The 112,534-nt window shown below is 71.6% G+C and carries 104 protein-coding genes and 10 pseudogenes (2 of these 114 only partly in view); 61 read left to right on the top strand and 53 right to left on the bottom strand.

All coding sequences use genetic code 11. The features are described 5' to 3' along the window. The 4 genes and pseudogenes from eda to E4N62_RS43340 form a co-directional block, all read left to right on the top strand. Positions 1-212, top strand: the end of a protein-coding gene (eda, locus tag E4N62_RS43355; protein ID WP_308186262.1) for a bifunctional 4-hydroxy-2-oxoglutarate aldolase/2-dehydro-3-deoxy-phosphogluconate aldolase. Its footprint begins 430 nt before the window's first position; only the last 212 of its 642 coding nucleotides appear in the window; its start codon lies beyond the left edge, outside the window; its stop codon occupies positions 210-212. Continuing rightward, entirely contained in the window at positions 209-1,258 is a 1,050-nt protein-coding gene (locus tag E4N62_RS43350) for a sugar kinase (RefSeq protein ID WP_230223687.1), read from the top strand. Before eda ends, E4N62_RS43350 begins: the two co-directional genes overlap by 4 nt. 33 nt (positions 1,259-1,291) lie before the next feature. After that, a complete protein-coding gene (locus tag E4N62_RS43345) occupies positions 1,292-2,332 on the top strand; it encodes an aldo/keto reductase (RefSeq protein ID WP_230223684.1) in 1,041 nt (346 codons plus the stop codon). After that, positions 2,295-2,783 (top strand): annotated as a pseudogene (locus tag E4N62_RS43340) (FadR/GntR family transcriptional regulator); the annotation flags it as partial. The gene E4N62_RS43345 and the pseudogene E4N62_RS43340, both read left to right, overlap by 38 nt. Before the next feature lie 19 nt (positions 2,784-2,802). On the opposite strand, the gene E4N62_RS43335 reads toward E4N62_RS43340, so the two are convergent. From E4N62_RS43335 to E4N62_RS43300, 8 genes and pseudogenes are all read right to left on the bottom strand, one after another. Then, positions 2,803-3,552, bottom strand: a complete 750-nt coding sequence (locus E4N62_RS43335; RefSeq protein ID WP_230223681.1) for a class I SAM-dependent methyltransferase — start codon at positions 3,550-3,552, stop codon at positions 2,803-2,805. 108 nt (positions 3,553-3,660) lie between these two features. After that, positions 3,661-5,115: an RICIN domain-containing protein gene (locus E4N62_RS43330; RefSeq protein WP_230223680.1), complete on the bottom strand. Its 1,455-nt coding sequence runs from the start codon at positions 5,113-5,115 to the stop codon at positions 3,661-3,663. A 298-nt stretch (positions 5,116-5,413) separates the two neighbouring features. Next, the gene (locus E4N62_RS43325) at positions 5,414-5,902 is read right to left on the bottom strand and encodes an N-acetyltransferase (RefSeq protein ID WP_230223679.1); all 489 of its coding nucleotides are present in this window, start codon (positions 5,900-5,902) and stop codon (positions 5,414-5,416) included. 71 nt (positions 5,903-5,973) lie between these two features. Then, entirely contained in the window at positions 5,974-6,279 is a 306-nt protein-coding gene (locus tag E4N62_RS49065) for a DUF1963 domain-containing protein (RefSeq protein ID WP_230223771.1), read from the bottom strand. Further along, positions 6,179-6,499, bottom strand: a pseudogene (locus tag E4N62_RS49060) (DUF1963 domain-containing protein); the annotation flags it as partial. The gene E4N62_RS49065 and the pseudogene E4N62_RS49060, both read right to left, overlap by 101 nt. Before the next feature lie 280 nt (positions 6,500-6,779). After that, complete coding sequence (locus E4N62_RS43310) at positions 6,780-6,941, bottom strand: hypothetical protein (protein ID WP_230223678.1); 162 nt, start codon at positions 6,939-6,941, stop codon at positions 6,780-6,782. 110 nt (positions 6,942-7,051) lie between these two features. After that, positions 7,052-7,360 (bottom strand): hypothetical protein, encoded by a 309-nt coding sequence (locus E4N62_RS43305; RefSeq protein ID WP_230223677.1) that lies wholly within the window; start codon positions 7,358-7,360, stop codon positions 7,052-7,054. A gap of 4 nt (positions 7,361-7,364) precedes the next feature. Continuing rightward, positions 7,365-7,505, bottom strand: coding sequence for a hypothetical protein (locus tag E4N62_RS43300; RefSeq protein WP_230223676.1), 141 nt, complete (start codon positions 7,503-7,505; stop codon positions 7,365-7,367). Between the two features lie 106 nt (positions 7,506-7,611). Between E4N62_RS43300 and E4N62_RS43295 the strand changes: the two genes are divergently transcribed. Continuing rightward, positions 7,612-8,292, top strand: a complete 681-nt coding sequence (locus E4N62_RS43295; RefSeq protein ID WP_230223674.1) for a bifunctional 2-polyprenyl-6-hydroxyphenol methylase/3-demethylubiquinol 3-O-methyltransferase UbiG — start codon at positions 7,612-7,614, stop codon at positions 8,290-8,292. A 257-nt stretch (positions 8,293-8,549) separates the two neighbouring features. Here the strand turns inward: E4N62_RS43295 and E4N62_RS43290 are convergent, their stop codons facing one another. Together E4N62_RS43290 and E4N62_RS43285 are read right to left on the bottom strand one after the other, a co-directional pair. After that, positions 8,550-9,155: a lytic polysaccharide monooxygenase gene (locus E4N62_RS43290; protein ID WP_230223770.1), complete on the bottom strand. Its 606-nt coding sequence runs from the start codon at positions 9,153-9,155 to the stop codon at positions 8,550-8,552. Positions 9,156-9,595: 440 nt separating this feature from the next. Continuing rightward, positions 9,596-10,574, bottom strand: a pseudogene (locus E4N62_RS43285) (serine protease). 77 nt (positions 10,575-10,651) lie between these two features. Here E4N62_RS43285 and E4N62_RS43280 point away from each other — a divergent pair. Further along, positions 10,652-10,834, top strand: a complete 183-nt coding sequence (locus E4N62_RS43280) for a hypothetical protein (RefSeq protein WP_230223775.1) — start codon at positions 10,652-10,654, stop codon at positions 10,832-10,834. Positions 10,835-11,768: 934 nt separating this feature from the next. Here E4N62_RS43280 and E4N62_RS43275 read toward each other — a convergent pair. The 6 genes from E4N62_RS43275 to E4N62_RS43250 form a co-directional block, all read right to left on the bottom strand. Next, positions 11,769-12,200 carry a M48 family metallopeptidase gene (locus tag E4N62_RS43275; RefSeq protein WP_230223670.1) on the bottom strand — a complete coding sequence of 144 codons (432 nt, stop codon included), beginning with the start codon at positions 12,198-12,200 and terminating at the stop codon, positions 11,769-11,771. A gap of 511 nt (positions 12,201-12,711) precedes the next feature. Further along, positions 12,712-13,524 (bottom strand): class I SAM-dependent methyltransferase, encoded by an 813-nt coding sequence (locus tag E4N62_RS43270; protein WP_230223668.1) that lies wholly within the window; start codon positions 13,522-13,524, stop codon positions 12,712-12,714. 63 nt (positions 13,525-13,587) lie between these two features. After that, positions 13,588-14,772: a cytochrome P450 gene (locus E4N62_RS43265; RefSeq protein ID WP_230223666.1), complete on the bottom strand. Its 1,185-nt coding sequence runs from the start codon at positions 14,770-14,772 to the stop codon at positions 13,588-13,590. Between the two features lie 209 nt (positions 14,773-14,981). Further along, entirely contained in the window at positions 14,982-16,208 is a 1,227-nt protein-coding gene (locus tag E4N62_RS43260; protein ID WP_230223664.1) for a beta-ketoacyl synthase, read from the bottom strand. After that, complete coding sequence (locus E4N62_RS43255) at positions 16,205-16,447, bottom strand: acyl carrier protein (protein ID WP_230223663.1); 243 nt, start codon at positions 16,445-16,447, stop codon at positions 16,205-16,207. Before E4N62_RS43255 ends, E4N62_RS43260 begins: the two co-directional genes overlap by 4 nt. A 106-nt stretch (positions 16,448-16,553) precedes the next feature. Next, complete coding sequence (locus tag E4N62_RS43250; RefSeq protein ID WP_230223662.1) at positions 16,554-17,561, bottom strand: beta-ketoacyl-ACP synthase III; 1,008 nt, start codon at positions 17,559-17,561, stop codon at positions 16,554-16,556. A gap of 826 nt (positions 17,562-18,387) precedes the next feature. On the opposite strand from E4N62_RS43250, the gene E4N62_RS43245 reads away from it, so the two are divergent. From E4N62_RS43245 to E4N62_RS43215, 7 genes are all read left to right on the top strand, one after another. Further along, entirely contained in the window at positions 18,388-20,487 is a 2,100-nt protein-coding gene (locus tag E4N62_RS43245; protein ID WP_230223661.1) for an AMP-binding protein, read from the top strand. Continuing rightward, positions 20,484-21,527 carry a 3-oxoacyl-[acyl-carrier-protein] synthase III C-terminal domain-containing protein gene (locus E4N62_RS43240; RefSeq protein WP_230223660.1) on the top strand — a complete coding sequence of 348 codons (1,044 nt, stop codon included), beginning with the start codon at positions 20,484-20,486 and terminating at the stop codon, positions 21,525-21,527. Before E4N62_RS43245 ends, E4N62_RS43240 begins: the two co-directional genes overlap by 4 nt. Before the next feature lie 29 nt (positions 21,528-21,556). Beyond that, the gene (locus E4N62_RS43235) at positions 21,557-24,166 is read left to right on the top strand and encodes an aminotransferase class III-fold pyridoxal phosphate-dependent enzyme (protein ID WP_230223659.1); all 2,610 of its coding nucleotides are present in this window, start codon (positions 21,557-21,559) and stop codon (positions 24,164-24,166) included. Positions 24,167-24,214: 48 nt separating this feature from the next. Beyond that, a complete protein-coding gene (locus E4N62_RS43230; RefSeq protein ID WP_230223658.1) occupies positions 24,215-25,309 on the top strand; it encodes a DUF3419 family protein in 1,095 nt (364 codons plus the stop codon). Between the two features lie 20 nt (positions 25,310-25,329). After that, positions 25,330-26,181 carry an alpha/beta fold hydrolase gene (locus E4N62_RS43225; RefSeq protein WP_230223656.1) on the top strand — a complete coding sequence of 284 codons (852 nt, stop codon included), beginning with the start codon at positions 25,330-25,332 and terminating at the stop codon, positions 26,179-26,181. A 16-nt stretch (positions 26,182-26,197) separates the two neighbouring features. Beyond that, the gene (locus E4N62_RS43220) at positions 26,198-27,316 is read left to right on the top strand and encodes an acyl-CoA dehydrogenase family protein (protein WP_230223654.1); all 1,119 of its coding nucleotides are present in this window, start codon (positions 26,198-26,200) and stop codon (positions 27,314-27,316) included. 117 nt (positions 27,317-27,433) lie between these two features. Further along, entirely contained in the window at positions 27,434-28,666 is a 1,233-nt protein-coding gene (locus E4N62_RS43215) for a flavin reductase (RefSeq protein WP_374117240.1), read from the top strand. Positions 28,667-28,835: 169 nt separating this feature from the next. Here the strand turns inward: E4N62_RS43215 and E4N62_RS43210 are convergent, their stop codons facing one another. From E4N62_RS43210 to E4N62_RS49055, 6 genes and pseudogenes are all read right to left on the bottom strand, one after another. Continuing rightward, complete coding sequence (locus tag E4N62_RS43210) at positions 28,836-29,666, bottom strand: S-methyl-5'-thioadenosine phosphorylase (protein WP_230223650.1); 831 nt, start codon at positions 29,664-29,666, stop codon at positions 28,836-28,838. After that, positions 29,663-30,421, bottom strand: coding sequence for an acireductone synthase (mtnC, locus tag E4N62_RS43205; RefSeq protein WP_230223648.1), 759 nt, complete (start codon positions 30,419-30,421; stop codon positions 29,663-29,665). The genes E4N62_RS43210 and mtnC overlap by 4 nt, the downstream gene beginning before the upstream one ends. Beyond that, on the bottom strand, positions 30,418-30,996 hold the full coding sequence (locus E4N62_RS43200) for an acireductone dioxygenase (protein WP_230223646.1): 579 nt from the start codon (positions 30,994-30,996) through the stop codon (positions 30,418-30,420). Before E4N62_RS43200 ends, mtnC begins: the two co-directional genes overlap by 4 nt. 25 nt (positions 30,997-31,021) lie before the next feature. Next, positions 31,022-32,809 carry an S-methyl-5-thioribose-1-phosphate isomerase gene (gene mtnA / locus E4N62_RS43195; RefSeq protein ID WP_230223644.1) on the bottom strand — a complete coding sequence of 596 codons (1,788 nt, stop codon included), beginning with the start codon at positions 32,807-32,809 and terminating at the stop codon, positions 31,022-31,024. A 39-nt stretch (positions 32,810-32,848) separates the two neighbouring features. Next, positions 32,849-33,872: pseudogene (locus E4N62_RS43190) on the bottom strand (aminotransferase class I/II-fold pyridoxal phosphate-dependent enzyme). 521 nt (positions 33,873-34,393) lie between these two features. Further along, the gene (locus E4N62_RS49055) at positions 34,394-35,566 is read right to left on the bottom strand and encodes a hypothetical protein (protein WP_230223642.1); all 1,173 of its coding nucleotides are present in this window, start codon (positions 35,564-35,566) and stop codon (positions 34,394-34,396) included. Positions 35,567-35,836: 270 nt separating this feature from the next. Here E4N62_RS49055 and E4N62_RS43180 point away from each other — a divergent pair. After that, a pseudogene (locus E4N62_RS43180) lies at positions 35,837-36,100 on the top strand (IS481 family transposase); the annotation flags it as partial. Positions 36,101-36,180: 80 nt separating this feature from the next. Here the strand turns inward: E4N62_RS43180 and E4N62_RS43175 are convergent. Next, on the bottom strand, positions 36,181-36,381 hold the full coding sequence (locus tag E4N62_RS43175) for a hypothetical protein (RefSeq protein WP_230223640.1): 201 nt from the start codon (positions 36,379-36,381) through the stop codon (positions 36,181-36,183). Positions 36,382-36,556: 175 nt separating this feature from the next. Between E4N62_RS43175 and E4N62_RS43170 the strand changes: the two genes are divergently transcribed. Beyond that, entirely contained in the window at positions 36,557-37,213 is a 657-nt protein-coding gene (locus tag E4N62_RS43170; protein WP_230223638.1) for a TetR/AcrR family transcriptional regulator, read from the top strand. Positions 37,214-37,630: 417 nt separating this feature from the next. Here the strand turns inward: E4N62_RS43170 and E4N62_RS43165 are convergent. From E4N62_RS43165 to E4N62_RS43155, 3 genes and pseudogenes are all read right to left on the bottom strand, one after another. Next, positions 37,631-37,886: pseudogene (locus tag E4N62_RS43165) on the bottom strand (transposase); the annotation flags it as partial. A 240-nt stretch (positions 37,887-38,126) separates the two neighbouring features. Continuing rightward, positions 38,127-39,332 carry a 4-hydroxyphenylpyruvate dioxygenase gene (gene hppD / locus E4N62_RS43160; RefSeq protein WP_230223636.1) on the bottom strand — a complete coding sequence of 402 codons (1,206 nt, stop codon included), beginning with the start codon at positions 39,330-39,332 and terminating at the stop codon, positions 38,127-38,129. A gap of 164 nt (positions 39,333-39,496) precedes the next feature. Further along, on the bottom strand, positions 39,497-40,168 hold the full coding sequence (locus E4N62_RS43155) for an IclR family transcriptional regulator (RefSeq protein ID WP_230223634.1): 672 nt from the start codon (positions 40,166-40,168) through the stop codon (positions 39,497-39,499). A 178-nt stretch (positions 40,169-40,346) separates the two neighbouring features. Here E4N62_RS43155 and E4N62_RS43150 point away from each other — a divergent pair, with 178 nt between their 5' ends. The 6 genes from E4N62_RS43150 to katG all read left to right on the top strand — a co-directional run bounded on the left by E4N62_RS43150 (position 40,347) and on the right by katG (position 47,400). Then, positions 40,347-41,564: a homogentisate 1,2-dioxygenase gene (locus E4N62_RS43150; protein WP_230223633.1), complete on the top strand. Its 1,218-nt coding sequence runs from the start codon at positions 40,347-40,349 to the stop codon at positions 41,562-41,564. Further along, the gene (locus E4N62_RS43145) at positions 41,561-42,439 is read left to right on the top strand and encodes a hypothetical protein (protein WP_230223631.1); all 879 of its coding nucleotides are present in this window, start codon (positions 41,561-41,563) and stop codon (positions 42,437-42,439) included. Before E4N62_RS43150 ends, E4N62_RS43145 begins: the two co-directional genes overlap by 4 nt. Continuing rightward, positions 42,436-43,632, top strand: a complete 1,197-nt coding sequence (gene fahA / locus E4N62_RS43140) for a fumarylacetoacetase (protein ID WP_230223630.1) — start codon at positions 42,436-42,438, stop codon at positions 43,630-43,632. The genes E4N62_RS43145 and fahA overlap by 4 nt, the downstream gene beginning before the upstream one ends. Beyond that, complete coding sequence (locus tag E4N62_RS43135) at positions 43,632-44,387, top strand: CoA transferase subunit A (RefSeq protein WP_230223629.1); 756 nt, start codon at positions 43,632-43,634, stop codon at positions 44,385-44,387. Before fahA ends, E4N62_RS43135 begins: the two co-directional genes overlap by 1 nt. Next, a complete protein-coding gene (locus tag E4N62_RS43130) occupies positions 44,384-45,028 on the top strand; it encodes a CoA transferase subunit B (RefSeq protein WP_230223628.1) in 645 nt (214 codons plus the stop codon). Before E4N62_RS43135 ends, E4N62_RS43130 begins: the two co-directional genes overlap by 4 nt. Before the next feature lie 182 nt (positions 45,029-45,210). Further along, the gene (gene katG, locus E4N62_RS43125; protein WP_230223627.1) at positions 45,211-47,400 is read left to right on the top strand and encodes a catalase/peroxidase HPI; all 2,190 of its coding nucleotides are present in this window, start codon (positions 45,211-45,213) and stop codon (positions 47,398-47,400) included. 79 nt (positions 47,401-47,479) lie between these two features. On the opposite strand, the gene E4N62_RS43120 is transcribed toward katG, so the two are convergent. Continuing rightward, positions 47,480-47,872 (bottom strand): VOC family protein, encoded by a 393-nt coding sequence (locus tag E4N62_RS43120; protein ID WP_230223626.1) that lies wholly within the window; start codon positions 47,870-47,872, stop codon positions 47,480-47,482. Positions 47,873-48,123: 251 nt separating this feature from the next. Between E4N62_RS43120 and E4N62_RS43115 the strand changes: the two genes are divergently transcribed. Next, positions 48,124-48,993 carry a hypothetical protein gene (locus tag E4N62_RS43115; RefSeq protein WP_230223625.1) on the top strand — a complete coding sequence of 290 codons (870 nt, stop codon included), beginning with the start codon at positions 48,124-48,126 and terminating at the stop codon, positions 48,991-48,993. Positions 48,994-49,061: 68 nt separating this feature from the next. On the opposite strand, the gene pntB is transcribed toward E4N62_RS43115, so the two are convergent. From pntB to E4N62_RS43095, 3 genes and pseudogenes are all read right to left on the bottom strand, one after another. Then, positions 49,062-50,492: a Re/Si-specific NAD(P)(+) transhydrogenase subunit beta gene (pntB, locus tag E4N62_RS43110; RefSeq protein ID WP_230223623.1), complete on the bottom strand. Its 1,431-nt coding sequence runs from the start codon at positions 50,490-50,492 to the stop codon at positions 49,062-49,064. Positions 50,493-50,498: 6 nt separating this feature from the next. Continuing rightward, positions 50,499-52,056: pseudogene (locus tag E4N62_RS43100) on the bottom strand (Re/Si-specific NAD(P)(+) transhydrogenase subunit alpha). Positions 52,057-52,203: 147 nt separating this feature from the next. Next, positions 52,204-53,295 (bottom strand): substrate-binding domain-containing protein, encoded by a 1,092-nt coding sequence (locus E4N62_RS43095; RefSeq protein ID WP_230223617.1) that lies wholly within the window; start codon positions 53,293-53,295, stop codon positions 52,204-52,206. A 427-nt stretch (positions 53,296-53,722) separates the two neighbouring features. Between E4N62_RS43095 and E4N62_RS43090 the strand changes: the two genes are divergently transcribed. The 6 genes from E4N62_RS43090 to E4N62_RS43065 all read left to right on the top strand — a co-directional run bounded on the left by E4N62_RS43090 (position 53,723) and on the right by E4N62_RS43065 (position 59,704). Beyond that, on the top strand, positions 53,723-56,182 hold the full coding sequence (locus tag E4N62_RS43090; protein WP_230223615.1) for an ATP-binding protein: 2,460 nt from the start codon (positions 53,723-53,725) through the stop codon (positions 56,180-56,182). Next, positions 56,163-56,639, top strand: coding sequence for a roadblock/LC7 domain-containing protein (locus E4N62_RS43085; protein WP_184903287.1), 477 nt, complete (start codon positions 56,163-56,165; stop codon positions 56,637-56,639). The genes E4N62_RS43090 and E4N62_RS43085 overlap by 20 nt, the downstream gene beginning before the upstream one ends. 26 nt (positions 56,640-56,665) lie before the next feature. Then, positions 56,666-57,172 carry a DUF742 domain-containing protein gene (locus E4N62_RS43080; RefSeq protein WP_230223613.1) on the top strand — a complete coding sequence of 169 codons (507 nt, stop codon included), beginning with the start codon at positions 56,666-56,668 and terminating at the stop codon, positions 57,170-57,172. After that, positions 57,120-57,746 carry an ATP/GTP-binding protein gene (locus E4N62_RS43075; RefSeq protein WP_230223611.1) on the top strand — a complete coding sequence of 209 codons (627 nt, stop codon included), beginning with the start codon at positions 57,120-57,122 and terminating at the stop codon, positions 57,744-57,746. Before E4N62_RS43080 ends, E4N62_RS43075 begins: the two co-directional genes overlap by 53 nt. 333 nt (positions 57,747-58,079) lie before the next feature. After that, positions 58,080-58,430, top strand: coding sequence for a metalloregulator ArsR/SmtB family transcription factor (locus E4N62_RS43070; protein ID WP_230223769.1), 351 nt, complete (start codon positions 58,080-58,082; stop codon positions 58,428-58,430). A 248-nt stretch (positions 58,431-58,678) separates the two neighbouring features. Then, on the top strand, positions 58,679-59,704 hold the full coding sequence (locus E4N62_RS43065; protein ID WP_230223609.1) for a 6-phosphofructokinase: 1,026 nt from the start codon (positions 58,679-58,681) through the stop codon (positions 59,702-59,704). A 64-nt stretch (positions 59,705-59,768) separates the two neighbouring features. Here E4N62_RS43065 and E4N62_RS43060 read toward each other — a convergent pair whose 3' ends face one another. Next, a complete protein-coding gene (locus tag E4N62_RS43060; RefSeq protein WP_230223607.1) occupies positions 59,769-60,656 on the bottom strand; it encodes a universal stress protein in 888 nt (295 codons plus the stop codon). Between the two features lie 425 nt (positions 60,657-61,081). Then, positions 61,082-61,300 (bottom strand): isochorismatase family protein, encoded by a 219-nt coding sequence (locus E4N62_RS43055; protein ID WP_230223605.1) that lies wholly within the window; start codon positions 61,298-61,300, stop codon positions 61,082-61,084. A gap of 30 nt (positions 61,301-61,330) precedes the next feature. Here E4N62_RS43055 and E4N62_RS43050 point away from each other — a divergent pair. Beyond that, a pseudogene (locus E4N62_RS43050) lies at positions 61,331-62,104 on the top strand (Stealth CR1 domain-containing protein); the annotation flags it as partial. Then, positions 62,088-62,435: a hypothetical protein gene (locus E4N62_RS49955; RefSeq protein ID WP_374117239.1), complete on the top strand. Its 348-nt coding sequence runs from the start codon at positions 62,088-62,090 to the stop codon at positions 62,433-62,435. The pseudogene E4N62_RS43050 and the gene E4N62_RS49955, both read left to right, overlap by 17 nt. A 139-nt stretch (positions 62,436-62,574) precedes the next feature. On the opposite strand, the gene E4N62_RS43045 is transcribed toward E4N62_RS49955, so the two are convergent. Beyond that, on the bottom strand, positions 62,575-63,546 hold the full coding sequence (locus tag E4N62_RS43045) for a CapA family protein (RefSeq protein ID WP_230223603.1): 972 nt from the start codon (positions 63,544-63,546) through the stop codon (positions 62,575-62,577). A gap of 414 nt (positions 63,547-63,960) precedes the next feature. On the opposite strand from E4N62_RS43045, the gene E4N62_RS43040 reads away from it, so the two are divergent. The 4 genes from E4N62_RS43040 to E4N62_RS49050 all read left to right on the top strand — a co-directional run bounded on the left by E4N62_RS43040 (position 63,961) and on the right by E4N62_RS49050 (position 69,190). After that, positions 63,961-64,833, top strand: a complete 873-nt coding sequence (locus E4N62_RS43040; RefSeq protein ID WP_230223767.1) for a universal stress protein — start codon at positions 63,961-63,963, stop codon at positions 64,831-64,833. 237 nt (positions 64,834-65,070) lie between these two features. Continuing rightward, positions 65,071-67,881 (top strand): cation-transporting P-type ATPase, encoded by a 2,811-nt coding sequence (locus E4N62_RS43035; protein ID WP_230223601.1) that lies wholly within the window; start codon positions 65,071-65,073, stop codon positions 67,879-67,881. Continuing rightward, on the top strand, positions 67,878-68,537 hold the full coding sequence (locus E4N62_RS43030) for a TrkA family potassium uptake protein (protein ID WP_230223599.1): 660 nt from the start codon (positions 67,878-67,880) through the stop codon (positions 68,535-68,537). Before E4N62_RS43035 ends, E4N62_RS43030 begins: the two co-directional genes overlap by 4 nt. Then, positions 68,534-69,190 carry a TrkA family potassium uptake protein gene (locus tag E4N62_RS49050; RefSeq protein WP_230223597.1) on the top strand — a complete coding sequence of 219 codons (657 nt, stop codon included), beginning with the start codon at positions 68,534-68,536 and terminating at the stop codon, positions 69,188-69,190. The genes E4N62_RS43030 and E4N62_RS49050 overlap by 4 nt, the downstream gene beginning before the upstream one ends. Positions 69,191-69,265: 75 nt before the next feature. Here the strand turns inward: E4N62_RS49050 and E4N62_RS43020 are convergent, their stop codons facing one another. From E4N62_RS43020 to E4N62_RS42975, 10 genes are read right to left on the bottom strand one after another with little or no spacing between them, the layout of a single operon-like run. Then, positions 69,266-70,153 (bottom strand): universal stress protein, encoded by an 888-nt coding sequence (locus E4N62_RS43020; protein ID WP_230223595.1) that lies wholly within the window; start codon positions 70,151-70,153, stop codon positions 69,266-69,268. 36 nt (positions 70,154-70,189) lie between these two features. Beyond that, positions 70,190-70,843: a V-type ATP synthase subunit D gene (locus E4N62_RS43015; RefSeq protein WP_230223593.1), complete on the bottom strand. Its 654-nt coding sequence runs from the start codon at positions 70,841-70,843 to the stop codon at positions 70,190-70,192. After that, positions 70,843-72,309: a V-type ATP synthase subunit B gene (locus E4N62_RS43010; protein ID WP_268270454.1), complete on the bottom strand. Its 1,467-nt coding sequence runs from the start codon at positions 72,307-72,309 to the stop codon at positions 70,843-70,845. Before E4N62_RS43010 ends, E4N62_RS43015 begins: the two co-directional genes overlap by 1 nt. Next, positions 72,306-74,054, bottom strand: a complete 1,749-nt coding sequence (locus tag E4N62_RS43005) for a V-type ATP synthase subunit A (RefSeq protein WP_230223592.1) — start codon at positions 74,052-74,054, stop codon at positions 72,306-72,308. The genes E4N62_RS43010 and E4N62_RS43005 overlap by 4 nt, the downstream gene beginning before the upstream one ends. Next, entirely contained in the window at positions 74,051-74,578 is a 528-nt protein-coding gene (locus E4N62_RS43000) for a hypothetical protein (RefSeq protein WP_230223591.1), read from the bottom strand. Before E4N62_RS43000 ends, E4N62_RS43005 begins: the two co-directional genes overlap by 4 nt. Next, positions 74,575-74,802 carry a hypothetical protein gene (locus E4N62_RS42995; protein WP_230223590.1) on the bottom strand — a complete coding sequence of 76 codons (228 nt, stop codon included), beginning with the start codon at positions 74,800-74,802 and terminating at the stop codon, positions 74,575-74,577. Before E4N62_RS42995 ends, E4N62_RS43000 begins: the two co-directional genes overlap by 4 nt. A gap of 2 nt (positions 74,803-74,804) precedes the next feature. Beyond that, positions 74,805-75,221: an ATP synthase subunit C gene (locus E4N62_RS42990; RefSeq protein WP_230223589.1), complete on the bottom strand. Its 417-nt coding sequence runs from the start codon at positions 75,219-75,221 to the stop codon at positions 74,805-74,807. Continuing rightward, positions 75,218-76,690: a V-type ATPase 116kDa subunit family protein gene (locus tag E4N62_RS42985; protein WP_230223588.1), complete on the bottom strand. Its 1,473-nt coding sequence runs from the start codon at positions 76,688-76,690 to the stop codon at positions 75,218-75,220. The genes E4N62_RS42990 and E4N62_RS42985 overlap by 4 nt, the downstream gene beginning before the upstream one ends. Next, entirely contained in the window at positions 76,677-77,636 is a 960-nt protein-coding gene (locus tag E4N62_RS42980) for a V-type ATPase subunit (protein WP_230223587.1), read from the bottom strand. The genes E4N62_RS42985 and E4N62_RS42980 overlap by 14 nt, the downstream gene beginning before the upstream one ends. After that, on the bottom strand, positions 77,636-78,103 hold the full coding sequence (locus E4N62_RS42975; protein ID WP_230223585.1) for a hypothetical protein: 468 nt from the start codon (positions 78,101-78,103) through the stop codon (positions 77,636-77,638). Before E4N62_RS42975 ends, E4N62_RS42980 begins: the two co-directional genes overlap by 1 nt. 176 nt (positions 78,104-78,279) lie before the next feature. Here E4N62_RS42975 and E4N62_RS42970 point away from each other — a divergent pair, with 176 nt between their 5' ends. Next, on the top strand, positions 78,280-79,125 hold the full coding sequence (locus E4N62_RS42970) for a CBS domain-containing protein (RefSeq protein WP_230223583.1): 846 nt from the start codon (positions 78,280-78,282) through the stop codon (positions 79,123-79,125). A gap of 24 nt (positions 79,126-79,149) precedes the next feature. Here the strand turns inward: E4N62_RS42970 and E4N62_RS42965 are convergent, their stop codons facing one another. From E4N62_RS42965 to E4N62_RS42955, 3 genes are all read right to left on the bottom strand, one after another. Further along, complete coding sequence (locus tag E4N62_RS42965) at positions 79,150-79,308, bottom strand: acyl carrier protein (RefSeq protein WP_230223581.1); 159 nt, start codon at positions 79,306-79,308, stop codon at positions 79,150-79,152. 430 nt (positions 79,309-79,738) lie between these two features. Further along, entirely contained in the window at positions 79,739-81,265 is a 1,527-nt protein-coding gene (locus E4N62_RS42960) for a bifunctional aminoglycoside phosphotransferase/ATP-binding protein (RefSeq protein ID WP_230223579.1), read from the bottom strand. Next, positions 81,258-82,127 carry a universal stress protein gene (locus E4N62_RS42955; RefSeq protein WP_230223577.1) on the bottom strand — a complete coding sequence of 290 codons (870 nt, stop codon included), beginning with the start codon at positions 82,125-82,127 and terminating at the stop codon, positions 81,258-81,260. The genes E4N62_RS42960 and E4N62_RS42955 overlap by 8 nt, the downstream gene beginning before the upstream one ends. Before the next feature lie 334 nt (positions 82,128-82,461). Here E4N62_RS42955 and E4N62_RS42950 point away from each other — a divergent pair, with 334 nt between their 5' ends. The 5 genes from E4N62_RS42950 (at position 82,462) to E4N62_RS42930 (ending at position 86,332) form a co-directional block, all read left to right on the top strand. Continuing rightward, positions 82,462-83,067, top strand: a complete 606-nt coding sequence (locus E4N62_RS42950; RefSeq protein WP_230223576.1) for a hypothetical protein — start codon at positions 82,462-82,464, stop codon at positions 83,065-83,067. 48 nt (positions 83,068-83,115) lie between these two features. Then, positions 83,116-84,471, top strand: coding sequence for a nicotinate phosphoribosyltransferase (locus E4N62_RS42945; protein ID WP_230223574.1), 1,356 nt, complete (start codon positions 83,116-83,118; stop codon positions 84,469-84,471). A gap of 11 nt (positions 84,472-84,482) precedes the next feature. Beyond that, entirely contained in the window at positions 84,483-84,776 is a 294-nt protein-coding gene (locus E4N62_RS42940) for a DUF1876 domain-containing protein (protein ID WP_230223572.1), read from the top strand. A gap of 75 nt (positions 84,777-84,851) precedes the next feature. Continuing rightward, complete coding sequence (locus tag E4N62_RS42935; RefSeq protein ID WP_230223570.1) at positions 84,852-85,310, top strand: Hsp20/alpha crystallin family protein; 459 nt, start codon at positions 84,852-84,854, stop codon at positions 85,308-85,310. A 110-nt stretch (positions 85,311-85,420) separates the two neighbouring features. Beyond that, complete coding sequence (locus E4N62_RS42930) at positions 85,421-86,332, top strand: DUF1918 domain-containing protein (RefSeq protein WP_230223569.1); 912 nt, start codon at positions 85,421-85,423, stop codon at positions 86,330-86,332. A 27-nt stretch (positions 86,333-86,359) separates the two neighbouring features. Here E4N62_RS42930 and E4N62_RS42925 read toward each other — a convergent pair whose 3' ends face one another. Further along, positions 86,360-87,034, bottom strand: a complete 675-nt coding sequence (locus E4N62_RS42925) for a CBS domain-containing protein (protein ID WP_230223568.1) — start codon at positions 87,032-87,034, stop codon at positions 86,360-86,362. 206 nt (positions 87,035-87,240) lie between these two features. Between E4N62_RS42925 and E4N62_RS42920 the strand changes: the two genes are divergently transcribed. From E4N62_RS42920 to E4N62_RS42910, 3 genes are all read left to right on the top strand, one after another. Beyond that, positions 87,241-88,122: a universal stress protein gene (locus E4N62_RS42920; protein WP_230223567.1), complete on the top strand. Its 882-nt coding sequence runs from the start codon at positions 87,241-87,243 to the stop codon at positions 88,120-88,122. A gap of 114 nt (positions 88,123-88,236) precedes the next feature. Then, complete coding sequence (locus tag E4N62_RS42915) at positions 88,237-88,800, top strand: sulfite exporter TauE/SafE family protein (protein WP_374117229.1); 564 nt, start codon at positions 88,237-88,239, stop codon at positions 88,798-88,800. A 207-nt stretch (positions 88,801-89,007) separates the two neighbouring features. Next, positions 89,008-89,292 (top strand): hypothetical protein, encoded by a 285-nt coding sequence (locus E4N62_RS42910; RefSeq protein WP_230223566.1) that lies wholly within the window; start codon positions 89,008-89,010, stop codon positions 89,290-89,292. A gap of 212 nt (positions 89,293-89,504) precedes the next feature. On the opposite strand, the gene E4N62_RS42905 is transcribed toward E4N62_RS42910, so the two are convergent. Then, positions 89,505-91,775: an MMPL family transporter gene (locus tag E4N62_RS42905; RefSeq protein WP_230223565.1), complete on the bottom strand. Its 2,271-nt coding sequence runs from the start codon at positions 91,773-91,775 to the stop codon at positions 89,505-89,507. Between the two features lie 175 nt (positions 91,776-91,950). On the opposite strand from E4N62_RS42905, the gene E4N62_RS42900 reads away from it, so the two are divergent. From E4N62_RS42900 to E4N62_RS42880, 5 genes are all read left to right on the top strand, one after another. Next, a complete protein-coding gene (locus tag E4N62_RS42900) occupies positions 91,951-93,123 on the top strand; it encodes a sensor histidine kinase (RefSeq protein WP_230223564.1) in 1,173 nt (390 codons plus the stop codon). Further along, positions 93,098-93,760: a response regulator transcription factor gene (locus E4N62_RS42895; RefSeq protein WP_230223563.1), complete on the top strand. Its 663-nt coding sequence runs from the start codon at positions 93,098-93,100 to the stop codon at positions 93,758-93,760. The genes E4N62_RS42900 and E4N62_RS42895 overlap by 26 nt, the downstream gene beginning before the upstream one ends. Before the next feature lie 583 nt (positions 93,761-94,343). Then, positions 94,344-95,996, top strand: coding sequence for an aminotransferase class V-fold PLP-dependent enzyme (locus E4N62_RS42890; RefSeq protein ID WP_308186278.1), 1,653 nt, complete (start codon positions 94,344-94,346; stop codon positions 95,994-95,996). Positions 95,997-96,109: 113 nt separating this feature from the next. After that, positions 96,110-96,397, top strand: coding sequence for a metal-sensitive transcriptional regulator (locus tag E4N62_RS42885; protein ID WP_184903225.1), 288 nt, complete (start codon positions 96,110-96,112; stop codon positions 96,395-96,397). 438 nt (positions 96,398-96,835) lie between these two features. Further along, a complete protein-coding gene (locus E4N62_RS42880) occupies positions 96,836-97,240 on the top strand; it encodes a DUF302 domain-containing protein (RefSeq protein ID WP_230223561.1) in 405 nt (134 codons plus the stop codon). A gap of 31 nt (positions 97,241-97,271) precedes the next feature. On the opposite strand, the gene E4N62_RS42875 is transcribed toward E4N62_RS42880, so the two are convergent. Continuing rightward, positions 97,272-98,174, bottom strand: a complete 903-nt coding sequence (locus tag E4N62_RS42875) for a universal stress protein (protein ID WP_230223560.1) — start codon at positions 98,172-98,174, stop codon at positions 97,272-97,274. 438 nt (positions 98,175-98,612) lie between these two features. Here E4N62_RS42875 and E4N62_RS42870 point away from each other — a divergent pair, with 438 nt between their 5' ends. From E4N62_RS42870 to E4N62_RS42810, 12 genes and pseudogenes are all read left to right on the top strand, one after another. Beyond that, positions 98,613-98,837, top strand: coding sequence for a hypothetical protein (locus E4N62_RS42870; protein ID WP_230223559.1), 225 nt, complete (start codon positions 98,613-98,615; stop codon positions 98,835-98,837). A gap of 51 nt (positions 98,838-98,888) precedes the next feature. After that, complete coding sequence (locus E4N62_RS42865; RefSeq protein ID WP_230223558.1) at positions 98,889-99,557, top strand: DUF4389 domain-containing protein; 669 nt, start codon at positions 98,889-98,891, stop codon at positions 99,555-99,557. Between the two features lie 130 nt (positions 99,558-99,687). Beyond that, the gene (locus E4N62_RS42860) at positions 99,688-100,194 is read left to right on the top strand and encodes a hydrogenase maturation protease (RefSeq protein WP_230223557.1); all 507 of its coding nucleotides are present in this window, start codon (positions 99,688-99,690) and stop codon (positions 100,192-100,194) included. After that, a pseudogene (locus E4N62_RS48395) lies at positions 100,191-100,763 on the top strand (acylphosphatase); the annotation flags it as partial. The gene E4N62_RS42860 and the pseudogene E4N62_RS48395, both read left to right, overlap by 4 nt. A 62-nt stretch (positions 100,764-100,825) precedes the next feature. Beyond that, positions 100,826-101,278: a HypC/HybG/HupF family hydrogenase formation chaperone gene (locus tag E4N62_RS49045; RefSeq protein WP_308186277.1), complete on the top strand. Its 453-nt coding sequence runs from the start codon at positions 100,826-100,828 to the stop codon at positions 101,276-101,278. Continuing rightward, entirely contained in the window at positions 101,172-102,326 is a 1,155-nt protein-coding gene (locus E4N62_RS42840) for a 4Fe-4S dicluster domain-containing protein (protein WP_230223556.1), read from the top strand. The genes E4N62_RS49045 and E4N62_RS42840 overlap by 107 nt, the downstream gene beginning before the upstream one ends. A gap of 3 nt (positions 102,327-102,329) precedes the next feature. After that, a complete protein-coding gene (locus tag E4N62_RS42835; RefSeq protein ID WP_230223553.1) occupies positions 102,330-102,791 on the top strand; it encodes a Crp/Fnr family transcriptional regulator in 462 nt (153 codons plus the stop codon). Beyond that, positions 102,791-103,597, top strand: coding sequence for an FAD/NAD(P)-binding protein (locus E4N62_RS42830; RefSeq protein ID WP_230223551.1), 807 nt, complete (start codon positions 102,791-102,793; stop codon positions 103,595-103,597). The genes E4N62_RS42835 and E4N62_RS42830 overlap by 1 nt, the downstream gene beginning before the upstream one ends. A 1-nt stretch (position 103,598) precedes the next feature. Further along, positions 103,599-104,354, top strand: coding sequence for an oxidoreductase (locus tag E4N62_RS42825; protein WP_230223550.1), 756 nt, complete (start codon positions 103,599-103,601; stop codon positions 104,352-104,354). Continuing rightward, a complete protein-coding gene (locus E4N62_RS42820; protein ID WP_230223549.1) occupies positions 104,351-105,682 on the top strand; it encodes a Ni/Fe hydrogenase subunit alpha in 1,332 nt (443 codons plus the stop codon). The genes E4N62_RS42825 and E4N62_RS42820 overlap by 4 nt, the downstream gene beginning before the upstream one ends. An 11-nt stretch (positions 105,683-105,693) precedes the next feature. Then, a complete protein-coding gene (locus E4N62_RS42815; protein WP_230223548.1) occupies positions 105,694-106,320 on the top strand; it encodes a CBS domain-containing protein in 627 nt (208 codons plus the stop codon). A gap of 132 nt (positions 106,321-106,452) precedes the next feature. Next, positions 106,453-107,014: pseudogene (locus tag E4N62_RS42810) on the top strand (AIR synthase-related protein); the annotation flags it as partial. 45 nt (positions 107,015-107,059) lie between these two features. Here the strand turns inward: E4N62_RS42810 and E4N62_RS42805 are convergent. Beyond that, complete coding sequence (locus E4N62_RS42805) at positions 107,060-107,650, bottom strand: hypothetical protein (RefSeq protein WP_230223547.1); 591 nt, start codon at positions 107,648-107,650, stop codon at positions 107,060-107,062. Between the two features lie 313 nt (positions 107,651-107,963). Between E4N62_RS42805 and E4N62_RS42800 the strand changes: the two genes are divergently transcribed. After that, positions 107,964-110,258, top strand: a complete 2,295-nt coding sequence (locus tag E4N62_RS42800; protein ID WP_230223546.1) for a heavy metal translocating P-type ATPase — start codon at positions 107,964-107,966, stop codon at positions 110,256-110,258. Positions 110,259-110,349: 91 nt separating this feature from the next. On the opposite strand, the gene E4N62_RS42795 is transcribed toward E4N62_RS42800, so the two are convergent. The 3 genes from E4N62_RS42795 to E4N62_RS42785 form a co-directional block, all read right to left on the bottom strand. Beyond that, positions 110,350-110,865: a flavodoxin domain-containing protein gene (locus tag E4N62_RS42795; protein WP_230223545.1), complete on the bottom strand. Its 516-nt coding sequence runs from the start codon at positions 110,863-110,865 to the stop codon at positions 110,350-110,352. Positions 110,866-110,936: 71 nt separating this feature from the next. Then, a complete protein-coding gene (locus E4N62_RS42790) occupies positions 110,937-111,668 on the bottom strand; it encodes a CBS domain-containing protein (protein WP_230223543.1) in 732 nt (243 codons plus the stop codon). Positions 111,669-111,681: 13 nt separating this feature from the next. Continuing rightward, positions 111,682-112,534 carry the end of a bifunctional GNAT family N-acetyltransferase/acetate--CoA ligase family protein gene (locus tag E4N62_RS42785; protein ID WP_230223541.1) on the bottom strand. Its footprint extends 1,841 nt past the window's final position, so the window shows 853 of its 2,694 coding nt (coding positions 1,842-2,694); the start codon falls outside the window, past its right edge; it ends in the stop codon at positions 111,682-111,684.

The following is a 112,534-nucleotide window of genomic DNA, read 5'->3' as shown; positions in this document are numbered from 1 at the left end:
CGATGCTCCGGGCCCTGGCGGCGCCCTTCCCGCAGGCGCGGTTCGTGCCGACCGGCGGCATCCGCGCGGCCCAGCTGCCCGGCTATCTGTCCCACGCTGCGGTCGTCGCGGTCGGCGGTACCTGGATGGCCACCGCCGACCACCTGGAGCGTGGCGACTACGCGGAGATCCGGCGGTTGACGGCCGAGGCCGTGGTCGGGAGCGCGGCATGAGCGGGCTCGCGCCGGACGTGGTGGCCCTGGGCGAGGTGATGCTCCGCTTCGACCCGGGTGAGGGCCGGATCCGCACCACCCGGACGTTCCAGGTGTGGGAGGGCGGCGGCGAGTACAACGTCGTACGCGGTCTGCGCCGCTGCTTCGGCCTGCGCACAGCCGTGGTGACGGTTCTGGTGGACAACGCGGTGGGACGCCTCACCGAGGATCTCGTCCTCCAGGGTGGGGTCGACACCTCACTGATCCGCTGGGTGCCGGACGACGGGATCGGCCGCACCGCCCGCAACGGGCTGAACTTCGTCGAGCGGGGTTTCGGCATCCGAGGAGCCGTGGGGGTGAGCGACCGCGCCCACACCGCGATCTCGCAGCTGCGGCCCGGCGCCGTCGACTGGGACGCGGTCTTCACCCCGGGCGTGCGCTGGTTCCACACCGGGGGTGTCTTCGCCGGCCTCTCGGACACCACGGCGGAGGTGGCGGAGGAGGCGATGGCCGCTGCCCGTCGGCACGGCGTCACCGTCTCCTACGACCCCAACTACCGCCCCAGTCTCTGGGCCGGCCGGGGCGGCCCTGACCTGGCGCGCGAGGTCGACCTGCGGCTCGCCCCCTACGCCGACGTCGTGGTGGGGGCTCTGGGCCTGGCCGGGAAGCACCCCGGTGCGGTGCGGATCGAGGCCGACGAGGTCGCGGACGCGCTGTCGGAGGTGGCGGGCCGGGTACCGGGGGCCAGGGTGCTGGCGACGACCCTGCGGAACGTGCCGTCGGCCGGCGTGAACGACTGGTCCTCGGCCGCCTGGTCGCGGGAGAGCGACTTCGTCACGGGGCCGCGCATGCCGGGACTGCACGTCCTGGACCGGATCGGCTCCGGCGACGCGTTCGCCGCCGGGCTGATCCACGGCCTGCTGTCCGGCGCCGGCCTGGAGCGTGCCCTCGCCTACGGCACCGCCCACGGCGCGCTCACCATGACCACCCCCGGCGATGTGTCCATGGCCTCCCTGGCCGAGGTCGAGGCGCTCATGGCCGGCGACTCCGCCCATGTCAGACGTTGACCGCATGCCGATCGACATCCCGAGGAGAACGTCTTGCAGCGCCGGAAGACCCACCCCACACGCGTGGAACTCACCGAACTCGGCTTCGGAGCCTCGGTCATCGGCAACCACTACCGGGTCACCCCCGCCTCCGACGCGGCCGCCGCGGTCGACGCCGCCTGGGATGCCGGCATCCGGTACTTCGACACGGCACCCCACTACGGCCTCGGCCTCTCCGAGCAGCGTCTGGGCGCGGCTCTGCGGGACCGTCCGCGTGAGGCGTACGTCGTCTCCTCCAAGGTGGGCCGTCTGCTGGTCCCCAACGAGCGTCCGCGCGGCGTCGACGGCGAGGGCTTCGTCGTACGGGACGACCTGCGCCGACGCTGGGACTTCAGCCGCGACGGAGTGCTGCGCTCCGTCGCGGACACCCTGGAGCGCACCGGCCTCGACCGGCTGGACGTCGTGTACCTGCACGACCCCGACGACCACTGGCGGCAGGCCGTCGACGAGGCCATGCCGACGCTCGCGGACCTGCGTGACCAGGGAGTCGTCGGAGCCGTCGGCGCGGGCATGAACCAGTCGGCGATGCTCGCCCGCTTCCTGCGCGAGACCGCCGCCGACGTGGTCATGCTGGCCGGGCGCTACAGCCTGCTCGATCAGTCGGCGCTGGACGACGTGCTGCCCGCCGCGCTGGAACACGGCAAGAGCGTGGTCGCGGTGGGGGTGTTCAACTCCGGTCTGCTCTCCCGCGACCGGCCCGCGGAGGGGATGAAGTACGACTACCAGGACGCCCCGCCGGAACTCGTCGCCCGAGCCCTCGCGATCGCCGACGTCTGCGAAGGCCACGGCGTCAGCCTGCCCGCCGCGGCCATCGCGTTCCCCTTCACGCACCCCAGTATCATCAACGTCACTCTCGGTATGCGGAACGCGGACCAGGTCGCACGGAACGTGGAACTCCACCGCCGTCGCGTGCCCGAGAGTCTCTGGGAGGACCTTCGCGCGCGAGGGCTGATCAGATCGGACGTGTGCGAAACAAGCGCGCGGGGAGGGGTGCGCGGTGTCTCTGACGGACAAGGCCATCGAACGGATCCGTGAGCTGATCCGGACCGGCACCCTCCCTCCGGGTTCGAAGCTGCCGCCGGAGCCGGAACTGGCGGCCCAGCTGGGACTGTCCCGCAATCTGGCGCGGGAGGCGGTGAAGGCGCTGGCCGTCGCGCGGGTGCTGGAGGTGAGGCGGGGTGACGGCACCTATGTCACCAGCCTCCAGCCGAGTCTCCTTCTGGAGAGCCTCGGTGGTGCGGTGGAACTCCTCCAGGGCGACTCGGGGGCGCTGCTCGACCTGATGGAGGTGCGGAGTCCGCTCGAACCGGCGGCCACGGCGCTGGCCTCCACCCGGATCTCCGACGCACAACTGGCCCAGGTGAAGCAGCACCTGGACGCCATGCGCGACGCCCGCGACGACGTCGAGACGCTCAACTGTGGGTCCACGTGGGCCGACAGGTCAGCCCGCCATCGCCACAACGTGAGCATCAGCAGCGCCGGGAACCCGCTGGGAGCGGGAACGCTCAAACGGCGGGCTGAAGTCGGAAGTGCACGTTGGTGGCTTCTGCGGGTGCGGGCTTGCCTTGCTGGTCGGTGACCGCGGTTGCGGTCAGGCCGGCACCCGCGGCCAGGTGCTCAAACACATCTCGGGGATACCAGTGCAGGACCCACGGGCGCTCCACCACACTGCTCTCGGAGCCGTGGTGGCGTTCGTAACGCAGCTGCGCCGTCTGGGTCCGGGCCCGCTCGTCACGTTCCTCCGCGACGACAGACACCCGGAGTTCGGCGCCGTCGGGCGAGGTGGCCGTGCGCACGTGACCGATCTGTTCGGCGAGGGTCGGTTCGGGAACGAACAGGGGCACCAGCGCGGTGCCGTCGTCGGTGAGGTGGGCGCGGATTCGACGCAGAGCGGCCAGTGCGGTCGCGTCGTCGGGCAACAGGGTGAACGTCGGCCCGGCCAGGAAGATCGCCCGGTAGCGGCGAGGCAACTCCAAGGCCTCCATCCGCTGGTGAAACACGGTCACGGACACGCCCTGCTCGTCCGCCCGCTCGCGGAGCCGCTCCAGCATGTCCCCGGAGGAGTCGACGCCCTCGACCTCCAGACCACGCCGCCGCAGTTCCAGCAAGGGATCACCGTCCCCGCACCCCAGCTCCAACGCCGGCCCGCCGGCCTGTTCGACGAATGCCGCGTAGGGCTCCGGGTCCTGAGAGAAGGACTTCAGCGGTCCATAGATCTCTGCGACGATGCCGGTATAGAAGTCAGCTGGGTCCACGCCCGTCACCCTACGCACACTCATCCCGTACGTTCACTCGAATATCGAGCCCCAGCCGCACCCGATGCGTGCGCCGACGTCAACTGCGGGCACGGGAGGCGTGGTCGCTCAAGAGAGCGGCTCGACCAGCCATCGCTGTTCCGCCTCCCCGTTCCGAGGGCTCGGCACCAGAATGGTGCCGGCCTCGGGCGAGGCCGGGGCGATCACGAGGTTCCCCTCGTCCCGTGCGAAGAGTTGCCCTTCGGGACTCAACTCGAAGCGGAGACCGAACGAGAGGTCGCCCGAGGAGTCGCAGAGCTCCAGGTCCAGCACCTCGTCGTCCCCTCCGGCGTCGAGGCACAGATCCGGTTCGGCGACGTTGCGCAGGAGCCCGCTCCGGAGATAGGTCCACCGCTGTGTACTGGAGGTCGAGCAGGGGGACAGAGTGACCTCCGCGCCGCGCTCGGGCGGCGATCCGGGTACGTCCATGCACAGGTCGGCGCCGGCGTTGCGCAGTCTGCCGCTCTCCGGGGAGACGGGGAGGCCGGTGGCGGCCGCGGGGGACGAGGAGGACGGCGTGGGCGTGGGCAGCTGCTCCCCCGGGACAGGTGCGGCTTCGTCGGACGAGGTTCCGGTCACGACGAGGACTGCCGCGACAGCGGCCGACCCGGCGGCGATCCCGGCGACGACGAGCTTCGTGCCTCTACGGCCGGCGCGAGGTCTTCTCTTCCTCGTCGGCCTCGGTGTCGTGCGCCCGTTGTCCGAGGGAGAGGTGTCGGTTCCGGCGGTGCCCGTGGTGACGGGCGCTGTCCGCGCAGGGCGTCCCCGGCACGCGGTCAGGTAGGGGTGCGCGCTTTCGCCGAGGAGCGCTTCCGCCAGGAGAACGCCCGGTTCGCCGGCGCAGAGCCTCAGCTGCTCGGCTGTGTGTCGGCAGTAAGAACACTGGTCCAGGTGCCTCTGCACCTCGGGCAGCGTGGAGCCGGCACTGCGGGAGGGTGCGTCGAGGAGGCGGCTGTAGTCCCGGCACTCTCTCCCGGCCGAGTTCTCGACATGCGTGCGCAGCAGCGCCGATCTCCATTGCTCCCGTGCCCGGTCCAACTCGAAGGGCGGGATGTCCCCTTCGATACCGAGCAGGGCCGCGGGGACGGCCGACGGTTCGGCTTCCACGTCCATGTGCCACAGGACGTACTGCGTAGTCCTCGGAAGCCGGAAAAAGGCGGTGTGGCTCAGGAGCCGGTTCTCGGCGATTGGATGGGGTGACCTGTCGCTGTCGGTGGTCCCGGCCTGGTCGTACGACATCCCAGGGACGGAGCCCGTCTGCGAGCGCGCACGCGCGGCCTCCCGCACGGTGACGAGGAGGCGAGGGCGCAGGGCGCTGGTGGACCCGGCCCTCTGGAGTTCCCGCACCACCTGGCGGAACGCGGCGGAGGCGATCGCCCGCGAGAGCGCGGGGGAACCCGAGGCGCAGATCTCCGCGTAGTCGGAGACCGCCGGCCCATGTCGTGCGATCAGCGCGGCGACGGGAGTCGTGCCCTCGATGGTGCGGGACATTCGCAGCGCGGCGACGAGTGCGTCGTCGGACATCCCTGGGGCGGTCTCGGGGTCGGGGCCGAGTTGGGGAAGCGGATGAGCGAATGACACAGGGGGCTTTCCTTCTCGACCGCCTTGTGGGGGTAGCGGGCAACGCCACGACCCGTCCAATCCGATAGGCCCGGTTACGGATCGTACTGAGTTGAACCACCCTGTCACACTGGGCAGATGTCCAACAAGGGGCGCCGGAACGAAGCGGAACGGGTCGGCTCTCGCAGGTGGACGGGAGGTGACGCCCTCCGTGGAAACCCGCGATGGCGGCCGGCCGCCGTTCCGCCGGCGGCGCCGCAACCTACGTGAGTTCCTTCCGCATCAGCGTGCAGGTCGTCTCGTAGAGGCGCAACGACCCATCAGGGGCTTGCTCGATCCACGAGTCCGGCCGGCGGTCGTACGCGACGTAACCCAGCCTTTCGTACAGCGCGCGGGCCCGGGGGTTGCTTTCCTCCACGCCGAGTTCGGCCCGCCGCAGACCGCGGTCCCTGATCCGCCGTTCACCGGCTGCGATGAGGAACGCGCCGATCCCGCACGACCGCAACGCGGGGTGGACCGCCAGCTGCCACAGAGTGCCGACCCCTTCCTTGACCTGGTAGTCGACACCGCCCTTCGCCACGGGGATGTCTGTCGCCGGGCAGACCGCGAGGTAGTCGACCTCGCCGGTCCGGACACGTTCCAACTGTTCGGCGACGTTGGCCAGATGGTGGTCGGACCCCGCCCACCCGCACGACGCCAGGTCCGCGTGCACCAAGTCACGGACTGACAGCCGCAACACCACGTCGATCATCTGCAATACCTCCGACGAGCCAGCATCCATGCCGGTCACCGATGGTGCAATGCCGTTTGGGAAGACCCCTCCTAGCTCTGGACGGTGAGCCGGGCCTGGTCGAATCGGCGGGCGGCGAGGTCTTCAGCGCGGATGAGCCAGTACAGGGTGCCCTCGTCGCCCCAGGTCGTCCTCGCGTCGCCGTCGGCGCCGAACTGGGCGAGCAGGGTCGACGGGGGTGCCCTCCGGTACGTACAGCACCTGGGCCCCTGCCCAGGTCTCGGGGTCGTCGACGGAGACGAAGGCGTCCTCGTCCACCTGGCCGTCGGAGGAGAAGAAGAGCAGGGTCCCGTCCTGGGGGAACTGTGCCGAGAGGCCGTCCCGGGGCAGTGCGGCACACCGCACCGAGGCGACGAAGGACAAGGGCCCGCGCCCCGGCCACTCGGGCCAGGCGACCCCGGCCGGAAGCTCTGGAGTCCCCCGAGGACGGCCACGACCTGCTCGTCCGCTTCGGCTCGCCGCAGGCGTGCGCGCAGGCGCAGGATCGCTGTCCAGCGCTCGGCGACCGTTACGTGGTTTCGCTGAGTACGAGCCGTGCGGGTGGGGCCATGGACGCACCTTCGAGCGATTGTGCCCGCGCCAGGGAGCCTCCGGACCAGAGCGCGGGCAACCGCAGGCCTCCCGTGGGGAGCCGGGAGGCGCGGCGGGTCCTGCCGTCGGCGACGGCAGGACCCGGCAGAGGGAACCTCACCCGGGGGTGGCTCGGTTCCCGCACCCACACCATGCACCTAAACCGGCCACAGCAACAGTCCACGGCTGAAAATCGCCAATACCCGCATCCGGGCAGCAGGAGGACAGGACTGGCCTTCCGGTGGCAGCTGATGCCGGTTGTCAGACGTCAGACCAGTACTCGGTCGGCGGTCAGCTTGCGGGGCGTGTCGCCGAGCAGGGTGCGCAGCCGTGCCGCGGGCAGCGGGACGCCCTGTTCGACCGGGGGCGGCGTCTGCGACAGGGTGCCGACGCGGAAGGCCTCGCCCGCCTTGGCCCAGAAGGCCTGCACGACGCCGGGGTCGGCGGAGTACGGCAGCGCGTACGGGTCGGTCTCCGGCGCAAGGCGCCGGCTGTCGGCCAGGGCGCCGGCGTCGACGGTGTCGAAGCCCAGCCGGCTGATCAGCTCGGCGGCCCTCGCCGTGGCCTCAGGGTCGTGCCGGCGATGGGCAGGACGGGGCGGTCGGCGGCGCCTGTGGGGCGGGCGAGGATGAGGATGTAGTGGTCGCCGACGCTGCTGAACGCCTTGACGAGCTTCGCGTCGGTCAGGTGCTCCTGGACGAGTTCGCTGGTGGTGGCCCTACCGGAGTCGAGGGCCTCGATGTGCCCGTCGCGCATCGGGTAGTAGTTGATCGGGTCGAGCACGAGCTTGCCCGCCAGTGCGGCGGCGGGAAGCGTGCGGTAGGCGGCCAGCGGGATGCTCACCACCACCCGGTCACCCGCCCGGGCGGGTCCGCTCGGGAGTCGCGACGCGGCGGGCCCGCTCCCCCGGCTCCGCCACGAGGTCGGCCAGGGTCTCCGGGCCGCGGGAGTTGGACAGCACGACGTCGATGCCCGCCGCGACCGCGAGGGTCACGGCACTCAAGGTACAGCCGCTCCCCCGCCCTACTCGCCGGCCTTCCCTTTGCCGAACCGGCAACTGCGGTTGTCTGTCGGCGAAGCGTTGAGCGAGCGTGGGGCACATGACCGACAACACCGCGGCAGGACCAAGCCTGTTCGACGCCCCGTCGCCCGCAGGCGAATACACCGGCGACCCGGCGGTACGAGCGGAGTGGGACAGCCGCTACGCCGACCGGCAACAGCTGTGGAGCGGGCAGCCCAACGGCGCGCTCGTGGCCGAGACCGCCTCGCTCACACCCGGACGCGTCCTGGACGTCGGCTGCGGCGAGGGCGCCGATGCCCTCTGGCTCGCCCGCCGCGGCTGGGGCGTCACCGCGCTCGAAGTCTCGGGCGTGGCCCTGGAACGCGCGGCCGGACACGCCCGTGACGCCGGCCTCACCATCCACTGGATACACGCCGAGCTCACCCGGGCCTCACTCGTGCCGGCCTCCTTCGACCTCGTCTCGGCACAGTACCCGGCTCTCCTGCGCACCCCCGATGCCGCCGCCGAGCGAGCCCTCCTCGCCGCAGTCGCACCCGGCGGCGTACTGCTCCTCGTCCACCACGCCGGTATGGAGACCCGTCAGGCGCACGAGAGCGGCTTCGATCCGGCCGACTACGTCTGGCCCTCGCTGGTCACCGAACTCCTCGACGACGACTGGGAAGTGGAGGTCGACGAGCGACGCCCCCGCCTCGCACCTGACGGCGGCGCCGGCGCACACCACACGGACGACCTCGTGCTGCGCGTACGCCGGCTGCGCTGACACACCTACGTACGCCTCCGGCGGGCTGACCGCCGTTTCGGCGGCCCACCAGTCGACGCCTCTCCGGGCCGGGAGGATGCTGCCCTGGCTGTCCCCGTGAAGATCGATCACCGCTCCGCCACCTACGACCTCAAGCGAGACGAAGCCGTCGGGGCAGGGTGACCACATGGGGCCCCTGCCCCGACGGGGCACGGTCGGCCGGGCGGTGGGTTACCGGCGCCCGGCAGAAACCGGTGCCGCGTGCGGCGCGTTACGGCTCAGCCGAAGTTCACGTCGCTGCACCACATGTAGGCCTGGTCGAGGTGCGAGGCCTGCCAGATCACGAACACGATGTGGTGTCCGGTGTAGCCGGAGGTCTGGACGGGGAACGTGATGTTCTGCGCCGGGGCGAAGCGGCCGGTCTGCGTGATGAAGTCGAGGTTGCCCCAGCCCAGGGTCTGGGTCTTGGGGTTGAAGCCCTGCTTGCTCACGTAGACCTTGAAGTAGTCGGCACCGTGGGACGCCTGGTCGTACAGCTGGACCGAGAAGTTGTTGCCGATGGTGGTGGTCTTCCACGATCCGGGCCTGTCCAGGCTGGCGTTCCTCGAGAGGTTGTTGCTGCAGAGCGTCCCGTCGGGGGTCCGTGCCTGGAACTGACCTCCGAGGCCGTCGCGGAGCGCGCTCATCCAGTTCCACATGGTGTCGGAGTTGGCCTGGAATGCCTGCCAACACATGGGGTCCTGGGTCTGCATGGCCGGGTTCGTGTGGTTGTTGCCCCACGTCTTCCAGCACTGGTACGCACGGGTGGCGGGGCCGACGACGGTGCCGTGAGCCTGGGCGGGGGTCGACCAGGCGAGGGCGCCGACGGTCACGGCGAACAGCATGACGAGCGCCTGGAGAGACCGGCGGATGGACGCCTGCGAACGCCCGGTTAACGGACTCCTGTTGCGCATGTGGGGGGACTCCTTCCAGTTGCAAGGCTGTGATGGGAGCGCTCCCAAAGCTAGGACTTCTGAGCGAGATGTCAATGAAGCGGACGGAGTTGATTTACCGGGCGGGCGGCGAGCAGGGAATCTACCCGGAGCCGGAAGCCGGGATGGCTCGCAGGACCGGAGAGCGAGGATGCGCGGGAGAAAGTTGCAGGAGAAGACGACCTCTGAGCCATTGGCCCCGAGCCATAAGCCCAGGGCCCTGGGCCCTGGATCCCCTCGAGCAGGGGCCGACGTGCTTGCGCGGTTGCGAGTGCCGCGCAAGCACGTCATCTGTCGGCCTCAGACCGGCTTCTCGGTAGTTTCAGGCCGGCTTCCCGTGGCCCGACCGCAAGTCAGGAGGACTGCGCGGTCTGGTAGAGGTTCTGCGCCTCGGTGCCGAAGTACGGCCCGTACATGCGGTTGGGCAGGAAGTTGTACTTGAAGCTGTTCACCGACGACAGCAGGCCGGTACCCGTGGCCTCGTTGAACTGGGTGAACCAGGGGCCTCCGCTGGAGCCGCCGGTCATGTTGCAGTTCATGCCGTGGTCGTTGGAGAGCAGGAAGTCACGGTTGGTGGTGCCGCTGCAGTAGATGAACTTCTCCCCGTCGTACGGTGAGGCGGCGGGGAAGCCGAAGGCGTACATCGCACGGTTGTAGCCGGTGTTGAAGGCCAGCCCCTGTCCGCCGACGACGTCCGTCAGCAGCTTCCCGTCCAGCGGGGCGACGACGGCCGCGCCGATGTCGAAGTTGATGTCCTCGCTCGCGGTCCACTGCGGGGTGGCCAGCGTCTTCGTCGCACTCCACCTGCCGTACGGCGCCTGCCCGTCGTGGTAGCCGGGCACGAAGACCCAGTTGGTGTGCCAGGCGCCCTCCAGCTTCACGCAGTGCCCGGCGGTGATGACGGTGCTCTTGTTGGCGCTGGTGACGGCGTTGCCGGAACACGAGGCCGTGCGCCCCTGATAGGTGAAGAACACCCGCCCGGCCGTGGACACCACGGCCCCGCCCCCTCCAGGCACCACCGCCGTTGGGAAGGCCAGCACTCCGACCTCGTTCAGGGCGCCCGGGAGGGTCGGGGTGACCGTCTTCTCCTTGCCCTTGGCGAGGGAGGGGAGGGGCCTTCACCTGGGTCCGGTCCACGGTCGGCAGGTCCAACGGGGTGGCCTGGCGCATCCGTTCGGCGGTCCAGAACGAGGCGGGGTCGGCCGTGGCCGTGGCCGCCCCGGCCGGCGAAGCGAAGACACCGGTGCCGAGCAGCGCGGCGGCACCGAGCAGTGCCGCGAAGACGTGGCGGGACCTGCGCGGGGAGCGGGAGGGGCGGGACGAGCGGCGTATGTCTCTCACGCGTACTCCTTGTGCGGTGGGGGACGAGGACGAACTCGCGCAACGCAGAGTGCCACCCCACCCGCAGTTTGGACAGGTACACGTCACGATGGGGCGCAAAATCAACCCCTGGCATCCAGAACGACCTCGTCCGCCGCCACGCCCGTCAGGCCAACCAGACCGTCCTGGACCACATGGAGGTCCTGGAGGACACCGGGCTCGTCGACGCCTCCACCTTCCAGGAGGCCGAGAAGGACGTTGCCCCCAAGTAGGGGACACGGCGGCCGACCGTGCCGGTGTGGGGCAAGCAGCCGATCGGGGGTGCGACGCGACGCTCGCGTCCCCAGCCTGGCTCGCCGCCCCCTCCCCAAACGGGCGGCGAGACAAGGTAGTTCGAATGATCCGAAGCAGTCCGAACGATCCGAACGGGCCGGGCCGCTGGCGACAACCTTTGCGCTGTGCAATGATCGAGCGGGGGAGCTGAGCCGACGGTCGGCCGCTACCTGGCGCCCGGGAGTGACACCGGCACGGTTACGCGGCGGCAGCACGCCGACCGTCGGCAGCACCTCCCCCTCCCCCGTCGTCCGCCGCTCCGATGCCCTGACGCCCCGACGGCCCACGTGCCGCGCGCGTCCCACCGCGACGTCGCCCCGGCCCTCACGGCGCTCGTGACCAGCGGCTTCAAGCTCCTGTCAAGGTTTCGGCACGGTCGGCCGCCCAGGGTGGTGCTCACCCCGTCGAGCCAGTCCGTGACGGGCACACCGAAGGAGACATCCGTATGTCCAAGTTCTCGAAAGCCAAGACCGCAGCCGCCTCCGCCGTGGCGACGCCGGCTGTCGCCGCGCCGGTCGCGCTCGCCGCTCCCGCCCAGGCCACAGGGGGTATGGCACCGGCCTGCGTGACCCGCAGTGTCGAAACGTCGACGCGCACCGTCTACCTGTCCAATGTCTGCGACCGGACGATGCGGGTGACGGTCGTCCACCGGAGCGGCGCCGAGTCCCCGTGCTTCACGATGCAGGAACGACCAGCAGCGTCCGTCCGTCCCGCCGCGGGCGCGGCCGGAGCCGCGCAGGTCTCTGACCCTCGGCGCCCTGATCGGCGTAGTGCTGCTGGGTTCCACCACCACTCCCTGCCAGAGCGCCACACAGGTGAGGGGCGGTCACCGGTTGCCCGGTGTCCGCCCCTCAGTGGTCCGTCCCGCGCCGCTCACTCGCCGTCGGGGAACTCGCCGGCGAACGCGTCGGCCATGCGCAGCCAGGGCTTCGCCTCGCCCCGGCGTCCCTGGCGCTGCAGGGTGCGTCCGAGCATCAGGTGGGCGTAGTGCTCCACCGGATCGCGCTCGACGATCACCCGCAACTGGTCCTCCGCCCGCCGCAGTTGTGCGGAGTGGTAGTAGGCGCGGGCCAGCAGCAGACGGGGGCCGGTCTGCTCCGGGACCTCCTCGACCACGTCGACGAGCAGCTTCGCGGCACCGATGTAATCGCGCGCGTCGAACAACAGTTGGGCCCGCTCCCACCGCTCGGCCGTGGTCTCCTCGTGCGGCACTCCGACGCCGTTGTCGAACAGGTGCAGCGCACTGGCCCAACGGTCGGGCGCCACCCCGCCGATGGCCGGGTAGGTGTTGAACTCGTCGGTCATGGTTCCCTTCCTCCTTCTCCCGGCCACTTCTCCCTACGGTCCGGAGCCCGGCCGACCGATACCCGAACGGGTACGAGGGACGCTTCGTGACCGCCGGCGAGTGCCGGCGACGCCCTTGCAGCAAGCCCTGACGCCTGGTTATTCCGCTCACTCCTCCAGCTGCTCGATCACACGGCAGGGCACGGGGGCAAGGAGAAAGCCGAGAGGGAATGGGTGAAGCTCCCACCGACCGACGACGGTGCCTCGACCGCGGCCGGGGAATCCGCATCCGACGCCGGTCGTGCCACCTCACCAGGGGGCGCCGTCAGGGCATCACCGAGCACGCTCCTCCCGGGGCCCGACCACGATGGGTGACGACGATGCCGCCGAGACGCGCCCCGGCCTGCCGAACAGCAGGACGCGCGGCCTCGGGCCTCGCTGGCGGGTCTCGGAGCCGGTCCGCGTGTACGGAGCCGCCCAGGACGGCTCCCACGACATGACCACTCTGTGGCACGTCCCGGACGACAGAGTGTCAGGCGGTTCCCTGTGCTTTGTGGACGACGCATCGCACCCATGACTCGGCACCGAATTCGCGTAGTTCGGTCAGCGCTTGGCGCAGGGTTTCCTCGTCAGGGGTGCACGGAAGCGATGTGATGGCGGTCATGGCGCCTTCCACCGAATCGGCAAGATAGCGAGCCATCGGCTCTGCCTCCGCGCCCCGGAACGAATACAGCCGCTCGCCGGGGTCGATGCCCGAGAAGCCCGTCTCTTCCAGCCAGCCCCACAATTGCGTTCCGGCGTCGCTCTGGCCGAATGTTCGCATCGCCTGGACCAGCGCGGGCATCAGTGCGTCCAGTCCAGCTGTCGGCGGGCCCACCTTGATGGTGGCGTAGTCGAGCTCGATGCAGGTGATCGTCCCTCCCGGACTGAGCAGCCGTCGTGCCTCGCGCAGTGCCGCCTTGGCATCGTGCTCGGTCATGTGCTCGAGCACCCACATCATCCACACATGATCGAACGACGCGTTCTCGTACGGCAACTCCCGGGCGTCAGCCACATGGAGATCTGCGGTCACCCCGCAGTCGGCGAGATACTTGCGAGCGAAACCGATCTGGGCGGGTTCGATGTCCACACCGGAAAGCTGCACATCGGGAAACGCACGCCCCAGGGTGCCCAGTACCGCGCCGACCCCGCAGCCCACCTCGAGCAGGCGAGTGCCGGGGACGAGGGTCGTACCGTCCAGTATCAGTCTGTCCTGCCACAGTGCGGCCTGGTCTATGAGACGCTGCTGCTCCGCAGGCGCGTGGCCGTGAACGTAGTTTCTCTCTGCGATGTCGTTCTGTCCCACGTCGACAGTTCTCCCTTTTCGTTCGACACCCTGCCCGAGGGCCCCGGTATCGCGGTGAATTCGCTATCCCCAGGCGACGGGAAGTTCGAGCATCCCCTGGACCGTGTCGCCGGGATTGAGAGGAATCTCGTCGGCGGGCACGGCCAGCCGCAGTCCGGGGAAGCGGGTGAAGAGGCTGTGCAGAGCGATCTCCATCTCGGCGCGGGCCAGGTTCGAGCCGATGCACTGGTGGGTGCCGAAGCCGAACGCCATGTGCTGACGCGCTGAACGGTCCCAGTCGAGTGTGTCCGGGTCCGGGAACTTCTCGGGGTCCCGGTTGATGACGGAGGTCGAGAAGACGACACCGTCGCCGGCCCGGATCGTTGCTCCGGCGATCTCGATGTCCGCGGTCGCCACCCGCAGCAGCCAGTCGGAGACGGACAGGAACCGCAGGAGTTCCTCCACGGCGGCGGGCAGCAGACCGGGATCGGCACGGAGTTCGGCCAGGCGCTCCGGGTGCTGCAGCAGTGTGAAGGTCGAGAGCGAGATCATGTTCGCCGTCGTCTCGTGCCCGCCGGCCAGGTTGACCAGGGCCAGGGCGACCAGTTCCTCCCGATCCGTCTTGCCCTCGCGCAGTTGGTTGTGGACCAGCTCGTCGAGGATGCCGTCGCCGCGTTCGTGCTGTTTGCGGTCGATCAACTTGCCCAGGTACTCCTCCAGTTGGAAGCGCGCGTCCACGGCGTCGGCGACATTCGTACTACGCAGCAACCGACGCGACTGGACCTCGAAGAACTCGTGGTCGGCGTACGGGACGCCGAGCAGCGCGGAGAGGACTATGGACGGCAGGGGCAGCGTGAAGGCACTCACCAGGTCGGTGGGCGAGCCCTGCGCCTCCATGGAGTCGAGGAGGCGGTCGACCGTTTCCTGGATCCGCGGCCGCAGGGCGGCGGTACGTTTGGCGGTGAAGCCCGGGATCAGCATCCGCCGCTGAGCGCTGTGCTCAGGGTCGTCCACGCCGATCAGGGCGGGCACCACCTCACGGAATCCGGCGAGGCGTGCGCTGGGGATCGGGAAGCCCGGAGTGTCGCTACGGGAGGACAGCCGCTGGTCGACGAAGAGTTCACGGGCCGCGCCATGACCGGTGACGAGCCACGCCTCGCTGCCGTCGAAGAGAGTGATCCGGGACAGCGGGCGGGACAGCAGCTCGTAGCCGGCGGGCGGGTGATAGGGGCACGTGCGGTCCTGAGGGAAGGCGACCGGTTGTCTCATGGAAGTGACCTCGCAGGTGAAGGGACGTCGGTGGCCCCGCCGGAACAGGGCTTCGGGAAGCGGGCGGAGGGCAGGATGGGGGGCCTTTGGCCGAGGCGATGCGGTGCACGATCTCCTCGCGGTACACGATCTCCTCACGGACCAACAGGCGGGCGTGGACTGCGCGGGGCGTCGTGAGCCGCGTTCCGGCCGCCGTGCCCGGGGTACGGTCACGCCCGGCTCAGCGCCAGGACCGCGTTCTGGCCGCCGAATCCCATGGAGTTGCTCAGTGCCAGTTCGATGTCGTGGCGGATCGGAGTGGCCGCGACGTCGATGTCGATCTCCGGGTCCCGTGTGCGGAGGTTGGCGGTGGGCGGGACCAGGCCGTTCTCGAGGGCGAGCACGGTGTAGGCGGCCTCGATCGCCCCTGCTGCCCCCAGGAGATGCCCGGTGACGCCCTTGGTGGAGCTGACGAGCGGGCCGGCGGGCAGTACCCGGCGCAGTGTCCTGGCCTCCGCAAGGTCGTTCAGCGGAGTCGACGTTCCGTGCGCGTTGACATAGGACACGTCCGCGGGGGCGGCGCCGGCGTCGGCGAGCGCGAGCCGCATGGCCTGCTCCAGCCCGCGGCCGTCCGGGTGCGGTGCGGTGATGTGGTGGGCGTCGGCGGTCGAGCCGTGCCCGACGATCCGCGCCCGGATCCGCGCGCCGCGGGCGCGGGCGTCCCCGGCGCGCTCCAGGACGAGCAGTCCGGCTCCCTCCCCGGCGACGAAGCCGTCGCGGTCGGCGTCGAAGGGCCGGGAGGCGCTCTCCGGGGCGTCGTTCCGCGTGGAGAGGGCCCCCATGTTCGCGAATCCGGACATCGTCAGGGGGGTGACCATCGCCTCGCTGCCACCCGTGAGGACCACGTCGCAGCGCCCGAGAGCCAGCAGGTCGCAGGCGGTGGCTATGGCCGTGTTCCCGGAGGCGCACGCCGTGGCCACCACCAGGTTCGGGCCCGTGGCACCGAACTCGATCGCCACCTGGCCCGCCATCATGTTGGGCAGATACATGGCGAGCAGCAGGGGTGTCACGCGCTGGGGCTTCTGGTCGAGCATCACCCTGTGCTGCCCCTCGTAGGTCTGGAGGCCGGCTCCGGCGTTGCCCAGCACGACCCCCACCCGCGCGCCGTCCCAGGTGGCGGGGTCCAGACCGGAATCGGCCAGGGCCTCATGCGCCGCGACCAGGGCGAACTGGACGAAGCGGTCAAGGCGGTGGGCCCGTCGGCCACCGAGCAGTGCCTCGGCGTCGAAGTCCGGAACGCGGCACGCCAGGGAGACCGGCACGCCGTCCAGCTCCGGATCGAGGGCCGCCGCGGTGCCGCGTGCCCGGCACACCTCCGACCAGTTGCGTTCCACTCCGACTCCGGCCGGAGTGACCAGCCCGAGACCGGTGACCGCGATGTCGGCGCGGATCGTCATGCCTGGCCCTGGGCAACCCGGTCCTCCACCAGGCGGCCCATGTCGGACAAGGTGGCCAGGTCCCGCAACTCCTGGTCCTGGATGTCCACTCCGAGGTCTCGTTCCAGGATGACGGTCAGCTCCACCAGGGTGAGGGAGTCGAACTCGACGTCCTCCAGGGAGGCTCCCGGACTCACGAGATCGGAGGGGACCTTCAGGTCCTCGATGATGATCCTCTTGAGCGTGTCGTAACCGTTCATGTCAGCTCCTTGTCGGTGGCATCGGGGAATCCGGGCGGGACCGGGCGACCGGGAAGTCCTGGGGCGGCGTCCTGCGACCGGCCGCGGGCGGAGGCTTGCCGCCGGATCAGGCGACGGTGGTGAGTGACGGCCAGACGAGGGTGGCCGCGCCCCAGGCGAGTCCGCCGCCGAACGCGGTGATCATCACCCGCTGGCCCTCGGACAGGGCACCGGACGCGTTGTCCTCGTCGAGCAGCAGTGGCACCGAGGCCGAGGCCGTGTTGCCCACGTGCTCGATGTTCGAGGCGCGGCCCTCGGGCGGGACGCCCAGTGCGTCGCCGAGCGCGTTGCTGATGCGTGCGTTGGCCTGGTGGGCCACCAGACGATCGATGTCGGAGAGTTGCCACCCCGCCTGCTCGGCGGCCGTGGCGCAGGCGGCCGCCATGTGACGGACGGCGAAGCGGAAGATCTCGCGCCCCTGCATCCGGAGGTACCGGGAGTGCTCCTCGGTCGGGACGCGCCGCCGCGCACCGCCCGCGGGCACGTTCAGAAGGTCGTTTCCGCCACCGTCGCTTCCGAGCACGAGGGAGATGATCGCGCCGGGCTCGTCGGGGTCGCCGGCGCGCAGTACGACGGCTCCGGCGCCGTCGCCGAAGATGGCTGCGGTGGAGCGGTCGCCGGGATCTATCAGGGTGCTGAACGCCTCCGCCCCGATGAGCAGAACCCGGTCGGCGACGCCCGTGGCGACGAGGCCGGCGGCCGTGGCCAGCCCGTAGACGAAGCCCGCGCAGACCGCGGAGACGTCGAACGCGGCCACGCCCGACAGGCCCAGCCGGGAGGCGACATCCGGCGCCGTCGCGGGACACAACTCGTCGGGCGTAGTGGTGGCCAGCACCACGGCGTCGGCCCCTCCGGAACCGGAGGACTTCAGGGCTTTGAGGCCGGCCTCCACGGCGAGGTCCGACGTCGACACACCCGGCGAGACCCGACGGCGGGTCGCGATGCCGGTACGGCTGCGGATCCATTCGTCGCTGGTGTCGAGGGTGGCCTCCAGGTCCGCATTGGTCACTGTGTCGGGCGGCAGCCAGGAGCCGAGGCCGGTGAGGACCGCGGCACGAGGGGATCGGTACGTCATACCAGTGTGACTCCCTGGTCCTGAGGATCGGGGGGACGGGGTGGCCGGTGCCGGTGGAGGTGGTCAGGGGCGACGCCGCGGCAGAGAGCCGGACCACCCGGCCTCGCCGCGTCGGCCGCTGCGGTGAGGTCTTCGTCGGCACGGCTCGACGGCCGGCTCAGGCACTGGCGGCAGGACATGCGTCTGGGGGGAGCAACACGGAACTGCGTCATGTTCTGTGTCGTGCAGGATTCCGTGGCCAAGTCCTTTCCATGCACGGGCGGTGCGTGAAGGCTGTTCATCAGGATCGGCATGCACTGACGCGCGAACCGGCCGCCGCCGGGGCGAATGTGCCTCATGGAGCCGGGCCCGGAAAACGGCGTGGCCCCGAGGCACGAGTAGCCTGCCACCGGCGGGCGCGGGTGAACAAGGTCAGGAATCGGAAAACGCCCGACCGTCCTTTTCCCAGTACCGGAAATACGCGCGCTCGGGAGATTGAGCATCGGAACGTCTCTGAGGCGAGTTGAGGATATCGGCGAAGTGGCCAAGGGATCGCCGCCCGCTCTGCAGGTGTATTCCCTGACTACGAAGATCACGCCGAAGATCTTTCGCATTGTTGTCATTGCCCGTGCGCGCCGGGTGATGGCAGGCTCGTTGGTCAAGAAGCCGACCCCGGATGTGGGCGTTCACCGCGAGGAGGCGAAAGGACCCGCCGCGGCGGGTGGCTCTCCGTCTCCGGTCCGCTTTTCCTCTCGCCTCACCGGCTGGGCGTCGCATGCGGCGACGTTCAGCCGGTCGCAGCCGATATGCATGTCCACTCGTCACCGTCGGAATGAGGTAACACCACGTGGAACTCGTGCTGGAAACCGATTTCGTCCGAATTCTACAGAAGCGCGCCCAAGACGACCCGGATGTTTCGGCGTTCACCTTTCTTGAGGGTGATCTCGACGTGGTGGGCACGCTCACCTACGGGGAGCTGCACGACCGAGCCCTCGCGCTGGCCGCCCGGCTGCTGTCGGTCGTCTCCCCCGGCGACCGTGTTCTGCTGCTCCACCCGGCGGGCCTCGACTACGTCGTCGCGTTCTACGCCTGCCTGTACGCCCGGATCATCGGCGTTCCGCTGTACGTACCGCAGCACCGCACCGCTTCGACGGTCGAGGCGATCGCACGGGACTGCCAAGCCGCTGCCGTGCTCACCACGGAGCGGGGCGCGAGCCGGAAGTCGCTGTTCGGCGAGGACACACGGGTGGCGAACCTGCCCTGGCTGGTTACGGACGCGTCGCCGGACGACGTCACCCGGCCGGCGCGCGACGTCACCTGCGCGTCGGCTTTCGACGATGTCGCCCCGGACACGGTCGCGTACCTGCAGTACACCTCCGGTTCCACCTCTGCCCCCAAGGGTGTGGTCGTCGACCACACCAACATGGTCTCGCAGTGCGCCGAGGCGGCGATGTCGTGGAAGGTCGACGCCGACAGCCGCTGGGTGTCGTGGCTGCCTCACTTCCACGACTACGGTCAGATCGGTTCGATCCTGCTGCCGGTCTTCGCCGGCGCCCACTGCGTACTGATGGCCCCGGCCACGTTCGTCCGCAGGCCCGTCCGATGGCTGCGCGCCATCTCGCAGTACCGCGGTACGCACACCGGTGCCCCGAACTTCGCCTACGACCTCTGCGTCGAGGGCACCACCGAGGAGCAGCGGGCGGGGCTGGACCTGAGCTCGTTGGTCACGGCCGGCAACGGCGCGGAGCCCGTGCAGTTCGACACCCAGCAGCGCTTCCAGCGGACGTTCGCCGAACACGGCCTGCGACCCGGCGTCCTGTGTCCCTCCTACGGTCTCGCCGAGGCCACGTTGAAGGTCACGAACAAGATGCCGGACGAACCGCTGACCTGGGGCACCTTCGGCCCCGCCACTCCAGGGAGCCCGGTGGTGGAGCTGCCTGCCGACAAGGTCGTGCGTCCGCTCGTCTCGTGTGGCACGACCGTCGCCGACACCCGCGTCGCCATCGTGCACCCGCAAACCCGGCAACGTCTTCCCGACGGTCACGCCGGGGAGGTCTGGGTCACCGGCCCCATCGTCTCCCACGGCTACTGGGGCCGGCCGCAGGAGAGCGATGACGTCTTCCGGGCGCGTGTCCTGGACGAGGGCTCCGACCCCCACCTCAGGACGGGAGACCTGGGGTTCATCCACGACGGGCAGCTCTACATCTGCGGACGGATCAAGGACGTCGTCATAGTCAACGGGGTCAACCACTACCCTCAGGACATCGAACGGACCGTCGAGGACAGTCACCCCGCCGTCCGGCGCGGTCACACCGCGGCCTTCGGCGTCACCGAAGGGGCCCGGGAGAGCGTCGTCGTGGTCGCCGAATGCGCCCGGCGCGACGAGAGTTCCCCCGCGGACGTGGCCCTCGCCGTCCGCCAGGCCGTCTGGCGCATCCACGACCTTGCCGCCACGGTGGTGGTCGCCGAGACCGGAACGGTCCCCATGACCACCAGCGGCAAGATCCAGCGGACCCGCTGCAAGGCCGACTTCCTCGAGGGCCGGCTCGTCGTCAGGGCCCGCAAGGACGCAGGTGGCGTGGACGCAGGTGCCGTGGACGCGGGTCCGGTCCGGTCCGGCGCCGAGACGCCCGGGCCGGCCGCGCAGCCGGCCTTCACCTCCGCGCTCCAGTCGCTCCACGAGAACTGCCGTACACACATCGAGCACTGGATTGCCGGAAAAGCAGGTGGAGGGACGAGCAGCGTCGACGCCCGGGAACCGCTGTCCGCCCATGGGTTCTCCTCGGTGGACATGCTGGAACTGCACCAGACCCTGGAGGACTGGACGGGGCTACGCCTGCCCCCCGAGTGGATGTGGGAGTCCGAGTCGATCGACGAGCTGGCCACGCTCGTCGTGACACGTCTGACAACCCCCGCCGCCGACCTCACCGCGGGGGCGGGCCGATGAGGATCGCCGCCGTATCCGCTGCCCTGCCGTCGCGCCGTGTCACCAACGACGACATCCTCGACCTCGTCCGCGAACACAGTGCCGGCGTCTTCGAGGGTGACATCGAAGACGCCCTACGGAAGATCAATTTCTGGCTCGCGTACTCCGGGTCGGACTGCCGCCTCTGGGCCGCCGAGGGGGAGCGCCCCATCGACCTGCTCGTCCGCGCCGCAGAGGAGGCGATCGACGAGGCAGGGGTGACGCGGGAGAGTATCGACGTCGTCATCTACACCGGCATCGGCAGGGGCTTCCTCGAACCCGGAGGGTCGTACCACGCCGCCGCGGCGCTCGGCATCCGACGTGCCCAGTGCTTCGATGTCCTCGACGCGTGCATGAGCTGGACCAGAGCGCTCCAGATCGCCCAGGGCCTGTTCGCCTCGGGAGCGTGCCGCACCGCGATGCTCGTCAACGCGGAGTTCAACATGCGCCCCACCGGGCCGGTCTACCCGGGCGTGTTCGCGCTGCCCCACACCGACGCGGTCACCTGGAGCTTCCCCGCCTACACCCTCGGCGAGGCCGCCTCCGCGACCATTCTGACGGCGGACGACCACGAACCGTGGTCCTTCGCATTCTCCTCCCGCCCCGACCTCGCCGACCTGTGCAACATCCCCATGGACGGCTACGCGGACTTCAGCCGGCCCTCGGAGAAGATCGCCAGGAACGGCGTCCACCGCTTCACGTCGTTCGGTTTCGAACTGCACGAGGCCGCCCGGAGCGAGGCCGTGGAGGTCTTCAAGCGGCTCGACGCCCCCAAGGAGGAGGCAGCCGCGGTGTTCACACACGCCTCCGCGAAGCGGTTCTGGCAGGAGATGGCCGACGGCGTGGGCCTGGGCGACAAGATCTTCCACGTCTTCCAGAACACCGGAAACATCGTCTCGGCCTCCGTACCGACCGCCATCGCGACCGCGGTGAACGAGGGACGCCTCAAGCGCGGTGACCGCGCGGTCGGATGGGTCGGCAGCGCAGGTATGTCGTTCAGCGCCTTCTCCTTCGTGTACTGACCTGGAGGACGAACAGCACCATGGCCAATATGCCGATGAAACCCGTCACCAACGTGCTGGGCCATCTCCTCGGATACTCCGCGTCCCGTCTGCGGAACCCACGCGAGGATCTCAAGGCCGAGGAAGCCGAGCGGCTGCTGGACTGTCTGGTCCAGGCGGGCCCGATCTACATGAAGATGGGCCAACTGCTCGCCACCAGGTCCGACCTGGTGCCCGGCGAGTGGGTGGAGACCCTGCGCACGCTCCAGGACGACGCTCCCCGCATGGACGCGGCCACCACGCGGGCCGTGGTCGAGCGAGAGCTGCGCGCCCCGATGAACAGCGTCTTCCGCGAGTTCGACCCCGAACCGGTCGCCAGCGGCTCGGTCGCCCAGGTCCACCGGGCCCGGCTGCTCGACGGCCGGCAGGTTGCCGTGAAGCTGGTGAAGGACGGGGTGCCCGAGCACATCGACCAGAATCTGCGGCTGATGGGCAGGGGGGTCCGCCTGGCGGAGAGGATGATCCCGGCCGTCGCCGAGTCCGACGGCGTCCGTCGTTTCACCGAGGTCGCCAAGCTGTTCCGCTCGCAGGCCGACATGCTCCAGGAGGCGGCCCGGCAGAAGACGGTGTACCGCAACTTCCAGGGCCACCCCTACGTGCGGGTGCCGCAGGTGATACCGGACTTCGTCACGCCCCGCATGCTCACCATGGAGTTCATGGATGGCATCCGCGGGAACGAGGCCCACCGGGTGCATATGCCGACCGCACAACTGGCCCGGCGTCTGCAGGACACGATCTACACCATGCTGTACATGCACGGCCTGTCCCACGGTGATCCGCACCCGGGCAACATCCTGTTCTCCGAGCAGGGCGAGCTGATCCTGCTCGACTACGGGATCACCGTCGAGCTCAGCGAGGACGAGAAGTGGGGCCTGTCGTCCTTCTACTACGCGTGCACCCGCAAGGAGTGGGACATCGCGGTGGAGCGGTTCACCGCTCACTTCGTCACCGGCAAGGAGAATCTCACCGAGCGCTGGGACGAATACCGCAAGGAGCTCGTGGCGGCGCTGGAGCACCACTTCGACACCGTCTCCAACCGCTGGTCGACGATCAGCTACTTCCGTGACGTCAGCACCATCCTGCGGAAGTACGGTGCCCGGTACACCACGAGTTTCACCAAGGTCGAGCTCGTGTTCCTGTCCTGCGAGGGTTTCGCCACTCAGCTCGACCCGGACATCAACATCTGGGACAACGCCCGCAAGTTCACGGACCGATACTCCCCCTACATGAGCAAGGAGGTCCGTGAGCGGTTCGACGCGCAGTTCAGGAACCAGATCCCGAGCTCCCTCGAGATGAGGGACCGTGCGAACCGCTCGCTCGTCGCGCCCACCCATATCCACCGCTACTTCTTCCCCAGCACCTACCCTGTCTTCGTCAAGGAGGCGCAGGGCGGGCGGATCCGCGACCTCGACGGCAACGAGTACGTCGACCTCTCCGGCGGGTACGGTCCGCACATCCTGGGCTATTCCCACCCGGTGGTGAACGAGGCGATCAGCTCGGGTATCGCGGCCGGCCTGCTCAACGGCATCGGCAACGAGCCCGAGGTCGAGCTGGCCGAGACACTCGTCGAGGCGTTCCCCTCCGCACAACGGGCGCTGCTGTGCAACTCCGGCACCGAGTCGGTGCTGCTGGCGATCCGGCTGTGCCGGGCGTACCGCAGGCGCAAGACGGTGGTGAAGTTCGAGGGGCACTATCACGGGTTCTCGGACCAGGGAATGGTCAGTTCGTGGTTCCGCTTCACCGGGGACAAGCACGCGCCCGAGCCGATCGCGGGCACCCTCGGCTCGAACGAGGACGTCGTGCGGAGCACCCTGGTGCTCCAGTACGGAGACATCGGCGGCCTCGAACGGCTCAGGGAGCGGCTCGATGACATGGCCTGCGTCATCGTCGAACCGATGCCGAGTTCGACGACCACCCTCGACCAGGAGTTCCTGGCCGCCCTGCGGAAACTGTGCACCGAATCGGGTGTCCCGCTGGTCTTCGACGAGGTCGTCACCGGCTTCCGGGTGGCGTACGGCGGGGCCCAGACCCTGGCCGGGATCGAACCGGACCTCACCTGCCTGGGCAAGATCATCGGCGGGGGCCTGCCCTGTGGCGCGGTGGTGGGCCGAGCCGACCTGGTCGAGATGTGCCGCAGTTCCGAGGACCCGTTCCTCGACTACGAGCAGAAGGCGTTCGCCGGCGGCACGCTGAGCGGGAACTCCATGACCTGCCGGGCGGGCACCGCTGTCCTCACCCACCTGCGGGCCAACCAGCACCTCTACGAGGAGTTGGAAGCGAAGACGCAGAGGCTGCGCACCGAGTTCGCGGAGAGCACCCGCAAACGCGACATACCCTGCCGGATCAGCGCCCGCGGGTCCATCTTCTCGCTCAACTTCAGCCACCGATCGGCGGGCGTCTACCGGGAGCGGATGGCCGGCAGCAACTTCAAGGCCACCATCGCGCTCGCCTACTACATGCGCCGGCACGGGGTGTACATGCCGGAGCTGCACAGCTTCCTGCTCAGTACCGCACATACCGACGACGACCTGGCCACCACCGGCAAGGCGTTCGACCTGAGCGTGGCGGACATGGCCAACGACGGCTTCTTCGTGACGTGACCGCCGGGCGTCGGCGGACTGTCCTGTCAATCCCGAATGGGGATGGTGATGATGAGCTCGAAGGGCTCGGAGAAGTGGATTCTGTACAGCACGTGTGACGAGGACTCCGACTCGGAGATGCGGGCTCTGGGTGTCTCGGCCGGCGAGGACGTACTGAGCGTCACGGGCAGCGGCTGCCGCACCCTGAGCCTGGTCGCCAACGACCCGCGTTCGGTGGTGTCGGTGGACACAGCGCCCGGGCAGAACTACCTCCTCGAGGTGAAACTGGCGGCGATCAGGCACTTCGAGTACGACACGCTGCTCGCGTTCCTCGGTATCGACCCGTGCCCGGACCGGTGGCGATTGTTCTCGGAGCTCGAGGGGAAGATCAGCCACAACGCGTTCCGCTACTTCTCGCGGCACCGCGGCGAGGTCGAGAGCGGCCTGGTGATGTCGGGGCGGCACGAGAAGTTCTACCGGCGTGTCGTCGCCCCGGCGATGCGGGTCCTGTACGGCCGCGCCATGCGCGACCTGTTCTCGGCCCGCACGCTGGACGAGCAGCGGGCCGTCTACCTGGGCAAGATCGACGGCGTCCTGTGGCGGTCGCTGGTCCGGTACGGGTTCTCCGAGCGCGTGCTGAAAACCGTGCTGAACGACCCCGGCTACCGCATCACGATCGACGTGGACTCTGTGGGCGGCTACGTGCTCGAACGCGTCCACCACTCCTTCATGAACCACCTCGCGAAGGACAACCACTGGCTCGCGTTCACGTTCCTGGGGCGCTACCCGGACCGCGAGACGCTGCCGCACTACCTGTTGCGGGACAACTACGAGGCGATCCGAACCGCGCGCACGAAGGTCGAGATCATCACCGAGAACCTCATCGACTACATGGCGAAAACTCCCGAGGGCTCGCTCGACAAGTTCTCGCTGTCCGATGTGACAAGCTGCATCGACCAGGAAGGGTTCGACCTGATCATGCGTCACATAGTGCGTGCCGGCAGGCCCGATGGGCGGGTGTGCTACCGCAACTTCCTGGCCAAGCACCAGGTGCCGCAGGACGCGCGCTCCAGGCTGGTCCGTGACGACATGCTGAGTTCGTCACTCACCCAGGACGACAAGGCGTTCGTCTACGACATCGAGGTGCTCACCTTGAAAAGCTGAGCGAAGGGACGGAGTCCGTTATGCAGGACGAGACGGTTCGGGTGGAGACCTCTGGAGGCCCGATCCACTTACGGCGCGCGGGACAGGGTCCGACTCTGCTCTTCGTGCACGGGCTGATGGTCAACGGGCACGTGTGGGACCCGCTCGTCACGGGGCTGCGCGACCGGTTCCACATGGTGCTGCCCGACCTGCCGCTGGGCGGGCACCGCACACCGCTCGAACCGGACGCGGACTGCAGCCTGGAGGCACACGCGGCACGCGTGATCGAGATCGCGCGGAAACTGCCGGGGCCCGTCGTGCTCGTCGGCAGCGACACCGGCGGGGCGATCTCCCAGATCGCCGTGGCGCGTGAACCGGGGTTGTTCGATCGTCTGGTGCTCCTCCCCTCGGACGCCTTCGACAACTGCCCCCCGAAGCTGCTGGCTCCGCTGCCCGCCCTGGCGGCCGTCCCCGGCGTCATACGGGCCGTGTCACTCTCCCTGCGTCTGGGCCTCGTCAAGCGGGTGATGATGATGCTCGTGGCGCGCAGCACAGTGGCGCCGGCGACGATCGGGGAGCTGATCGGCGGGCTGCCCCACGACCGGGCAGTGCAAAGGGACTTCACCAAGCTCCTGAGGGGCCTGCGACCCGAGGTCACTCGCGCGGTGGCCGGGGAACTGCACCGGTTCCGGGGCCGCGTCCTTGTCGTGTGGTCGCGGAAGGACCCCCTCTTCCCGTTCGAGCACGCACAGCGGCTGGCGGCGTGCTTCCCGCGCAGCTCGGTGGTGATCGCCGAGCACTCACGCGCCTTCGTCTCGCTCGACGAGCCCGACTGGCTGGTCGAGCGCATCACTGAGTTCATCGACGACGGACCGTCGGACGATGCCATGTGAGATGAGAGGTTGAAACATGTCCATCAACTTCATGGTCCCGGAACTGGCCACCGTCGAGCGGCTGTTCCCCGGTCTCGAGCAGCGGCTCCGCGAGGTCCCGGTGGCCGAGCTGGAATCGGAGAAGTCCCCCGGACTGGCCATCTTCCGCGAGCACGGCGGGCCGGCTCTCATGGTTCCCGAGGGACTGGGCGGGCTGGACGCCACCTTAGTGGACGCACTGCACGTCCAACGCGTGCTGGGCGCGCGGTCACCGTCGCTGTCCGTCGCGGCGAACATGCACGTGTGCACGGTGATCGCCATGCCGCCGTGTCCCGCCACCGAGGAACTGCTCGGCGCGGTCGCCGAGAACAACCTCTACCTCGCGTCGGGGTTCGGCGAGGGCAAGCCTGCCGCCAGCATTCTCAAACCCCTGATGAAGGGCGAACGACACGGCGGCGGGTGGCGTCTCAACGGCGTCAAGAAGCCGTGCAGCCTGTCGAAGTCGATGGACTACCTCACGGCGAGCGTCATGCTGACGTCGCCGGAATCGGGAGGGACGGAGATGGCTCTTGCCATCGTCCCGGCCGACACCGCAGGCATCGAAGTGCGGCCGCTCGGGCACTCGCCCGTGCTGCCCGGTTCGGAGACGTGCGAGGTCGTGCTGACCGATGTCGACGTGCCGGACGACTGCATATCGTCACTGGGAGACCCGCAGTCCCTGAACACGGCGCTCGCGACGGTGTTCCACGTCTTCGAGCTGCTGATGTCGGCCAGTTACGTCGGCGCGGCCAGCGGCCTGGTCGAGGCGGTGCTCCACCAGGGCAGGGGTTCCGCCGCCGAGAGGATGGAGCTCGTCGGTGACCTGGAGACCACCATGGCCTCCCTGGAGGCGGTCGCCAGGGCGGCGACGCCTGGCGGCGACGACCCGCTGGGCGTGGCCCGCGCACTGCATGTGCGGTACTCGGCACAGCGGACCGTGGAGCGGGTGGCTGCGCACGCCACCGAACTCCTCGGTGGTACGTCCTACATGATCAGCGGCTTCAGCACGATGTTCTTCACGTCCGCCCGGGCCATGGCGTTCCACCCTCCGGCCAGGAGCGCCATGGCCGAGCCGCTCGACCGGTTCATCTCCGGCGAGCCCCTCGTGATGCCGTGACGGCACGCGCGCGCCCGTGGCCACGGGCGCGCGCGTGCCGTCCGCCGTCATGGGTGGCGGACGGCACGGCCGCGTCGGACTCGTTCCCTGCCCCCCGACATCACTTCGGACGTGCATATGAAGCTTTGCTGCATTCCCTGCGGAGATGAGCCGGATCATTCCCTGAGCTTGCTGACGGCGGTGCTGGGCCCAGAGGTCGAGATCGTCACGATCGAACCGGGCGGCCCCGGAGACCGGGAGGACGACAGGTCGTACAGGAAGTTCGCCGAGGCAGTCGACATCGTCGTCGACCGCCTTCCGCGGCAGGTCGGTGACGCTCCCTATGCCGTCTACGGCTGCGGCAGGGGCGGTCTGATCGGGTACGAGGCGGCGCGCCGGCTCGTGGGGGCGGGGCACCGGTCTCCGCGCCACATGTTCGTGTCCGCCGGAGCCCGGCCGTCGGGCCGGTGCGGCCAGGACGGAAGCGCGGGGGAGCGAACGCGCCCCGACCTCACGTTCCTGGCAGCCCTGGTGGGGGCGGTCTGCGTGCCGGAGGAGTTCCTGGAGTTCGACGACGACCGCTCCCGCGCCGACCCACGGACCCGCGGGGACCGGCAGTGGTACGGCCGGTACGGCGAGGCGGACCGGGCTCTGCCGCTCGGCTGCCCGGTCACGATGTTCACCGGTGACGAGGAGGCCGGCGACGCGGAACGGGACGCGGAGCTGTGGGCCAGGCTCACCATGGGCCCGGTCACGCGGCTGAAGGTGGGCGGCGGACCGCACACGGGGGACGGCCGGGCGGTCGGCATCGCGGAGCGGATGCGTTCCGTCCTGCTCGGTGACGGCCCCACCGCGCCCGCGACGGCCGTGACCGCGGAGGTTTTCCGGGAGGCGATGTCCCACCTTGCCTCTCCGGTGACCGTGGTCACCGCCACGGGGGACGACGGAAAGCCGCGTGCGTTCACCGCGAGCGCGGTCTGCAGCCTGTCCGCGGAACCGCCCCTGCTCCTGGTCTGCATGAACCGGACCGGGAGCACTCATGACGTGTTCGCAGCGGCAGGCCACTTCCTGATCAACGTCCTGACCGACGAACAGACCGACGTGGCGATCGCCTTCGCGCGGCACGAGCGGGCCGCGGCGGAAGCCGATCTCGTTCCTCTGGAGGGGGGCGTGCCCGGCGTGCCCGGCGCGTCGGCCAGGTTCCTCTGCGCGCGGGAGCACGTTCTGCCGGGAGGCGACCACAGCATCCTCGTCGGCCGGCTGGAGACCGTGTCGCTCACCGGCGCACCACCCCTGATCCATTACCGGCGTGGCTGGCACCGGCCCTCGTCGGCGGACCGCTCGCCGGATCCGCACAGCCAGCTCGTCTGACTTCCACCTGCCCGCGTCCGGCGGCCCCCGAGTCCTCCCGGCGGGCGGTCGCCCGTACACCGGGCTGCACCCCGGTGTCGTCGTCACCGCGACGAGGACACCGGGGTGCGTCTGTTCTCCCCGCGTTTCTCCCCGCACCGCGTCACCGGGACCCGCGGGCGGGGTGGGGTCATGCGGCGGGCGGAGCGAAGAGTGCGTCCACCGCGTCCAGTTCCTGCGCACAGCGGCAGGCGCGGTCCTCGGGGAGCCGGGTCACGGTGCTCAGGACGAGACCGCGCAGTCGCTCGATGTTGCGGGCGAAGACCTCGTAGACGTCCTCCTGGGCCACGCTCTCCTCGGAGTCGACGCCCGCGTCCATGTCGGTGACCAGGGCTACCGAGGTGTAGCACAGGGCGAGCTCTCGGGCCAGGGCGGCCTCGGGCATGCCGGTCATGTTCACCATGGACCAGCCAGCCGCCGCGTACCAGCGGGACTCGGCGCGGCTGGAGAAGCGCGGGCCCTCGATGACGACCATCGTGCCGCCGTCGGTGACCGGTTCGCCCCCGCAGTCGGTGGCCGCCTTCAGGACCGCCGAGCGGCCCGCGTCGCAGTACGGGTCCGCGAAGGACACGTGCGCGACGCGGTCGTCGAAGAAGGTCCCCTTCCGGCCGCTGGTTCGGTCGACCACCTGGTCGGGGACGACGACACTGCCGGGCGGGAGATCGCGGCGGAGCGAGCCGACGGCGCACGGGGCGAGGATCTGCCGGACGCCGATCGACCGCAACGCCCAGAGGTTCGCACGGTAGTTGATGCGGTGAGGGGGGTGGCCGTGGCCGCGGCCGTGCCGGGGCACGAACGCGACCCGGCGTTCGCCCACCGTGCCCACGGTCAGCGTGTCCGTCGGGTCGCCGTAGGGGGTGCTGACCGTGACCTCGGTGGCATCCGACAGCAACTCGTAGAAGCCGGTGCCGCCGATCACCCCGATCTCGGCCGAGACGGCGGACCGCTGTGCTGCGCTCATGAGAAGAACACCTCTCCGACGTTTCCGTTGGGGCCACCGGCGGCAGCGTGGGGCGACCGCAGACAGAGCTGGTCGAGGGCCGGCACCGTCAAGTGACCGGGTACCTCGGGTCCGCGGGGGTCGTGGTCCCTGCGCACGCCGACGGCGGTCCAGCCCGCGGCCGTCGCCGCGTCGAGTTCGTACGCCGTGTCGCTGAGGAAGACGGGCGGCAGGCCGGAGCCACCGATCACACGGCCGATCCGCCGATAGGAGTCGGGATCGTTCTTCGCACCCGCGTTCTCCAGGTCGAACCGTTCGTCCAGCAGCCCGGTCAGGTCGCCGTACACAGTGTGGCCGAACCAGTCCAGCTGGGCCTCGGCGGAGCCCGACGAGTAGGTGAAGACGCGGATACCGCCCGCCCGCCACCGGCGCAGCATGCTGGGCACCTCGGGGTAGACGTGCCCGTGCAGGTCGCCCTTCGCGTACCCCTCGGCCCAGATCCATCCCTGGACCGTCTTGAGCGGGGCCGCCTTGACATCCGCGTCCGACCATGCGGCCAGCGCCGACAGAGCGCCCGCCGCATCCAGCTCCGGACGGCCCGCCTCCTTGCGTACGGCGTCCAGCAGGGCCGCCAGCCGGGGGTCGTCACGGTGGCGCCGGAACCAGTCCGCCAGGCGCTTGCGGGCGTACGGGAAGAGCACGTCACGTACATGCGTCAGGGACCCGGTGGTGCCTTCGATGTCGAGGACCACCGCATGCGTGCGAAGAGCGTTCACAGGCCGGACCCGGTGAGGTCGTCCAGCCCGGGGAAACCGCCGGCGATCGGCACGCCGGTGAAGTCGCCGACCCAGCCGTCCTCCTCCTGGAAGAAGCGGATGGCAGCGAAATCGGGGTGCTCGCCCATGTCGAACCAGTGGCGGACACCAGCCGGCACCGACAGCAGATCGCCGGCCTCGCACAGCACGGCGAAGACCCGGTCGTCCAGGTGCAGGGTGAACAGGCCGCGGCCGTGGGCGAAGAAGCGGACCTCGTCCTCGCTGTGCAGGTGCTCCTCGAGGAACGTGGACCTGGCCTTCGCGGCGCGCTCGCGCCACTCCTCGGTCGGGGCCGGGTGCAGCCGGGCCACGTCGACGAGTTTCATCGAGTCCCGGGCGCACACCTCCTCGATCTCTTCGCGGTAGAGGTCCAGCAGGGCCTGGTCGTCGAGGGAGGGGATGTCGTCGGTGCGCAGCGGCAAGCGTCGTAACGTGACGCCGTGGGGGGCGAGTTCGCGGACGATGTCCGCTTCGTCGCGGGTACGCAGCAGCACGTTCTCGGGTGCGTCCTCGGGCATGATCTGGAGCAGGGTCACGGAGGTGATTCCTTTCCGGGAGGCGTCATGCGGCCAGGCGGATCGGGTCCGACTCGCCGGTGAGCAGCAGCAGTTGGCACATGGCCTCGACACACTCCAGCCGGTTGCGCGCCTGTACCAGGTCGCTTCCCCAGACCGTGATGCCGTGGTCGGCGATGAGCAGCGCCGGCGGCGAAGAGGGGTGCTGGGCCAGATGACCGGCCACGTCCTGGGCGATACGGGCGACATCGGGCCAGTTGGGGAACACGGGCAGTGCTGTGTGGCTGGGGTCTGCGAGGCCCAGTCCCTTGAGGAGTTCCAGGTGCCGCAGCGGCAGCCAGGAGAGGTGGCCGACGGCGCCGACACGACGGGCCAGGGCGGTGGAGTACGGGCAGTGCGCGTGCACGACGGCGCCCGCCTCCTGGACGGACCGGTAGACGGCGGTGTGGACAGCCGTCTCCGCAGAGGGCCGCGGCCCGTCACCGGCCGGTCCGGCGACCTGCCCGGTGACGGTGTCCACCAGCACCATGTCCCGCGGGCTGAGGGCGCCCTTGTCCAGGCCGCTGCCGGTGATGAGCGCGCGGGAGGACGGGCCGGGCAGCCGGACCGAGAGGTTGCCGGACGTCCCGGGCATCCACCCGCGCAGGTAGAGATCGCGGGACTGGTCGGCGAGAGCCGCGGCCGCACCTGCCCGGTGCTGCTCGGCCGCGCCGTCCGGGGGGAGAGCCGACGGCGCGGCGGAGGTGGTCGGTGCGGCGGGGGCTTCCGGCCGCAGCACACGCACCTCGGAGACGAGCGCGGTGATCAGTTCGTGCGGCGTCACGTCGAACGCCGGGTTGAACACCCGGGCGCCCTCGGGGGCGATCCGGACCCCGGCCAGCGTGGTGACCTCGTCCGCCGCGCGCTCCTCTATCACGATCCCGGAGCCGTCCGGCAGTTCCGGGTCCCACGAGGATTCCGGCGCCACGACGACGAACGGGATGCCGTGCCTCGCGGCCGCCACCGCCAGGGCGTAGGTGCCGATCTTGTTGGCGGTGTCGCCGTTCGCCGCGATGCGGTCGGCGCCCACGAGGACGCAGTCCACCAGGGATCCCGACATCGCGGCGGCGGCCGCGGAGTCGGGGCACAGCCGGTACGGCACGCCGGCCTCCTCGAGTTCCCAGGTCGTGAGCCGGGCTCCCTGCAGCAGGGGGCGCGTCTCGTCCACCAGCACCTCGGCGATCCGGCCGCGTGCGGCAAGTTCCAGGACGGCGCCGAGAGCGGTGCCGCCCGCCGCCGTGGCCAGACGACCGGTGTTGCAGTGCGTGAGCACGCGCAGCGGCCGGCCCGGCAGCAGTCCGGCGACGAGGTCGGCGGCGCTGACGGCACAGACACGGTTGGTGGCGATGTCCTCGTCGATCGCCCGCAGCGCGGTGTCGAGCACCACGTCGGGCCCTTCGGGAATACGTTCGGCCACCCGGGCTACGGCTTGCGCCAGGTTGACCGCTGTGGGCCGTGCCGTGGCAATCCGTGCGGCGTCGGCGCGCACCGCGGCCTCGTCCGTGGAGCCGCCGGGTGCGGTGTGCCGGTGCGCGGACAGGGCCACGCCCAGCGCTCCGGCCAGTCCGATCGCGGGAGCACCTCGCACCGCCAGCGAGCGGATGGCGTCGATGAGTTCGTCCACCGTCTCAAGCCGCAGCCACCGGATCTCGTGCGGCAGCGCCCGCTGGTCGACGATGCTGATGGCCCCGTCGGACCAGGTGAGCGAGGCGGCGGGACCGGACAGGGTCCGGCCATCGGGTGAAGACGTCTCGGGCCCGGGCACCGTGGCCGAGTGGGCGGGACGGGTGGTCATGATCCTCCTCTGGTCCGAGCGGACTGCGCCCAGCCGCGCTCAGGGAATGACGGAAGGTGGGACGGGTCCGCCGGCCAGTGCCTTCAGCCGTGCGCCGGCCTCTGCACCACGTCGGCCCGCTTGCAGAAGGCGAAGCGGAAGAGCGAGCGGCAGAAGGCCAGGCCGTCGCGGTCCCCCAGCGAGGTGGTGTCGGCGGTGACGACGTACGTGTCCGCGGGGCGGGACGCCTCCGGTCTCGCCTCCCGCAGGCCCCGGACGAGCAGGTCGCGACGGAACCGCAGGGCGTCGAGGAAGTCGGTGAAGTACTGGTCAGGTGGACGGAGCGCTTCGGCGAGGGCGTGCTGGAAGGCGCCCGAGTGAAGGTGAGGCACTGCTTGGCGGTCTGCACGGCCGCGGCGAGCTTCGGCGGCGCGGTGACCCAGCCGACCTTCCAGCCGGTGAACGAGAAGGTCTTCCCGGCGGACGAGACGGACACCGTGCGCTCACGCATGCCGGGCAGGGAGCCGCTCGGTCGGTGCCGGGCGCCGTCGTACACCAGGTGTTCGTACACCTCGTCCGAGATGATCAGCAGCAGTCGAGGGCGGGGCGTGATGCCCCGGTGAAGTTCCGCCGGTTCGGGCCGGAACGCCGACGGGCGCAGGGGGACCGGGACGCGGACGGCTCCGGCCATGGCGATGCAGGCGGCGCAGGAGTAGTGGCAGGGGTCGAGGGTGATCACTTCGTCGTCGGGCACCAGGAGCCCCGGAAGCGCCGCCAGTGCCTGGATGGCGCCTCTGGATACGACCACCCCGCTCTCCGGGTCGTACTGCAGCCCGGAGAGGCGCTGTTGGTGCTCGGCGATGGCACGGCGCAGGCCGGGCAGCCCGGGGCTGGGACGGTACTGGTTGCCGCGTCCCTCCCTGGTCGCGCGGGCGATGGCCTCGGCGATGACGGCGGGGCCGTCCGTGTCAGATCCCTGTCCCAGGTCGGCCGGTCCGGTTCTGGCCGCGAGTGCGGACATCTCAACGAAGCTCGTCGTGCCTGGCCCGGCGAGCGCGCGATTCAGCAGAGGCCTGTCCGCCATGTTCCCATCCACATGTCATGAGTGATACGGCAACGCAGCCACGGAAAAGGACGATCGGCACGAAATCGCCCGGATGGAACAGGAGCGGAGATCCCCGGAAGGGAGTCATGGGCGGGCATTCGAGGTCCGGTGAAAATCGTCGCGCTCAAGTCGGGGGTCATGTACGCCGTATCCGAATCCTGGGGGTGATGGCCGGAATACCTGTCGTGTGATCCCGGTCTCCGTACGCCGTTCACGCCCGACCGGTCGGGAAGCATTTTCGGGGCAGCCTCCAGGGTGCCGCGCAGTGATACCGGGGCGCCTCCCCTGTTGATTCAGCCTGCCATCACGCACTGTTCGCGGACAATGACAACAGTGAGAAATATCCGCCCGTGATCTTCTCGATTCAGGAAGGCCATTGCAGGTGACCGAGACCGGCGGCGGTCCCGGGCCGGGTCTCGCGGGCACGGCCCGTGCGACACGTGCCCGCGGTGCAGACCGGGACGGAGCCGATTCCTCGTACGCCCGGGCTGCCGAGCGGGCTATGTATCCGACGACTGGCCCGTCACCAGGGACCGTAGCCGCAACGAGAGCGCGAGTTCGAGCGAGGACAGTTCCGTGTGCGGCGGCAGCAGCGCCCGCGCGGCCTGCAGTCTGTTTGCGACGGTCCGCTCCGTCAGCCCCAGCTTGAGGGCGGCGGAGCGCGCGGACTGTCCCGACGCGAGATAGGCCTCGAGCGTCTTGCGCAGCACGCTGTGTCTGCTGCCGCCGCCGACGAGTTGGCCGAGGTGCCGGTGGACGAGGCTGCGTGCGGCGTCCACGTCGGCCATGCCGATCACTTCGGGGGCAACCTCGTAGAAATGCGCGCTCCGGCGCTCGGTCTGGTCGCACACGCGATAGGCGGATCGGGCCTCGCGGTGGGCCTGACGAAAACCCCGAACTCCCTTGCTGGGCCCGCTGGTTCCCAGCCGGATGTGCGGCGTGCGTTCCAGAACCGCCTCGTGCACCTGTTCCGGCCCCACCGAGCTGAACCACGCCCACACCACGCTGCGGTCGACGAAAACGGAGAGGGCTGAGTCTCCGCGTTCGCGTGCGAACTCGGCGAGCGTTCTCGCCGCCGCACCCGAGGCCACGACGGCGACGTGCTCGGCGTTCAGGTCGTAGAAGGGGAGTTCGGCGGCGGAGTCGGCGTGGTTCAGGACGGTCCGCACCGCCTGGAGCCGTAACGCGTTCTCGTCCATCGTGCTCGCTCGAACAGCCTCCGCGTACTCATCCGTCACCAGCTCGGTGACCAACGCCATCAGATGGGAAAGCCGGCTACAACAATGCTGTAAGCCGGGCAGTACGTCGGCCTCCGGAACGTCCACCTCGTGCGCGGCCTGGAAGAAGGCGTCCTGAACGATCCCGTGGGCAATCCGGTAACTGGCGACCAGGTCATTCAGCGGTGTCTCGTGCAGTGCTGCAATCCGGGCGATGTGCCGCGCCTCGGGGGACCGGACCGACTCCTGTAACTCGTCCCTGATCCCTCGTACAGTGCGCGTGAAAAGCATTTTGGTCTCCGATCGCACCACCGTCACCAACGCGGGATCCCTGCTGAGGGGGCTGTCCGGAATCCCATCACGCCACACCGCAGTGAGGATGTCCTCAACCACCGCCCATTGATTCTTTGCAAGCCAATCGGTCAAAGCTTCGACTGTGCACTTGAGATTTTCCACGCTGAGGACATCCTTTGCGATTCATTCGGCCTCGGTGTATGTAGGCCCAGTGCCGTACGTCCTCGACGATCCCCTCCGCGGAGGTGAACGCGGGGACGGACGCTTCGAGCAGACCCAGACCGCCCGTCACCGGGCACGCGTGACGTCGCCGAATACGGGCAGCGGGGTGTCTCCCTGCAGATCGACGGCGGCGGTGCCCCTGCCGCCCATGACGCCGAGTGCGTCGAGCACCGGTGTCCTTGGCCAAAACTCGTCGGGGCGCGGCTGTAGGTGTTCGCGGTGATCGGGCACGTCGGTCGGCGCATCCGCGTCCTGGGCGCGACGACGCACCCGACCGCTTCCGGGGTGGCGTAGGCCGCCAGGAACCTCGTCGTGCATCTCGAGGATGCCGGCTGCCGGGCCCGGTTCGTGATCCGCGACCGGGACGGGAAGTACCCCGCCCTGTTCGACACCGTCCTTGAGGATGTGGGGATCGAGTGCGTACGCAGCGGCATCCGGATGCCGCGGATGAACGCGCTCATGGAACGCTGGATTCTCGGCGGCATGTCGATCTTGTCGGCGCGGTGGGCCTCCTGACGCGCGGCCGGGGCCGCGGCGAAGTCGCCCTCGATGTCTCACGGTGTCAGGTACTGGTACGGCCTGGCCCGGACCCGCTCGTCGTACCGGAGGTCGCTCATCCGGTACCGGTGGGCGCGGACGAGGCCGGGGACCGGGCCGACCTGCGGACTGTGCGCGTTTGGGTGCCAACTGTTGAACTCGGCGTCCCGCCCAGGGGTGGAGTTACCGAGAACGACGGCCGGGTGGCGGTCGGCCATGAGGGCTCTCCTTGGTAGGGATCCAGGGCAAAAGAAGTTAAACAAAAAAGTAGTTAGCCAGCAACAAACTTTCACCCCAGCACCATGGGACGATGGCCACTTTCGGCCGACCGGCGTCGCGACGGGGCGGCCGAAAGTGGCTGACAGTAAAATTCCCTAAGATTTGGGTGTACCCGTGGCTTCCTCACCGCCTCCGCCCCCCGCTCTGCCCGTTACCAAGCAGGCCCGCGCCGAGGTCTCCACACAGCGACTCCTCGACGCCGCGCAGGAGCTCATTGCCGAAGTGGGCTATGAACGCGCGACCCTGGCACTGATCGCCGACCGGGCCGGCTACAGTCACGGCTTGATCACCCGGCGCTTCGGTTCGAAGGAGAATTTGCTCCACGCCCTCGTCGAGCGTGTGACGCTCACCTGGTGGAACCAGGAGGGCCACGCCAAGGCAGCCGGGCTGACCGGACGCGACGCCGCTCTCGTCGTGGTCGATTCCGTCCTGGACGGATACCGCCGCTCCCCCGACGCGATGCGCGGCCTCTGCGCCCTGATGTTCGAGGCGCTCAATTCCGTGGCCTCCCTGCGCGAACGCATCCGGCGGTTGCATCGCGCGCTCCGGCGCAACGTGGCGATGAGCCTGCAGCAAGGCATCGACGACGGCACGATCGGTCGGGCCGTCTCCCCCGACGGAGTCGCGCGGCTCCTGGTCAGCGGCCTGTGCGGCGCGGCCTACCAATGGCTGCTCGATCCCGACGAGGTCGATTTCGAGGCGGCTCTGCTCGACGTGCGCCGCGCGGTAGAGCTGATGATCCCGCTGCTGGACAGCGACCCCGGAAGATGAGGACGGTGCGCAGACCGTTGTCCGGGCGCCGATCGGCGATGGCCTCGTTCACTCTCGATCGCGAGGACGGGACAGTACGGGCCGCGACGACGTTGGCCGTGATCAGTCTGCTAGAGCGCAACGCGACCGCCACCGACACCGGTTACGCGGATTCCGCCCGGGACGTCTTCGGCAGGCTCGCCGCCCTCACCAGGACGCGCGCAACGCTTGGGCGCCATCACGTTGCTGCGTCCTGCGCGGCCCCTATACGGGTCTGACCGCCGCCATGGTCGCATTGACCAGCTCACCGAGAAGTCGAGACTGGTGGATGACGACCCAGCCGGCCCCGACCTCAACGCGTATCCGGCGCGGCCGCAGCGGCAGCGGCAGCGGCAGCGGCAGCGGCAGCGGCAGCGGCAGCGGCAGCGGCAGCGGCAGCGGTTGGAACTGGGTGAGCAGGCCGCCGGTTGCTGGTGCGGGTGGCCTCGGCCGCGAGGGCCTGGTCGAAGCCGACGAGCACGGTCAGTTCGGCGGTGATCTCGTCGGTCGGTTCCAGCGAGCGCAGCGTGTGGGGCATCGTCCAGGCGGCACCGGCGATGACCGCGGCGTCCTTCGCGTCGCTCTTGGCCTCGCCGGGGTGGAGGTCGGCGATCCGCCGCATGCCGAGTCCGGGCAGGCAGGCGACTTGGCACCCGTGGCGCGGGCGATGGTTCACCGAACGGACTTCGGGCCTGCCGGGATGGCATGGGGCGAGTGGCGGGTGCTTGGACACGGGGCCCGGGTCAGCTCACCGGGATGTCGGCGGCGTTCTCGGCCGGCCAGTGTCGAAGCTCTTGAGGCCGAGCGCCGCCCCCGCAGGCTGTCGGGGGCGGCGTGCGACAGGCCACCCCCGGGCTCGGTGGTGGCCTGTGTGGTGCTCCGGGGATCCCGGTCGCTAGAAGTTGCCGCGCTTCTCCTGCTCACGTTCGATCGCCTCGAACAGGGCCTGGAAGTTGCCCTTGCCGAAGCCCAGGGAGCCGTGGCGTTCGATGAACTCGAAGAACACGGTGGGCCGGTCGCCGATCGGCTTGGTGAAGATCTGCAGCAGGTAGCCGTCCTCGTCACGGTCGACAAGGATGCCGCGCGAGGCGAGTTCCTCGATGGGCACGCGGACCTTGCCGATCCGGGCGCGCAGTTCCGGGTCGGTGTAGTAGCTCTCCGGCGTGGCGAGGAACTCGATGCCCTTGGCCCGCAGGACGTCGACGGTCCTGAGGATGTCGTTGGTGGCGAGGGCGAGGTGCTGGGCGCCCGGGCCCCGGTAGAAGTCGAGGTACTCGTCGATCTGCGAGCGCTTCTTCGCGATCGCCGGCTCGTTGAGCGGGAACTTCACCCGGTGGTTGCCGCTGGCGACGACCTTGCTCATCAGCGCCGAGTACTCGGTGGCGATGTCGTCGCCGATGAACTCGGCCATGTTGGTGAAGCCCATGACGCGGTTGTAGAAGTCGACCCACTCGTCCATGTGTCCGAGTTCGACGTTGCCCACCACGTGGTCGAGTGCCTGGAAAATACGCTTGGGCTCGTTGTCGGGCTTCACGTAGCCCGAGGTCCGGGCCACGTATCCGGGCAGATAGGGACCGGTGTAGCGGGAGCGGTCCACCAGGGTGTGGCGGGTCTCGCCGTAGGTGGCGATGGCCGCCGTACGGACAGTGCCGTGCTCGTCGGTGGTGTCGTGCGGCTCCTCCAGCACGGTCGCGCCCTGCGCGCGGGCGTGCTCGACGCACTTGTCGACGTCGGGCACTTCGAGCGCGATGTCGATCACGCCGTCACCGTGGCGGCGGTGGTGGTCCAGCAAGGGGCTCTCCGGGTCGACACCGCCCTTGAGCACGAACCGGATGGCTCCGGAGCGGAGCACGAACGCGTGGTGGTCGCGGTTGCCGGTCTCCGGGCCGGAGTAGGCGACCAGCTCCATCCCGAAGACCGCCTGGAAGAACGACGCCGCCTGCGTGGCGTTGCCCACCGCCCAGACCACCGCGTCCCACCCGGTCACCGGGAAGGGATCGCCCTGTGCGTCGTACTCCACGAGCCCGACCAGCTGCTTGAGCTGCTGGAGGTCGAGCTCCGCCAACCGCTCCTGGCTCGTGAGGGTCTGTTCGATGCTCATGCGTCATCCCTTTCGGTGTGCCTGCTTCCGGCGCGTGGCGGTAGAACACACCCACCCCTCGGGCCTGCACAAGAGTCACCTTTCGGGCTGCTCAAGCTGCTCAGTTTGCCTCCCTGCTCCGGGCTTCGCCTATACAATCTGCCCAGTCGAGAAAGGGTCCGGGATCAGGCGTTGCCGAGTGACGCCAGCCGGGAGGCCGCCTCCTTCACCCGTGCGGCGACCGGTTCGATGTCGAACGTGTGCATGGCCACGACCCCGACCGAGGCGCCCGCCGCACCCGCGACCTCGAAGCCCGCCGCGATCCCGGTGGCACCCTGCTGAAGCTGCCCCGAGGTGACGCCGTAGCCCTGCTCCCGGGCCAGCGCGACCTCCTCGGGCTCGCCCGGCACAGGCGGCTGCAGCGCGAGGATGGCGACGCCGTTCGCCCCCCTCTCCAGCGGATGGCGCACGCCGATGCGGTAGCCCACCTGGACGGGACCGTGCTGGACGGTCGGCTGCGCACCCGCGACCGGAACGCATTCCCGCGCGCCGTGGGCCACTGTCAGAAAGGCGGAGGTCCCGGTGGCGTCGGCGAGTTCCTGCAGCACGGGCTGGGCCGCCAGGACCAGCTGATGCTGGAACCGTCCCGCCAGCGTCGCGGCACCGGCGCCGAGCCGCACCCGCTTGCCCTGCCGGGAGACCAGGCCGTGCTCCTCCAGCGTCCGCACGATCCGGTACGCGATGGCCCGGTCGATCTCCAGCCGCGCCGCCAGGTCCGCCACGGTCAGACCCTCGGACGTCAGGGAGACCAGCTCCAGAGCCCGAAGCCCACGGTCCAGACCTTGCAGGGTGGCCATCAACACCTCCGAGAAAACCGACAGCGCTTCTTCGGGCGCCACGTTAGGGCACGTCAGACGGGCGAGTGGTGCCCAGGATCCCGAGCGGCACCTTGACTGGGCCGTCGCCCCACACCTAACGTCAAGCCGTCGCTTCCAACGCACAAAAATGTGCGCTGAGCGCGCAAGGGAGAGAGACGTGCCGTACTACCACCGGGCGGGCGCGGTCCCGCCGAAGCGTCACACCCAGCACCGGGACCCTGACGGGAACCTCTACTACGAGGAGCTCATGGGCGAGGAGGGGTTCTCCTCGGACTCCTCGCTGCTCTACCACCGGCACATCCCGTCGGCGGTCCGGGAGTTCCGGGTGTGGGACCTCGGCGACCAGTCCCTGACCCCCAACCACCCCCTGGTGCCCCGCCATCTCTCCACGCACAAGCTGTTCACCGACGCCAGGCCCGGCGTCGACGCGGTGACCGGCCGCAGACTGCTGCTGGGCAACGAGGACGTGCGGCTGGCGTACGTCGTGGCCGACACGGTCAGCCCGTACTACCGCAACGCGATCGGCGACGAGTGCCTCTACGTCGAGGACGGGCGCGCACGCGTGGAGACGGTCTTCGGTGACCTGGAGGTCGGCGGCGGGGACTATGTGATCGTCCCGCGGGCGACGACGTACCGGATCGTCCCGGACGGGGACAGGGACGGGGACGGGGACGGGGACGGGGACGGGGACGTACGGATCTACGCGATCGAGGCCAACTCGCATGTGGGACCCGCCCGGCGTTACCTGTCCAAGCACGGCCAACTCCTCGAACACGCGCCCTACTGCGAGCGCGACTTCCGCCTCCCGGAGGGCCCGAAGTCCGTCGAGGGCGAGAACGCCGAGGTGTACATCAAGCACCGGGGCCCGGGCGGCGTCGTGGGGACCGTCCACACACTGCCGAACCACCCCTTCGACGTCGTCGGCTGGGACGGCTGTCTCTACCCGTACGTGTTCAACATCCGTGACTTCGAGCCCCTCACCGGACGGGTTCACCAACCGCCGCCGGCCCACCAGGTCTTCGAGGGCCACAACTTCGTGATCTGCAACTTCGTACCGCGCAAGGTGGACTACCACCCGCTGTCCGTCCCGGTGCCGTACTACCACTCCAACGTCGACTCCGACGAGGTGATGTTCTACTGCGGCGGGGACTACGAGGCCCGCAAGGGCTCCGGGATCGGACAGGGCTCGATCTCCCTGCATCCGGGCGGCCACCCCCACGGTCCCCAGCCGGGCGCCATGGAGCGGTCGATCGGGGCGGAGTTCTTCGACGAGCTCGCGGTCATGGTCGACACCTTCCGTCCCCTCCAGCTCGGTGAGGCCGCCCGCGCGACCGACGACGGGACGTACGTCTACTCCTGGGAGCAGAACCGATGAGCGCCTCGCCGACACCGGGCATCCCCCCGGTGCTCGCCGGTCTGTTCGACGACGCGGCGGTCTTCCCGCCCGGCAGCCTGCCCGTCGAGGAGGCCGTCCCGGCCCACGTGGCGCACACCCGTGGCGCCCACGCGGGACTGGTCGGGGCGTTCGTGCTGGCCGCCAAGGACATCGACAGGCTCGCCGAGCCGACCGGGGACCTCGCCGCAGGGTCGTTCGACCTCTCGGTGACCGTGCCCCTGCCGGGTGTCCGCGAGGCTCTCGCCGCCGCGCACCGGATCCCGGCCGTACGGCTGGTCGGGCTGGAGGTCACCGTCCCGGACGAAGTCGCCGCCGACAGGGTCGTTCCCGCCCTGGCCGAGGCGATCGACGACGACACCACTCTCACTGTCTATGTCGAGGTGCCGCGCGACTCCCGGCGCGAGGCCCTGCTCGCCGCCCTCGCCGGCACGCCCTACCTGGCCAAGTTCCGGACCGGAGGCGTACGCGCCGACCTCTACCCCGACGAGCGTGAACTCGCGGCTGCCGTCCTGGCCGCGGCGCGGGCCGGGGTCGCGTTCAAGGCGACGGCGGGGCTGCACCACGCGCTGCGCAACACCGACCCGGAGACCGGATTCGAGCAGCACGGGTTCCTCAACCTGCTCCTGGCCACCGACGCCGCTCTGCGGGGCGCCGAGGCGGCGACGCTGGTCGAGCTGCTGTCCGACCGCGACGGCGACCGGGTCGCCGAGCGGGTGCGCGCCCTGTCGCCCCAGGTCCGTGAGCTGTTCCGCTCGTTCGGCACCTGCTCCGTCGCCGAACCCGCCGTCGAGACGGCCGGGTTGGGACTGCTGCCCGCCACGACCGTCGCCGACCTGACCGAGGTGTCCCCATGACCGGCACGACCCTGTCGACCGTCCCGGCCGACTCGCTGGTCGGCCTGACCAACCTGCCGTACGGCGTCTACTCGGTGCCCGGCCGGGCACCGCGCGTGGCGACCCGCTACGGCGACCACGTCATCGATCTGGCCGCGCTGCTCGACGACGACGTCTTCGCCCGGCCGAGCCTCAACGCCTTCATGGCGCAGGGCCACGACCGCTGGGTCGAGGTCCGCGCCGGGATCGCCGAGCGGCTCCGTGGCCCCATCCCCGAGGAGGCGGTCCACGACCTGGGCGCGGTCACCCTGCACCTGCCGTTCGAGGTCGCCGACTACGTCGACTTCTACGCCTCCGAGCACCACGCCGCGAATCTGGGTCGGCTCTTCCGGCCCGACAACCCGGACCCATTGCTGCCGAACTGGAAACACCTGCCCGTCGGGTATCACGGCCGGGCGGCGTCCGTCGTCGTCTCGGGCACCGACATCGTCCGGCCCTCCGGGCAGCGCAAGGGGCCCCAGGACCCGGCGCCCGTCTTCGGGCCCTCGACGCGGCTCGACATCGAGGCCGAGCTCGGCTTCGTCGTCGGGACCGGCAGCGCCATGGGCGACTCCATCGCCGTCGAGGACGCCGAGCGGCACATCTTCGGGGTGGTGCTCTTCAACGACTGGTCCGCGCGCGACATCCAGGCCTGGGAGTACGTCCCCCTCGGCCCCAACCTGGGCAAGTCGTTCGCCTCGACGATCTCGCCCTGGGTGGTGCCGCTGCTCGCCCTGGACGCCGCCCGGGTCCCGGTCCCGCCGCAGGAGCCGGCCGTACTGCCGTACCTGCGGATGGCCCGGCCGTGGGGCCTGGACGTCGACCTGACGGTCGCCTGGAACGGTCAGGTCGTCTCCCGGCCGCCGTACTCCGCGATGTACTGGTCGCCCGCCCAGATGCTGGCGCACCAGACCGTCAACGGCGCTCCCTCGCGCACCGGTGACCTGTTCGCGTCCGGCACCGTCTCGGGCCCGGAGAAGGAACAGCGGGGTGCCTTCATCGAACTGACCTGGGGCGGCAAGGAGCCCGTCACGGTCAACGGCCGACCGCGCACGTTCCTGGAGGACGGCGACGAGGTCGTCCTCACCGCCACGGCCCCGGGCGCCGACGGAACCCGGATCGGCTTCGGCGAGGCCCGCGGCCGGATCACCAGCGGCAAGCGACGGTCGGCGTGATGGGCAAGACGGTCGCGTCGGCCGCCGAGGCGGTCGCCGACATCACCCCGGGCAGCTCGCTGGCCGTGGGCGGGTTCGGGCTCTCCGGGATACCGGACCGGCTGATCCAGGCACTGGCCGAGCAGGGGGCCGACGACCTGGAGGTCTTCTCCAACAACTGCGGTGTGGACGGCATCGGACTCGGCATCCTCCTCGACCTCGGCCGGATCCGCCGGGTCACGGCGTCCTACGTCGGGGAGAACAAGGAGTTCGCCCGCCAGTACCTCGCCGGAGAACTGGAGGTGGAACTCACCCCGCAGGGCACGCTGGCCGAACGGCTGCGGGCGGGCGGCTGCGGCATCCCCGCGTTCTACACCCCGGCGGGCGTGGGTACGCCGGTCGCCCGGGGCGGTCTGCCCTGGCGGTACGGCCGGGCGGGGGACATCCTGGTCGCCTCCCCTCCCAAGGAGGTCCGCGAGTTCCGTGGCCGCCGGTACGTCCTGGAGGAGGGCATCGTGGCCGACTTCTCGCTCGTCCACGCGAGGCTCGGCGACACCGACGGCAACCTCGTCTTCAACAAGGCGACGATGAACTTCAACCCGCTCGCCGCGATGGCGGGACGGACGTGCGTCGCCCAGGTCGAGGAACTCGTGGAGCCCGGTGCGATCGACCCCGCCGAGGTGCACCTGCCCGGCATCTACGTCCAGCGGATCGTCCACACCGGCCCGCAGACCAAGCACATCGAGAAGCGGACCGTCCGGGAGAGTGCGGCATGAGCGGGCAGCGGACCGGCTGGACCCGGCCGGAGATGGCGGCGCGCGCCGCACGCGAGCTTCGTGACGGCGAGTACGTCAACCTCGGCATCGGCCTGCCGACGCTCATCCCGAACTTCCTCCCGGAGGGCGTCCGGGTCACGCTGCACAGCGAGAACGGCATCCTCGGGACAGGCCCGTACCCGGCCGAAACCGAGGTCGACGCCGACCTGATCAACGCCGGCAAGGAGACCGTCACGGTAGGCGCCGGGGCGTCGTTCTTCGACTCCGCCCAGAGCTTCGGGATGATTCGCGGCGGCCACATCGACACGGCCGTGCTCGGGGGCATGCAGGTCTCCGCCTCGGGCGACCTGGCCAACTGGATGGTGCCCGGCAAGATGGTGAAGGGCATGGGCGGCGCGATGGACCTGGTCCACGGCGCCAAGCGGGTGATCGTCCTCATGGAGCACGTCGCCAAGGACGGCTCCCACAAGATCGTCGCGGAGTGCACCCTGCCGCTCACCGGGCAGGGAGTGGTGCAGCGGATCATCACCGACCTCGCCGTGCTGGACATCACGGACGAGGGGTGCCGGCTCGTCGAACTCGCCCCCGGTGTCACCTTCGAGGAGGTGCGCGAGAAGACGGGAACTCCGGTCAGGAGCTGACTCGGGTCACGGCACGACCGTCTCGCGAGCGTGCACGGAAAAGGGGGAATTCCTCGCACGCTTGTCAGGCGATTGCGCCCTGCGTGTTTCGTGGCGGTGCCGTCTGCGGTGCGCGACCATACGGACGACATCACATTCCTCGGCATGGCGCGCGGAAACACCGAGACAGAAAGAAGGACGACGTGTCCGGCAGCGAAAGCGAAAACCCGGCAATCGCCTCCCCCACCCCCACGCCGACCCGGCCCAGGACGAACCGGGACTGGTGGCCGAATCAGCTGGACCTTCAAGTCCTCCACCAGCACTCGCCCCGCTCGAACCCCCTGGACGAGGACTTCGACTACGCGGCCGAGTTCGCGACCCTCGACGTCGACGCGCTGAAGCGGGACGTCTTCGACGTGATGACGGCCTCGCAGGACTGGTGGCCCGCCGACTACGGCCACTACGGGCCGCTCTTCATCCGGATGAGCTGGCACGCGGCGGGCACGTACCGGATGGCCGACGGCCGGGGCGGCGGCGGCAGCGGCGCCCAGCGCTTCGCTCCCCTCAACAGCTGGCCGGACAACGCGAGTCTGGACAAGGCGCGCCGACTGTTGTGGCCGGTGAAGCAGAAGTACGGACAGAAAATCTCCTGGGCCGACCTTCTGGTTTTCGCCGGTAACTGTGCCATGGAATCGATGGGATTCAAGACGTTCGGATTCGGATTCGGGCGAGAGGACATCTGGGAACCCGAGGAGATTTTCTGGGGACCCGAGGACATCTGGCTCGGGGACGAGCGTTACCGTGGCGACCGGGAACTCGCAGCTCCCTTCGGCGCCGTGCAGATGGGCTTGATCTACGTCAATCCGGAGGGGCCGAACGGCAATCCGGATCCGCTGGCCGCCGCCCGGGACATTCGCGAGACGTTCGGGCGCATGGCGATGAACGACGAGGAGACGGTCGCGCTCATCGTCGGCGGCCACACGTTCGGCAAGTGTCATGGCGCTGTCGATCCCGAGCACATCGGCCCCGAGCCCGAGGCGGCGCCCGTCGAGCAGCAGGGGCTCGGCTGGCACAACCGGTACGGCAGCGGCAAGGGCGCCGACGCGCTCACCAGTGGACTCGAAGGCGCCTGGACCTCCGCGCCGACCCGGTGGGACAACGGGTACCTGGACAACCTGTTCGGCTACGAATGGGAGCTGACGACGAGCCCGGCCGGCGCCAAGCAGTGGACACCCACGGATCCCGCGGCCCGGGGCACGGTCCCCGACGCCCATGATCCGTCGAGGAGTCACGCCCCCATGATGCTGACGACGGACCTCGCGCTGCGGCTGGATCCGGTCTACGGCCCGATCGCGAAGAGCTTCCACGAGAACCCGGACAGGCTCGCCGACGCCTTCGCCAGGGCGTGGTACAAGCTGCTGCACCGTGACATGGGGCCCGTCACGCGCTACCTCGGCCCGTGGGTCCCCGAACCGCAACTGTGGCAGGACCCCGTCCCCGAGGTCGACCACGGACTCGTAGCCGACGCGGACATCGCCGCTCTGAAGAGCACGATCCTCGCCTCGGGCCTGTCCCTCTCCCAACTCGTCACCACCGCCTGGGCGTCCGCGGCGAGCTTCCGCGGCACCGACAAGCGGGGCGGGGCCAACGGAGCACGGATCCGGCTCGCGCCGCAACGGGACTGGGAGGTCAACCGACTGCCCGAGGTGGCCGACACGCTGCGGCGGCTGGAGCGGGTCCGGGAGGACTTCGCCGGCTCACGGTCCGACGGCACCAGGATCTCGCTCGCGGACCTGATCGTCCTCGGCGGCTGCGCGGCCGTCGAGCAGGCCGCGAGGAACGCCGGTCACGACATCACCGTCCCGTTCGCACCGGGGCGCACGGACGCCTCGCAGGAACAGACCGACGTGGATTCGTTCGCCGTGCTCGAACCCCGGGCCGACGGGTTCCGGAACTACCTCCGGGCGGGAGAGAAGCTGTCGCCGGAGACCCTGCTGCTGGACCGCGCCAACCTGCTCACGCTCACGGCTCCCGAGATGACGGTGCTCGTCGGCGGCATGCGGATGCTCGACACCGGCTTCAAAGGCTCCCGGCACGGGGCCTTCACGGACCGGCCGGAGGCACTGACCAACGACTTCTTCGTCAACCTGCTGGACATGGGTACGCAGTGGAAGGCGTCGACGTCGGACGAGAACGTGTTCGAGGGCCGGGACAGCGCCACGGGCGAACTCAAGTGGACCGCCACCGCGGTGGACCTGGTCTTCGGCTCGCACTCCCAGCTGCGAGCCGTGTCGGAGGTCTACGCGGCGCGGGACGCGGGGCACAAGTTCGTGCGTGACTTCGTGGCCGCGTGGGACAAGGTGATGAACCTCGACCGGTTCGACGTGGTCTGAACGGCGGCGGGCACGCGCGCCGTGTCCACAGCACGCGTGCCCGCCGGGAAGCACGGACCCGCCTCGACCGGAGCCGTCGTCAGTTCTCCTGCAGCACGGACAGGACGTTCCCGGCGGGGTCGGTGAACCAGGCGATCGCCGCGGGGCCGCCGTCGCCGGTCCGGACGATGCCCTTGTCGTCGTGGTCGAACTCGGGATAGCGCTCGAACGTCACGCCGCGCCGCCCCAGTTCGTCGACGGCCGCCTCGATGTCGTCCACGGGGAAGTTGAGCAGCGTGAACGTCGCGGGGGTGTGCGTCTCCTTCGGATAGACGAAGACCCGCGCGCCGCTGCCGAGTGTGAGGGTCAGCATCCGCATGTCCCCCTGCCCGGCCTCCTCCACCCGCAGCCCGAGGGTCTCGCCGTAGAACCGGCGGGCCTCGCCGAGGTCGTCCACCGCGAAGCCACTGAACGCCTGTGTCAGTCCGAACATGCCGTGTGTCTCCTTCACGCGTGAGTCGTCCCGAGTACGTCAGGGCACACCACACGCGCCACGGCCGACGGCACGCCACGCGGTCGACGTCCGGATGGTCGCCTGCCTTCACCCGCACGAAGCGGGGCCGACCGCACAAGGCCACCGGGCCAGGCTTACGCAACACGAGTGAATCAGCTGACTTCACCGCTCGGTGCCGGAGTGCGTTCCGTACGGTCTGTGTCGGGATCCGGCGGCCGTGGGGAGGATGGATGACGCTGTCCCTCGGACCGACCGTCGGCTGCTTGGTGCTGACGGTCTCCTTCCTGCTCCGTGCCGGGGGCACACGGGGACGGGTGCGTACCCGGCTGCTCCTGGTGGCGGGTTCCGCCACCGCCGGCGCCGTCTATCGGGCCTCCCTCGTCGCGCTGTCGAGCGATCCGCGGCCGGCACCGGGCGCGGCCGGGTGGGCCGGTCTGGCGGTGGTCGCCGGGGTGACGGTCACGGTCGGGCTGGGGCTGGCCGGTCTGGTGGTCGCGGCGGACGCCGGTACGGGGTGGCGGGCGTGGCTGCGGCGCCTGCTCGACGGGGCCGTCATGGCCGGGGCCGTCTTCATGGCGGGATGGGTGCTCCTGGGCAGGGCCGGTGACGGCTGGCGGCCGGAGACGGGGATGCTGGGCGTGCTGTGGACTTCGGAAGTGGTGTTCCTCGGTTTTCTGCTCGCCCTGCGACGCCTCGTGCAGGGCGATCGGCAGGCCACCTTGTGGACGGCGATCGTCGGGGTGTTCCTCATGCTGGTCGGCGACACCCTGCGCCTGTCGCGGGTGGGCGCGGCGGGCCACGAGGCGATGTCCCACGTGGCCGACGTCTGCGGCACCGCGGGGCTGCTGATCGTCGCCGTCAGCCCCTGGGTGCCCGGCGGGGCCAGTGTCCTGGGCGTCGGTCGGCCGATGCTGCGATCGGGGATGGAGGGAGCCGCGGCGTTCATCCCTCTGACCGTCTGCACGGTGTCGGCGCTGGGTTACGCGCTGGCGCCGACGGCCGTCGACCCGGTGCCGCTGTGGGTCGGGGGGATGGCGCTCCTCGGCCTCTGGGCGCGCCAGGTCTGCCTGCCGAGCAAATCGACGGGCAGGGACGACTGAGCGGTGCGGTGGGCCCCTCCGTGTCCCGGACGACGTGCCGTCCGGGACACATGTCGCACTCCGCAGGTTCAGCGTGAGGTGCCGGCCATCTCCGGGACCGGCGCGTCGAGGGCGTCGAGGCCGCGCAGGATGTCCTCCACCCGCTGCCTGGCGTCCCCGAAGAGCATCTGGGTGTTCTCGCGGAAGAACAGCGGGTTCTGCACGCCCGCGTAGCCGACCGCCATGGACCGCTTGAAGACCACCACATGGGCCGCCTCCCACACGTGCAGCACGGGCATGCCGGCGATGGGGCTGGCCGGGTTGTCGATGGCGGCCGGGTTGACGGTGTCGTTGGCGCCGATGACGAGGACGACCGAGGTCGCGGCGAAGTCGTCGTTGATCTCGTCCATCTCCAGGACGATGTCGTAGGGGACGTTGGCCTCGGCGAGCAGCACGTTCATGTGTCCGGGCAGCCGTCCGGCGACGGGGTGGATGCCGAAGCGCACCTCCACGCCCCGCTCGCGCAGCTTGCGCGCCAGCTCGGCCACCGGGTACTGGGCCTGGGCGACCGCCATGCCGTAGCCGGGCGCGATGATCACCGAGGAGGCGTCGCGCAGCAGCTGTGCGGTCTCCTCGGCGTCGATCTCCCGGTGTTCGCCCTGCTCGCCGTCGTCGTCCGCCGCCGGGGTGCCGAAGCCGCCCGCGATCACCGAGAGGAAGGAGCGGTTCATCGCCTTGCACATGATGTACGAGAGGTAGGCGCCGGAGGAGCCGACGAGCGCGCCGGTGACGATGAGCAGGTTGTTGGCGAGCAGGAAACCGGAGGCCGCAGCGGCCCAACCGGAGTAGCTGTTGAGCATGGAGACGACCACCGGCATGTCGCCGCCGCCGATGGAGGCGACCAGGTGCGCGCCGAGGGCGAGCGCGATCAGGGTGACGGCGATGAGCAGGCCCATGCCGGGGCGGGCCACGAAGGCGACGGTGAGCACGACGAAGGCGGCGAGGGCGCTGACGTTGAGGATGTGCTTGCCGGGCAGTGTAAGAGGGCGGGAGTCGATGCGTGCCGAGAGCTTCAGGTACGCGACGACGGAGCCGGTGAAGGTGACGGCGCCGATGAACACGCCGATGAACACCTCGGCGTGGTGGATGCCGAGCAGCGAACCGGTGAGTTCGGCGTCGACGTCGAGGTAGCCGTTCCAGCCGACGAACGCGGCGGCGAGGCCGACGAAGCTGTGCATGATGGCGATCAGTTCGGGCATGCCGGTCATCTCGACGACCCGGGCGCGCCACAGGCCGATGCCGGCGCCGAGGGCCGTGGCGACGGCGATCAGCACGAGTCCGGTGGCCGTGATGCTGCGGGAGGCGAGCCCGACGGTCGCGGCCAGGGCGATGATCATGCCCGCGATGCCCCAGACGACTCCCGAGCGGGACGTCCGGTGCTGGGAGAGCCCCGCGAGGCTGAGGATGAACAGCAGCGCGGCGACGACGTAGGCGGCCTCTGCGGCCGTGACGGTGGTCATCCCTGATCAGCCCTTCGAGAACATGCCGAGCATGCGGCGGGTGACGGCGAATCCGCCGAAGATGTTGATGCTCGCCAGGAGGATCGCGGCGAACGACAGCACGGTGACGGCGGTGTTCCCCTGCCCGATCTGCAGCAGCGCGCCGACCACGACGATCCCGGAGATGGCGTTGGTGACGGACATCAGTGGGGTGTGCAGCGCGTGGTGCACCTGGCCGATGACGTAGAAGCCGATGACGATGGCCAGCACGAACACCGTGAAGTGACCGATGAGTTCGCCCGGCGAGAAGGCGGTCACCAGGAACAGGGCGAGGGCTCCGGCACCGACGAGGGCGTAGGCGGAGCGGGCCGGGCGGGCGGGCTTCACCGCCGCTCCGGTGGGGGCCGGCGTCGCGGGTTCCGGGGCCGCGTCGGGGCCGGCGTGGCGGACACCTGCACCGGGGGCGGGGCCAGGTCTTCTCGCCGTCGCGGACCACGGTCATGGAGCGCTGCACGACGTCGTCGAGGTCGAGGACGAGCCGGCCGTCCTTGCCGGGGGTGAGCAGCTTCATCAGGTTGACGAGGTTGGTGCCGTAGAGCTGTGAGGCCTGGGCGGGGAGCCGGCCGGGCAGGTCGGTGTAGCCGATGATCGTGACGTCGTTGTCGGTGACGACGGCCTTGCCGGCGACCGTGCCCTCGACGTTGCCGCCCTGGGCGGCCGCCATGTCGACGATGACGCTGCCGGGCTTCATGCGCGCGACGTCGGCGGCGGTGATGAGCCTCGGTGCCGGACGGCCCGGGATGAGCGCGGTGGTGATGATGATGTCGACGTCGGCCGCCTGTTCGGCGTACAGCCGCTCGGCGAGCCGGTTGTAGTCGTCCGAGGTGGCCTTGGCGTAGCCGTCGGTGCTGACTGCCTGCTCGGCGGAGACGGTGAGGAACTCGCCGCCCAGGGAACGGACCTGCTCGGCGACCTCGGGGCGCGGGTCGGTGGCGCGGACCACCGCGCCGAGGCTGCGGGCCGCGCCGATCGCGGCGAGTCCGGCGACGCCGGCGCCGGCCACCAGGACCTTGGCGGGTGGCACCTTGCCCGCGGCGGTCACCTGACCGGTGAAGAAGCGACCGAAGGCGTGCGCGGCCTCGACGACGGCCCGGTATCCGGCGATGTTCGCCATCGAGCTGAGGACGTCGAGCGACTGGGCCCGGGAGATGCGGGGCACGGCGTCCATGGCGAGGACGGTGACGGGTCGCCGGGCCAGTTCGTCGACCAGGTCCGGGTTGTGTGCCGGGCCGATGAGCGCGATCAGCGTCGCCCCGTCGCGCAGCCGGCCGATCTCCTCCGTGGAGGGGCCGTTGACCTTGAGCACGATCTCCGCCGCCCACGGGTCACCGAGCCGGGCGCCGGCCTCCTCGTAGGCCGCGTCGGAGAAGCGGGACGACGCCCCCGCCCCCGGTTCGACCACCACGTCGTAACCGAGCGCGACGAGTCCGCCCACGGTGACCGGCGTGGACGCCACCCTGGTCTCCCCCGCGGTGGACTCGGCCGGGACGCCGATGCTCTGGGGTTCGGGTTCCGCTTGGACCATCCTCTGTCTCTCTTCCCTGTGATGCCTGTTCCCTGGTTGACCCACTTGTTGACCCATGCCCCATGAGTACGAGGTGGATACGGGGACGGTGCACCCAATCGCCGGTCGAGTGGCCGAGGTTGCCGCCGGCCGGGCCGCGCCGTCGGCTCATCTGTCCCAGATCTTGCGGTAGGCCTGGCGGTAGCCCTCCGAGTCCCAGGACAGGGCGCCGCCGCTGTTGTCCGCGGTGGTGATGTGGACGGGGGCGACATAGCCGCTGGCCGGCTCGCCCGCGAAGGCGCGGTTGAACTCGTCGACGATCTGCCAGCCCTGTTCGGACAGGGGTTCGGGGACGGTGGCGGCCTGGTACCGCTTGCCGTTGATCCGCTCGAAGGCCGACGGGTCACCGTCACCGGCACCGATGTTGAACGGGGCACCGTCTCCCTTGTGACCGGCGGCGCGCAGTGCCGGTGCCGCGTGGTCGAAGTAGAGGTCGTTGATGGCGGCGGAGTAGGTCCATCTGTCGCCGAAGCGGGACTGCAGGGAGGCGACCTCGTCGACGGTGCGCGTGTTGGCCTCCGGGATGGAGATGTCCTTAAGGCTCAGCAGTTCCACGTCGGAGCAGGCGGCGAGTCTCTTCCTGATCAGATCGGACTTTCGCTTCGCGAACGGTATGGACGCGTCGGTGAACAGCACCACGCCGGCGTGGCCCTCCGAGCGGGCGATGATCCAGTCGGCGCTGATCTCCGCGACCTCCTCCACCCTGGTGGTGACGTTGGTGAAGAGCTCCGGGTCCGTGCTGGGGCCGGGGGCCGACGTGGCGTGCCAGCCGATGAGCGGGATGCCCGCCGCGCTCGCCCGTTCCGCCTGACCGGCCGCCGCGGCGGGGTCGAATCCGCCGATGACGATGCCGGAGGGCTTGAGAGCGAGCGCCTCGGCGAAGGCGCTCTTGATCCCGGCGGGTGTGCCCTCCCCGTCGAAGGTGCGGACGTCCCAGCCGATGACCTCGGCCGCTTCCTGGACGCCCTTGGCAACGCCGGAGACACCGGGGTTGGTCATGGTCTGGGCGACATAGGCGATGGTCTTGCCGGGGACGGCGTCGGGTCCTCTGGTGGGGCCACTCCAGGGGGCGTTGATGTCCTCGGCGGCCTTGACGGCCTGCCGTGCCTCGGCGAGGACGGCCGGGCAACCCGGCTCCCGCGCACCGACGGTGGCCGCTTCGGTGGTCGAGCCGCTGTCACAGCCGGCGGCAGCGGCCATGACCAGGAACGTCACGACTGCCGCAGTCGCTTTGCGGGTGGGAAGCACAGGGAGTCTCCTCAACTGGGCACGGGAGCACGGGGGCACGAAGGGCGTGGGGGGAGGAGAACGATCCGGCAGACGGCCGTCGCGGTGGGAATGTAGCAGGGTTGCCCACCAGTCCCTCCGCGGCGGCGATACCGCTCAGTAGGCACGACCGAACAATTCGTAATCAATTCTTGATTACACACAGGCTCACGGCGATCACTCAGACGATAGTCTCCGACCGACCGGATCCGGACACATGACGTGATCCCGTCGTTCATGCCACCTGCCCGATCGCTCGAGCCCGGCGACACCGTGCGAGCGTCGGACTCCGGCCCGGTGTCGCCGGTCCTCCGGCCGCACACCGCGGACGTCACCCACCCGAACACCGAAGGAGGCCAGCGTGCCCGCGAACGCAGTGGAGCCGCCGCCCGGACGCCGGGACCCGACTCCTCCGTTGCGCAGGAAGGCGGGAGCGTTTCTCGTCCGGTGGCCGTTTCGGCGGAAACTCAACGTCCTCGTCGTCGCGCCCATCGCCGTCGTCGGCGCGCTGCTCGCCCTCGGCGTCGCCGACCAGGTGGAGCAGGCCCGCGACGCCGACCGGGTCGCCGAACTCGTCCGCGACAGCGAACAGGTCGCCACCCTCATCAACGACGTACAGGCCGAACACCGGCTGGCACTGCTGCTGTCCGTGCAGTACGAGGCGACCGGACCCGGGGCCGCCCGGCCGTCCACCACCGCCTACCGCGAGGCGCAGCAGGCCACGGACGCCCAAGTCGCCTCCGTACGGACCGCGTTCGGGTCGAGCCTGCCCCACGAGGAGAAGCAGGCCCTCGAATACATCACCGGCCTGGACGTCCTGCGCGAGAAGCTCGGCCGGGACTACGTGCCCGCCGCCAACATCGACCCCGCCTACGCCGCCGCCGTCGGATACCTGATCGACGGCATCGGACTCGACCGCTTCTCCACCACCTCGACGTCCCCGGTCACCAATCTGCTGGACGCGATCCTGCGCGCCGACGCCGCCCACGCGGCGTTCGAGAGCGCGGTGTTCTCCGCCCAGACACCCGACGCGAACGCCCTCACCGAGTACACCCGCGCGGCCGGTGCCCACGAGCTGTACACCCACCAGGCGGACCGCTTCAGCCGGATCGCCGCGCCGGCGCAGGTCCTGAGCATGGCCGGCATCGAGCGCAGTGCCGAACAGAACGACCTCACCTCCCAGTTCGCGGAACTCCAGATCGATCCGAGCGCCCTGCAGACACAGACCACGCGGGAACTGCGCGAGAAGATCGCCACCGGCGAACGGCAGGCCGAGACCCGCCTCGGCATCACCCGGACACTGATCGAGCAGACCGCCGCACGGGCCGACTCCGCCGCCGCGAGCGCCCGGAACAAGGCGTGGCTCATGCTCGGTGCGGCACTGCTCGGCTTCGCCGCGTGGCTGGCGTTCTGCGTCCTGGTACGGCGTTCGGTCATCCGTCCCCTCACCGCCCTGACCGGAGCGGCCCAGGAAGTGGTGGAGGCCGCCGACGAGGAGCTCGCCCGGGTCGCGGACGACGAACTGGCAGAGAGCACCCCGTTCAGCCCTCGGGCGATACAGGTCCCGGTGCGCGACGAGATAGGCCAGCTGGCGGAGGCGTTCAACCAGGTGCAGGTCACCGCCGCCGCGCTGCTGGAACGGCAGGTGCTCAGCCGCCGCAACATCGCCGAGATGTTCGGCAACGTCGGGCGCAGGGTCAGCAATCTGACCACACGTCAACTGCTGCTGATCGATGCCGTCGAACGCGAGGAGACCGACCCCGACCTCCTCGACCGGCTCTACCGCATCGACCACATCGCCGTACGCCTCCAGCGCAACGCCGACAGCCTGATGCTGCTCGCCGGGATCCGGGAGGCGGACGTCGAGGCCCGGCCGACCACCCTGGCCGACGCCATACGCTCCGGCCTCGGCCGTATCGAGGGGTACCGGCGGGTGTCCCTGCGCTCGGAGACGGACGTCACGGTGGGGCCCGACCTCATCGCCGACCTGACGCTGCTGCTCGCCGAACTGATGGAGAACGCTGTCGCCTTCTCCCCGTCCGACACCCCCGTCGAGGTGGTGGTCCGACCCGGCACCGACGTCACCCAGGACGGCGGGGCACTGATCGAGGTCATCGACCACGGCCTCGGGATGAGCGCGGAACGCCTCGCCGAGGAGAACGCCCGCCTCGTCCGCCGTGAACGCCTCGATCTGGTTCCGACCAAGGTGCTCGGCCTCTTCGTGGTGGGCAGCCTCGCCCGCCGCCTGGGGCTCCGGGTGACCCTGAGCCGGACACCGGGCGGCGGTGTCACCAGCACCGTCTGGATCCCGCCCACTGTTCTGCTGGCGACGAGCCCGCTGGACGTCGCACCGGCTCCCGTCGGCACGACGGAGGCCATGGCGATGTCCACGACGGCGGCCGAACCGCGGGCCGAGCGGAAAGCGGTCGCGGCGGTACCCGCCACCAGCACCGCTCCCGAACGGCGGCCGATCGTCAGGTCTTCGCAGCATGACCTGCCTCGACGCATTCCTCCCCGCTCACGCACGGAAGCGGCCGACACCTCCGGCGACGCTCCCCCGGCCGCGACAACCCGCCCGCTACGGCGCCGTGTTCGCGGCGCGACCCTCGCCGCGGCCACCCTCCCCACCGAGCGGACCAGTGCGGCGGCCCGCCGGCCCGCCGACGCCGACGCCGTCCGTGCCGAGCTGGACGAGTTCGAGGACGCCGTACGCCGAGCCGAACAGGACAGCGCCGCACCCCCGCACACACCCGGCACCACCGCGACACCGGAAAACACAGAAGGCCAGAAGGAGACGGGCAGTGACCACGTCGACAGATGACAGCACCTCAGAACCGCCGAAGGCCACTGACCTGCGCACCGCGGCGGCCGACTTCACCTGGCTGCTGGACCGCTTCGCCACGGAGACCGCCGGCGTCGTCGACGCCATCGCCGTGTCCTCCGACGGGCTGCTGATCGCTGTCTCCCAACTGCGCGACAGGGCCGACTCCGAACGGCTCGCCGCGATCGTGTCCGGCATCACCAGCCTGGCCGCGGGGGTCTCCGGCAACTACGCGCTGGGCGGCCTCAACAAGGTCATCATCGACCTGGAAGGCGGCCACGTCCTCGTCTCCGCCATCGGCAACGGCGCCGTGCTCGGTGTCGTCGCCTCCAAGGAGGCGAAACTCGGCAACATCGCCTACGAGATGACCCTCTTCGCCAACCGCGCCGGTGCCGCGCTCACCCCCCAACTGGTGATGGAGCTGAAGAACAACGTCGGCTCCGCGGCAGCCGGCTGAACCGCTCCGCGAGGCAGGAGGTCGCCATGGCCGTCGGTGGGCGGGAACCACACGGGACAGGTGGACGGGAACCACACGGGACAGCAGAAGACGCCCGGAGCGGCCCGCCGGGACGCATCGACGGGCGGGACCCCGTCGACGGGCCCGAACCGGTCGGCCGCGCCCCCGCGGTCCGGCCGTTCCTGCTGACCGCCGGCCGGGTCTCGGGAGCGGACACAGCGGCACCCCTCCCGATCGAGACCCAGATCGTGTCGACGTCCGCCGGACTCTCCGTGCTCGGCGCGCTCGCCTTCGAACGCCACGACATCGTCGCCGCGTGCCGACGGCCGCAGTCGGTCGCGGAACTGGCCGCCCGCCTGCGGCTGCACCTCAACGTGGTCCGGGTGCTAGCCGAAGATCTCTGCGCCGCGGGCCACCTGGCGGTCCACGTGCCGCACGCCAGGATCGCCCAGGACATCTCCGTACTGCGAAGGGTCATCAATGGTCTCCGTGCCGTTCCCGACTCACGGGGCACACTCCGCGACAGCGGCTGAACAGCCGCGGCCCACGCCGCCGCTGCCGGTCAAGCTGGTCATCGCCGGCGGCTTCGGGGTCGGCAAGACCACCACCGTGGGGTCGATCTCCGAGATACGGCCCCTCACCACGGAGGCCGCCATCACCGAGGTCGCGGCGGGGGTCGACGACCTCACCCACACACCCGACAAGACCACCACCACCGTCGCCATGGACTTCGGCTGCATCACCATCGACCCGACCCTGAAGCTGTACCTGTTCGGCACACCGGGCCAGGACCGCTTCGGCTTCATGTGGGACGACATCGTCGACGGCGCTCTCGGTGCCCTGGTCATCGTCGACACCCGCCGCCTCGACGACTGTTATGCCGCCGTCGACTACTTCGAGCACAGGGGTATCCCCTTCGCCGTCGCCGTCAACGCCTTCGACGGGGAGATCGAGCACGGCCTGGACGAAGTGAGGTGGGCCCTGGACATCGCCGAGCACGTCCCCCTGACGGTCTTCGACGCGCGCAGGACCGGCTCCGTCCGAGACGCCCTCCTCGTCGTACTCGACGTCGCCCTCTCCCGCGCCGAATCAGCCGCGGCGAGGTGAGCCACCGACGGCCCCGGACGGCCGCCGACATCGTCGTGGGCGCTGACGGCGTCCACACCACCGTGGGGCAGTGCGTCACCTGGGCGGGCGCGCCGCGGTTCTCGGGCATCTGCGCCCGGCGGTGCCTCGTGCCGGCCGAGAGCGTTGCGTCCGCCGGACCACACCCGCCCGGGCCGGCGATGCGATCGCCGGCGGTTCCCTTCTGCCGCGCGATTCGGTGTCGGCGCCCCCACAGGCGAGGATGGACCACATGTGTGTGACAAGTGGGTGGAAGTACTGCGCCACGGAACGGCCGACACGGTCGTACCGCGCCACCGGGGAGGGTACTTCACCGTGACGACCCCGCTGTACCAACTGAAGGCCGAGTTCTTCAAGACCCTCGGTCACCCCGCGCGCATCCGGGTACTGGAGCTGCTGAGCGACCGCGAGCACGCCGTGGCGGAGATGCTGCCGGAGGTGGGCATCGAGCCGGCGCACCTGTCGCAGCAACTCGCCGTGCTGCGTCGAGCGAACCTGGTGGTGACACGCAAGGAGGGCTCGACCGTGCACTACTCGCTGACCAGCCCGCACATCGCCGAACTGCTTCGGGTCGCCCGCACGATCCTGTCCGGCGTGCTGGCCGGCCAGGCCGAACTCCTCGCCGACCTGCGGGCCGCCTCGCCTCACACGCAGGCCCCGTCCTGAGGCGTGGGCCCACCGGGCTGAACTCGGCGCCCCCCGTGACAAGGCCCCGGGCGGGTCGCCGACGGGGCGGTCGTCACCCATGCTGGAAGGGAGTCACACGACTGTCGGAAGTCGCGTCCGCGGAGGTGGGCCGCAGCCCTCGGCGCCGTCACCGAGTCGGGTACGGCCGGGCCGCACCGCAACGAATGCCAGGGCCGGCAGCCGTCCCACGGGCGGCGTCGGCGTGTGCGAGAAGCAGGGAGGACGCCATGAAGGTCGGAGTGTTGACCGGTGGCGGCGACTGCCCCGGACTCAACGCCGTGATCCGCAGCGTCGTACGCAAAGGTGTTCAGGAGTACGCTTTCGACTTCGTCGGCCTGCGGGACGGCTGGCGCGGTGCTCTTCAGGGCGACGTCGTACCGCTGGAGGTCTCCGACGTACGCGGGATCCTCCCCCGCGGGGGCACCATCCTGGGTTCGTCGCGCACCAACCCGTTCAAGCACGAGGACGGGGCCCGGCGCATCCAGGACACCCTCGCGGAGCACCGGATAGACGCGCTCGTCGTCATCGGCGGCGAGGACACCCTCGGCGCGGCCACGGAGCTGAGCCGCCACGGCGTCAACCTCGTCGGCGTGCCGAAGACCATCGACAACGACGTGTCCGGCACCGACTACACCTTCGGATTCGACACGGCGGTCGGCATCGCGACGGAGGCCATCGACCGTCTGCACACCACCGCCGAATCGCACATGCGCACACTTGTGGTGGAGGTGATGGGGAGGCACTCCGGCTGGATCGCCCTGCACGCCGGCGTGGCGGGCGGCGCCAACGCCATCCTCGTCCCGGAGCGGCCGTTCGACATCGATCAGGTGTGCGAGTGGGTGAAGAACCGCTTCAAGATCAACTACGCGCCGATCGTCGTCGCGGCCGAAGGAGCCATGCCCAAGGAAGGACAGATGGTCCTCAAGGACCGCTCACTGGACGAGTACGGTCATGTACGGCTGTCCGGCATCGGCGAGTGGCTCGCCCAGGAGATCGAGGCACGCACGGCGACCGAGGCGCGTACCACCGTCCTCGGCCACATCCAGCGGGGAGGCACCCCGAGCGCCTTCGACCGCTGGCTCGCCACACGTTTCGGGCTGCAGGCCGTCGACGCGGTCAAGGACGGCGACTTCGGCACGATGACGGCACTGCGCGGAACCGAGATCGTGCGTGTCCCCCTCGACGACACCAGGAAGGGGACGAAGCTGGTCGATCCGTCGTTGTACGAGGAGTTCGAGGTGTTCTTCGGGTGATCGGGCGCCCCGCCTCCGGCAGCTGATCCACCACCGCGCCGCCCGCGCGCGATCCGCTCCGCCGTCACCCCGCGTGCGGTACGACCACGACCGGGCAGTGGGTGTGGTGCAGTACCGCGTGGGTGACCGGCCCCAGCCGACCCTCGACCGCCCCCGGGTCGGTACGACGGCCCACGACCAGCAGGTCCGACCGGCGGGAGGCGTTGAGCAACGCCTGCGCCGGATGGAGCAGGACGACATCGGTGCGGACGGTCACGCCCGGGTACTTGTCCCGCCACGGCCGCAGGCCGTCGGCCACCCGAAAGACCTCCTGGTCCTCCCAGGTGGCACGGTCCTCCTCGGTCACGAACAGCCTCTGTGGAGAGACGGCCTCGGCCGGGAGAGCCCACGCCTTCACCACGTGCAGCGGAGCCTCCCGGCCCTCGGCGGACGTGAACGCGAAGTCCGCCACCTCGCCGACCGGACGACGGGAGTCGAAACCCACCACGACCTCGGCGGCGCTCCCCGCGCCCTCCCCGGCCTCGAAGCCCCCGACCGGTCGGGGAGGCACCAGCACGACGGGGCAGACGGCCGCCGCGGCCGCGCGAAGCGCCACCGATCCGACCGCGAGGCCGTCGAAGCCGCCCGCCCCCCTCGTTCCGACCACGAGGAGCGCTGCGTCGCGCGCCGCCGCGAGAAGCGCCGCAGCCGGTGCCTCGGCGGTCTGCTCACCCCGCACCTGGAGGTCCGGGCAGCGGGCACCGAGATCGGCGACGGTCCGCTGGAGCACCCGTTCACCCACGCGGTGCAGCATCTCCGCGGCCGCGTCCGGAACGACCTCGTCCGGAAGCGACGGAGATGCCTGTACGAGACGGAGGGGCAGGCCGCGCAGGACGGCCTCCCGCGCGGCCCAGTCGACCGCGGCCATACCGCGCTCGGATCCATCGACACCCGCCAGGACAGGGCGGTTCATCGCTTCCTCCTTCGCCCGCGGCGGCGGCGCGCGGATCCGTCCCGCATCGTCTCCGCCGCTCTTCCACTGTTCCAGACAAGCACCCGCGGGTCCTGGTGGGCGACGAGGAGACCGCCGGTCCGGCGAATTGCGCGGGAAGGCCGTTCAGTCGCTGGCGAAGGGCCTGTGGGGCCGTGTCGGACGATCACGCGGCACGACATGGTGGAGGGTGGGCCCGAGAAAACAGGGCGTCGACGGGCACTGCTCACGGTCACGCGGCGCAGCTCGACTCCTGGTCGAACTCGCCGTCGAGGGCGGCCGCAACGCGGTCGCCGGCACCCTGGGGGTGCTGACGCGGTGTCGCGCCCATGACGCCGACGCGTACGGCGTCCGCCGAAGTCCGCGCACCTGGCGGCGCTGCGGCTGTTCCCCCTCGCGTAGAGCGGTCAGTGCTCCGGGGCGTGCCGGCCGGTGATGTCGTCCGGCTGCCCGACGACGACGGCGAAGAGGTCGGCGGCAGCGGCGAGGGAGGCCGCCTGGAGTGCCGCGGCCGTCACCGGGCCGCCGCCCGCTCCGGTCAGGTCACGGGTCGCGGTCGCGGAGGCCGCGATCGTGGGCCGGTAGCCGAGGTCGACGGCGTCACGGGCGGTGGCGCCGACACACATGCGCCGCGGCCCAACCGTACGCCCGAGCGGGTGGCGCCTGCCGGCCTCCCGGTGTACGTACCCGAGGCCCGGTTCACCTGGCTCGTCCCCCACGACCGCGCCCTGCCCCGGGTGCGTACCCGCGCGGAGTTCGCCCGGCCCGGTGTCGAGGACATCCGGTTCCCCGTCGACGTCGTGTACACGTGGGTGGACGGGAACGACCCCGAATGGCTGCGACGCCGCGCCTCCTGCGCGGGAGGGACCTACCACGAGGAGGCCGCGAACGCGGCGCGCTACCTGAGCCGGGACGAACTGCGGTACTCACTGAGGTCATTGAACCAGTACGCCCCCTGGGTGCGCACCGTCCACCTGGTCACCGACGACCAGATCCCGGCCTGGCTGCGCACCCACACGCCCGGCCTGCATGTCGTCAGCCACAAGGAGATCTTCGACGCCCTCCCCAAGCTGCCGACGTTCAACTCGCACGCCGTTGAGAGCCAACTGCACCACATCGAAGGCCTGTCCGAGCACTTCCTGTACTTCAACGACGACGTGTTCCTCGGACGCCCGGTCGTTCCCCAGGACTTCTTCCTCGCGAACGGGCTGACGAAGTTCTTCCCGTCCAAGGCGCTCATCCCCCCGGGGGACACGACCGCGGACGACGTACCCGTGACGGCCGTCGGCAAGAACAACCGTGCCCTCATCGAGGCCGCCTTCGGCACGGTCATCGGCCACAAGATGAAGCACATCCCGCACGCGCTCAGGCGCAGCGTCCTGTACGAGATCGAGGCGAGGTTCGCGGACCGGCATCACGCCACCGCGTCGCACCGCTTCCGCAGTCCGGACGACCTGTCCATCGCCTCCTCGCTCCACCACTACTACGCCTTCCACACCGCCCGGGCCGTCCCCGGCCACCTCCGCTACGCCTACCTCGACGTCACCCACCCCGCACTGGGCACTCGCCTCGCCTCCCTGCTGGCTCACCCGCGACAGGCAGGTCTTCTGCCTCAACGACACGATCTCCGGCGAGGACGAACTCACCGCCCAACAGGCCCTGCTCACCGACTTCCTGCGGGCGTATCTCCCCGTTCCGGGGTCTTTCGAGAGCGACGGGGCCGCCCTACTCGCCACCGAATGGGCGGCCAGTGGGGCATGAGGATGCCGCCGATCAGGCACGTGGAACGCGGGGGTGATCGTGCACATCGACACGGCTCGGTGCCGCCATCGGGGCTGGCGGAAGGTCAGCCGAGGGGGCGGCGCCACGAGTGGGGGGCGGGGTCGGCCGCGTGCCCCGCCTACCGTGGCCAGAGGACGACGAGACGATCGCCCTGTGTGCCGACCCGAGTGCCCAACTCGGCACAGACACGCGTGAGCCGGTCGGCTGTCCGGACACGTTCGGCCTCGTCGGCGAGGCGGGTGTGACAACAGTCGAGGGCGATCGGAACGGCCTCGGTGCGCCGTACACCGCTCGCGTCGAGGGTGACGAGCCACAGCAGGCCCAGGTCGTTGCGGAGGTCCGCGTGCACGGCGTAGTCGTCGATGAAGTCCCCGAGGTCGAACAGGACCTCGCGGGTGAAGCCGTGGAAGACATGCGCGGAGTGGCCGATGACGAGGTCGGCTCCGGCGGCGGTCAGAGCGGCGGCCGCGCGGCGTACGTGCGGAACGGGGCGGGTGGTCATGTTCGGTCCCCAGTGCACGCTGACCAGGACCAGGTCCGCGTCGTCGGAGAGGGTGCGGACGGCGTCGACGAGCCAGTCGGGCACCTCCTGGCTCCACAGATCGGCGTAGGCCACACCGGCCCGGTCGGTGTCCGCCGCGTACTCGGCGGGGTGGTCGGTGGCCGCGAGGAGGCCGAGACGCAGCCCACCCCTCTCCGTGATCAGCGGGGCACGGGCCTCACGGGCCGTCGCTCCGGCCCCGATCACGCGGATGCCCGCCCGCCCCAGGAGATCGCGGGTGTCGAGGAGGGCCTCGGGGCCGAAGTCGAGGGCGTGGTTGTTGGCCAGGGACACCGCGTCCACGCCAAGGCCGGCCAGGACGTCGGCCGCGCGGGGTGGAGCGCGGAAGAAGAATGCCTTGCCCGACAGGTTCACGGGGGCGCCCCGGTCCGAGACACAGCACTCGAGGTTGAGCAGGAACAGGTCCGCGTCGGCGACCGCCCTGTGCACCGCCGGTGTGAAGAGCGGGCGCGGATGGCGGTGAGCCAGTCTCTCGGCGACCCCGCGGCCCAGCATGGTGTCTCCGGCCAGCGCGATGGTGACGGCCATGGCCCTCGTGCCTCCCGCGGCGCGTCCGAGCGGACGGCGTGAGCCGAACCCGGCCCGCGCCGACGTTGTCTCCCGCATTCTCTCGTCTGCGACGGATCGGGGGGAGGGCCGAAAGGCCTGGCTGAGCAACAGCCCCCCGCGGTGCTGTCCACCGGGGGGCGATGCGGGGCGGCACCGCCGGGTCTCCGAGAAAGCCCGGAACCCGTCTCGTCGGCGGCGCCCGTGACCCTTTCGGGGCCGCTGGAGCGACTGACGGGTTCCTGCCGCACGGTCCCCCGGCCGGACCGGCCTCTGGAGACCTCGGTCGACCGGACCAGGGCCCCTACGGGGCGCGGCGTGGCGGGACTCGGCGGAAGGGGTGAGGCTGGAAGGAGCCGGACGGTCAGCGACGTGGAGATCACGTGGAGGCGCGTCATGGACGGTGCGGGCGGGCGTAGGCCCGTCGTCGTGGGAGTGGATCCCGACCCCTCGAAACGGCTCGCCCTGGTCTGGGCCGCCGACGAGGCGGCTCGCAGGGGCTCGCCGCTGCGGCTCGTCCACGTCCGTGGCGTGCTGTACGGCGGCTACCGTTCGGGCGAGGCGCGGCGGTCGTGGGAACAGGGCGACGAGGCGCTTCGGTCCGTGGGTGAGCGGGTGCTCGGAGAAGCGGTGGCCCTCGTGGAGTCACGGCGGCCGGCGGTCGAGGTGTCGGCGTCGCTCGCGGACGGCGAACCCGCGTGGGTCCTGCGCGAGGAGGCTCAGAACGCATCGATGGTCGTGGTGGGTTCCTGGCATCTGAACACCCGGCGCGGACTGTTCGATTCCGCCTCGGTGGCGTTGCCGCTGATCGCCCATGCCCCCTGCCCGGTCGTCGTCGTCCCGGAACCGGAGCACACCGCCCAGCAGCCCACGTACCTCGTGGTGGGCGTCGACGGCAGCCCGCACGCCGCCGCGGCGGTGGACCTCGCGTTCGAGGAGGCGGCCCTGCGCGGGGCTGCCCTCCGCGCCCTGTACGTGTGGCATCCACCCCTGCTCGGCACGCTCGACGAGGAGGCGGCGACGCGGGAATGCCGCCGGTTGCTGTCCGAGGCGACGGCGGGCCGCGCGGCGACGTACCCGGACGTGGACCTGCGTCACGAGGTCGTGCGTGGGCACCCGGTGCAGGTCCTGACGGAAGCCTCGGCACACGCCCTGGGCCTGGTGGTGGGGACCCGTGGGCACGGAGGCTTCGCGGGCATGCTCCTGGGGTCGGTGAGCCAGGGCGTGCTGCACCACGCCCGGTGCCCGGTGATCACCGTCCCCGTGTGAGGCCCCGGAGGCACGGCAGGGCCCACCGGGGTCCGCTCTCCGCCCCGGACGGCCCTGGTGGTGCCGACCGGCTCGGCAGCAGGATGAGAACGCGCCGCCGCCTCCGGGCGGTGGACCGGCGGAACGTTCGGCCGACTCCCGGGAGCGCGTGATGCAAGAAGCCTCTCGCACGGCCCTCCTCGCGATGCGGACAGGTGCGCCCACGGCGGTCCCCCCGGCCTCGTCCGGGGCCGCGTGATGCGCGCGGGTACGGCCTCGTCGGCCGGCGGCGCGGGGGCGGCGGCACCCGTGGACACGAGCGAGCCGTCGCGGGTGCGCGAGATCACCGCCGCCGGTGTCTTCACCGCGCTCGGCACGTCACGGCGTGGCCTCACCCCCGCGCAGGTCGGCGAGAGACTGCAAAAGTACGGGGCCAACGAACTGCCGCGTGCCCGGCGTCGCGGCGTCTGGCGGCAGTTGGGGGCGCAGTTCACCGACCTGTTCGCGGTGGTGCTGCTCGTCGCCTCGGCGATCACGTTCCTGGCGTACGGCCTGCAGCAGCCGCGTGATCCGGGCACCCTGCAACTGGCGGTGGCGATCCTGGGCGTCGTGGTGCTGAACGCCGCCATCGGCTTCGCGCAGGAGTACTCGGCGGAGCGTACGGCACAGGCCCTGGAAGCGATGGTGCCGCACACCTGCCGGGTGCTGCGCGACGGTGTCCGCCTGGAGGTGCCGGCCCGGGAGCTGGTGCCGGGCGACGTCGTGGTGCTGGAGGCCGGGGACGCCGTGTCGGCGGACTGCCGGGTGGTCGAGGCGCACGAACTGGCGGTGAACAACGCGTCCTTGACCGGTGAGAGCAACGCCGTGGCGCGATCGGCGGACGCGGTGACGGACGGGCCCGCGTTGGAAGCGCGCAACTGCGTGTTCATGGGGACCGATGTCGTCGCGGGGGCCGGGAGCGCGGTGGTCTTCGCCACGGGCGCGGAAACCGAGTTCGGGCGCATCCATCGGCTGGCCGCGGCGGCGCCCCGGCAGCGAACGCCTCTGCAGCGCGAAGTGGCCGTCATGGCGCGGCGAGTGGCGGGGGCGGCGCTGGCGATCGGTGCGCTGATGTTCGTCGTGCGGTTGCCCACCGGCGAGTCCCTGGTGCCCTCGTTCGTGTTCGCGCTCGGGGTGATGGTGGCGCTGGTCCCGGAGGGACTGCCCGCCACGCTGTCGGTCTCCCTGGCGATCGGCGTTCGGCGGATGGCGCGCCGCAGGGCGCTGATCAAACGGTTGCTGGCGGTGGAGGCCCTCGGATCGACCACGGTGGTCTGCACCGACAAGACCGGGACGCTCACCCAGGCGGAGATGACCGTCACCCGGGTGTGGGCGGGCGGTACCGCGCTCCCGGTGACCGGAGTGGGTTACGCGCCGCACGGCGAGGTCGCCGACACGGCGGGGGTGCGCGAGCTGCTGCGGGTGGCGGGCCTGTGCTGCGATGCCAGACTGGTGCCGCCCGGGGGCCCCGGGGAGCACTGGAGGGTGCTCGGTGACACGACCGAGGGCGCCCTGCTCGTCGTGGCCGCCAAGGCCGGGCTGGACCTCGGCGCGCAGGAGCGGGCGACCCCCCGGGTGACGGAGTTCCCCTTCGACTCGGACCGCAAGCTGATGACCACGGTCCACCGGGCCGGCGCGTCGTATCAGGCATGCGTCAAGGGGGCTCCCGCGGAGCTGCTGGCGCGCTGCGTCGACGTGGAGTGGGAGGGGCGGCGCGGGCCTTTGACGGCGCGGGACCGGGCGTCCGTCGTCACGGCGGGGGACGAGCTGGCGTCGCAGGGGCTGCGGGTACTCGCCGTCGCACGGCGGGAGGTGGCCGTCCCCGTTCCCGCTCAGGAGGAGGCCGAGTCCGGGCTCACCCTCCTCGGCCTGGTCGGGATGATGGACCCACCGCGCCCGGAGGTCACCGACGCGGTCGCGGCCTGCCGCCGGGCGGGCATCCGGATCGTCATGGTCACCGGCGACCATCCCCTGACCGGGGAGGCGGTGGCACGCCGGGTGGGCATCGTGCGCCGGCCCGATCCGGTGGTGGTCACGGGGGCCCGCCTCGACTCCCTGGACGACGCCGCGCTCGACACGCTCCTCGCCGAGCCCTCCGAGCTGCTGCTGTGCCGGGTCAGCCCGGAGCACAAGATGCGCGTGGTCACCGCGTTCCAGCGGCGGGGCGAGGTGGTCGCGGTGACCGGGGACGGCGCGAACGACGCTCCCGCGCTCAAGCACGCCGACATCGGGGTGGCGATGGGGGTGTCGGGCACCGATGTCGCCAGGGAGGCGGCCTCGATGGTGCTGCTGGACGACTCGTTCGCCTCCATCGCGGCCGCCGTGCGGCTCGGCCGCGCGGTCTACAGGAACATCCGGAAGTTTCTCGTCTACGTCTTCAGCAGCAACATCGGCGAACTCGGCCCGATCCTGGTGGCGACGTTCGCCGGGTTCCCGCTCGTGCCCATCAGCGCGGTGCAGATCCTCGCGATCGACCTGGGGTCCGACGTGATGCCGGCCCTGGCTCTGGGCGCGGAACGGCCCGAACCGGATGTGATGGACCGCCCGCCGCGCTCCCGGCGCGAACCGCTGTTCTCTGCCGCCGTGGTGGGACGCATCCTCTTCCTGGGCGGCATCCAGGCCCTCTGCGTGTGCGCGGTGTTCTTCTGGCACATCCGTTCCTCGGGCATCCCGTTCGACGATCTCACCGAGGACAACCCCGTCTACCGGGAGGCCGTCACACTCGCCCAGGCCGGGATCGTGATCAGCCAGTTCTTCATCTCGTTCGCGGTCCGCACCGACCGCCAGAGCCTCCTGGCCGTGGGACCACTGTCCAATCCGGCCCTGCTCGCGGCGGGTGGCTTCGGTGTCGCTCTCATGGCCGCGATCAGCTACCTGCCCCCGCTGCAGTCCGTCTTCAACACCGCTCCGCTCGACGCCGCCGACTGGGCGGTGCTGGTGGCGCTCGGCACCCTGCCCCTGCTCGCGGACGAGGCGCGCAAGGCATGGCTGCGCGGTCGCGCCGACCGCCGGAAAGGAGCCCCACGGTGAAGGTGATCGTCATCGGCTGCGGACGGGTGGGCTCCATGCTCGCCGGTCTGCTCGCCAGGGAAGGACACGACGTGCGCGTGGTCGACCGGCGCCCTCAGGCGGCCCGGCGGCTGCCCGACAGTCCCCGTATCCGCTTCCACGAGGGCAACGGATACAGCCGGGCCGTGCTGTCGGCCGCCGGGATCGAGCACGCGGACGCTTTCGTTGCCGTGACCTCGGGGGACAACAGCAACATCGTCAGCGCGCGTACGGCGAAGGAGACCTACCGGGTGCCCGTCGTCCTCGCCCGCATCTACGACCCCCGGCGGGCCGACATCTACCGCGATCTCGGGATCCCGACCATCGCCAGCGTCCGCTGGACCGTGCATCAGATCCACCGGATGCTGCTGCACCGGCACTTGAGTCCGGAACTCGGCTTCGGCAACGGCGAGACGCTGCTGATCCGTTCCGAGGTGCCCCGCTACCTGGTCGGACGGCGGCTGACGGAGTTCGACGTCGACGGCGAGATCCGCGTGGTCGAGGTCACCCGGGCGGGCCGCTCCCTCATTCCCGCCCACAGCACCACCGCGCTGGCCGACGACCTGGTCACCTTCGCCGTCGACGCCACCGCCCTCGGCAGACTGCGCGGTTTTCTCGACAAGGAGCTGGGGACGTGAACGTGCTCATCGCCGGGGCGGGACGGCTCGGCACCCAGATCGCCCAGGTGCTCTCCGCGGCCCGCAACGAGGTCACGCTGATCGACAACGACGACGCCCGGGTGGCCGACCTGCGGGGTCGCGTCCCGGTGCGGCTGGTGGCGGGCGACGCCTGCGAACCGGCTCTGCTGGAGGACGCCGGCGCGCTGACCGCCGATCTGGTCATCGCCACCACCGGCGACGACGAGGACAACCTCGTGATCAGTCTGCTGGCCAAGCGTCAGTTCTCGGTGCCGCGCGTGGCAGCCCGCGTCAACGACGCCGACAACGCCTGGCTGTTCGACGGGCGTTGGGGGGTCGATGTCGCCGTCCCCGCCGCGACCCCTCTGATCTCCCTGATCGAGGAGGCCACCGGCGCCACGGACACCGTCGCCCTGCTCCGGCTCAGCAAGGCGGGCGTCGAGGTCATCGAGACGGCCATCACGGAGCGGTCCAGGACCGCGGGGCGGGCCCTCGGGGACGTGCGGCTGCCCGAGGGGACGGTCGTCGCCACCATCGTCCGGGACGGGCAGCCGACCGTACCGGACCCGGCGGTCCGGCTCCTGCCCGGTGACGAACTCCTTCTCGTGTCGCACACGGCGACCGAGGAGGAGATCCGTGCGGCATTCCAGTGACCGGACCGCTTTCCGGCGGTCCGCCCCCGGTTCGCGGAACCCACCGTGGTCCCGGCGCCCGCGAGCATCGTGCCCTCAGGTGCGCTCCCCCGCTCCCCGCACGACCGCGACCGGGCAGTGCGCGTGGTGCAGGAGGACCTGGCTGACCGATCCCAGGAGCAGCCCGGCGAAACCACCACGCCCGCGCGCACCGACCACCATGAGCTGGGCGGACCGGCTCGCCTCGATCAACGCCTCCCGTGTCCTGCCGTGCACCACCCTGCGCTCCACGTCGACCCCCGGGTAGCGCTCCCGGTGCCCCGCCAGCGCCTCGGCCAGCAGACGCTCCTCCTCCGCCGCCAGGGCACCGGGCGGGTTGGCGTACGGCGCCGACGCGTCCTGCGGTGCGGGCAGCGGGGCGTTCCAGGTGGTCCAGGCATGCAGCGCCACCAGCGGCGCGTTGCGCAGGGTGGCTTCCGCGAAGGCGAAGTCCACGGCCCTCTCCCCGGCTGCCGAGGCGTCGACGCCCAGCAGGATCGGGCCGTCGTGGTGTCGCTGTTGACGCACCACCAGCACCGGACACCGGGCGTGCGCGGCCAGATGCACCGCCGTCGAACCCACCAGCAGCCCGACGAAGCCACCCAGGCCCCGGGAGCCCACCACCACGAGTTCCGCGGCACGTGACTGTGCCTCCAGCACCGTCAGCGGCTCCCCGGCGACCACGACATGGCTGACGTCGACCTCGGGCTCCACGGTTCGCGCGAACCGCACCGCCTCGGCCACCAGGCGTTCGACCATGTTCCGGAGTCCGCCCTCCGGCGGACCCAGCGGAGACGGCCCCGGAGGCACATGCATCGCGGGCCAGACGAAGGCGTGCACCACCCGCAGCCCCGCACCGCGCAGCCGCGCCTCCCGCGCTGCGGCCTCCACCGCCGCGAGACTCGACCCCGAACCGTCCACGCCCACGACCACGAGTCCACTCACGACGCGTCCTCCTGCGGATACGACTGTGCTCTCACTTCAAGATTCACCCCGTCCGTGCTCATGCGCCCCGCTGGGGGAACGGCCGGTGGCGGCCCAGCGTCGCCGGACCCCGTCCTCGTGCTCCGCCTGTTCCAGGGCCAGGTCGGCGCGGGCGAGCGTCTCCCTCAGCCGCGGAATCCAGTGCCGGCGCAGGGCACGGACCCGATGGCGCGTCCTCACCACCTCCTCGCCCACGAGTTCGGCCGCGGTACGGGCCGCGGCGTACTCGCCCGCGGCCCGTAGGGCACGGGCGTACGCCGCCTCCGCATGGACGAGCGCCGTGTTCGCGGGAGCCTCGGCGGTGGGCGGACGGGAGGGTACGGACACGGAAGCGGCCGCCGGATGGCGCACCCCCATGGCGGTGGTCCAGCTCACCTCGGCCTCGGCGGCCCCGATACCGGCGGCGGCCCGGTCGAGGGCCTGCTCCCCGCCGAGCAGCAGGCCACGAAGGACCCAGCGCTCCGCTTCGGACAGCAGTTCGCCCCAGGCGTGTCCGGCGGTCTCCGCAGCGGTCAGCAGCCGAGCGTGCTCGGCACGCAGGACGCGGAGCTTCTGCTCCAGCAGCTGGGCACCGCGCTCGGCGACGTCGAGGCTGTGCCGCAGTCTCAGCCGCCCGGCCCGACCGGGAGGCGTACGGCGGAGCCCGGTCATCAGGGCGCCTCCGGGTCCGGGGTGGTGCCGGTCGCGGATGTGACGGTGCCTTCCGGGACCCGGCCCGCCTCCGGCGCGTCCTTCCCGGCGCCTGTCGCCCCATGGGCGTCCAGGAGGCGGGCCGGGAGCATCGAGAGCTGGCCGCGCGGCAGGGTGAGCAGGGCGCTCCAGCCACGTTCCAGGGCCTCTTCCAGTCCGCGCGCCTCGTCGCTCCCCTGGTCGGCGAAGTCCCGCAGGAACGCCTCCTCGAAGTCCAGGTAGCGGCGGTCGGTGGGGGTCAGGGCCGCCTGCCCGACCAGGTCGGCGAGGTCACGGACCTGTCGGGCGCGGGCCAGGGCGGCCAGCAGTTGCGCGGCGACATCGAGATGGTCGTCGCGGGTGCGGCCGGGGCCGGCCCCTTTGCGCATCAGTCGGGACAGCGAGGACAGCGCGTCCAGCGGCGGATACACACCACGGGCGTGCACCGCGGGCGAGAGCACGATCTGTCCCTCGGTGATGTAGCCGGTCAGGTCGGGCACGGGGTGGGTGATGTCGCCCGCGGGCATCGTGAGCACGGGCAGCACGGTGACCGATCCTGGACGGCCGCGGACGCGTCCGCAGCGCTCGTACAGGGAGGCGAGGTCGCTGTAGAGGTAGCCGGGGTAGGCGCGACGGGCGGGGATCTCCCCGCGGACGGCGGAGACCTCGCGCAGCGCCTCGGCGTAGGTCGTCATGTCGGTCATCACCACCAGGACGTGCCGCCCCTCGGTGAAGGCGAGGTGTTCGGCCACCGTGAGGGCGATCCGGGGGGTGAGGATCCGTTCGATCACCGGGTCGTCGGCGGTGTTGAGCAGCAGGACCAGTTCTCCCGCCGCGGACCGCTCCTCCAGCGCGTCGCGTACGAAGGAGGCGTCGGCGTGGGTGAGCCCCATGCCGGCGAAGACGACGCTGAACGCCTCACCGGAGACGGTCGCCTGTGCGGCGATCTGGGCGGCCAGCTCCAGATGCGGCAGCCCGGCGACCGAGAACACCGGGAGCTTCTGGCCGCGGACGAGGGTGGTCAGGGCGTCGACGGCCCCGACGCCGGTGAGCACGGGCTCCGACGGCGGCTCGCGCCGCACCGGGTTGATGGGGGCGCCACCGACCTCGGCGGTGCGGGAGCCGAGGACAGGCGGTCCGCCGTCGAGCGGCTCGCCCCGGCCGTTGCAGACCCGGCCGAGCCAGTCCGTGCCGACCGGGACGCGCAGCGGGCCGCCGGAGAACGCCGCGCGCACGCCCCGCGGGTCCATGCCCGAGGTGCCCTCCAGCACCTGGACGACCGCCAGGTCCCGGTCGGCGTCCAGGACCACGCCGTGTCGTCGTTCGCCCGAGGCGAGTGTGAGGTGCGCGTACTCGTCCCAGCCGACCCCCGAGACGCTTTCGACGATCACGAGCGGGCCACGCAGCTCGCGCACGGCCGTGTACTCGATGCCGCCGGGCGCGCTCATGGCCGCACCTCCTCCAGCGCGGCGAGCATGGTGTCCCGTCGCGCCGTCACCCCGGCGGCGTCGTGCGGCCCGGTGTCCTCGCGGGCGCGCAGCAGGGGGCCGAAGTCGATCTCCTCGACGGAGGCGGCGGGCACGCCGGCGTCGACCAGGTCGCGGCAGCGGTCGGCGACCGCCAGCGCGGCGTCGGCCAGGGCGGCCGTCTTCTCCGGCCCGCAGTAGGCGTCCCGCTCCGACAGGGCGCTCTGCTGCAGTACGCCCTCCCTGAGGAGCCGGCCCGCCAGGACGCCGATCCGCTCCCGCCCGGGAAGGGCGGCGATGCCGATCAGGTCGACCAGGTCGGCCAGCCGGTCGGCCTCGGCCAGCACGGCCGCGACCCGGTCGCGGCGCCGCGCCCACTCCGTGTCGCCGGCCGCCCGGTGCCCGCCGGCCAGGACCGGGACGTCCCGGGAGAAGGAGCCCGCCCAGGACACGGCCGGGTAGTGACGGGCGTAGGCGAGGTCGCGGTCGAGGGTCCACAGGCAGCGGACGAAACGTTCGGTGTGTGCCGTGACCGGTTCGGTCAGATCCCCACCGGGCGGGGACACCGCGCCGATCACCGTCACGGAGCCCCGGTCCCCGCCGAGGGTGGTCACGGTGGCGGCCCGCTCGTAGAAGGCGGCGATGGCCGAGGCCAGCCCCGCCGGGTAGCCCTCCTCGGCCGGCAGTGCGCCGGTGCGGGAGGTGAACTCGCGCAGCGCCTCCGCCCACCGGGACGTCGAGTCGGCGATGACGACCACGTCCAGGCCCATGTCACGGAAGTACTCGGCGACGGTCACCCCGGTGTACACGCTCGCCTCCCGGGCCATCATCGGCATGTTGGACGTGTTGGCGATCGTCACGGTGCGGTCGGTCAGGCGGCCGCCCGTCCGCGGGTCCCTCAGTTCCGCCAGTTCGGTGATGACATCGGCCATCTCGTTGCCGCGCTCGCCGCAGCCGACGTAGACGATGACATCGGCGTCGCACCATTTCGCGATCTGCTGGAGCAGCATGGTCTCGCCCGTGCCGAACCCGCCCGGGACCGCCACCGTGCTGCCCCGGGCGACGGGGAAGAGCAGGTCGATCGCCCGCTGACCGGTGTTCAGCGCCTCGCGGCTGTCGACGCGCGCTCTCACCGGGCGTGGCCGGCGCACCGGCCAGGAGGCGCCGATCGTCACCCGCGTGCCGCCGACGACAGCGGTCACGGCATCCCCCGGCAGCTCACCGGCGGCGGCGATCTCCGTCACCGTGCCCGCGCAGCCCGGCGGGGCGAGGACCTTCACCCGTACCGGTCCGGCGTCACGGATCTCTCCGAGCGCCTGTCCCTCGGCCACCCGGTCCCCCCGCGCCACCAGGGGGGCGAAGGACCAGGTGCGCTCGGACGCGAAGGCCATGGGGGCGCCGGGCCCCAGCCAGTCCCCGGCACCGGCGAGGGGACGCAGCAGGCCGTCGAAGATCCCGCCGAGCAGTTCGGGGCCCAGGCGCACCGAGAGCGGGTGGCCCCGCGGTACCGCCGTCTGTCCCGGAGCGAGTCCGCCCGTGTACTCGTAGGCCTGAACGGTGGCCACGTCACCGCTGATGGCCACGACCTCGCCGGGCAGTCCGGCGGGGCCGACGGAGACCAGGTCGTACATCGCGGTGCCGCCCCGGTACTCCATCTCGACCAGCGGCCCGGTCACGCGCAGGATCCGGCAGGCCGCCGGCCCGCCGGTCACGGGGGACCGCGTCACGGCTCCCACAGCACCCGCACCTCCCCTCCCAGTCGGTCGAGGGCACGGTCCGCCAGCGCGGTCAGCGACAGGTCGACCCGTCGTCCCGGTGCCCGCGCCACCACACCCCCTTCGGGATGCTCGGTCACCTCCGCGTCCGGGCCGAGCAGGGCACGGGCGAGCCGCTCCAGCCGCCCGCGCAGATCCGCGTAGTCGTCCGTCCGGCGCAGCTCGCCGACCCGGTCGGCGATGGCCCGGCTCAGATCGTCGTACGCCTCTCGACGGGCGGAGAGGACGCGGGACCTGGCCTCCCGCCGAGCCCGCAGAAGAAGATCCCGGGCCGCCGTCGCTCCGTCGGCCTCGCCCTGTCGGCGTGCTTCGTCGAGGATCGCCGCGGCTCCGGCGCCCGCCTCGTCGAGGACGGCCGCGGCCTCCTTCGCGGCACGGGCCGACAGTGCCTCCGCGTCGGCGCGGGCGGCGCGCAGCATTTCCGCCCGGACCGGGTCGAGCGCGTCCGCCGTGCTCCCGGGTGTCGTCGGCGTCATGGCGGCATCACGGCGATCAGCGGACGCCGGCCCGTGGGCTCCGCGGGTCGCGGACCGAGGGTCCCGGCGGCGGCCGGGGTGAGGATCACGAGATCGACGTCGGCCGGCAGCTCCCGCCAGCCCCGGTGTACGGCACCGGAATCGTCGGCGACCAGGACGACGACCCCGGCCAGGGCCAGACCCGCGACCCTGGCGCGCTCTCCGAGTGCGACGACGCGTCCCACGCTCACGCCTTCCCGATCAGGATGACGGCCACGACCAGACCGTAGATGGCGATGCCCTCGGCCAGGCCGACGATCACCATGGCCCGGCCGAAGAGTTCGGGGCGTTCGCTGAGCGCGGCGAGTGCCGCCGCGCCGGTGTAGGCGACGGCGACACCGGCCCCGATCGTCGCTCCGGCCACCGCGATCGCCGCTCCGATCAGGGCCGCCGAACCGGATCCCGAGTCGGTGGCCGCCGTGGTGGCGGCCTGCGCTGACGTCCCGCCGAGCGCCAGTGTCAGCACGACCGTGGAGACGACCAGGAGCACCGCGTCGGCGGCCACCATCCACCACAGAGCAGATCGGCCCGAGCGCCTCACCACGAGACGTACGGCGACGAATCCCGCCACGATCAGGGGCAGGGCCAGGAACCAGGTGATCACGACCGCTCCTCTCTCACAGAGCCGTGTTCGACGCCCGCCACGGTCAAGGGCGCCTCCCGAGCACGCTGGACGGGCAGCTGCCAGGGCCGGAACGGATGTCCCTCCGCATCGAAGAGCCGGGAGAACAGCTCGTAGAACTCCAGGCGCAGGGCCTGCACCCCGGCCACGAGCGCTTCCAGCGAGAAGGTCACGGCGTTGCCCACCAGGAACACCGCGACCGCCAGGACGGCGCCGACCGCGCCCCGGCCCACCAGTGCCGTCGTGGCGTCCCAGACGATCGCACCGAGCGCGGCGTGGGTCAGGCCGAAGGCCGCCAGACGTGCGAAGGACACGACGTTGGAACCGATGCGTACCAGCGTGTCGAAGAGCTGGATGCCGGTCTGCACGGCACCCCCCGGCCCGCCCGCCGTCGTGGCGTACAGGGCCCCCGCCAGCGTCAGACCGGCGACGGCGATCAGGGCCCCGACCGCCCCGAACACCGTCTGACCGAGCCACACGGCCGCGGCGACGGCGGCGAGGCCGAGGTACAGCGCCGCCCCGGCGACACCGGTCGTCGAGTACAGGGCCGCCGCCGGTCCACCCTCCCGCCACCGGTTGACGATCCCGGCGCCATACGCCACCGCCAGCAGCACGGCCCCCAGTCCGACGGCGGCGCCCAGCAGCCGCATGGGCTCCTGCAGCGGTTCCAGCCAGAGCACCGGCAGCACTCCGGTCGGACCGAAGAACTCGCCGTACGCCAGCCCGGCCAGGGTGGCTGCCGCACCCGCCGCCGCGACGAACGGCCACAGCGGGCGCAGCGCCGCCGCCCGGCGCGGTCGGCCCGCGCGCAACAGCAGCGCGCCGAGAACCAGCAGCAACCCGTGTCCGGCATCGCCGAACATCAGGCCGAACATCACCACGTACACGATTCCCGCGGGCAGGGTGGGGTCGAGGTCGGTGTAGGGCACGGTTCCGTACGTGCTGACCAACGGTGTGAAGGAGCGCCGCACGGGCCTCGCCGGGGGCGCGGTGCCGGCCCCCGCCAGCAAGGTCGGTGGATCGATGCCCCGCGGAGGTCGCAGGGGCACCAGGGCGCCCCCGGCGACCGCGACGCGCGCCGCCGTCGGGCCCACCTCCGTCTGGGGGCACCAACCGGCCAGAGCGGCGACCCCACCGTGCCGGACGGCGCTGCCGAGGCGTTCCTCCAGCTGAGCCTCGCCCGCCAGCAGGTCCGCCCTGCCCTCGCGCTCCAGCGCGTCCAGGTCGGGGGGAGCCTCACTGAGAACGGGGGGTGCGGCCGACTCGACGCGCAACCGCTGCAGCCGCCTCGCCGCGGGCCCACGGGTGTCCGTTCCGCCGTCGTCGGCCAGATCGATCTGGACACAGCCCGCTTCGGCGATCCGCACGAGGCTCTCCCGCAGCGTCTGTTCGGGGGCCACGAGGGCCACCCTGCGCATCCGGACCGGCATCGCCGTCTCAGCCCGGCCCATCGGGCACCTCCACGGTCCAGTGCTTCGGCCCGCCTCCCCGCGCGGCCAGTTCCAGCGCGCCGCGCGTCCGCCAGGCGTCGGCCGACAACAGGGCGACGGCGCCCACCACGGGCCGAGGTCCGAAACCGGACCGGCGCAGCAGCTCACGGCCGTCCTGGCCCACCGCGTGCCACCACCGGCCCTCCGCCCGCCACAGATCCGCCGCCTCGTCGACGTCGTCGAAGAGCCAGCTCGCGGTGGGCGGCAGTGCCTGCCGGAAATCCGCGTAGGCGCCTGAGGCGACCGCTCGCGGGCCGAGCAGCCGCGCCGCGCGGCGGAGGCTGACGTCCGGCAGACGACGGCCGAGGACCAGTGTCTCGCGGCCGAACTGCAGAGCGACCCGGGCGGCCGCCCAGCGCGCCGCGTCGGGAACGGCGTCGGCGAGCCGTACGGCGGCGGAGATCCGCATGCCGGAGGCGATGGCGGCCGGGGAGTCGCCTCCCGGATCACCCCAGGAGGAGGACGCGAGCGCGGTGCGCAGCTCCGCCGCGGTGCGGGTGCGGGAGAGGCGGGCCAGGCGATCGCCAGCGCGCGCGGTGGGGCGCGGGTGGAAGGGTTCCGCGCCCGGACCGGGCCCGTGGCCGTCGGGGGCCATGCCACTGAGGTGATGCATGACGTTCGAGATCTCGAAACCCGCGGCGAGTGCCCGCACCGCTCGGGCCCCGGCGGAGGGCTGCCAGCCGGCGAGCACCCGCAGATGCCACAGCAGCGTCGAGGAGATCGCGCGCTGGGCCTCGGCCGTCGTGGCGCCCACGGTGACGTCACGACGGTACGCCGTGGCCGCGAGGTGACGCAGGGCCTCGTCGAGCGTGCCGGAAGAGGCCAGCTCCCCGATGCCCTCGCGTCCCAGGCACCTGGTGCGCAGCGCCCGTGCCCTGGTCGTCCCGGCCACCCAGCCGACGCCCATCAGGACTCGGCCTTCGGTGTCGGCGACGGCGGCCGGTCCACCGCGATGTCCTCCAGCACCAGCGCGACGGCCCGGTCGGCGAGATCGCTCGTCCTGGTCCTCGCTGCCTCTCGTACCGCGGTCGCCCTGCGGTCCGCGTCAGCGAGCATCTCCGCCGCTTCGCGTTCGGAGGCGCGCGCTGTCTCCTCGGCTGCCCGCTCCCGGGTCCGGTGGGCCTGCAGGCGCGCCTGGGCCAGGATCTCCGCGGCCTTGTTCTCGGCCTCACTCCGTCGCGCGGCGGCTGCCACGGCGGCCTGGCGGCGCACGTCCCGCGCCGCCGTCTCCGCGTCCTCCAGCAGGGCCAGGGGCGGTGCGAGTTCCGCGCGCAGCGCGGCGGTCCGGTCCGCCGGGATTCCGGCCGGTGGCGACGCCCGGCCGGGCGTCGCCACCGGCCGGAATCGAGTGAGAAAGTCCCGGAAACCCGTCATGAGCGCTCCTCCAGGCGGGCTCGAGAGCCGCGCTTCCCACTCTCCTTGATAGCCGCCGCGATGTCGCGCCGCGCGGGCCACCGGTCCCGGCATCGGGGCCGTTCGGCCCGGAGGCCGCACCGGTCCCTCGGTGCGAGACTGAGCCCGTAGGGCGACGGCACACCCGGGAGGCAGCCGTGAGCGACTTCGAGCAACGCTCCACGGACCAGGAGGCCCGCGGCACCACTCCGGGCCGCCCCTGGACCCCCATGGAGGAACCGCGGCAGGCCGCGCTGCACCGCTATCTCGCCGCGGTCGCCAACGCCGCGTCGACGAGGGACGCCCCGGAAGCCCGTCCCACGGACACCGAGCTGAAGGCCGAGGCTCCCGTGTCGGTTCCCCGGGTACCCGCGGTGCCGCGCGTCCGGGATGTCATGCGGGTGCCGGCGACCTCCGTGCCCGGCGATCTGCCGTTCCTGGACGTGGCTCACACACTCGCTCGCGAGGGGGTGAGTGCCGTGCCGGTCGTCGACGCCGACGACCGCGTGATCGGGGTCGTCTCGGAGTCCGATCTGCTGGCCAAGGCGGCTGTCGCGGCGGAGCCGCGGCGGCACGGCCTCGCGGGACGGCTGTGGCGACACCGCCTGTACGAGAAGGGCCACGGCGACACGGCGGCGACTTTGATGACTTTCCCGCCGGTCACCGTCCACCCGGAGCAACGCGTTGCGGACGCAGCCTGGACGGCCGCCCACGCCCGGCTGAAGCGGCTTCCCGTGACCGACCACCGGGGCCGACTGGTCGGTGTGGTCGGCAGGGAGGATCTGCTGCGTGCCCTGATCCGTGACGACGACGAGATCCGGAGCGAGGTCGAAACCCGGGTCGGGCAGAGCCTGTTGGACCCGCGCACCGTTGATGTGACAGTGGAGAACGGTGTGGTGACGCTGAGAGGGCGGTTGGACGGAGAAGTCGTCCCCGAACTACTGGCGACGGTCGGTGACGTCGACGACGTGGTCGATGTCATCGACGACATCGACGCGAGGTGAGCGGCTCCCGTCCACGGGACGGGGTCACCCGGCTCGGGCAAGAAGGAAGTCCGCCCCACCGTTCAGCGTGGTGAGCCGGGTCGTGTCCTCGTCCTCGATACGGATGCCGGACCGCTCGCCGAGGATCTCCACAAAGCTCAGGAAGTCCAGCGAGTCCATCTCCAGCATGGTGGCACTGCCCATGGTCAGGTCGCCTCCTCGGACGAAGCGCTGGTGACATGGCGCAGCAGTGTCTCGTGGATGGTTTCCCCGTGCATCGGCGCTCCTCCCAGCACTGCCCCCGCCCTCCAGCGTCGCGGACCCGCGCCCCGCCCGCACGTCGGCCGCGGGCGGGTCGACGGGCCCGGTCCGGCCGGGGCCCGGGCATGACGGGAGCCGGGGGCCGCCCACTTCTTGCGGGCCCGAATCGCACGGTGCGCGGCTCTGCTCCGCTTCCCCGTGTCCCGTTGTGGCCCTCGGCTCACTTCCATGGCACCGCCGCGCCCACCGGGGTCGAAGGGCCGGAAGGCCCTCCGCGCCGGGGCCGACCGGCCTCCGCCCGGCGTGCCGGCGGGTCCTGCCCGCGGAGCGTGGAGCCGGACGCCCGGTCGGGGGGCCGTCCCACCCGGTCACGTCAGTCCTGGTCCGGCTCCCCGTAGGGACGGCGGAAGACCGGGGCCTGGTCCGCTCCCCAGGGGCGTACGGCGGCGAGCCCACGGGAGACGGCGGACTCCAGCGGGCCGCTGGTGTCGACCGTGACGGCGTCCGGCCAGGGCGGCTCCCGGGCCGCGAGCGCCGTGGCGACGCCGAAGTCGGCGTCGGACGGCCCGGGGGAACGCGTGTTCAAGCGAGCCGCGGAGACCTCTCCCGGTACCCGACAGTGCAGGGCCACGAGATCGGCGTGGGTGTCCTCGGCCACCCGCCGCGCCTGCGCGCGCAGCTCCCTGGTGGACCAGGTGGCGTCCAGGACGACGGGTTCGCCGCGCGACAACAGGGCCGCAGCGCGGTCGAGGAGGGCCGCGTAGGTCCTGGTCGTCCACTCCTGGGTGTACAGCCCTTCCCCGTATGCGGCCGGCGCGGGCGTGTCCGGGGAGATACCCGCCAGCTCCTTGCGGAGGCGGTCACTGCTGAGCAGGGTGACGCCCAGCCGGTCGGCCAGCGCGCCGGAGAGGGTGGACTTCCCGCTGCCGGGCAGCCCTCCGACGAGGGTCAGGCCGACGGCGGAGGTACGCAGGTGACGCAGCGTGGTCGAGAGCAGTCGTCGCGACGCCGACCGGGCCCCCGGGGCTCCCTGGCCCGCCTGGATGAGGGACACCTTGGCCCTCACGAACGCGCGATAGGCGACGTAGTGGTGCCACAGGGACGGCGGCGCGGGGTCACCGGAGTATTCGCTGTACCGGGCGAGAAAGCGGGCCGCCGCCTCCGGCACGCCGAGCTGTTCCAGGTCCATGGCGAGGAAGGCGGCGTCGTCGAGCCCGTCGACGTAGCGCAGGTGGTCGTCGAACTCCAGGCAGTCCAGGACCCGGGGGCCGTCGTCGAGGCAGAAGATGTCCTCGGCCAGCAGGTCGCCGTGGCCGTCCACCACCCGCCGCTGCTCGATTCGGGAGTCGAACAACGCCTGGCGGCCGGCGAGGTAGCGGCGCACCAGCCGTTCGGCCTCGTGCACTCCGTCGAGTTCGGATGCGTCCACGGTCGTCGCGCGGACCTGCTCGAAGCTCGCCTCCCAGCGTGACGCCAGCGCGTCCCTGGTGCCCTGTTCGTCGACGTCGCGGCCGTGGGGCGCCGCCGCGTGCCAGGCGGAGAGGCGCCGGGCCACGGCACGCAGGACCTCGTCGACGTCCGCACCGGCTCGCACCAGTGCGGACAGACGGCGGTCCGCCGGCATACGGCGCATCACCACGAGGGGTTCGGGCGTCTCAGCGCCGGGGCTGACGACTTCGCCGACGCCCAGGTAGACATCCGGCGCGAAACGGCGGTTGAGCGCCACTTCGCGTGTGCAGGCCGTCCGACGGGCCGACGGTTCCGTGTAGTCCAGAAATCCCAGATCGACCGCCTTCTTGACCTTGTACGCGCGATCACCGGCGAAGAACACGATCGCGGTGTGCGTCTCGGCCACCTCCGCGCGCGGCGAGCGCTCCCCCGGGGTGCCCGCCTCATTCATGAGGGACGACGGCGACGGGGCAGCGTCCGTGATGGATGGCCGCGTGCGCCACGTGATCCAGATGGTGCGTGGCACCGTGGTGGTGCACACGTCGTCCGACGACCAGCAGCGCGGCACCCTCCGCGGCGTGCACGACGGCCCTGGCGGGGCTCGTGAGACGGATGGTGTCCTCCACCTCCACCTGCGGGTACTTCTCGCGCCAGGGCCGCAGAGCCTTGCTCAGCTCCTCCTGTGCCTCCCGGGTCAGCTCCTCGCCGACGCCGTGGTCCACTCCCCAGGGCATCCGCGCGTGGAACGGCACGCTGCGGCCGCGGACGGCGAGCAGGGGAACGCCCCGGGCCGCCGCGCTGTGGAACGCGAAGTCGAGCAGTTCGTCGCAGGATCCGCGTGGTTCCATCGCCACGACGACCTTGTCGGCCGAGGTGGTGCGTGGCCGCTCCTCGGTCGGCTCCGCGCGGACCAGGACCACCGGCCGAGCGGCCCGCGCCACGACCGGCATGCTGACATCGCCCATGAAGTAGCTCTCGGCGGATGCCAGTCCCCGGGACCCCAGCACCAGCATCTCGGACTCCGCGGCGGCGCGGATCAGAGCCTCCTGGGCGTCGTCGGCGACGAGACTGCCGACGACGGACAGACCCGGATGGCGTCCGCTCAGCTCCGCCTGCGCGGTGTGGACCAGGCGCTTCGCCCAGTAGTTCTGATCGACTTCGGAGGGGACGTGGGTCGGTTCCGGTGCCAGCAACGGCCACGCGTGCAGCAGCCGAAGGGTGAGCTTGCGATTCTCGGCCTCGTCGGCGGCCCAACGGGCGGCGGCCAGGCTCGCGGGTGAACCGTCCAGGCCCACGGTGACGACTGGTTCCATGGCGGCGGTCTCCGTCTCTTGCGAAGCTGGATACGTCGGCGGCCGACGGCGAAGGAGTCCGCCGGCTCCTGCACCCGGATCTCGTCGACCGGCCGGGCGGTGCTGCGTTTCCCTCCTTCGAGGAGTACCTCAATCCCCCCGACCTCGCATGTGGACCGAGGGCGGGAAGTGAGCAAGGGCTCGGATTCCCTGCGGTCGGGCCGCACGGTCGGGCTCCTCCGGGCCCAAATGCTCCACGGCAGGGACATTCGGCCCTATTGCCGGAGCCCGCCCACGTCCGAAGGTGGGACCAGCACCCGGGGGGAGCGACCAGCGAGCCGCTGGAGGCCGACCCATGAGCGCACCAGGAACGCCGTACACACCGGACCCGTCCTCCCCGCGCGGCGAGCACCGGCCCGGGGGCGCGAACCCGCTGAGGCGTCCGTCCGACCGGTTCGAGACCTGGCTCCGGCGCCTTCTGCTGGTCGTGCTCCTCCTGGGGCTGCCGGTGGCCGCCTACGGCGCGGGGACGACGGTGTACGAGTCGTCGATGGAGACCGTACGGGCCCAGACCGCGGAACGGCACGAGATCACCGCCCGGCTGACGGAGGATCTCGACGGTGACAACGACGCGTCGAAGCAGCTGGCGCGGGTCCGCTGGACCGACGAGGACGGCGACGTACGCACCGGGAACGCCCTGGTGAAGGCGGGGACCGACAAGGGCGCGTCCGTGCGTGTGTGGCTGGACCGCGACGGGAACCTCACCTCGCCGCCCATGAACACGCTCAACGCGAAGAGTTCCGGCTGGCTGGCCGGCGGCATGGCGGCGTTCGGCGTGGCCTTCGGCTGCTACGCGGTCTGGTCGGGCACGCGTCTGCTGCTGGACCGCGCGAGGTACGCGCGGTGGGCCGCCGAGTGGGACCGGGTGGAGCCGCTGTGGTCGGCCCGCTTCCGCGGCTGACGCACTCGGATCGGACGCGGGCCGCGCGAGCGGGAGGAGGCAGCCGGAATGTCGGACGCGACGACCACCGACCTGTACGAGGTGACGATGGCCATGTCCTACCTGCGGGAGGGGATGACCGCCCCGGCGACGTTCAGTCTCTTCGTCCGTGCCCTGCCCCCGGAGCGCGGCTTCCTGGTCACGGCCGGACTGGAATCGGCGCTGGACCACCTGAGCGGATTCCATGTCGGCCCCGAGGACGTCGACGCCTTCGCCGCCGCGCTGCACCGGCCACGCCGGGATCTGGAACCCCTGCTCGGCCTGGAGTTCACCGGGCGGGTACGGGCGGTGCCGGAGGGGCGGGTCGTGCTCGCCGGTGAGCCCCTGCTGGAGGTGACGGCACCCCTGCCCGAGGCACAGCTGGTGGAGACGTACCTGCTGAATCAGCTCACCCATCAGACGGCCGTCGCCTCGAAGGCCGCACGGTGTGCGCTCGCGGCGGCCGGCCGACCGCTGGTGGACTTCTCCCTGCGCCGCACGCACGGTCCGCAGGCGGGGTTCCAGGCCGCCCGGCTCGGAGCGCTGGCGGGATTCGCCGGGACCAGCAATGTGGCGGCGGCCACGGCGCTCGGCATTCCCGCCGTCGGGACGATGGCCCACTCCTACGTGGAGGCGTTCGCCTCGGAGGAGGACGCTTTCCGCGCGTTCGCCCGCGCCCACCCGGGCCCGGTGACCCTGCTGGTGGACACCTACGACACCGAGGAGGGCGTCCGTGCGGCGGCGCGCGTCCTGTGCGACCTGGACCTCGCGGCCCGCGGACCCGGCTCCGCCGTACGGCTGGACAGCGGCGACCTCGGGGACCTCGCGGTGCGGGCCCGGTCCGTCCTCGACCACGCGGGCCTGCCGGGGGTGCGGATCGTCGTCAGCGGCGGTCTCGACGAGTACGCCGTCGACGACCTGGTGCGCTCCGGAGCACCGATCGACACCTACGCCGTCGGCACCCGCGTGGGGGTGGCGGCGGACGCGCCGTATCTGGACTCGGCGTACAAAATGGTGGAGTACGACGGCCGCCCGGTGATGAAGCTGTCGTCGGCCAAGGTGACGGCCCCGGGTGCCAAACAGGTGTTCCGCCGCCGCGGCTGCGCCGATGTGATCGGCCTCGCCGACGAGGAGCCACCGGACGATGCCGTGGCGTTGCTGGAGACGGTGATGCGGAACGGACGGCGCACGCGAAGGCCGTCCACGCTCGACGAGTGCCGGGCGAGATGCGCGGACGGCATGGCGGAACTGCCGTCGTCGGCCCGGCGGATCAGAGCACCGGTGGCACCCCGTGCCGCTCCCTCGGAGCGGCTGACCGCGCTCACCGCGCAGGTCCGGCACCGCGTCGAGACCATGGGCGGGGCGCATCGGCCCGTGCCGGGATGAGGAGGAAGACGATGACGCACGTCTCGGAATGGAAGGTTCGCCTCCATCTGTTCGAGGACGACGATGGAACGACCAAGGCCCGTCTGGTGCTGGACACCGGCGCCACGCAGATCGTCGGCCGCGGCTCGGCGCACAGACATCCCGCGGACGCCGATGTGCCGGAGATCGGTGACGAACTGGCTGCGGGCCGGGCGATGAACAACCTCGCCCGGCAGCTGATCAGGGCCGCCGAGCGTGACATCGAGGGCGTGGGAGCCGCGCGGCCCAGCAGCACGCAGGCCCAGGCCGTCGGGTGGTCCCTGTGAAGGCCGGACGGCCCCTGTGATGCCACGACGGGGCACGAAGCCCGAAGGAGCGCGGAAGCCGAGGAGGAAACAGCCATGACACATCCCGCACGACACTCCACCAGCGCGTCGCCGGGCGCTCTGCGCGAGTTGGACGACCTGCGCGCACGGGTGGACCAGTTGATGCACGCCGCCTTCGTCGGTGGCGGATGGCCCACGTCCGGCGGTTCCGAACCGTGGGCGCCGGCGGCCGACATCGAGGACGCCGAGGACGCCTACCTGGTCGAACTGGAACTGCCCGGCATGGACAAGGAGCAGATCACCGTCGAGGTCTCCGAGGGTGAACTCGATGTCCACGGTGAGGTCCGGCAGAAGGAGCGCACGGGCGCGGTCCGCAGGCACACCCGGCGTATCGGCCAGTTCGACTACCGCACGACCCTGCCACCGAACGCCGACGCCGAGCACATCAGCGCCGAGCTGAACAACGGCGTGCTCACGGTGCGGGTCCCCAAGACCGAGAAGGGCAAGGCCCGGCGGGTCGAGATCACCGGCTGAGCCCCGTCATGCGGGCCAGAGGGCCGAGGGTGGCCTCCGTCGGCCCGACCTCGCCGCCACGAGCCCCGGTTCGTGCCACGGCACAGGACGACTCTGAGAAGTGGGGCGACATGCAAGCTCATCTCGGCGACCAGCTCGTCATCGAAAGCACGACGTCCGGCGCTCCCCGGCGGGACGGGGAGATCGTCGGACTCCACCACGAGGACGGAACACCGCCCTACGACGTGCGCTGGTCGGACACGAACGAGGTGACGCTCGTGTTCCCCGGCCCCGACGCCCACGTCAACCATCTCGAGTCCGCATCGTCCTCGACGGCCCCCCGCGCGGCGCACGACGGACCCGCCGACGCCGAAGGGGCACCGTCGTCGGACGCCGTCGGTCCCGGTGACATCGGCCGACGCGTGCGCACGGAACGACAGCGGCGGGGACTCAGCCGCGAGGAGACGGCCCGACGCGCACGGATGTCGCCCGGCTACCTGGCGTATCTGGAGGAGTATCCCGCCGACCCGACCAGGGCGGCCCTCATCAGCCTGGCCGACGCGCTGGGTACCACCGCCACCGCTCTGCGCGGAGGGGGCGTCGATCTGCCGCCCGGCCTGGGGCAGGCACTGCCGCATCCGCGGCTGAGCGACCTCGACGTGGACGAATGCCGCAGGCTGCTGTCCACGCACGGCGTGGGACGCGTCGCGGTGACGGCCCCCGACGGCCGCCCGGCGGTCGTCCCGGTCAACTACGAGGTCGTCGGCGACACCATCGCCTTCCGGACCGCCCCCGAGTCGCTGCTCGCGGCGGCCGTCGGAACGGAGGTCGCCTTCGAGGTCGATCACGTGGACGAGCCGCTGAGCCAGGGCTGGAGCGTGCTCGCCGTCGGCCCCGCGAGCGTCGTCACGGAAGCCGGCGCCGTACGCCGCCTCACCGAGCGGGCGCACACGACGCCCTGGTCGGGCGGCGCTCGCGACATGTGGGTGTCCATCCGGGCCGAGAGCCTGACCGGTCGACGGATCACGCCGTCGGAGGAGTGAGGTGGCGCCCCGGTCTGCGGCCGCCGGTCAGCCCTCGTCCGCCGGGCCGGGGGCGGCGTTCACGTCGCCGAGCCGGGCGTGCACGTCCACCACGCCCTCCACGGCGCGGACCAGCCGCTCGGCGACCCAGCCCAGCGCGGGATCCCGGACACCACCGCGCAGGGTGACGACCCCGTCGTACACGGACACATGGATCGTGTGGCTGAGTGCGGGGAAGAGGTAGGCCACCACCGTGCGGCGCACTTCCTCCTCGATGTCCTCGTCCGACCGCAGGAAGACCTTCAACAGGTCACCACGGCTGACGACGCCGAGCAGCCGTCCCTCGTCGTCGATCACCGGCAGGCGCTTGACCCCGTTGACGGCCATGATCCGGGCCGCCTGCCCCAGCGTGACGTCCGGCGCCACCACGATCGCGGGCGCGCTCATGACCTCTTCCGCGGTCACCGCCCCCGCCTTGGCGAGGTCGGACATCCGCCGGAGCTGCTCGGCTCGGGTGAGGTCGCGGTCCCGGAACTCCTCCTTGGGCAGCAGGTCGGCCTCGGAGACCACACCGACGACCCGGCCGTCCCCCTCCACCACCGGCACGGCACTGACCTGCCGGTCCGTCATGGCCCGCACGACGTCCTTGAAGGGTGTGTCGCGCCGGACGGCCACCGCCGGGAGGGTCATCACGTCACTGACGATGTGGGGGGTGTCGGGCATGGCCACGGTTCCCTTGGGAGCGGAGGAACGAGATCACTTGTGGTCAGGTGACCCGGGACGGATGTCGACCGCACGTCTCCAGCATCAACAGGCCGTGGGCCCGCGCAACCCGGACCGCTCGCCGACCGGTCCGTGTCGCGACGGTCCTCGGGTGGTGCGACGGTGTTTCCGAGGGGTCTCGACAGCAGACGAACGGGAAGGCGGAGATGGTGAGGGAACTCCCGCTGGTCGCGGGCGTAGACGGATCTGAGTCCAGCCTGCTGGCGGTCGACTGGGCGGCGGACGCGGCCGCCCGGCACGGACTGCCCCTGCGCCTGGTGCACGCCTCCCGCTGGGAACGTTACGAACGGGCCGTGCCGTCCTTCTCCACCGGTCGTCCCGCCGGGGACGTGTTCGCGGAGCACATCGTCGCTTCCTGCGCGGAGCGTGCGAGGCTCCGCGCCCCCGGGGTGAAGGTGTCGGGCGAGGCGGTGCCCGACGACGCCGTACCGGCCCTGCTGCGGGCGGCCACCGAGGCGTCCGCCCTGGTCGTGGGAGAGCGCGGACGAGGTGAGTTCTCCGGGCTGCTGCTCGGCTCGGTGAGTCTGGCGGTGGCGGCACGCGCCGTGTGCCCGGTCGTCGTGGTCCGTGGCGCGGAGCCCCGTCCCGGGGAGTCCCCCGGGACGGTCGTGGTGGGCGTCGGCGACGACCCCGAACACATGGGCGCCGTACGGTTCGCCGTCCGTGAGGCCGAGTTGCGCGGCTGTGCCCTGACCGCCGTACGGGCGTGGCGCAGTCCGGCCCATGAGCGTATGGACAGTCCTCTGCCCGCGGACCGCACCGATCAGGGGTACCGGGAGAGGGCCTCGGCCGACCTCGACGAGGCGCTGCGCGAAGCCGTACGGGAACACCCCGGCGTCGAGATCCGACGCCACCCGGTCGAGGGTCCCGCACACCGCGTCCTCCTGGACGCCTCGGTGGACGCCGGCCTCGTGGTCGTCGGAGCCGTGCGCCGTCAGGGGCATTTCGGTCTCCAGCTCGGCCGGGTGGCCCACACCCTGCTGCATCACTGCGCGTGTCCGGTGGCCGTGGTCCCGCAGCGGGTTTGAGGGGCGCGGGCGGGCCCCGGTCATCGTGAGCCGGCAAGGGGCCGTGGCCCCAGCACAAGCTGATGGCGCTGCCGGACGCCGGAGCACCGTGACTTCGCCGCCCGCCACGTCATCGTGGACGGCATCGCCGTAGGCCTGGTCACCGGACTGGTCGGCGCCGGCGGCGGATTTCTCGTCGTCCCCGCCCTCGCCCTGCTCGGCGGGCTGCCGATGGGTGTCGCCGTCGGCACCTCACTGCTCGTCATCACCGTGAAGTCCTTCGCGGGCCTCGCCGGGTACCTCGCCGTCGTGCACATCGACTGGGGATTCGCGGCGCTGGTCACCTCGGTCGCCGTCGTCGGCGGTCTCCTCGGCGGACGGCTCGCCGGACGCATCCCGCAGGAGACGCTGCGCAAGTCCTTCGGCTGGTTCGTCGCCGTCATGGGCGCCCTCGTCCTCGGCCTGCAGATCCCCCCCGGCCTGCGCCAGACGCTGCTCACCAGCCCCTGGACCTGGTCGGCCGTGGCAGCGGCGGCCGTCGCGCTCGGAGTGCGGCACCTGTTGCGCGGCACCGTACCCCGACCGGTCCACGGCGCCGACGGGCGGTCCCCGGCCGAGGGTGAGCGAGCGGTTCCGCGGCCCCCGCGCGAGCCCTCCGTCGACCGCGTAGGTTCGACGGCGTCACTGGGCGACGCGTAGCGGCGTGCCACACCCGGCCGTCGCCGTGTCACGGATCCCCCACTCGACGCGCGGAGCGTCGCAGGACGACGGGACCCCACCGCCGTGCCGGCGCCCGGAACAGAACCGTCTCGTCCGACGCTGCAACTGCATATCCGTGGCGGTGCCCACGCCGTGGCCGGTTCTCTCCGGATCCCTCGGACGACGCGACAGAGGAGCGTGACGACAATGGCGATCACCGAACACGAACGGCCGCTCCAGAGCGGGGGCGGTTCCCTCGTGACCACCTGCGGACGGCGGATGTCCGTGCGGTGTCTGCGGCTCGCCCCCGCGGACCGGCCCATCGGCCGAGTCACGCTGGACGTGGGTCGGGACCGGGGCGGCGAACCGGGCGTATGGGCGGCCCTGACCGCCGACGAGGCACGCGAGTTGGCCCGGCTGCTCCTCCAGCACGCCGACCTCGCCGAGCGGGGCACCGAGCCCGCTCCTGACACACGACCGCCCGCCCCCTGATCGGGCGCCACGGCGACGGGGCCGACCGCCGGCCGAGCAGGTCCCCTGCCGACCGGCGTAGTCCAGCCGGATGCCGTCGCCGAGACGTACCCTCCGCTCGTCCAGGCCGAGCGGAACACCGTCGAACGCCAGGACCACCCGATGACCACGACTCGATATGCCCCTGGGTGACGCGCTGAGGTGCCGGACACCGAGGGCGGGCAGGAGTTGAGTCAACGGTCGATCAGCCGTGGACGCGGGGCCTCACCCGTGGATTCCACGTCGGTGTCGTCGGTGCCGACCGGGCCGCGGGGAAGCATCCGGTCCAGCCACTTCGGCAGCCACCAGTTGGTCCGGCCGAGGAGTGTCATGGTCGCCGGTACCAGCACCATGCGTACGACCGTGGCGTCGATGAAGATCGCGGTGGCCAGGCCGAGCCCGAACATCTTGGTGGAGGGGTCCTCGGCGATGGCGAAGGACAGGAAGACGGCCACCATGATGAGGGCGGCCGAGGTGATGATCCGGGCGGTGCCCGAGACGCCCTCGACGATCGCCGTGCCGTTGTCGCCGGTGCGCAGGTACTCCTCGCGTACGCGGGAGAGGAGGAACACCTCGTAGTCCATCGACAGGCCGAACAGGATGGCGAAGAGGAACATCGGGATGAACGACACGATCGGAACCGTCGCTTCCAGCCCGATGAGTGCGCCTCCCCAGCCCCACTGGAAGACCGCGACCATGACGCCGTAGGCCGCGCCGATGCTCAGCAGATTCAGCAGTACCGCCTTGAGCGGTACGAGTACCGAGCGGAAGACCAGCATCAGCAGCAGGAACGACATCGCCAGCACGGCGGCGACGAACACCGGCAGGCGCTCGCTGGTGCGTCGGCCCACATCGGACAGGCTCGCGGCGGCGCCGCCGACGTGGGCCCTGGCCGGGCCGTGCCCGATCGCCGTGGGCAGCACGTCGGTGCGCAGCCGGGCGATGGTGTCGGCCGTGGCCTTGTCCTGAGGGCTGGTGGTCGGGAACACCACGAGGGTCGCGATGCCGGTGGCCCGATCGATGTGCGTCGGCGCGACGGACGCGATGCCCGGATCCGCCGCGACCGCCCCGACGAGTCGGTCCAGCACTCCCGGATCACCGGCGGGGTCCGCGGCGATGACGAGCGGGCCGTTGGTGCCCGGGCCGAACCCCTCGGCGACGAGGTCGTAGGCGCGGCGCTCGGTACGGCTGTGGGGCAGTGAGCCGTCGTCGGGCAGGCCCACGCGCAGGCCGAGCACGGGCAGCGTCGCGGTCAGCAGCAACCCTGCCGCGCCGACCGCGTACAGCGCCGGGTGCCGGCTGACGTGCCCGATCCAGCGCCGCCACCCGGCGGCGGGGGCGGCGCCCGCCGCCGGGTCCTGCCGCCGTGCCGCTCGGCCCAGCTTCCTGGTCCGCAGAGCCCGGCCGATCCGGCCGGCCCGGGCCAGGCGTGGGCCGGCCGCGCCGAGGAAGGCCGGCAGCAGCGTCACCGACGCGGCCACCATGATCAGGACGACGAGCGAGACGGCGAGCCCGCCCACCGTCATGAACGGTACGTTCGCGACCGCCAGGCCGAGGATCGATACGACGACGATGCCGCCGGCGAAGACCACCGGCCGCCCCGCCGTGGCCACCGCTCGTCCCGCCGCCTCGTGCGGATCGAGCCCGCGCGCGAGGTACTCCCGGTGCCTGGCGAGCACGAACAGCGCGTAGTCGATGCCCACTCCGAGCCCGACCATGCTGCCCAGGACCGGTGCGAAGGTGGGGACGTCCGTCACCCCCGCCAGTACCGTCATCGTGGCGACCCCGACGGTCAGCCCGAAGACCGCCATGCCGATCGGCAGCGCGGCGGCGACGAGCGAACCGAACGCCAGGAACAGGATCGCCGCCGCGGCGAGGATGCCGATCAGCTCGCTCACGCCGCCATCGGCGTCGGAGAAGGCGTAGAAGAGGCTCCCGCCCATCTCGATGCGCAGGGGCAGTTCGGCGCGCAGCCGGTCGCCGAGTTCGACGAGGGCGTCGAGGTCTTCGGCCGACAGCCGGCTCTGGTCGGGGTACTGCACCCGGACGACCGCGATCCGCCCGTCGGCCGAGACGAGGCCGCCGCGCACGGCGGTGTCCCCGCCCGCGTCGAGCGCCCCCGCCGGGTCGCTCGTGCCGAGCACGTGCGGCAGCCGTTTCACCTCGGTCCGCAGCCGCGTGAGAGCGGTGCGCGCGCCGTCGTGGTCGAAGAACGTCGCAGCGCCGTCGAGGGGGGTGACGACCACTTGGGCGGTCATCCCCTCCTGGCCGGTGCCGGCCCGCTCGATCAGTTCCGCGGCCCGCTGGGAGTCCAGTCCCGGAGCGGTCATCGAGTCCGCGTTCCGCCCGCCGAAGGCGACGGCGGCGAGGACGGCGAGCGTGGTGGCGACCAGCCATGCCGCGATCACCCGCCAGGGATGGCGGGCGGCGCTTGCGCCCAGGCGCAACAGGGCTTTCGAGAGCATCGGGTCCTCCAACCACGTCGTCGGCCGTCCTTGTGCGGCCGCCGATGCCGAGGTTGGTCGCCGCGGCGTTCCGCGGCATCGGCCCGCGGGCCGCGGATCCGTCGGCCCCGGGGCGGAGTGACAACCCGTCCTTTCGGCCGATGCGCGGCACGCCGTGGTCCCTAGGCTGAGAACCGTGCTCCGAGACGACCTGCGAACCCTGTGGACCGAACCCCGGCCGCCCGACGTGCCCGCCCGGGTGCGGTGGGACTGGGCGCTGCTCGCCGTGGGCCTTGCCGGTGTGGTGCTGGAGGCCACCCTGCGCGAGAACGTCGTGTGGCGGCCGGTGGCGGCGGTGTTCGCCGTAGGGCTGTGCCTGCTGCTCCTGTGGCGCCGGACCCGCCCGCTGGCGATGGTCACGCTGGCGTTCGGCTCGGTGCTGCTGCTCCAGGTGGCCTCGCTCGTCGCCGCACTGCGCGAGCCCGTCGGCCTGGACACCGGCGCTGTCGTGCTCGTGCTGGTGTACGCGCTGCTCCGGTGGGGATCGGGACGCGAGATCGTGCTGGGCGGCGCGGTGATTCTCGGGGTCGGCGCGCTGTGTGTCGTCATGTACGAGGCCCCGGTCGTCGAAAGGGTCGTGGGCTTCGTCTTCCTGCTGCTGCCCGGCGTGGTCGGGGCTGACGTGCGGTTCTGGGTGACCGCTCGCGAGCGGCAGTTGGAGCAGGTGCGCTCCCGCGAGCGCGAGCGGCTCGCCCGGGAACTGCACGACACGGTGGCCCACCATGTGTCGGCCATGGTGATCATCGCCCAGGCGGGCCGGGTGCTCGCGGGCACCGCCCCGTCCGCCGCCGTCGAGGCGCTGGAGAGGGTCGAGGAGGAAGGGGCACGCACGCTGGAGGAAATGCGCGCCATGGTCGCCGCGCTGCGCGACCGTGGGGTCGGGGCCGAGCTGGCGCCCCCTGCCGGAGTCGCGGATCTGGAGCGCCTGGTGCGCACCCCGGGTGGTCGCCTCAGGGTCGACCTGGGGCTCGACGGCGAACTGGACGCGCTGCCCCCGGCCGTGGACGCGGCCGTCTACCGGATCGTGCAGGAGTCGGTGACCAACGCGCTGCGCCATGCGGTCGACGCGACCGAGCTCGTCGTCCGGGTCGCCGCGGAACGGCACACGGTACGGGTGAGCGTGCGCGACGACGGCCGGCGCACCGGCCGAGGTCGCGACGGATACGGACTTACCGGACTGCGCGAGCGCGCGGTCCTGCTCGGCGGCACACTGCGAGCCGGCCCGGGTACCGACCGGGGCTGGCATGTCGAAGCCGAACTGCCGAGAGCGAGGAGCGAGAGCGGTGTCCATTCGCGTCCTCGTCGCTGACGACCAGGCGATCATCCGCACCGGGTTGCGGATCATGCTGAACGCCCAGCCCGGAATCGAGGTGGTCGGCGAGGCCGCCGACGGGCGGGAGGCGGTACGTCAGGCCCGCGAACTACGCCCGGACGTCTGCCTGTTCGACATCCGCATGCCCGTACTCGACGGGCTCGAGGCCACCCGGCTGGTCGCCGGCCCGGGCGTCGCCGACCCGCTGGCCGTGGTCGTCATCACCACGTTCGACCTCGACGAGTACGTCTACGGTTCACTCCGTGCCGGCGCCCGCGGATTCCTCCTCAAGGACACGGGACCGGACCTTCTGGCACAGGCCGTTCGGTCGGCGTCCGACGGTGAGGCGCTCATCGCACCCAGCGTCACCGTCCGTCTGCTCCAGGCGTTCGCGGACCTGCCCGCCGGCCGGCCCGCGGCCCAGCCGGTCTCCCCCGTCACCGCCCGCGAGGAGCAGGTGCTCCTGGCCGTCGCTCGCGGGCTGACCAACACCGAGATCGCCGATGCGCTGCACATCAGCCTCAGCACGGTGAAGACACATCTGGCCAGCCTGATGGCCAAACTCGGTGCCCGCAACCGGGTCGAGATCGCGATGTGGGCCTACGAAACGCGCCGTATCCTCCCCGGAACCTGAGCCGGGTGCCGGGCCATGTCGCACGAGTCCCCACCAGGACATCGGTGCACCGGTCGGCTCACGCCGGCTCCACGTGCCTCACCCGCCCGATGATCACGACTCGATACGCGCCCCGGTCGCCCGCGGGGGTTCGACTGGCACGGACGCGACCGCACGAGGTGCGCCGGCTGCGTGAGGCCGAACGGCACGAACAACAGGGATGACGATGCGTGCGCCCATGTCTCCACCGTCGTGCGGGAGATGACCTCGCCGGGCGCCCTCACCCCGGAGTCCCACTGACGCCTCGCACGCATCCTGATAAAATACCCGGCAGGGTATATCACCCGCGGAGGCGGGCACGAGGGTCGGCCGGTCCGCCCACGCCGACGGCCACCGCTCCCCCCGCCCCCGCGGTCGATCGAATCCCCGAGCGGTGGACACGAGCGAGAAGGGCCCGGCCATGACCGCGAGCACACCCCAGAGCCTCGGCCGGCAACGGCGGAGGGACATCCCGGGCCGCGCGACCGCCCGCCGGACGGCCGGGGCCATCGAGGAGCCGGAGTCATGAACCGGCCCGCGGCCGCCGCCCCACCCACGCTGCTGGATCGCGTCCGCCGCGGCCTCATCGGCGACGACGAGGTCCTGGAGGGCCCCTACGGACCGAAGCGGATCGTCTACGCCGACTACACGGCGTCCGGCCGCTCGCTCGACTTCATCGAGGACTTCGTGCGCGAGCAGGTGCTGCCGCGCTACGGCAACACCCACACGGAGAGTTCCAGCACCGGGGCGCAGACCACCCGGCTGCGCGAGGGCCCGCCGGATCATCCACGAGGCGGTCGGCGGCACCGAGGACGATCTCGTCGTCTTCTGCGGCTCCGGTGCCACCGCGGCGGTCAACAAGCTGGTCGGCATCATGGAGTTGCGGCGTCCGGACCGCCCCCTGCGGGCCCGGCGGCCCGTGGTGTTCGTCGGACCGTACGAACACCACTCCAACGAACTGCCGTGGCGCGAGTCCGTCGCCGACGTGGTGGTGATCGACGAGGATCCCGACGGTCACATCGACCTCGCCCGGCTCGAAGCGGAACTGCGGCGCCACGCCGACCGCCCGCTGCTCATCGGCAGCTTCTCCGCCGCCTCCAACGTCACCGGCATCCTCACCGACACCGACCGCATCGCGCGCCTGTTGCACGCCCACGGCGCGCTGTCCTTCTGGGACTACGCGGCGGCGGGGCCGTACATCCCGATCCGGATGGCCGAAAGCACCCCCGGCGCCGGGGACCACAAGGACGCGCTGTTCCTGTCCCCGCACAAGTTCGTCGGCGGTCCGCAGACCCCGGGCGTCCTCGTCGTGCGGCGGGAACTCGTGCGCAACCAGGTGCCCACCGTGCCCGGCGGCGGCACGGTCTCCTTCGTCGATCCGCTCGCCCATCGCTACCTCGACGACCCTGTGGCCCGCGAGGAGGGCGGCACCCCGGCGATCATCGAGTCCATCCGGGCCGGACTGGTCTTCGCCCTCAAACAGGCCGTCGGGGCGGACGCCGTCCAGGCCGCCGAGGAGCGCCACTGTCGCCACGCGCTCGCGCACTGGGACCGCGCGCCCGGTATCGAGGTCCTCGGGAATCGTCACGCCCGCCGCCTGCCCATCGTCTCCTTCCGCATCAGGCACGGCGAGCTCGGCTATCTGCACCACAACTACGTCGTCGCCCTCCTCAACGACCTCTTCGGGATACAGGCCCGCGGCGGCTGCTCCTGCGCCGGCCCCTACGGACACAGACTGCTGGCCATCGACGCCGCCACCTCCCACGCACTGCTCGACGAGGTCGTGCACGGCTGCGAGGGCATCAAGCCCGGCTGGACACGCCTCAACTTCAACTACTTCATCAGCGACACCGTCCGCGACTACCTCGTCGACGCCGTGGGCCTGGTCGCCGCACAGGGGCACCGGCTCCTGCGGGACTACCGCTTCGACCCGCACACCGGACAGTGGCACCACCGCAGCGGCCCGACCGCGTCCCCGCTGCGGCTGACCGACCTGCGCTTCGACGCCGACGGGCCGATCGTCGCCCCGGCCCCCCGGCACCGCCGACTGGGCGAGGAAGCGCTGGCCGGACAACTCGAAGACGCCCGTGCAGTGCTGGCGGCCCAGCCCGCCCCCGTCGACGACGGTCCCACCGGACTGCCGGCCGGCTTCGAGCACATGCGCTGGTTCCCGCTGCCGCCCGTCTGCCTGGAACAAAGCCGCGCCGGCACCGGTTGAAGCAGGCGGCCGGATGCCCCCGGGGTATCCGTCGGCGTGTGAACCACTGCTGGTCGACACCCACCCGAATCGGGACGTAGGGTACCCCCAGGGGTATTACGCAAGGAGTGATCGTGAACTTGGAGCTCGAGGGTGCGGACCTGCGGACCGTCCTGAACCGGCTGCGCCGCGCGCAGGGCCAGATCTCCGGCGTGATCCGGATGATCGAGGAGGGACGGGACTGCGAGGACGTCATCACTCAACTCGCGGCCGCCTCCCGCGCGCTGGACCGGGCCGGTTTCGCGATCATCGCGACGGGCCTCCAGCAGTGCGTGACCGACATCGAGTCGGGCCGCCGCGACGGCGAGGCCACCGAGCAGACGCGCGCCCGCCTCGAGAAGCTCTTCCTGTCCCTGGCCTGAGCACCCTCGCCACCGGCCGGCTTGCGCGGCGGGGTGGCCCCGTCCGCACGCACGGGTCCACCCCCGGACGGCACTCCCGGCGCGCGGGCCACTCATGCATCGGACCACTCCGCACCCCCGGACACCGGAAACGGGGTGAGGCGCCCTGCCCCGCCCGGGGCGGCGGCGCCACGCGCGCCGCACCCCGGGCGACCCCGCACAGCCGACAGCCCACTCGGCCGCCCGCCGCACGTGCCCGGCACCCGCCCGGCGACACGGCTCACGCAGGTCGACCGCCCTCTCCCCACCGTCACCCTCCCCCACCGTCGCGCATCGCTCCTCACGCATGTGCGACCGCGGGCGCGCATCGTTCTCGGCAGCTGTACGCCCGGGAGTACCCTGGGTACCCCAGGGGGTATTTCCCGACCGGGCGAGACGACCGAAGGGCAGACCATCGCCATGCGCTACGACCGCACCGTGAACCTCGACGTCGACTTCACCACCGCCGTCGGCCTGGTGCGCGACGCCCTCGCCGAGCAGGGCTTCGGCATCCTCACCGAGATCGACGTCACGGCCACTCTGAAGGCCAAGCTGGACCACGACATGGAGGACTACGTCATCCTGGGCGCCTGCAATCCCTCCCTCGCCCACCGGGCCCTGGACACCGACCGCTCCATCGGCCTGCTGCTGCCCTGCAACGTCGTGGTCCGCCGCGACGGCGACCACACCGCCGTACAGGTCCTCGATCCGAACACCATGGTCGCCCTGACCGAACTCGATGCCCTCCGTCCCGTCGCCGAGGAAGCCACCCGCCGCCTCGACGCCGCCCTGGCCTCGCTCGGGAAGGGAGACGCCGGAAGCTGACACCGCGAGACCCGCGGACACCGCGCGTGGCTCACCCGTGGGGGACGACGGCCACCGGGCAGGTCACCCGATGGACGGCGGCGTGGGTGACCGGTCCGATGCGCGGGAACGTCGGCCGGTCCGTCAGGCGGTGGCCCACGACGAGGAGGCTCGCCGCCGAGGCGGCACGGACCAGCGTGGTCGCGGCCCTGCCCTCGGCCACGGTCTCCAGCGCGGTCGTCCCGGGGTACTTGTCCCGCCACGTCTGCAGCACCGCGGACATGAACCCCTGCCACTCCTGCCCCTGGAGCACCTCGTCCACCAGGCCCACGTCCCCGGGTCCCAGAGAGATCGCGGACGGGGTCTGCCAAGCGTGCACGACCCGCAGACGGGCGTGGCGCAGCCGAGCCGCCTCGAACGCGAACTCGATCACCTCGTCGCACGGATCGTTGAGGTCGAGGCCCAGCACCACGTCCCCGTGGCCGGTGAGGGCCGACGCGCCGCCGTCCGCCCCGGGCGGACGCTCGCCCGCGGCCTGTTCCTCGGCCCGTACGAGGACGACGGGGCGGGTGGCCTTCGCGACCACGCCCAGGGCGACGGAACCGACCAGGAAGCCCGTGAAACCGCTCAGTCCTCGCGAGCCCAGCACGAGCAGCTCGGCCTGCTCCGCGGCCCTCAGCAAGGCCGTGGTGGCCGGGCCCTCGGCCTGCTCGTCGGTCAGGCGCACCGTGGGGCACCCGGCACGGACCCGATCCTCCGCCTGGCGCAGGATCCGTCGACCCAGGTACCGCTGAACGGCGTGCTCGCCCTCGCCCTCCGAGGAGCGGGGTTGCCAGTTCCAGGCGTGTACTAGACGAAGGGCGCGCCCCCGGAGGGCGGCCTCGCGCGCCGCCCACTCCGCGGCGGCCAGGCTCTGCACCGATCCGTCCACACCGGCGACCACTGGCGGAAGCATGATGTGTCCCTCCCCTATTCGATCCACTCGCCCATTCGATTCACTCGTCCCGGTCGGCTCGCGGTCGACTCGTCACCCTCAGCGTCGTGCCGTGTCGGGTTCCGTGGGCATGGGCCGCCAGGTCTGCGTGCGGGGCCGACCGGCCCAAGCCCGCCGGGCCCCGGGCTGGGCGAGACTCCGGGCCGGCCGTCGGCGTCGCCGACCGACCCCCGGTGTCAGTCGGCCGCTCGCCGGTCCGTCGGCCGATCGCCGGTGTCGAGGGACGAGCGGCCCCGCTCGGGTACCCGTTCAGCCCCTGGGAACGGGGCCCCGACCCGCCGAGGCTGGAAGCGAGGAGCCGACCCGGGACGGGCGCCGCCGCCGGACGACGGCGGGGCCCGTCCGCTCCAGGGTTCCTCTCTGCCCGGAGAAGGCCCGGGGCCGCAGCAGGAGGAGATCATGATCCCGTTCATTCTGATCGGCGCGGCGGTGCTCGGTGCCTGCCTGGTCTTCGGTTACAGCTCGCTCGTCGTCGGCTTCGTCCTGATGGCGTTCGGCTTCCTCGGGCTCATCGCCTTCCTGGGCACCCCCGGTGTCGTCCGGCGGCCCGGTGAACGCGAGGTGGTCCTGGAGGAGCGCCACTACATCGGCGAACACGACGACCATCGCCACTACCGGCAGTGATCAGCGCAGTGCCGGGGGGACCGAGAACAGCTGGGAAAGGACCCGAGAACCATGACATCGGAAACAGCCCCGCCGAGTGTGCGCCCCCTCCAGCCGGTCCGGCTGACCGCGACCTGTGATCCGCAGCTGTCCCGCTGGCTGTGGCTCGTGAAGTGGCTGCTCGCGCTGCCCCACTACGTCGTCCTGGCCCTCCTGTGGGTGGCGTTCGTCGTGGTGGGCATCGTGGCGTTCTTCGCGATCCTCTTCACCGGCCGCTATCCACGCCCCCTGTTCGACTTCAGCACCGGAGTGCTGCGCTGGAGCTGGCGGGTGGCCTTCTACACGTACGGCGCCCTGGGCACCGACCGCTACCCGCCCTTCACCCTCGCCGAGGTGCCGGACTACCCGGCACACCTGGACGTGGCGTATCCCGAGCAGTTGTCCCGCGGGCTGGTCCTGGTGAAGTGGTGGCTGTTGGCCATCCCCCACTACCTGGTGCTGGGCATCATCGGGGGTGGCATCCACGTCACCTGGACCTCGGGTGGGCTCATCGCGCTCCTGACGTTCTTCGCCGGGGTCGCCCTGCTGTTCACCGGTGTCTATCCGCGCGGCATCTTCGATCTGGTGATCGGCCTGGACCGGTGGGTGCTGCGGGTCGCCGCCTACACGTCGCTGCTCACGGACGTCTACCCGCCGTTCCGTCTCGACCAGGGCGGCAGTGAGCCGGGGACGCGCCCATGACGACCGGGCCGGTCCGTCGTCCCGGCCGTCGGCCGCATCGGGCCGGCGGCCGGGACGAGGAAGACCAACCCAGGGCAACGGGCCGTTCAGCCCCTGCCGAGCGGCCGCGTCCCGACGGACGGTGAGGACCATGACGAGGGGCAGCCGGATCGCCGTCATCGGCGTCGGGAACGAGTTCCGCCGCGACGACGGCGTGGGCTGGGAGGTGATCGCCCGGCTGCGGAAGCGGGCGGGTGGCCCGCCTCTGCCGGCGGGCACCGTGCTCGCCACCTGTGACGGTGATCCGGCCAGGCTGATCGGTCTCTGGGAGGACGCGGGGCTCACCGTGGTGGTCGACGCGGCCCACGCGCATCCCGGGAGCCCCGGGCGCGTCCACCGCCTGGAACTCGACGGCGAGCGCCTGACACGGTCCACAGCGACCAGTTCGCACGGACTGGGCCTCGGTGAGGCCGTCGAGCTGGCCCGCGCCCTGGGGCGGCTGCCGGAGCGTCTGGTCGTCTACGCGGTGGAGGGTGCCGACGATTCCCTCGGCACCGGCCTCTCCCCCGCCGTCACCGCCGCGGTGGACCCCCTCGTGGACGCGGTCCGGGACGAGATCGCGCGGTATCGCGCCGCGCCGGTGGGGAGGCTGCCATGACCGTACGACCCGACGCGACGGAGGAAGCGGATCGAGAGGGCGGAAACCCCAGGCCCTCCCACCGCGGCCCCACCGCCCCCGTACCGCCCGCCCGTGGCGGGGCCGGCCGCACCGTGCGCCGCTTCCACGTGGACGGGATCGTCCAGGGGGTCGGTTTCCGGCCCTTCGTGTACCGCACCGCCTCGACACTCGGGCCGAGCGGCTGGGTGGCCGACGTCGACGGCCACGTGGAGGGCGAGGTCGCCGGAGAGCCCGGCGCCGTCGACGAGTTCGCGGCGCGGCTGCGGATCGACGCACCGGCACTCGCCCGGGTGCGCCACGTCCGGCTGACGCCCGGGCGGCTGGACGGGGAGCCGGTCACCCGGTTGGCGGCAGCATTCCGTCCGACGCTCGCGACCGTCACCGCCGACCTGGTCGCCCGCGTCGTGGCCGACGGCGCGCCGCGCACGGTGTGCCTGGGCGGCGGCTGTTTCGTCAACCGGCGGCTGCTCACCGAGACCCGGCGGCGGCTGCGGACGCTGGGGGTGCGGGTGGTGGTCGGTGGCGCCGTGCCGGTCGGGGACGGCGGCATCAGCTCCGGCCGGGCGGCGGTCGCCGCCGCCCGGCCGGCCGGAGAGAGGGGAGAGCGGAGATGTGTCCGGGCGTTCCGGAGCGGATCCTGGAGGTGCACGAGGACGCGGGGCTGCGCATGGGCACCGTCGACTTCGGCGGCGTACGGCGCGAGGTGTGTCTCAGCTGTACGCCCGACGCGGACGTCGGGACGTGTGTGGTCGTGCACGTCGGATTCGCGATCACCGAGGTGGACGAGGCCACAGGGCCGGGAGGCGCCGCGGATCGTCCGCCGCGGCGTCCCGGCCGGCCGCGACCGGGCCCGACCGGCCCGGTCCTGGGGCCGTACGGCCCCTGCCGTGGACGCCGGGACCGGCCGGACGCTGGAAGTCAGGGGCAGGCAACCGCCTTGACGGAGGAGGAACGCGATGACCCGCACGGCGGCCCCGGCGGTACTGGACCGCGACGGCCTCGACGCCTTGGTCGCGGCCCTGGTGGCCGACGGCAGGACCGTCGTCGGACCGACGGTCCGTGACGGCGCGATCGTGCTCGCGGAGCTGGACTCGGCCGCCGAGTTGCCCTACGGCTGGGGGGTCGAGCTGGAGGCCGGCCGGTACCGGCTCGTCCCCCGCGAGGACGGCGCCGCGTTCGCGCACAGCGCGGGCCCGCAGTCCTGGAAGAACTACCTCCACCCGCCGCGGGAGAAGCTGTGGAGCGCCGACCGGACGGCCGACGGCGCGCAGGTGTTCACCCCGCACCCGCCCGAGGCGCCGGCGTACGCCTTCCTCGGGGTCCGACCCTGTGACCTGCGGGCCATCGCGATCCAGGACCGGGTCCTGACCGGCGGCCGGTACACGAGCGGCGGCTACGGCGAGCGTCGCGGACGGGCGCTGCTGATCGCGGCCGAGTGCACCGAGCCCGGCGCCACCTGCTTCTGTGTGTCGACGGGCGGCGGCCCCGCCGCCGATCCCGGGTACGACCTCGCGCTCACCGAGGTCGTGGACGAGGACGGGCACCGCTTCCTCGTCCGGGTCGGCAGCGACGAGGGTGCCCGGCTGCTGGACCGGGTGCCGCACCGCGTGGCCGACGCGGGCACCCGGGACACCGCCCGCGCCTCGGTGGACGCGGCGCGTGAGCGCATGGGCCGGTCCCTGCCCCCGGTCGACCTGCGGACGCTGCTGGGCGCGAGCCTGGAGGCCGAGCGCTGGGACGACGTCGCCGCCCGTTGTCTGAGCTGCGGCAACTGCACGATGGTCTGCCCGACCTGCTTCTGTGTCACCACCGAGGAGGTCACCGACCTGACCGGTGACCACACCGAGCGCTGGCAGCGCTGGGACTCCTGCTTCGACCTGGACTTCTCCGCTCTGCACGAGGGCCCGGTGCGCTCCTCGGGGCGCTCCCGCTACCGGCAGTGGCTCACCCACAAGCTCGGCACCTGGCACGACCAGTTCGGCACCTCCGGATGCGTGGGCTGCGGGCGGTGCATCGTCTGGTGCCCGACCGGCATCGACATCACGGAGGAGGTCGCCGCGCTGGACGCGGAACTCGACCCCGACCGCCGCGAGCCCGCCCCGGAGGCATGAGCGATGAGCGTCTCCCCCATGCTGCGCCTGGCCCACGCGCTGCCTCCCGAGCATCGTGACCGGCTGCTGCGCGTCGCTCGCGAGGTCGACCTGCCGCCGGGCCTGCGGCTGTTCGAGGAGGGCGCACGCGCCGACCGCTTCTGGGTCGTGCGGAACGGCCGCGTCGCCCTCGATCTGCACGTACCCGGTCGTCGCGCGCCGGTGATCGAGACCCTGGGCACCGACGACCTGGTGGGCTGGTCCTGGCTGTACGAGCCGTACGTCTGGCAGCTCGGCGCCGAGACCGTCACCCGGGTGGCGGCGCACGAGTTCGACGCCGTCGCCGTGCGCCGGATGTGCGAGGAGGACGCCGAGTTCGGCCGGGCCGTCGGTCACTGGGTGGGCCGGGTCGTGTCGCAACGGCTCAACGCGGCCCGCGCGCGTCTGGTGGACCTGTACGGCCGCTCGCCCGGCGGGGGTGCGTGATGACCGCCGTGCCCGTCCCGTATGTCGTGGTCGACCGGCGGCGGGAGACCCCGGAGACGGTCACGCTGCGGTGTGAACCGGTCGGCGAGACGCTGGCGGACTTCGCACCGGGACAGTTCGCGATGGTGCACTGTTTCGGCCGGGGCGAGATCCCCCTGTCGGCCAGCTCCGTCCAGGGCACGGGCGGCCTCGCGCACACCGTCCGGGGTGTGGGCGCCGTCTCGGACGGGCTGTGCGCGGCCCGGACCGGTGACGTACTGGGCCTGCGCGGGCCGTACGGCACCGGCTGGGAGGTCGGGCGGGCGCGCGGCCGGGACGTCCTGGTGGTGGCGGGCGGCATCGGCCTGGCTCCGCTGCGCCCGCTGGTCCTGAGCGTGCTCGCCGAGCCCGGGGCGTACGGCCGGCTCAGCGTGCTCGTCGGGGCCCGTACGCCGGGCGACCTGATCGGCCGGGAGGAGATCGACGGCTGGCCGACGGCGTTCACCGGGGTGACCGTCGACCGGCCCGACCCCGGCTGGCGGGAAGATGTCGGCGTGGTCACCCAGCTCCTGGGCCGGGCACCGTTCGAGCCCGCCGACACCTGGGCCTTCGTCTGCGGCCCCGAGCCGATGATCCGCGCCACCGCCAGGGACCTCGCTCACCGCGGGGTGCCCGCGGAACGGATCCGAGTGTCCTTGGAGCGGAACATGCGGTGCGCGACGGGAACGTGCGGCCACTGCCAGCTCGGTCCGCTGCTGGTGTGCCGGGACGGTCCGGTCGTCGGCTGGGACCGCGCCGAACCCCTTCTGTCCGTGAGGGAGTTGTGAGATGACCGTGCCGAGGCTCGCCGTGTTCAAACTCGCCTCCTGCGACGGCTGCCAGCTGACCCTGCTGGACTGCGAGGACGAACTCCTCGCGCTGGCGGGGCAGGTGGACGTCGCCCACTTCCTGGAGGCATCCAGCGCGGTGGGGGACGGACCGTACGACCTGGCTCTCGTCGAGGGTTCGGTCACCACCGCCGAGGACGCGGAGCGGATCCGGGAGATCCGGGCCGCCTCGCGTCGACTGGTCACCATCGGGGCCTGCGCCACCGCCGGGGGCATCCAGGCGCTGCGCAACTACGCGGACGTCGAGGAGTACCGGCGGGTCGTCTACGCGCATCCGGAGTACGTCTCCACCCTGGCCACGTCCACACCGGTGTCGGCCCATGTGGACGTCGACTTCGAACTGCGCGGCTGTCCGATCGACAAGCGGCAGCTCATCGAGGTGATCACCGCGTTCCTCGCCGGTCGCCGGCCGGACGTGCCCGACCACAGTGTGTGCTTCGAGTGCAAGCGGCGCGGCACGGTCTGCGTGATCGTCGCCCACGGTACGCCCTGCCTCGGGCCGGTCACCCAGGCCGGCTGCGGGGCCCTGTGCCCGGCGTACGGGCGGGGCTGCTACGGCTGCTTCGGGCCCGCGGGCACGGTGAACCTGCCCGCGCTGATTCCCGTGCTGCGCCGGGACGGCCTCGACGAGGACGCCACCGACCGCTTGCTGCACACCTTCAACGCCCTTGCCTTCGAAGAGGAGTTGACGAAGTGACCCATCGCGGTTCCCGAGTCCTGCACGTCGGTTCGCTCGCCCGGGTGGAGGGCGAGGGCGCGCTGCGGCTGAGCGTCCACGGCGGTACGGTGCGCGAGGCCCGGCTCGACATCTACGAACCGCCCCGGTTCTTCGAGGCGTTCCTGCGTGGCCGGGCGTACACCGAGCCGCCCGACCTCACCGCCCGGGTGTGCGGAATCTGCCCGGTGGCGTACCAGATGAGCGCGTGCGCGGCCGTCGAGGACGCCTGCGGCGTCACCGTCGACCCGCGAATCCGTGACCTGCGCAGGCTGCTGTACTGCGGCGAGTGGATCGAGAGCCACACCCTGCACGTCTACCTGCTGCACGCGCCGGACTTCCTGGGCCGGGCGAGCGCGATCGAGCTGGCGCGCACGCACCGGGCGGAGGTCGAGCGGGGGCTGAGGCTGAAGAAGGCGGGCAACTCCCTGATGGAGCTGCTGGGCGGACGGGCCGTCCATCCCGTCAACGTGCGGCTCGGGGGCTTCCACCGCACTCCGACCCGGGCCGAACTGCGGCCGCTGGCGGAGGAGTTGCGGAGAGCTCTCGACGACGCACTGGAGACCGTGCGCTGGGTGGCCGGATTCGAGTTTCCCGAGGCCCGGGTCGATGCCGACCTGTTCGCGCTGGCCTCTGACGACACGTACGCCATCGAGGGCGGCACCCCGACCGTGCTGCGCTCCGACGGTACGCTCCGGTCCTTCCCGGTACGGGACTTCACCGACCACGTCACCGAGACCCAGGTGCCGCACTCCACGGCTCTGCACGCCCGACTGGACGGGCGACGCCATCTCACCGGTGCCCTCGCCAGGTTCGCGGTGGGCGGGCGCCTGCTGTCGCCGCTGACGAGGGAGGCCGCCCGTGCGGCGGGGCTCGGCGATCCGGGCGAGGGCGTGATGTGCCGCAACCCCTTCCGGTCGATCCTGGTGCGGGCCGTGGAGGTCGTGTACGCCGTCGACGAGGCGCTGCGGATCATCGACGCGTACGAGCCGCCGCCACGCCCGTACACCGAGGTGCCGCCGACCGCCGGGGTCGGCCACGGAGCCACCGAGGCCCCGCGCGGACTGCTCTACCACCGCTACGCGCTCGACGCGGACGGCATCCTCACCGACGCCCGGCTCGTGCCTCCCACCGCCCAGAACCAGGGCGCCATCGAGGACGACCTGCTGCGCCTCGCCCAGGCCGCGATCACCGACGGCGACCCGGACGACGCGGAGCTGACGGTCCTGTGCGAGCGGGCGATCCGCAACCACGACCCCTGCATCTCGTGCTCCACCCACTTCCTCGACCTGACCGTCGTCCGCACCTGAAGGAGGCCCCGATGCCTGACTCGCCGTACACCGTGAGCGATGTGATGACGCATACCGTCGTCGCCGTGGGACGTGATGCGCCCTTCAAGGAGATCGTCCAGCTGTTCGACCAGTGGAAGGTCAGCGCCCTGCCCGTACTGGAGGGCGAGGGCCGGGTCGTCGGGGTGGTCTCGGAGGCCGACCTGCTGCACAAGGAGGAGTTCCGGGACGCCGACGACACCCGGGGCGAGTTCGCGGACCGTCTCAAGGCGGGTGCGGTGACGGCCGGTGAGCTGATGAACGCCCCCGCCGTCTCGGTCCACGCCGACGCCACGCTGGCCGAGGCCGCCCGCATCATGGCGCGCCGCAAGGTCAAGCGGCTCCCGGTCGTCGACCGGGTCGGCATGCTCCAGGGCGTGGTCAGCCGCGGGGACCTGCTCAAGGTGTTCCTCCGCCCCGACGAGGAGATGGCCGAGGAGATACGCGATTCCGTCCTCACCTCGCTCCCGTCCACGGAGGCGATCACGGTCACCGTCACGGAGGGCGTGGTGACGCTGGGCGGTTCGCTGCCCGAACGCGGACTCGTGCCCGTCCTGGCCCGTGCCGTGCGGGCGGTCGAGGGTGTCGTCGACATCCGTCTCGACCTCTCGCACCGCTGATCTCCCGGGCCGGGCCCGACGACTCGCTCGAGGTCTCCATGCAGTGCCTGGACGAATACCACGACCCCGGGCTCGGCCGGCAACTGCTGGACGAACCGGCGGGCATCGCCACACGGCCGTGGCGGATCATGGAGGTGTGCGGGGGCCTGGCTCTTCGTCGACACCACCGGCGTCGGGCAGCGGCACGGTGCGTTGCGTCCGTCCGCGGCCCTCGCCCGCCCCGGGGACGCGGTGCTGCCGTCCGGGCCGATCGGACTGCACGGCACGAGCGTCCTCAGCACCCGCGAGGGGGTCGCTTCGAGAGCGACATCGCCTCGGACAGCCGCCCGCTGCACCGCCTCGTGGAGGCGCTCGCGCACGGGACCCCGGACGTGCATGCCCTGCGCGACCCGACCCGGGGCGGCCTGGCCGCCGCGCTCAAGGAGGTGGCCCGGGACTCCCGGGTCGCCGTCGAGATCGACGAGGGCGCGGTCCCGGTGCCCGAGGCAGTCGCGTCCGCCCGCGACCTGCTCGGCCCGGATCCGCAGACCGTCGCCGACGGGGGTGTCTGGTGGCTTTCGTCTCGGCGCCGGTGGCCGAGGAGGCCCTGGCCGCGATGCGGTCCCTGCCGGAGGGCGCGCGGGCGGTGCGGATCGGTGAGGTGGCGGCGCGAGGACCGGCCGGGCGGGTGACCCTGCGGACGCGGGTGGGCGCGCCGGCGGACCGTCGGACTTCCAGGCAGCCTCCGGCAGGCTCAGCGTCAGCTCGTCCGCTGTCCCCACTGCGGGCCGATCCGCGCCCACTCCGTGTCCCACGCCGCCATCCGCCGTCGTTCGGCGCGCCGGTGGACGACCCAGCCGAGGCAGGAGACGGTCACGGCGGTGCCGACGGCGGTGACCGTGCCCAGGGCGACGCCCTGGAGCGCCGCGTCGTCCCTGTCGAGGGGCGCGGGTACGACATTGCCGTGACGGTCCAGCCACACCCGGACCCTGGCGCCGCCGTCCGTTCCTGGCTCGACACGGGCCGACCCCGTCCGGGGGGAGCCGTCGGCCTCCGTCCAGCGCACCTCGGCCCACACCTTGCCGCCGGTACCGGCGGTCGCGGAGACGGTGGCGGGAGCGTCCTCGGTGAGGACCGCGGCGACAGGCTGCCGCTCGGCCCTCCGCTCGTTCAGGTTCCGCTCCACGTCGTGCGCGGTCGCCGCGCCGACAAAGGCGCCCACGGCGACGGCGAGCCCGCAGACCGCCAGCAGCAGCCGGCCCTCCACGACGTCGCTCCGGCGCCGGAGCGGGTTCGCCCGCCAGCGCCACAGCCACAGTCTCCGCGGCGCGCGGTGACGACTGCGAGCCATCGTTCGACACCCCCTCGCCCTTCTCGTGGGTCGTGAGGACCCGCCGGACACGGCAGTGCCCTTCAGGGAAATCTCCCAGTGCGCCGCCCGGACGGGCAGGGGCCGACCGGGTCCTTCTCCGGGGCCTGCCGGGCCGCACCGGACCCGACCGGCCCCGTGGCTCCGGGGGGAGGGGCCGTCCGTCCCCCTCCCTGGACTGTGCGGCCCCGGGCCGGACCGTCGCCTGTGCGGGACGCTGGGATCGGAGCCCTGCGCCGACCGAAGGCCCGTCCAGCGAGCGGAGCCGTGCCGGACGGGGCGAGGAGGCCGGCTGATGCGTGGGCGACTGGCACGGTACGGAACGGACGCGCTGCTGTTGGCGGTGACCACGGCGGCGCTCGTCGTCGGCGGGATCGCCTGGCTGGCGGGCGCGCCCGAGGTGGCGGATCTGTGCTGGGCGGCCGGGACCGTGGCGGCGGTGGCGCCCTCGGTGATCTGGATCCTGCGCGCCCTGCACCAGGGACACGCGGGCGTCGACGTGATCGCCGTCCTCGCCCTGGGCGGCACGCTCGCCGTGCGCGAGTACCTGGCCGGGGCCCTGATCGCGGTGATGCTCGCGACCGGCCGGGCGCTGGAGGCGGCGGCGCGGCGGCGGGCCTCCCGCGATCTGAGCGCGCTGGTGCGGCACGCCCCGCGATCGGCGCGCCGCCGCATCGGGGCCGAGGCGCGCACGGTCGCACTGGCCGAAGTCGCGGTGGACGATCTGCTGGTGGTCGGACCCGGCGAGGTCGTCCCCGTCAACGGGCGGGTCGTCGACCGCTTCGCCGTCCTGGACGAGTCGGTGCTCACCGGTGAGTCCCTGCCCGTCGAGCACGGCCGGGGAGAACTGGTGCGCAGCGGGGCCGTCAACGCGGGTACCGCCTTCGAACTGCGGGCCACCGCCACCGCGGAGGACAGCGCCTACGCCGAGATCGTCCGGCTCGCCCGGCAGGCCGGTGCCGAGACCGCCCCCGTGGTGCGGCTGGCCGACCGGTACGCCGCCTGGTTCGTGCCGCTGAGCCTGGTCGTGGCGGGTCTGGCCTGGCTGATCGGGGGGTCGGCGACGTCCGCGGTCGCGGTGCTGGTGGTCGCCACACCCTGTCCGTTGCTGCTCGCCGCCCCGGTGGCGATCGTCTCGGGACTCTCGCGGGCCGCCCGCCGGGGAGTCGTCGTCCGTGACGGCGGTGCCCTGGAGAGCCTCGGCCGGGCCCGCACCCTGGTTCTGGACAAGACGGGCACACTCACAGCGGGGCGTCCCCGTGTCGTGGACGTCGCCGCGGCCCCGGGCGGCGAACCGGCGGAGGTACTGCGCCGGGCCGCCTCCCTCGACCGGTTCTCCCCGCACGTCCTCGCCCAGGCCCTCGTGGACGAGGCACATCGGCGCGGACTGGAACTGTCCATGCCCGCGGACGTCCACGAGGAACCGGGGCGCGGCGCCACCGGCTCCGTGGACGGTCGTGCCCTCTTCGTGGGCCGGATGCCCGTCGGGCAGGAGACCGCCGCATGGGTCCGCGCGGTCGACAACCGGTCCGTGCTCGACGGGGCGACCGTGGTCTGGGTGACGGTGGACGGTGAGGTGGCCGGTGCCGTCCTGCTGCGTGATCCCCTGCGCCGGGACGCTCCGAGGACGCTGCGGCGGCTGCGGGCGGCCGGCATCGGGCGCCTGACGATGCTCACCGGCGACCGCCCGGAACCCGCCCACGAGGTCGCCACCGTCCTCGGGCTCGACGACGTGCGGACCGGGCAGTCCCCCGCCGACAAGGTCGCCGCGGTCCGGGCCGAACGCGCCCACGCCGTCACCGTGATGGTCGGCGACGGCGTCAACGACGCTCCGGCGCTGGCCGCCGCCGACGTCGGGGTCGCCATGGGGGCGCGCGGCTCCAGCGCGTCCTCCGAGGCGGCCGACATCGTGCTCACCACGGATCGGGTGGACCGGCTCGCCGACGCCATGGGCATCGCCGTACGTGCCCGTCGCATCGCCGTGCAGAGCGCGCTGGGCGGCATGGTCATGTCGCTGGCCGCGATGGTGGCGGCGGCCTTCGGGTTGCTGCCTCCGGCCGCCGGAGCCCTCCTCCAGGAGGGCATCGACGTCGCCGTCATCCTCAACGCGCTACGCGCGCTGCTCCCGGCCCGCGACGGCGCCCAGGTGCTCACGCCCACCGCGGAGGAGCTGGTGCACCGGTTCGCGGCCGAGCACGACGACCTCCGGGAGGTGGTCGAGGCTGTCCGGGCGGCGGCGGACCGGCTGTCGCAGGCCCCGCAGGGCCAGGCGCGGGAATCCGTCGAGCAGGTGCACCGGCTGCTGACCGAGCGGCTGCTGCCGCACGAGCACGCCGAGGAGCACCAGCTCTACCCCGCGCTCGCCGACTCGCTGGGAGGCCCGGAGGCGACGGCCACGATGAGCAGGGCCCACGCCGAGATCGACCGTCTCGCCGACCGCATCGCCACGCACCTCACGCTCACCGACGCGGACGGCGGGCTCCGCCCGGAGAACCTCGACGACCTCCGGGCCTGCCTGTACGGGCTGTACGGCGTCCTGCGGTTGCACTTCGACCAGGAGGAGGAGAACTACTTCTCGCTGGCGCCGTGAGGGACCTGGCCGGAGCAGCGCGGAAGAGGCGAAACACACGGTACGGCGGGCGGCCCGCCGCCCGCCGTACCGCCCGCTGCCCCCTTCCAGGTCAGAGCCTCTCCCCCTGGGGCGCCCCCAGCAGCTCCTTGGCGATCCGGCCCGCCCACGCCTCGATCGCGGGAAAGTCCCGGAAGTCGCCCCCCTTGCCGGACTCCACGATGCGGTGGGCGATGAAGCCCTTCGCGCCCTTCTCCAGGCAGCCGCCGAAGGTGATGTGCTCCCTGGCGTCGAACCGGATCATGGCCCTGCGGACGCCGGGCACGGGCGGGATGTCCCGCTCGGAGGCGGAGGCGTCGAGGGGCCCGCTGCTGAACAGCCACAGCGGGCGGGCGGGCAGTTCGCGGCGGTGCCGGCGCAGGAAGCGGCGGGCGTTCTTCTGCCAGCGGCCGGCGTAGACCCCGCCGCCGACCACGACGGCGTCGTACGGCAGCAGGGTGACGACGGATTCGGCGGGCCGGGCCTCGGCCGTCAGCCCCTCCTTGTCCAGGGTCTCGGCGATGGTCTCGGCGATCCGGGCGGTGGATCCGTTGGTCGTCCCGTAGGCGACCAGGACTTTGGCGTTCATGACGTTGAGCCTCCCTCTCACGGCCCTGCGCGCCGGCCCGCCCTCGCGGACCGCGCGTCACGGCCTGCGGTTCACAGCCTGCGCAGCCAGGGGTCCGCGACGCCTTGCAGGGCCTGTTCGGCGGGTTCGATTCGTGCGTCGTCCAGCCGCCAGGTGAGTTTGTCGACGACGCCGACCACCCCGTCGATCTGGCGGGTCATCGAGACGGCGATCTCCGTCTCGCTCTTGCGTTCCATCTGGCCCGAGAGGGTGACGACGCCCTGGTCCACGGACACGTCGACGCTGTGCGGGGCCAGCCACAGGCTGCGCACCACCACCTCCCGGGTCACGGTGGAGCGGATCTCCTCGTCGGGCCGCAGGAAGACCTGGAGCAGGTCGCGCCGGGTCACGATGCCGACGAGGCGTTCCTCCTCGTCCACGACGGGCAGCCGCTCCACGCGGTGCTGGGCCATGGTCCGGGCCGCCTCGACGACGGTGTCCTCCGCGTGCACGGTGATCGGCGGCTCGGTCATCAGCCGGCCCGCGGTACGGGCCTCCGCCTTGGCGGCCTGCCGTCGTGCCCTGCGGGTCAGCGCGCCGAAGGGGTGGCGCCTGCGCGGCTCGTAGGGGTCGGGGGCCTCGGCCTGCCTGGCCATCAGATCGGTCTCGGAGATGACCCCGATGACCTTGTCGTCGTCGTCGATCACCGGAAGTCCGCTGATCCGGTGGTCGGCGAGCAGTCGGGCGACCTCCTTGAACGGGGTGTCGTACTCGGCACGGACGACGTCGGTCGTCATCACGGAGCCGACCTTGTCATGCTTCATGGCTCTTCCCTCCTCAGCGAAGGCGCCGCAAATAGGGATCCTGGGGCCTGCGGGGCAGCAGGCGCACGCGCGCGTCGAGCACGGAGACTCCGGCCGATGTCGCGAGAACGGGGTTGAAGTCGGCCTCGGCGAGCTGCGGCAGGTCGGCCGCCATCCGGGACAGCCCCAGCAGCAGCCGCTCCAGGCGTTCGAGGTCGACCGGTCCGCTGCCGCGCGCGCCGAACAGCAGCGGGGCGCAGCGCGGTGCGGTGATCAGGTCGTGGACGTCGTGGTCGGTGAGCGGGGCGAGCCGGGCGGCGTGGTCGCCGAGCACCTCGGTGGCGGTGCCGCCGAGTCCGAACAGCACGAGCGGGCCGAAGACCTCGTCCTGGACGACGCCCGCGAAGAGTTCGGTGCCGCGTGGGGCGAGCGGCTGGACGACCACGCCGGTCAGCAGGTCACCGAAGCGGGTCTCGAAGTCACGGAAGGCGGCGCGGACCTGCGAGTCGCCCTGGAGGTCGAGGTGGACCGCGCGCTGTTCGCTCTTGTGTACGAGACCCGGCCAGTGGGCCTTCATGACCACGCGGCCGTCGGGGCCGCGCAGCCGGTCGGCGGCGAGGACGGCGGCGTCCTCGGTCTCGGCCCAGGCCCACGGGATCTGCGGGATGCCGTAGCAGGACATCAGGTCGGCGCAGGTCCGCGGGTCGAGCCAGCCGCCGTCCGGGTGGACGGACAGGAACGTCTCGACGATGTCGTGGGCGCGGCTCGTGTCGATGCCGTCCAGGTGCGGCACGGTTCCGGCCGGGCGGGCCAGCCAGGCGGCGCGGTGGGCTGCGTGGGTCAGGGCCCGTGCCGCGGCCTGGGGTTCGGCGTAGGAGGGGACGGTG

Origin of the sequence: Streptomyces sp. MNU76 (assembly GCF_020982545.1) — a bacterium.
Classification (GTDB): Bacteria; Actinomycetota; Actinomycetes; order Streptomycetales; family Streptomycetaceae; genus Streptomyces.
This window is presented reverse-complemented; position numbering and strand designations above follow the sequence as displayed.

Excerpts from the sequence above, each read along its gene's own strand:
- E4N62_RS43055 (WP_230223605.1), bottom strand. The coding sequence starts at position 61,300 with ATGTGTGTCGGCGCCACCGCCCGTGACGCCGTCGACCTCGGCTACCGG.
- E4N62_RS42800 (WP_230223546.1), top strand. The coding sequence starts at position 107,964 with ATGCGTGGGCGACTGGCACGGTACGGAACGGACGCGCTGCTGTTGGCG.
- hppD (WP_230223636.1), bottom strand. The coding sequence starts at position 39,332 with ATGAGCATCGAACAGACCCTCACGAGCCAGGAGCGGTTGGCGGAGCTC.
- E4N62_RS42965 (WP_230223581.1), bottom strand. The coding sequence starts at position 79,308 with ATGGGCAGTGCCACCATGCTGGAGATGGACTCGCTGGACTTCCTGAGC.
- E4N62_RS43040 (WP_230223767.1), top strand. The coding sequence starts at position 63,961 with ATGGACGGTGCGGGCGGGCGTAGGCCCGTCGTCGTGGGAGTGGATCCC.
- E4N62_RS43115 (WP_230223625.1), top strand. The coding sequence starts at position 48,124 with ATGACGCTGTCCCTCGGACCGACCGTCGGCTGCTTGGTGCTGACGGTC.
- E4N62_RS43045 (WP_230223603.1), bottom strand. The coding sequence starts at position 63,546 with ATGGCCGTCACCATCGCGCTGGCCGGAGACACCATGCTGGGCCGCGGG.
- E4N62_RS43230 (WP_230223658.1), top strand. The coding sequence starts at position 24,215 with ATGATGAGCTCGAAGGGCTCGGAGAAGTGGATTCTGTACAGCACGTGT.
- E4N62_RS43210 (WP_230223650.1), bottom strand. The coding sequence starts at position 29,666 with ATGAGCGCAGCACAGCGGTCCGCCGTCTCGGCCGAGATCGGGGTGATC.
- E4N62_RS42880 (WP_230223561.1), top strand. The coding sequence starts at position 96,836 with ATGCGCTACGACCGCACCGTGAACCTCGACGTCGACTTCACCACCGCC.
- E4N62_RS43175 (WP_230223640.1), bottom strand. The coding sequence starts at position 36,381 with ATGGCCGACCGCCACCCGGCCGTCGTTCTCGGTAACTCCACCCCTGGG.
- E4N62_RS42905 (WP_230223565.1), bottom strand. The coding sequence starts at position 91,775 with ATGCTCTCGAAAGCCCTGTTGCGCCTGGGCGCAAGCGCCGCCCGCCAT.
- E4N62_RS43220 (WP_230223654.1), top strand. The coding sequence starts at position 26,198 with ATGTCCATCAACTTCATGGTCCCGGAACTGGCCACCGTCGAGCGGCTG.
- E4N62_RS43250 (WP_230223662.1), bottom strand. The coding sequence starts at position 17,561 with ATGACGTACCGATCCCCTCGTGCCGCGGTCCTCACCGGCCTCGGCTCC.
- fahA (WP_230223630.1), top strand. The coding sequence starts at position 42,436 with ATGACCGGCACGACCCTGTCGACCGTCCCGGCCGACTCGCTGGTCGGC.
- E4N62_RS42840 (WP_230223556.1), top strand. The coding sequence starts at position 101,172 with ATGACCCGCACGGCGGCCCCGGCGGTACTGGACCGCGACGGCCTCGAC.
- E4N62_RS43275 (WP_230223670.1), bottom strand. The coding sequence starts at position 12,200 with ATGACCGACGAGTTCAACACCTACCCGGCCATCGGCGGGGTGGCGCCC.
- E4N62_RS42945 (WP_230223574.1), top strand. The coding sequence starts at position 83,116 with ATGTCGGACGCGACGACCACCGACCTGTACGAGGTGACGATGGCCATG.
- E4N62_RS42930 (WP_230223569.1), top strand. The coding sequence starts at position 85,421 with ATGCAAGCTCATCTCGGCGACCAGCTCGTCATCGAAAGCACGACGTCC.
- E4N62_RS42825 (WP_230223550.1), top strand. The coding sequence starts at position 103,599 with ATGACCGTGCCGAGGCTCGCCGTGTTCAAACTCGCCTCCTGCGACGGC.
- E4N62_RS43325 (WP_230223679.1), bottom strand. The coding sequence starts at position 5,902 with ATGATCGACGTGGTGTTGCGGCTGTCAGTCCGTGACTTGGTGCACGCG.
- E4N62_RS42955 (WP_230223577.1), bottom strand. The coding sequence starts at position 82,127 with ATGGAACCAGTCGTCACCGTGGGCCTGGACGGTTCACCCGCGAGCCTG.
- E4N62_RS43095 (WP_230223617.1), bottom strand. The coding sequence starts at position 53,295 with ATGGCCGCTGCCGCCGGCTGTGACAGCGGCTCGACCACCGAAGCGGCC.
- E4N62_RS42815 (WP_230223548.1), top strand. The coding sequence starts at position 105,694 with ATGCCTGACTCGCCGTACACCGTGAGCGATGTGATGACGCATACCGTC.
- E4N62_RS43330 (WP_230223680.1), bottom strand. The coding sequence starts at position 5,115 with ATGTCCGACGACGCACTCGTCGCCGCGCTGCGAATGTCCCGCACCATC.
- E4N62_RS43080 (WP_230223613.1), top strand. The coding sequence starts at position 56,666 with ATGGCCGTCGGTGGGCGGGAACCACACGGGACAGGTGGACGGGAACCA.
- E4N62_RS43000 (WP_230223591.1), bottom strand. The coding sequence starts at position 74,578 with ATGACGCCGACGACACCCGGGAGCACGGCGGACGCGCTCGACCCGGTC.
- E4N62_RS43130 (WP_230223628.1), top strand. The coding sequence starts at position 44,384 with ATGAGCGGGCAGCGGACCGGCTGGACCCGGCCGGAGATGGCGGCGCGC.
- E4N62_RS42875 (WP_230223560.1), bottom strand. The coding sequence starts at position 98,174 with ATGCTTCCGCCAGTGGTCGCCGGTGTGGACGGATCGGTGCAGAGCCTG.
- E4N62_RS42940 (WP_230223572.1), top strand. The coding sequence starts at position 84,483 with ATGACGCACGTCTCGGAATGGAAGGTTCGCCTCCATCTGTTCGAGGAC.
- E4N62_RS43065 (WP_230223609.1), top strand. The coding sequence starts at position 58,679 with ATGAAGGTCGGAGTGTTGACCGGTGGCGGCGACTGCCCCGGACTCAAC.
- E4N62_RS43225 (WP_230223656.1), top strand. The coding sequence starts at position 25,330 with ATGCAGGACGAGACGGTTCGGGTGGAGACCTCTGGAGGCCCGATCCAC.
- E4N62_RS42960 (WP_230223579.1), bottom strand. The coding sequence starts at position 81,265 with ATGAATGAGGCGGGCACCCCGGGGGAGCGCTCGCCGCGCGCGGAGGTG.
- E4N62_RS49045 (WP_308186277.1), top strand. The coding sequence starts at position 100,826 with ATGTGTCCGGGCGTTCCGGAGCGGATCCTGGAGGTGCACGAGGACGCG.
- E4N62_RS43290 (WP_230223770.1), bottom strand. The coding sequence starts at position 9,155 with ATGCTGTTCGCCGTGACCGTCGGCGCCCTCGCCTGGTCGACCCCCGCC.
- E4N62_RS42950 (WP_230223576.1), top strand. The coding sequence starts at position 82,462 with ATGAGCGCACCAGGAACGCCGTACACACCGGACCCGTCCTCCCCGCGC.
- E4N62_RS42935 (WP_230223570.1), top strand. The coding sequence starts at position 84,852 with ATGACACATCCCGCACGACACTCCACCAGCGCGTCGCCGGGCGCTCTG.
- E4N62_RS43060 (WP_230223607.1), bottom strand. The coding sequence starts at position 60,656 with ATGAACCGCCCTGTCCTGGCGGGTGTCGATGGATCCGAGCGCGGTATG.
- E4N62_RS43010 (WP_268270454.1), bottom strand. The coding sequence starts at position 72,309 with ATGAGCGCGCCCGGCGGCATCGAGTACACGGCCGTGCGCGAGCTGCGT.
- E4N62_RS43015 (WP_230223593.1), bottom strand. The coding sequence starts at position 70,843 with ATGACCGGGCTCCGCCGTACGCCTCCCGGTCGGGCCGGGCGGCTGAGA.
- E4N62_RS42865 (WP_230223558.1), top strand. The coding sequence starts at position 98,889 with ATGACATCGGAAACAGCCCCGCCGAGTGTGCGCCCCCTCCAGCCGGTC.
- E4N62_RS42790 (WP_230223543.1), bottom strand. The coding sequence starts at position 111,668 with ATGAAGCATGACAAGGTCGGCTCCGTGATGACGACCGACGTCGTCCGT.
- E4N62_RS43265 (WP_230223666.1), bottom strand. The coding sequence starts at position 14,772 with ATGAGACAACCGGTCGCCTTCCCTCAGGACCGCACGTGCCCCTATCAC.
- mtnA (WP_230223644.1), bottom strand. The coding sequence starts at position 32,809 with ATGACCACCCGTCCCGCCCACTCGGCCACGGTGCCCGGGCCCGAGACG.
- E4N62_RS43120 (WP_230223626.1), bottom strand. The coding sequence starts at position 47,872 with ATGTTCGGACTGACACAGGCGTTCAGTGGCTTCGCGGTGGACGACCTC.
- E4N62_RS43350 (WP_230223687.1), top strand. The coding sequence starts at position 209 with ATGAGCGGGCTCGCGCCGGACGTGGTGGCCCTGGGCGAGGTGATGCTC.
- E4N62_RS42805 (WP_230223547.1), bottom strand. The coding sequence starts at position 107,650 with ATGGCTCGCAGTCGTCACCGCGCGCCGCGGAGACTGTGGCTGTGGCGC.
- E4N62_RS43145 (WP_230223631.1), top strand. The coding sequence starts at position 41,561 with ATGAGCGCCTCGCCGACACCGGGCATCCCCCCGGTGCTCGCCGGTCTG.
- E4N62_RS43235 (WP_230223659.1), top strand. The coding sequence starts at position 21,557 with ATGCCGATGAAACCCGTCACCAACGTGCTGGGCCATCTCCTCGGATAC.
- E4N62_RS43260 (WP_230223664.1), bottom strand. The coding sequence starts at position 16,208 with ATGACGATCCGCGCCGACATCGCGGTCACCGGTCTCGGGCTGGTCACT.
- E4N62_RS42830 (WP_230223551.1), top strand. The coding sequence starts at position 102,791 with ATGACCGCCGTGCCCGTCCCGTATGTCGTGGTCGACCGGCGGCGGGAG.
- E4N62_RS42985 (WP_230223588.1), bottom strand. The coding sequence starts at position 76,690 with ATGGGCCGGGCTGAGACGGCGATGCCGGTCCGGATGCGCAGGGTGGCC.
- E4N62_RS42860 (WP_230223557.1), top strand. The coding sequence starts at position 99,688 with ATGACGAGGGGCAGCCGGATCGCCGTCATCGGCGTCGGGAACGAGTTC.
- E4N62_RS43035 (WP_230223601.1), top strand. The coding sequence starts at position 65,071 with ATGCGCGCGGGTACGGCCTCGTCGGCCGGCGGCGCGGGGGCGGCGGCA.
- E4N62_RS42910 (WP_230223566.1), top strand. The coding sequence starts at position 89,008 with ATGGCGATCACCGAACACGAACGGCCGCTCCAGAGCGGGGGCGGTTCC.
- E4N62_RS43240 (WP_230223660.1), top strand. The coding sequence starts at position 20,484 with ATGAGGATCGCCGCCGTATCCGCTGCCCTGCCGTCGCGCCGTGTCACC.
- E4N62_RS43255 (WP_230223663.1), bottom strand. The coding sequence starts at position 16,447 with ATGAACGGTTACGACACGCTCAAGAGGATCATCATCGAGGACCTGAAG.
- E4N62_RS42975 (WP_230223585.1), bottom strand. The coding sequence starts at position 78,103 with ATGACGGGTTTCCGGGACTTTCTCACTCGATTCCGGCCGGTGGCGACG.
- E4N62_RS43155 (WP_230223634.1), bottom strand. The coding sequence starts at position 40,168 with ATGGCCACCCTGCAAGGTCTGGACCGTGGGCTTCGGGCTCTGGAGCTG.
- E4N62_RS43295 (WP_230223674.1), top strand. The coding sequence starts at position 7,612 with ATGACCGACAACACCGCGGCAGGACCAAGCCTGTTCGACGCCCCGTCG.
- E4N62_RS42925 (WP_230223568.1), bottom strand. The coding sequence starts at position 87,034 with ATGCCCGACACCCCCCACATCGTCAGTGACGTGATGACCCTCCCGGCG.
- E4N62_RS42795 (WP_230223545.1), bottom strand. The coding sequence starts at position 110,865 with ATGAACGCCAAAGTCCTGGTCGCCTACGGGACGACCAACGGATCCACC.
- pntB (WP_230223623.1), bottom strand. The coding sequence starts at position 50,492 with ATGACCACCGTCACGGCCGCAGAGGCCGCCTACGTCGTCGCCGCGCTG.
- E4N62_RS42835 (WP_230223553.1), top strand. The coding sequence starts at position 102,330 with ATGAGCGTCTCCCCCATGCTGCGCCTGGCCCACGCGCTGCCTCCCGAG.
- E4N62_RS43215 (WP_374117240.1), top strand. The coding sequence starts at position 27,434 with ATGAAGCTTTGCTGCATTCCCTGCGGAGATGAGCCGGATCATTCCCTG.
- E4N62_RS43075 (WP_230223611.1), top strand. The coding sequence starts at position 57,120 with ATGGTCTCCGTGCCGTTCCCGACTCACGGGGCACACTCCGCGACAGCG.
- E4N62_RS42920 (WP_230223567.1), top strand. The coding sequence starts at position 87,241 with ATGGTGAGGGAACTCCCGCTGGTCGCGGGCGTAGACGGATCTGAGTCC.
- E4N62_RS43135 (WP_230223629.1), top strand. The coding sequence starts at position 43,632 with ATGGGCAAGACGGTCGCGTCGGCCGCCGAGGCGGTCGCCGACATCACC.
- E4N62_RS42870 (WP_230223559.1), top strand. The coding sequence starts at position 98,613 with ATGATCCCGTTCATTCTGATCGGCGCGGCGGTGCTCGGTGCCTGCCTG.
- E4N62_RS42980 (WP_230223587.1), bottom strand. The coding sequence starts at position 77,636 with ATGGGCGTCGGCTGGGTGGCCGGGACGACCAGGGCACGGGCGCTGCGC.